The sequence below is a fragment of the Amycolatopsis sp. WAC 04182 genome (genome assembly GCF_003947465.1).
Classification (GTDB): Bacteria; Actinomycetota; Actinomycetes; order Mycobacteriales; family Pseudonocardiaceae; genus Amycolatopsis.
The window spans coordinates 575,730-667,530 of sequence record NZ_QHJJ01000006.1 but is presented as its reverse complement, the minus strand read 5'-3'; the positions used below and the strand labels follow the sequence as shown (position 1 = coordinate 667,530).

General features: G+C 68.8%; 85 protein-coding genes (1 of these 85 running past the window's edge). 42 read left to right on the top strand and 43 right to left on the bottom strand.

Translation table 11 applies throughout. The features are described 5' to 3' along the window. Nucleotides 1–446 precede the first annotated feature (446 nt). Together DMH01_RS32190 and DMH01_RS32185 are read left to right on the top strand one after the other, a co-directional pair. On the top strand, nucleotides 447–1,250 hold the full coding sequence (locus tag DMH01_RS32190) for an alpha/beta fold hydrolase (RefSeq protein ID WP_125681386.1): 804 nt from the start codon (nucleotides 447–449) through the stop codon (nucleotides 1,248–1,250). Further along, nucleotides 1,250–2,008 carry an SDR family oxidoreductase gene (locus DMH01_RS32185; protein WP_125681384.1) on the top strand — a complete coding sequence of 253 codons (759 nt, stop codon included), beginning with the start codon at nucleotides 1,250–1,252 and terminating at the stop codon, nucleotides 2,006–2,008. Before DMH01_RS32190 ends, DMH01_RS32185 begins: the two co-directional genes overlap by 1 nt. A 5-nt stretch (nucleotides 2,009–2,013) precedes the next feature. On the opposite strand, the gene DMH01_RS32180 is transcribed toward DMH01_RS32185, so the two are convergent. Then, the gene (locus DMH01_RS32180) at nucleotides 2,014–3,591 is read right to left on the bottom strand and encodes a transposase (RefSeq protein ID WP_370323570.1); all 1,578 of its coding nucleotides are present in this window, start codon (nucleotides 3,589–3,591) and stop codon (nucleotides 2,014–2,016) included. 152 nt (nucleotides 3,592–3,743) lie between these two features. Here DMH01_RS32180 and DMH01_RS32175 point away from each other — a divergent pair, with 152 nt between their 5' ends. The 4 genes from DMH01_RS32175 to DMH01_RS32160 all read left to right on the top strand — a co-directional run bounded on the left by DMH01_RS32175 (nucleotide 3,744) and on the right by DMH01_RS32160 (nucleotide 9,985). Further along, nucleotides 3,744–6,341, top strand: coding sequence for a bifunctional FO biosynthesis protein CofGH (locus DMH01_RS32175; RefSeq protein ID WP_125681374.1), 2,598 nt, complete (start codon nucleotides 3,744–3,746; stop codon nucleotides 6,339–6,341). A gap of 150 nt (nucleotides 6,342–6,491) precedes the next feature. Beyond that, entirely contained in the window at nucleotides 6,492–7,343 is an 852-nt protein-coding gene (locus tag DMH01_RS32170) for an arpA protein (protein ID WP_125681372.1), read from the top strand. A 15-nt stretch (nucleotides 7,344–7,358) separates the two neighbouring features. After that, a complete protein-coding gene (locus DMH01_RS32165; protein ID WP_125681370.1) occupies nucleotides 7,359–8,207 on the top strand; it encodes a class I SAM-dependent methyltransferase in 849 nt (282 codons plus the stop codon). Next, nucleotides 8,204–9,985 (top strand): choline/carnitine O-acyltransferase, encoded by a 1,782-nt coding sequence (locus DMH01_RS32160; RefSeq protein WP_199745706.1) that lies wholly within the window; start codon nucleotides 8,204–8,206, stop codon nucleotides 9,983–9,985. Before DMH01_RS32165 ends, DMH01_RS32160 begins: the two co-directional genes overlap by 4 nt. Before the next feature lie 150 nt (nucleotides 9,986–10,135). Here DMH01_RS32160 and DMH01_RS32155 read toward each other — a convergent pair whose 3' ends face one another. Genes DMH01_RS32155 through DMH01_RS32145 form a run of 3 tightly spaced genes read right to left on the bottom strand, consistent with a single transcriptional unit; the run spans nucleotide 10,136 to nucleotide 12,583 of the window. Continuing rightward, a complete protein-coding gene (locus tag DMH01_RS32155; RefSeq protein ID WP_125681366.1) occupies nucleotides 10,136–10,759 on the bottom strand; it encodes a DUF6518 family protein in 624 nt (207 codons plus the stop codon). Nucleotides 10,760–10,786: 27 nt separating this feature from the next. Further along, the gene (locus DMH01_RS32150) at nucleotides 10,787–11,230 is read right to left on the bottom strand and encodes a hypothetical protein (protein WP_125681364.1); all 444 of its coding nucleotides are present in this window, start codon (nucleotides 11,228–11,230) and stop codon (nucleotides 10,787–10,789) included. Between the two features lie 15 nt (nucleotides 11,231–11,245). After that, nucleotides 11,246–12,583 carry an LVIVD repeat-containing protein gene (locus tag DMH01_RS32145; protein ID WP_125681362.1) on the bottom strand — a complete coding sequence of 446 codons (1,338 nt, stop codon included), beginning with the start codon at nucleotides 12,581–12,583 and terminating at the stop codon, nucleotides 11,246–11,248. Nucleotides 12,584–12,683: 100 nt separating this feature from the next. Between DMH01_RS32145 and DMH01_RS32140 the strand changes: the two genes are divergently transcribed. After that, nucleotides 12,684–14,126, top strand: coding sequence for an ABC transporter substrate-binding protein (locus tag DMH01_RS32140; RefSeq protein WP_125681360.1), 1,443 nt, complete (start codon nucleotides 12,684–12,686; stop codon nucleotides 14,124–14,126). Here the strand turns inward: DMH01_RS32140 and DMH01_RS32135 are convergent. After that, entirely contained in the window at nucleotides 14,106–15,005 is a 900-nt protein-coding gene (locus tag DMH01_RS32135) for a LysR family transcriptional regulator (RefSeq protein WP_125681358.1), read from the bottom strand. The genes DMH01_RS32140 and DMH01_RS32135 overlap by 21 nt on opposite strands. A 71-nt stretch (nucleotides 15,006–15,076) precedes the next feature. On the opposite strand from DMH01_RS32135, the gene DMH01_RS32130 reads away from it, so the two are divergent. Further along, nucleotides 15,077–16,111, top strand: a complete 1,035-nt coding sequence (locus tag DMH01_RS32130; RefSeq protein WP_125681356.1) for an SDR family oxidoreductase — start codon at nucleotides 15,077–15,079, stop codon at nucleotides 16,109–16,111. 138 nt (nucleotides 16,112–16,249) lie between these two features. On the opposite strand, the gene DMH01_RS32125 is transcribed toward DMH01_RS32130, so the two are convergent. Further along, a complete protein-coding gene (locus DMH01_RS32125) occupies nucleotides 16,250–16,990 on the bottom strand; it encodes an SDR family oxidoreductase (protein ID WP_125681354.1) in 741 nt (246 codons plus the stop codon). Between the two features lie 221 nt (nucleotides 16,991–17,211). On the opposite strand from DMH01_RS32125, the gene DMH01_RS32120 reads away from it, so the two are divergent. Continuing rightward, nucleotides 17,212–17,619: a DUF1508 domain-containing protein gene (locus DMH01_RS32120; RefSeq protein ID WP_125681352.1), complete on the top strand. Its 408-nt coding sequence runs from the start codon at nucleotides 17,212–17,214 to the stop codon at nucleotides 17,617–17,619. 156 nt (nucleotides 17,620–17,775) lie between these two features. Next, a complete protein-coding gene (locus DMH01_RS32115) occupies nucleotides 17,776–18,867 on the top strand; it encodes a substrate-binding domain-containing protein (RefSeq protein WP_125681350.1) in 1,092 nt (363 codons plus the stop codon). A 68-nt stretch (nucleotides 18,868–18,935) separates the two neighbouring features. Here DMH01_RS32115 and DMH01_RS32110 read toward each other — a convergent pair whose 3' ends face one another. From DMH01_RS32110 to DMH01_RS32100, 3 genes are all read right to left on the bottom strand, one after another. Further along, nucleotides 18,936–20,828, bottom strand: coding sequence for a S8 family serine peptidase (locus DMH01_RS32110; RefSeq protein ID WP_125681348.1), 1,893 nt, complete (start codon nucleotides 20,826–20,828; stop codon nucleotides 18,936–18,938). A gap of 358 nt (nucleotides 20,829–21,186) precedes the next feature. After that, nucleotides 21,187–22,077, bottom strand: a complete 891-nt coding sequence (locus DMH01_RS32105) for a sortase (protein ID WP_125681346.1) — start codon at nucleotides 22,075–22,077, stop codon at nucleotides 21,187–21,189. After that, a complete protein-coding gene (locus DMH01_RS32100; protein ID WP_125681344.1) occupies nucleotides 22,074–24,428 on the bottom strand; it encodes a hypothetical protein in 2,355 nt (784 codons plus the stop codon). Before DMH01_RS32100 ends, DMH01_RS32105 begins: the two co-directional genes overlap by 4 nt. Before the next feature lie 256 nt (nucleotides 24,429–24,684). Here DMH01_RS32100 and pstC point away from each other — a divergent pair, with 256 nt between their 5' ends. From pstC to DMH01_RS32080, 4 genes are all read left to right on the top strand, one after another. Continuing rightward, nucleotides 24,685–25,674 carry a phosphate ABC transporter permease subunit PstC gene (pstC, locus tag DMH01_RS32095; protein WP_125681342.1) on the top strand — a complete coding sequence of 330 codons (990 nt, stop codon included), beginning with the start codon at nucleotides 24,685–24,687 and terminating at the stop codon, nucleotides 25,672–25,674. Further along, nucleotides 25,674–26,798, top strand: a complete 1,125-nt coding sequence (gene pstA, locus DMH01_RS32090) for a phosphate ABC transporter permease PstA (RefSeq protein ID WP_125681340.1) — start codon at nucleotides 25,674–25,676, stop codon at nucleotides 26,796–26,798. Before pstC ends, pstA begins: the two co-directional genes overlap by 1 nt. A gap of 101 nt (nucleotides 26,799–26,899) precedes the next feature. After that, nucleotides 26,900–27,691, top strand: coding sequence for a phosphate ABC transporter ATP-binding protein (locus DMH01_RS32085; protein WP_034312994.1), 792 nt, complete (start codon nucleotides 26,900–26,902; stop codon nucleotides 27,689–27,691). Beyond that, nucleotides 27,688–29,244 carry a substrate-binding domain-containing protein gene (locus DMH01_RS32080; protein WP_125681338.1) on the top strand — a complete coding sequence of 519 codons (1,557 nt, stop codon included), beginning with the start codon at nucleotides 27,688–27,690 and terminating at the stop codon, nucleotides 29,242–29,244. The genes DMH01_RS32085 and DMH01_RS32080 overlap by 4 nt, the downstream gene beginning before the upstream one ends. Here the strand turns inward: DMH01_RS32080 and DMH01_RS32075 are convergent. After that, nucleotides 29,241–30,152 carry an NADP-dependent oxidoreductase gene (locus DMH01_RS32075; RefSeq protein ID WP_125681336.1) on the bottom strand — a complete coding sequence of 304 codons (912 nt, stop codon included), beginning with the start codon at nucleotides 30,150–30,152 and terminating at the stop codon, nucleotides 29,241–29,243. The two genes, DMH01_RS32080 and DMH01_RS32075, sit on opposite strands and share 4 nt — an antisense overlap. A gap of 99 nt (nucleotides 30,153–30,251) precedes the next feature. On the opposite strand from DMH01_RS32075, the gene DMH01_RS32070 reads away from it, so the two are divergent. After that, nucleotides 30,252–30,713 carry a GNAT family N-acetyltransferase gene (locus DMH01_RS32070; RefSeq protein WP_125681334.1) on the top strand — a complete coding sequence of 154 codons (462 nt, stop codon included), beginning with the start codon at nucleotides 30,252–30,254 and terminating at the stop codon, nucleotides 30,711–30,713. On the opposite strand, the gene DMH01_RS32065 is transcribed toward DMH01_RS32070, so the two are convergent. Then, nucleotides 30,691–31,644 carry a YafY family protein gene (locus DMH01_RS32065; protein ID WP_125681332.1) on the bottom strand — a complete coding sequence of 318 codons (954 nt, stop codon included), beginning with the start codon at nucleotides 31,642–31,644 and terminating at the stop codon, nucleotides 30,691–30,693. The genes DMH01_RS32070 and DMH01_RS32065 overlap by 23 nt on opposite strands. Before the next feature lie 62 nt (nucleotides 31,645–31,706). Here DMH01_RS32065 and DMH01_RS32060 point away from each other — a divergent pair, with 62 nt between their 5' ends. From DMH01_RS32060 to DMH01_RS32050, 3 genes are all read left to right on the top strand, one after another. Next, the gene (locus tag DMH01_RS32060; RefSeq protein WP_125681330.1) at nucleotides 31,707–32,834 is read left to right on the top strand and encodes an epoxide hydrolase family protein; all 1,128 of its coding nucleotides are present in this window, start codon (nucleotides 31,707–31,709) and stop codon (nucleotides 32,832–32,834) included. A 2-nt stretch (nucleotides 32,835–32,836) separates the two neighbouring features. Continuing rightward, on the top strand, nucleotides 32,837–33,916 hold the full coding sequence (locus tag DMH01_RS32055) for a winged helix DNA-binding domain-containing protein (protein ID WP_199745705.1): 1,080 nt from the start codon (nucleotides 32,837–32,839) through the stop codon (nucleotides 33,914–33,916). Between the two features lie 75 nt (nucleotides 33,917–33,991). Beyond that, on the top strand, nucleotides 33,992–34,288 hold the full coding sequence (locus tag DMH01_RS32050) for a hypothetical protein (protein WP_125681328.1): 297 nt from the start codon (nucleotides 33,992–33,994) through the stop codon (nucleotides 34,286–34,288). 19 nt (nucleotides 34,289–34,307) lie between these two features. On the opposite strand, the gene DMH01_RS32045 is transcribed toward DMH01_RS32050, so the two are convergent. Further along, nucleotides 34,308–35,078 carry an FHA domain-containing protein gene (locus DMH01_RS32045; RefSeq protein ID WP_125681326.1) on the bottom strand — a complete coding sequence of 257 codons (771 nt, stop codon included), beginning with the start codon at nucleotides 35,076–35,078 and terminating at the stop codon, nucleotides 34,308–34,310. A gap of 84 nt (nucleotides 35,079–35,162) precedes the next feature. Between DMH01_RS32045 and DMH01_RS32040 the strand changes: the two genes are divergently transcribed. Continuing rightward, entirely contained in the window at nucleotides 35,163–35,534 is a 372-nt protein-coding gene (locus tag DMH01_RS32040; protein WP_026467493.1) for a PH domain-containing protein, read from the top strand. 702 nt (nucleotides 35,535–36,236) lie between these two features. On the opposite strand, the gene DMH01_RS32030 is transcribed toward DMH01_RS32040, so the two are convergent. Beyond that, a complete protein-coding gene (locus DMH01_RS32030) occupies nucleotides 36,237–36,419 on the bottom strand; it encodes a hypothetical protein (RefSeq protein ID WP_125681322.1) in 183 nt (60 codons plus the stop codon). Between the two features lie 55 nt (nucleotides 36,420–36,474). On the opposite strand from DMH01_RS32030, the gene DMH01_RS32025 reads away from it, so the two are divergent. Then, the gene (locus DMH01_RS32025; RefSeq protein WP_125681320.1) at nucleotides 36,475–37,761 is read left to right on the top strand and encodes a hypothetical protein; all 1,287 of its coding nucleotides are present in this window, start codon (nucleotides 36,475–36,477) and stop codon (nucleotides 37,759–37,761) included. Nucleotides 37,762–37,804: 43 nt separating this feature from the next. Here DMH01_RS32025 and DMH01_RS32020 read toward each other — a convergent pair whose 3' ends face one another. Further along, nucleotides 37,805–38,275 carry an NUDIX hydrolase gene (locus tag DMH01_RS32020; RefSeq protein ID WP_125681318.1) on the bottom strand — a complete coding sequence of 157 codons (471 nt, stop codon included), beginning with the start codon at nucleotides 38,273–38,275 and terminating at the stop codon, nucleotides 37,805–37,807. 10 nt (nucleotides 38,276–38,285) lie between these two features. Next, entirely contained in the window at nucleotides 38,286–39,029 is a 744-nt protein-coding gene (locus DMH01_RS32015) for a DUF5919 domain-containing protein (RefSeq protein ID WP_125681316.1), read from the bottom strand. A gap of 121 nt (nucleotides 39,030–39,150) precedes the next feature. On the opposite strand from DMH01_RS32015, the gene DMH01_RS32010 reads away from it, so the two are divergent. Further along, on the top strand, nucleotides 39,151–39,390 hold the full coding sequence (locus DMH01_RS32010; RefSeq protein WP_125681314.1) for an AMED_5909 family protein: 240 nt from the start codon (nucleotides 39,151–39,153) through the stop codon (nucleotides 39,388–39,390). Nucleotides 39,391–39,434: 44 nt separating this feature from the next. On the opposite strand, the gene lpdA is transcribed toward DMH01_RS32010, so the two are convergent. The 3 genes from lpdA to pip form a co-directional block, all read right to left on the bottom strand. Continuing rightward, nucleotides 39,435–40,820 (bottom strand): dihydrolipoyl dehydrogenase, encoded by a 1,386-nt coding sequence (gene lpdA, locus DMH01_RS32005; RefSeq protein WP_125681312.1) that lies wholly within the window; start codon nucleotides 40,818–40,820, stop codon nucleotides 39,435–39,437. A 51-nt stretch (nucleotides 40,821–40,871) separates the two neighbouring features. Beyond that, the gene (locus tag DMH01_RS32000; RefSeq protein WP_125681309.1) at nucleotides 40,872–41,639 is read right to left on the bottom strand and encodes a 1-acyl-sn-glycerol-3-phosphate acyltransferase; all 768 of its coding nucleotides are present in this window, start codon (nucleotides 41,637–41,639) and stop codon (nucleotides 40,872–40,874) included. Between the two features lie 63 nt (nucleotides 41,640–41,702). After that, complete coding sequence (gene pip, locus DMH01_RS31995) at nucleotides 41,703–43,115, bottom strand: prolyl aminopeptidase (RefSeq protein WP_125681307.1); 1,413 nt, start codon at nucleotides 43,113–43,115, stop codon at nucleotides 41,703–41,705. A gap of 38 nt (nucleotides 43,116–43,153) precedes the next feature. Between pip and DMH01_RS31990 the strand changes: the two genes are divergently transcribed. From DMH01_RS31990 to DMH01_RS31970, 5 genes are all read left to right on the top strand, one after another. Further along, a complete protein-coding gene (locus tag DMH01_RS31990) occupies nucleotides 43,154–44,194 on the top strand; it encodes a LacI family DNA-binding transcriptional regulator (protein ID WP_125681305.1) in 1,041 nt (346 codons plus the stop codon). A gap of 78 nt (nucleotides 44,195–44,272) precedes the next feature. Further along, the gene (locus tag DMH01_RS31985) at nucleotides 44,273–45,424 is read left to right on the top strand and encodes a dihydrodipicolinate synthase family protein (protein WP_125681303.1); all 1,152 of its coding nucleotides are present in this window, start codon (nucleotides 44,273–44,275) and stop codon (nucleotides 45,422–45,424) included. Next, nucleotides 45,424–46,230, top strand: coding sequence for a sugar phosphate isomerase/epimerase (locus DMH01_RS31980; RefSeq protein WP_125681301.1), 807 nt, complete (start codon nucleotides 45,424–45,426; stop codon nucleotides 46,228–46,230). Before DMH01_RS31985 ends, DMH01_RS31980 begins: the two co-directional genes overlap by 1 nt. 69 nt (nucleotides 46,231–46,299) lie before the next feature. Continuing rightward, nucleotides 46,300–47,772, top strand: a complete 1,473-nt coding sequence (locus DMH01_RS31975; protein WP_125681300.1) for a nitrilase-related carbon-nitrogen hydrolase — start codon at nucleotides 46,300–46,302, stop codon at nucleotides 47,770–47,772. A 76-nt stretch (nucleotides 47,773–47,848) separates the two neighbouring features. After that, entirely contained in the window at nucleotides 47,849–48,553 is a 705-nt protein-coding gene (locus DMH01_RS31970; protein ID WP_125681298.1) for a response regulator transcription factor, read from the top strand. Here the strand turns inward: DMH01_RS31970 and DMH01_RS31965 are convergent. The 3 genes from DMH01_RS31965 to DMH01_RS31955 are packed head-to-tail and all read right to left on the bottom strand — an operon-like array spanning nucleotide 48,547 to nucleotide 50,830. Further along, nucleotides 48,547–49,662, bottom strand: a complete 1,116-nt coding sequence (locus DMH01_RS31965) for an FtsX-like permease family protein (RefSeq protein WP_125681296.1) — start codon at nucleotides 49,660–49,662, stop codon at nucleotides 48,547–48,549. The two genes, DMH01_RS31970 and DMH01_RS31965, sit on opposite strands and share 7 nt — an antisense overlap. Beyond that, nucleotides 49,659–50,318, bottom strand: coding sequence for an ATP-binding cassette domain-containing protein (locus DMH01_RS31960; protein WP_125681294.1), 660 nt, complete (start codon nucleotides 50,316–50,318; stop codon nucleotides 49,659–49,661). Before DMH01_RS31960 ends, DMH01_RS31965 begins: the two co-directional genes overlap by 4 nt. Then, nucleotides 50,315–50,830 (bottom strand): lipoprotein ABC transporter ATP-binding protein, encoded by a 516-nt coding sequence (locus tag DMH01_RS31955; RefSeq protein ID WP_233621729.1) that lies wholly within the window; start codon nucleotides 50,828–50,830, stop codon nucleotides 50,315–50,317. The genes DMH01_RS31960 and DMH01_RS31955 overlap by 4 nt, the downstream gene beginning before the upstream one ends. Before the next feature lie 77 nt (nucleotides 50,831–50,907). Between DMH01_RS31955 and DMH01_RS31950 the strand changes: the two genes are divergently transcribed. Both DMH01_RS31950 and DMH01_RS31945 read left to right on the top strand, forming a co-directional pair. After that, the gene (locus DMH01_RS31950; RefSeq protein WP_125681292.1) at nucleotides 50,908–52,272 is read left to right on the top strand and encodes a HAMP domain-containing sensor histidine kinase; all 1,365 of its coding nucleotides are present in this window, start codon (nucleotides 50,908–50,910) and stop codon (nucleotides 52,270–52,272) included. 201 nt (nucleotides 52,273–52,473) lie between these two features. Beyond that, entirely contained in the window at nucleotides 52,474–53,106 is a 633-nt protein-coding gene (locus DMH01_RS31945; protein ID WP_125681290.1) for a TetR/AcrR family transcriptional regulator, read from the top strand. A gap of 109 nt (nucleotides 53,107–53,215) precedes the next feature. Here the strand turns inward: DMH01_RS31945 and DMH01_RS31940 are convergent, their stop codons facing one another. Continuing rightward, nucleotides 53,216–53,953: a TetR/AcrR family transcriptional regulator gene (locus DMH01_RS31940; RefSeq protein WP_125681288.1), complete on the bottom strand. Its 738-nt coding sequence runs from the start codon at nucleotides 53,951–53,953 to the stop codon at nucleotides 53,216–53,218. 61 nt (nucleotides 53,954–54,014) lie between these two features. Here DMH01_RS31940 and DMH01_RS31935 point away from each other — a divergent pair, with 61 nt between their 5' ends. Together DMH01_RS31935 and DMH01_RS31930 are read left to right on the top strand one after the other, a co-directional pair. Continuing rightward, the gene (locus DMH01_RS31935; RefSeq protein WP_125681451.1) at nucleotides 54,015–54,884 is read left to right on the top strand and encodes an alpha/beta fold hydrolase; all 870 of its coding nucleotides are present in this window, start codon (nucleotides 54,015–54,017) and stop codon (nucleotides 54,882–54,884) included. Between the two features lie 456 nt (nucleotides 54,885–55,340). Next, nucleotides 55,341–55,820: a hypothetical protein gene (locus DMH01_RS31930; protein WP_125681286.1), complete on the top strand. Its 480-nt coding sequence runs from the start codon at nucleotides 55,341–55,343 to the stop codon at nucleotides 55,818–55,820. On the opposite strand, the gene DMH01_RS31925 is transcribed toward DMH01_RS31930, so the two are convergent. Further along, a complete protein-coding gene (locus DMH01_RS31925; RefSeq protein WP_125681284.1) occupies nucleotides 55,769–57,244 on the bottom strand; it encodes a carotenoid oxygenase family protein in 1,476 nt (491 codons plus the stop codon). The two genes, DMH01_RS31930 and DMH01_RS31925, sit on opposite strands and share 52 nt — an antisense overlap. A 95-nt stretch (nucleotides 57,245–57,339) precedes the next feature. Between DMH01_RS31925 and DMH01_RS31920 the strand changes: the two genes are divergently transcribed. Both DMH01_RS31920 and DMH01_RS31915 read left to right on the top strand, forming a co-directional pair. Beyond that, nucleotides 57,340–58,305, top strand: a complete 966-nt coding sequence (locus DMH01_RS31920; protein WP_125681282.1) for a helix-turn-helix domain-containing protein — start codon at nucleotides 57,340–57,342, stop codon at nucleotides 58,303–58,305. 74 nt (nucleotides 58,306–58,379) lie between these two features. Beyond that, on the top strand, nucleotides 58,380–58,568 hold the full coding sequence (locus DMH01_RS31915; RefSeq protein ID WP_005162443.1) for a DUF5302 domain-containing protein: 189 nt from the start codon (nucleotides 58,380–58,382) through the stop codon (nucleotides 58,566–58,568). A 286-nt stretch (nucleotides 58,569–58,854) separates the two neighbouring features. Here DMH01_RS31915 and DMH01_RS31910 read toward each other — a convergent pair whose 3' ends face one another. The 4 genes from DMH01_RS31910 to DMH01_RS31895 all read right to left on the bottom strand — a co-directional run bounded on the left by DMH01_RS31910 (nucleotide 58,855) and on the right by DMH01_RS31895 (nucleotide 62,966). Then, a complete protein-coding gene (locus tag DMH01_RS31910) occupies nucleotides 58,855–59,925 on the bottom strand; it encodes a Glu/Leu/Phe/Val dehydrogenase (protein ID WP_125681279.1) in 1,071 nt (356 codons plus the stop codon). 158 nt (nucleotides 59,926–60,083) lie between these two features. Beyond that, nucleotides 60,084–61,277, bottom strand: coding sequence for a kynureninase (locus DMH01_RS31905; RefSeq protein WP_125681277.1), 1,194 nt, complete (start codon nucleotides 61,275–61,277; stop codon nucleotides 60,084–60,086). After that, complete coding sequence (locus tag DMH01_RS31900) at nucleotides 61,274–62,056, bottom strand: tryptophan 2,3-dioxygenase (RefSeq protein ID WP_034312798.1); 783 nt, start codon at nucleotides 62,054–62,056, stop codon at nucleotides 61,274–61,276. Before DMH01_RS31900 ends, DMH01_RS31905 begins: the two co-directional genes overlap by 4 nt. A gap of 88 nt (nucleotides 62,057–62,144) precedes the next feature. Beyond that, the gene (locus DMH01_RS31895) at nucleotides 62,145–62,966 is read right to left on the bottom strand and encodes a PaaX family transcriptional regulator C-terminal domain-containing protein (protein WP_125681276.1); all 822 of its coding nucleotides are present in this window, start codon (nucleotides 62,964–62,966) and stop codon (nucleotides 62,145–62,147) included. A gap of 48 nt (nucleotides 62,967–63,014) precedes the next feature. Here DMH01_RS31895 and DMH01_RS31890 point away from each other — a divergent pair, with 48 nt between their 5' ends. Genes DMH01_RS31890 through DMH01_RS31875 form a run of 4 tightly spaced genes read left to right on the top strand, consistent with a single transcriptional unit; the run spans nucleotide 63,015 to nucleotide 66,752 of the window. Next, nucleotides 63,015–63,740 carry a creatininase family protein gene (locus DMH01_RS31890; RefSeq protein WP_125681273.1) on the top strand — a complete coding sequence of 242 codons (726 nt, stop codon included), beginning with the start codon at nucleotides 63,015–63,017 and terminating at the stop codon, nucleotides 63,738–63,740. Continuing rightward, nucleotides 63,737–65,239 carry a benzoate-CoA ligase family protein gene (locus DMH01_RS31885; protein WP_125681271.1) on the top strand — a complete coding sequence of 501 codons (1,503 nt, stop codon included), beginning with the start codon at nucleotides 63,737–63,739 and terminating at the stop codon, nucleotides 65,237–65,239. The genes DMH01_RS31890 and DMH01_RS31885 overlap by 4 nt, the downstream gene beginning before the upstream one ends. Next, nucleotides 65,236–65,928, top strand: coding sequence for an SDR family NAD(P)-dependent oxidoreductase (locus DMH01_RS31880; RefSeq protein WP_125681270.1), 693 nt, complete (start codon nucleotides 65,236–65,238; stop codon nucleotides 65,926–65,928). Before DMH01_RS31885 ends, DMH01_RS31880 begins: the two co-directional genes overlap by 4 nt. Next, nucleotides 65,925–66,752: an enoyl-CoA hydratase family protein gene (locus tag DMH01_RS31875; RefSeq protein WP_125681269.1), complete on the top strand. Its 828-nt coding sequence runs from the start codon at nucleotides 65,925–65,927 to the stop codon at nucleotides 66,750–66,752. Before DMH01_RS31880 ends, DMH01_RS31875 begins: the two co-directional genes overlap by 4 nt. Before the next feature lie 323 nt (nucleotides 66,753–67,075). On the opposite strand, the gene DMH01_RS31870 is transcribed toward DMH01_RS31875, so the two are convergent. After that, a complete protein-coding gene (locus DMH01_RS31870) occupies nucleotides 67,076–68,032 on the bottom strand; it encodes a YafY family protein (protein ID WP_125681268.1) in 957 nt (318 codons plus the stop codon). Between the two features lie 62 nt (nucleotides 68,033–68,094). Between DMH01_RS31870 and DMH01_RS31865 the strand changes: the two genes are divergently transcribed. After that, nucleotides 68,095–68,565 (top strand): VOC family protein, encoded by a 471-nt coding sequence (locus DMH01_RS31865; protein WP_125681267.1) that lies wholly within the window; start codon nucleotides 68,095–68,097, stop codon nucleotides 68,563–68,565. Here DMH01_RS31865 and DMH01_RS31860 read toward each other — a convergent pair. From DMH01_RS31860 to DMH01_RS31840, 5 genes are all read right to left on the bottom strand, one after another. Further along, a complete protein-coding gene (locus tag DMH01_RS31860; RefSeq protein WP_125681266.1) occupies nucleotides 68,557–69,474 on the bottom strand; it encodes an SMP-30/gluconolactonase/LRE family protein in 918 nt (305 codons plus the stop codon). The two genes, DMH01_RS31865 and DMH01_RS31860, sit on opposite strands and share 9 nt — an antisense overlap. Before the next feature lie 10 nt (nucleotides 69,475–69,484). Next, the gene (locus tag DMH01_RS31855) at nucleotides 69,485–70,141 is read right to left on the bottom strand and encodes a histidine phosphatase family protein (RefSeq protein WP_125681265.1); all 657 of its coding nucleotides are present in this window, start codon (nucleotides 70,139–70,141) and stop codon (nucleotides 69,485–69,487) included. Next, nucleotides 70,142–71,206 carry a phosphotransferase family protein gene (locus DMH01_RS31850; RefSeq protein ID WP_125681263.1) on the bottom strand — a complete coding sequence of 355 codons (1,065 nt, stop codon included), beginning with the start codon at nucleotides 71,204–71,206 and terminating at the stop codon, nucleotides 70,142–70,144. Further along, complete coding sequence (locus DMH01_RS31845) at nucleotides 71,203–71,955, bottom strand: SDR family oxidoreductase (protein WP_125681261.1); 753 nt, start codon at nucleotides 71,953–71,955, stop codon at nucleotides 71,203–71,205. Before DMH01_RS31845 ends, DMH01_RS31850 begins: the two co-directional genes overlap by 4 nt. A 100-nt stretch (nucleotides 71,956–72,055) precedes the next feature. After that, nucleotides 72,056–73,306 carry a S8 family peptidase gene (locus DMH01_RS31840; RefSeq protein WP_125681259.1) on the bottom strand — a complete coding sequence of 417 codons (1,251 nt, stop codon included), beginning with the start codon at nucleotides 73,304–73,306 and terminating at the stop codon, nucleotides 72,056–72,058. A 261-nt stretch (nucleotides 73,307–73,567) separates the two neighbouring features. On the opposite strand from DMH01_RS31840, the gene DMH01_RS31835 reads away from it, so the two are divergent. After that, nucleotides 73,568–74,518, top strand: coding sequence for a hypothetical protein (locus DMH01_RS31835; protein WP_125681257.1), 951 nt, complete (start codon nucleotides 73,568–73,570; stop codon nucleotides 74,516–74,518). 237 nt (nucleotides 74,519–74,755) lie between these two features. Here DMH01_RS31835 and DMH01_RS31830 read toward each other — a convergent pair whose 3' ends face one another. Continuing rightward, complete coding sequence (locus tag DMH01_RS31830; protein ID WP_125681255.1) at nucleotides 74,756–76,393, bottom strand: acyl-CoA synthetase; 1,638 nt, start codon at nucleotides 76,391–76,393, stop codon at nucleotides 74,756–74,758. A gap of 150 nt (nucleotides 76,394–76,543) precedes the next feature. Between DMH01_RS31830 and DMH01_RS31825 the strand changes: the two genes are divergently transcribed. Then, a complete protein-coding gene (locus tag DMH01_RS31825) occupies nucleotides 76,544–78,250 on the top strand; it encodes a bifunctional 3'-5' exonuclease/DNA polymerase (protein ID WP_199745704.1) in 1,707 nt (568 codons plus the stop codon). A gap of 189 nt (nucleotides 78,251–78,439) precedes the next feature. Here the strand turns inward: DMH01_RS31825 and hrpA are convergent, their stop codons facing one another. From hrpA to DMH01_RS31795, 6 genes are all read right to left on the bottom strand, one after another. Beyond that, on the bottom strand, nucleotides 78,440–82,324 hold the full coding sequence (gene hrpA, locus DMH01_RS31820) for an ATP-dependent RNA helicase HrpA (protein ID WP_125681251.1): 3,885 nt from the start codon (nucleotides 82,322–82,324) through the stop codon (nucleotides 78,440–78,442). Between the two features lie 69 nt (nucleotides 82,325–82,393). Further along, nucleotides 82,394–83,557, bottom strand: coding sequence for a lactate 2-monooxygenase (locus DMH01_RS31815; RefSeq protein ID WP_125681249.1), 1,164 nt, complete (start codon nucleotides 83,555–83,557; stop codon nucleotides 82,394–82,396). Nucleotides 83,558–83,570: 13 nt separating this feature from the next. Beyond that, complete coding sequence (locus DMH01_RS31810) at nucleotides 83,571–84,779, bottom strand: cation:proton antiporter (RefSeq protein ID WP_125681247.1); 1,209 nt, start codon at nucleotides 84,777–84,779, stop codon at nucleotides 83,571–83,573. Nucleotides 84,780–84,821: 42 nt separating this feature from the next. Next, nucleotides 84,822–85,133 carry a hypothetical protein gene (locus tag DMH01_RS31805; protein ID WP_125681245.1) on the bottom strand — a complete coding sequence of 104 codons (312 nt, stop codon included), beginning with the start codon at nucleotides 85,131–85,133 and terminating at the stop codon, nucleotides 84,822–84,824. Between the two features lie 23 nt (nucleotides 85,134–85,156). After that, the gene (locus tag DMH01_RS31800) at nucleotides 85,157–85,729 is read right to left on the bottom strand and encodes a GNAT family N-acetyltransferase (protein WP_125681243.1); all 573 of its coding nucleotides are present in this window, start codon (nucleotides 85,727–85,729) and stop codon (nucleotides 85,157–85,159) included. Beyond that, entirely contained in the window at nucleotides 85,726–87,195 is a 1,470-nt protein-coding gene (locus DMH01_RS31795) for an APC family permease (RefSeq protein WP_125681241.1), read from the bottom strand. The genes DMH01_RS31800 and DMH01_RS31795 overlap by 4 nt, the downstream gene beginning before the upstream one ends. 188 nt (nucleotides 87,196–87,383) lie before the next feature. Here DMH01_RS31795 and DMH01_RS31790 point away from each other — a divergent pair, with 188 nt between their 5' ends. Both DMH01_RS31790 and DMH01_RS31785 read left to right on the top strand, forming a co-directional pair. After that, complete coding sequence (locus DMH01_RS31790; protein WP_125681239.1) at nucleotides 87,384–88,025, top strand: GPP34 family phosphoprotein; 642 nt, start codon at nucleotides 87,384–87,386, stop codon at nucleotides 88,023–88,025. A 19-nt stretch (nucleotides 88,026–88,044) separates the two neighbouring features. Next, nucleotides 88,045–89,214: a trans-acting enoyl reductase family protein gene (locus tag DMH01_RS31785; RefSeq protein WP_125681237.1), complete on the top strand. Its 1,170-nt coding sequence runs from the start codon at nucleotides 88,045–88,047 to the stop codon at nucleotides 89,212–89,214. A gap of 160 nt (nucleotides 89,215–89,374) precedes the next feature. Here DMH01_RS31785 and DMH01_RS31780 read toward each other — a convergent pair whose 3' ends face one another. From DMH01_RS31780 to DMH01_RS31770, 3 genes are read right to left on the bottom strand one after another with little or no spacing between them, the layout of a single operon-like run. Next, nucleotides 89,375–90,367, bottom strand: coding sequence for a PHP domain-containing protein (locus DMH01_RS31780; protein ID WP_125681235.1), 993 nt, complete (start codon nucleotides 90,365–90,367; stop codon nucleotides 89,375–89,377). 18 nt (nucleotides 90,368–90,385) lie between these two features. Next, nucleotides 90,386–90,889, bottom strand: a complete 504-nt coding sequence (locus tag DMH01_RS31775) for a metallophosphoesterase (protein WP_125681233.1) — start codon at nucleotides 90,887–90,889, stop codon at nucleotides 90,386–90,388. Next, the gene (locus tag DMH01_RS31770) at nucleotides 90,889–91,548 is read right to left on the bottom strand and encodes a GntR family transcriptional regulator (RefSeq protein ID WP_125681231.1); all 660 of its coding nucleotides are present in this window, start codon (nucleotides 91,546–91,548) and stop codon (nucleotides 90,889–90,891) included. Before DMH01_RS31770 ends, DMH01_RS31775 begins: the two co-directional genes overlap by 1 nt. Before the next feature lie 35 nt (nucleotides 91,549–91,583). Between DMH01_RS31770 and araD the strand changes: the two genes are divergently transcribed. Continuing rightward, nucleotides 91,584–91,801, top strand: partial view of an L-arabinonate dehydratase gene (gene araD / locus DMH01_RS31765; protein ID WP_125681229.1) — the start only. Its footprint extends 1,501 nt past the window's final position; 218 of the gene's 1,719 nt are visible here — the first part of the coding sequence; the start codon lies at nucleotides 91,584–91,586; its stop codon lies beyond the right edge, outside the window.

Here is a 91,801-nt window from a genome sequence, read left to right as displayed (position 1 = left end):
GCAAATTTTCTTGCTCTCAAAGGAACCCCAAAACGAGGTTCAAATACATAAGCTCTACTGGCTTAGTTCACTAGCACACTGTTGAGTTCTCAAGCAACACACCCCAGATCACACCGAGCAAAACCCGGCCTTATCCGAAGCAGTCATTTCTAGCAGTTTTTGGTGGGACACCCACTCAATCGCACTGAGCGAGAGCTTGGTTCGTGTCCCGGTCGGCCGCTCGGTTTCCCTGGCGACGAAGAGAACTTTACATGGCCGGAAACCCCCGAAAACAGGGGGGTACCTTAACGACATTCATGCAGGTCAGAGGTCATAAACGAGCCCGAAGCAGGCGATCACGCGGTGATCGCCCCAGGAGACCTCGGGTGAACGGCAGGGCAAGAACATTGCTCCGAGTACATTGCACCGTATTGATCCTGTTGATTGCTCCGATTAGCGTCGGGCTCATGAGCACTGCGGAACTCGACGGCATCTCCGTCGCTTACGACGACCTCGGCACCGGGTTGCCCGTCGTCCTCGTCCACGGCCACCCCTTCAACCGTTCGATGTGGCGGCCCCAGGCCGAGCGCTTCAGCCAGGAGGGCTACCGGGTCATCACGGCGGACCTCCGCGGCTACGGCGAGACCACCAAGGCGGCGGACAGCACGAAGACCGGGCTCGACGTCTTCGCCGCCGACATCGTCCGTCTCGCCGATCACCTGGGCCTCGAGCGCTTCGTGCTCGGCGGCCTCTCCATGGGCGGGCAGATCGTCATGGAGTTCCACCGCACCTACCCCGACCGCGTCGCTGGGCTCCTGCTCGCCGACACCTCCCCGCAGGAAGAGACAGAGGAGGGCAGGCGTGTCCGCAACGAGATGGCGGACCGGGTGCTCGCCGAGGGGCTCGACCCTTATGCGGAGGAGGTCCTGACGAAGATGGTCTCCCCGGAGAACGTCCGCACGATGCCGGACGTGGCGGCGCACGTCCTGGAGATGATGCGTACGACGCCCAAGGAAGGAGCGGCGGCCGCGCTCAGGGGCAGGGCCGAGCGCCCGGACTACCGGGAGAGCCTCACCCGGGTGCGAGTGCCGAGCCTCGTCGTGGTCGGGACCGAGGACGAGTTCACGCCCGTCTCGGACGCCGAGCTCATGCACGACCTCATTCCGGGCTCCACCCTGGCGGTGATCGAAGGTGCCGCCCACATGCCTAACCTGGAGCGCGAGGCCGAGTTCAACACCGTGTTCGCCCAGTTCTTGAAAGAGACAAACTGATGCCCCAGAAGACCGTTTTCGTGACCGGTGCCAGCGCCGGGTTCGGCGTCGAGATCGTCCGCCGCTTCGCCGCCGACGGCGCCAAGGTCGTCGCGGCCGCGCGGAGCAAGGACAGGCTCGACAAGCTGGCCGACGAGCTGGGCGAGAACGTCCTCCCCTTCGAGCTCGACGTCCGGGACGCCGACGCGGTGGCCGCGCTCCCCGGCACGCTGCCCGCCGACTTCGCCGAGGTCGACCTGCTGGTCAACAACGCCGGCCTCGCGAAGGGGCTCGAGCCCGCCCATCGGGCGAAGCTCGACGACTGGGACCAGATGATCGACACGAACATCAAGGGGCTCGCGCACCTCACCCGCGCGCTGCTGCCCGGCATGGTCGAGCGCGGCCGCGGGCACGTGATCAACATCGGTTCGGTGGCGGGCTCCTACCCCTATCCCGGTGGCAACGCCTACGGGGCGACCAAGGCGTTCGTGCACCAGTTCAGCCTCAACCTGCGCGCGGACCTGCAGGGCACCGGCGTCCGGGTGACCAACGTCGAGCCGGGCCTGGTCGGCGGGACGGAGTTCTCCGTCGTCCGGTTCGAGGGTGACCAGAGCAAGGCCGACAACGTCTACAAGGGCACGACCCCGCTGACGGCCGCCGATGTCGCCGAGTCCGTCTTCTGGGCGGCTTCGCAGCCGGAGCACGTGAACATCAACGTCATCGAGCTGATGCCGGTGGTGCAGAGCTTCTCCGCGCTGCATATCCATCGGTCGGAGTAGGCCAGTCAGGCAGAGCCTGTCCGTTGAGGGTGGTGGTGGGGCGGGGTCTGGGTAAGACCGAAGAGGTCGAAGAGCGCCTGCTGTTCCGGGCTTCGCTCGGTCAGCAGGCGCCGCGTCCGCGGGCGGCCGCCCGTGGACGGATACCGCAGCACCGTCTCCCCTATCCCCGCGAGGCTGTCCATCAGCTCGCGGACCGACAGGTTCATCCCGGCGCGGTCGGCCTCGCGCCGCATGAGGTGCGTGACCGTGGACGCGAGCACCGTGACCAGCGTGTGCACGGCGATCCGATGCGGGGTCCAGTCCCACCGCGGGGTGGGACCGGTGACCGCGGGACCGGTGAGCCAGCGGAACGTCGAGTCGAGGTGGGTCCGGGCGCGGTACGCGGTGACGACTTCGGACACCGGCCAGTCGTGGTCGGTGACCAGCACCTGCTTGCCGAAGAACTCGTCGTGCAGCCGCGACACAGCGGCGTCGTCGACCTTCCAGGTCAGCCGGATCTCCCCCGGTTTCGTCCCCGCCAAAGAAGGGGAGAGCACCCGTTCGACGCGACGGCCGCGGGTGATCCGCGCGATTTCGGCGTTCACCTGGCCGCGGTCACCCCGGTAGACGCCTGACGCCAGTGCGGCGTCGAGGCCGGCCAGTTCCCGCGTCGCGGTGCTCAGTTCCTCGCCGAACGCGCGGGCCTGCGCGTTGTGCAGGGTCTCCGAGTGAGTCAGGATCACGCGACGGCGCACGCCCGCGACCACGGCTCTGGTGTCGAGGGCGGTCAGCCCGGCGAAGCGCTCCGGGTCGACGGGCTTGCGCGCGGACGGCGGTTTCGACAGCAGCTCCGGATGCTCGGAAAGCGGGAGCGCGCCGACGAAGTGCCGTCCGAGGTCCAGTTGCGCGGCCTGGCCCGCGGTGAAGACCAGCGTGACGGGGTACAGCGAGCGGAGCTGCTCGGCGAGCGCGGCGAACGGCGGCGCCTCTTCCCTCGGGTACACGTGCGACGCCAGCGGGATCGCGCCGTCCTTGGTCACCACCAGGCCAAGTCCGGCGAGTTCGCAGCGGCAGGGGTCGGCCGTGGTGAAGGTGGCGAACTGCGGGACGTCCACGGCGAGCGCGGCGTCGCCCGTCCCCAGCCAGGAGAGCACCGCGTCGGCGACGGCGGTCTCGATCCTGGCGATCCGTTCGGGCGTGAGGCGTTGCAGCGCCCGCCAGTGATTCGGCAGGTCGGCCTTCAGGAACTCCCTCGCGACACCGTCCTCCCACCACGAGGCGAGATCCGTTTCGGGAGCCGTCGCCCGGTGCAGGACGGCGAGCGCGAGATGCGTCCCCAGAGTGGTCGTGGCGCGCTGGGCTCCGACGGCTTCGTCGACCCGGCGCACGAAATCGAGCCGCCGCAGCGTGGCCCACACCGCCGCGACGTCACCGAAGGTCCGGTGACGTGCTTCGCCGGGGGCGGAGACGTCGCCCTCCATCGCGCGCCCGATCTCTTCGGCCGTCCCGAGGTAGCGCTGCGACACGACCCTCGGCTCGCCGTCGACCCGCGCGGAGGTGACGAGGTAGTAGTACGTCCGCCCGCCGACCTTCTTGCCGATCACCGAAGCCACACTTTAGGTAATACACTCGCGCCCCCTGATCGGCAACCGAGATCGCGCTCTGACCAGTGGGAACAGTGACCACACCCACGTGGGTGACGCGGTGGCGGGATGCACACTGGCAGGTGGAGCGAGTCCGGCCATAGCGTGCGGGAATGGCATCGGATGCAGACGCGAACGCCCCCACCACCTCGGCGATGCGCCGGGCACTCGCCAGGGCGCGCGACGGGAAGACCCTCGACATCACCGAGGCCTCGATCCTGCTCCAAGCGCGCGGCGACGACCTCAAGACGCTGTCCGAGCACGCCTCCCGCGTCCGCGACGCCGGACTCGTCGCGGCGGGCCGTCCCGGCGTGGTCACCTACAGCCGTTCGGTGTTCATCCCGCTGACCCGGCTGTGCCGGGACCGATGCGGCTACTGCACCTTCGCGACCGTCCCCGGCCGGGTCGAATCGCCGTTTCTCTCCCCCGACGAGGTCCTCGACATCGCCCGCAAGGGTGCCGCGATGGGGGTCAAGGAAGCGCTGTTCACCCTCGGCGACCGTCCGGAGGACCGCTGGAAGGCGGCGAAGGACTGGCTCGACGCGCACGGCTACGACGACACGCTGTCCTACGTCCGGGCGATGGCGATCCGGGTACTGGAGGAGACCGGCGTCCTGCCTCACCTCAACCCGGGCGTGCTGAGCTGGCAGGACTTCCAGCGGCTCAAGCCGGTTTCGGCGTCGATGGGCATGATGCTGGAGACGACGGCGAAGCGGCTGTACACCGAGAAGGGTGGCCCGCACTACGGCTCGCCCGACAAGGATCCCGACGTGCGCTTGCGGGTGCTGGAGGACGCCGGCCGCAGTTCGGTGCCCTTCACCACGGGCATCCTGATCGGCATCGGCGAGAACTTCGAGGAGCGCGCCGACTCGCTGTTCGCGATCCGCAAGGTCGCGAAGACCTACGGCGGCATCCAGGAAGTGATCGTCCAGAACTTCCGCGCGAAGCCGGACACCAAGATGCGCGCGACCCCGGACGCCGATCTCGAAGAACTCGCCGCGACCATCGCCGTCGCGCGGCTGGTCCTCGGCCCGCGGATGCGGATCCAGGCGCCGCCGAACCTGATCGGCCAGCAGTACGAACTGATGCTGAACGCGGGTATCGACGACTGGGGCGGCGTCTCGCCGCTGACCCCCGACCACGTGAACCCCGAACGCGCGTGGCCGCAGATCGACGAGCTCAAACGCCGTACCGAGGCGCTCGGTTTCACCGTGCGCGAGCGGCTGCCGATCTACCCGGAGTACGTCAAGGCCGGCGAGCCGTGGCTGGATCCGCGGATGAACGCGCATCTCGCGCCGCTGACCGACACCGAGACCGGGCTCGCGATCGAAGAGGCGATCCCGGTCGGCATCCCGTGGCAGGAGCCGGACGGCGGTTGGAAGGAGGCCGGGCGCACCGATCTCCATGTCGAGGTCGACACCGTCGGGCGCACGGAAGACCGCCGCAGCGACTTCGATTCCGTCTACGGCGACTGGGCCGAGATCAAGGGCAACATCAAGACCGCGCCGCAGCGGTTCGACCTCGACATCCGGGATGCCTTGCGCAGCGCGGAAAAGAACCCCGCCGGGCTCTCCGACGACGAGGCTCTGGCGCTGCTGCACGCCGACGGGGCGGAGCTCGACGCCTTCACCAAGATCGCCGACGACCTGCGGCGCGAGGTGAACGGCGACGACGTCACCTTCGTGGTCACGCGGAACATCAACTTCACCAACGTCTGCTACACCGGCTGCCGGTTCTGCGCGTTCGCCCAGCGGCGTACCGACGCCGACGCGTACACGCTTTCGCTGGAGCAGGTCGGCGATCGGGTCGACGAGGCGTGGGCCGCGGGCGCGACCGAGATCTGCATGCAGGGCGGCATCCACCCGGATCTGCCGGGCACCGCGTACTTCGACCTCGCGGCGGAGGTGAAACGCCGTCAGCCGGACATCCACCTGCACTCGTACTCGCCGATGGAGGTCGTCAACGGCGCGTCGCGGACGAACCTCTCGATCGAGGACTGGCTGGCGCGCGCGAAGGAGGCCGGCGTCGACTCGCTGCCGGGCACGGCGGCGGAGATCCTCGACGACGACGTCCGCTGGGTGCTGACGAAGGGCAAACTGCCGACGTCGGAATGGATCAACGTCGTCACCACCGCGCACAAACTCGGCATCACCACGACGTCGACGATGATGTACGGCCACGTCGACACCCCGGCGCACTGGGTCGGGCACCTGAAGCTGCTGGCGAAACTGCAGCGGGAGGGCCTGGAGCGCAACGGGCGGCGCGGGTTCAGCGAGTTCGTGCTGCTGCCGTTCATCCACCAGAGTTCCCCGATCTACCTCGCCGGGCTCGCCAGGGCGGGGACGACGCTGCGCGAGAACCGCGCGGTGCACGCGTTGTCCCGGCTGCTGCTGCACGGAATGATCGACAACATCCAGAGTTCGTGGGTGAAACTCGGCGAAGAGGGCAGCCGCGCCGTGCTCCAGGGCGGGGTCAACGACATCGGCGGGACGCTGATGGAGGAGACGATCAGCCGGATGGCGGGGGCGGCCAACGGGTCGTACAAGACGATCAGCGACATGCGCGCGATGGTCGAACCGCTGGGCCGTCCGCTGCGGCAGCGGACCACGGAGTACGGCACGCCGACGGCCGAGCGGATCGCCGCCGCCCAGGCTTCCGACGGCGTCGCGACCGCGGTGCGGCGGCCGCTGTTGCCGCTTGTCACCAGCTGACGAAAAGTCACTGACGGCCCCCTTATCCGCAGACGAACGCGGATAAGGGGGCCGTCACGTTCCGTGTGGCACCGCTCACAAGGCGCGGGAGTCGCGGGCGTTTTCTGTGCTAAACCCGAGAATCACTTCCGGGCAGCCGAGAGGACGTCGATGACCGCGAGCGCAGTCCAGGTGGCCGATACCGCCCGCTATCCGTTGTCCGAACCGGGAAGCCCCGCGTGGCGCGAAATCGTTTCCCGGACCCGCGCCGAACTGCGGGAAACGGGCTGCAGTGTGCTGGCCGACTTCATCCGTCCGGAGTTGCGTGACGTCCTTCGCGACGAAGGCGCGAAGATCGCTCCGGAGGCGTACGCGAAGGTCGAACGCGTCAACGCCTACAACATCGCCATCGACACTCCGCTGCCGGAGGACCATCCCGGCCGCACGATCATGGAACGCGGCAACGCCTTCGTGGCACGCGACCAGATCCCGGTGACCGCGGTGATCCAGCAGCTGTACACGAGCCGGGAGTTCCAGCGGTTCGTCGCCGACTGCTTCGAACTCCCCGGGCTGCACGAACTCGCCGATCCACTGTCCGGCCTGGTGCTCAACGTGATCGAACCGGGCCGCTCGCATCCGTGGCATTTCGACACCAACGAGTACACGGTCAGCATGCTCACCCAGGAGGCGGCCGACGGCGGTGTCTTCGAATACTGCCCGAACATCCGCTCCGGAACGGCGGAGAACTTCGACGACGTCCGAGCCGTGCTGGCGGGCGAAGGTGATCATCTGATCAGGCGCCTCACTCTGCGTCCTGGCGATCTTCAGCTGTTTCGCGGACGCTTCGCGCTGCACCGTGTGAGTAGTGTTCAAGGGGCAGTCGCCCGCCATTCCGCGATCTTCGCGTACAGCGAGCGTCCTGGGGTCATCGGCAGTCCGGAACGGACGAGACAGCTGTTCGGCCGGGTCCTGCCGGAACACGTCGCTTCGGCGGCGGTCCGGGGCGATCAGCTGCTCGACTAAGTCAGGAGCTTGGCCGTGCCTTTCGATTCGACCGGCAAGATCTCTTTCGACCACATCTACACCGAGCCCGATCCCCGCGCCTTCTTCGGCACTTTGCGCAGGCTGGACTACGACATCCCCCAGCAGGCCAAGGCGTACTTCGCGAAACTGATCGACGAGTACCGCGCGGAGACCGGCGTCAAGGTCCCGACGGTACTCGACCTCGGCTGTTCCTACGGCGTCAACGCGGCGCTGCACCGCTGCGACACCTCGATGGAGCGGCTGTACGACCACTACCGGGACGGCGAATCGCTGAGCCGGGACGAACTGATCGCGCGCGATCGCCGGATGGTCGAGAAGCTCGCCGTCGGCGACGGTGTCCGCTTCATCGGCCTCGACGCCTCCGCGCCCGCTGTGGACTACGCGCTCGCCGCAGGCTTCATCGACGACGCGATCCACGCGGATCTCGAGAGCGAAGACCCGTCAGAGGAGCAGCGCGCGCTGCTGGCCGGCGTCGACATCGTCATCTCGACCGGCTGCGTCGGCTACGTCACGGAGAAGACCCTCGTCCGGATAGCGCGGGAAAACCGGCCGTGGATGGCGCATTTCGTGCTGCGAATGTTCTCCTACGGGCCGGTCGCCGAGAGCCTCGGTGAGCTGGAGTACGACACGACCGGGGTCGACGGCGTCTTCCGGCAGCGGAGATTCGCTTCGGATGAGGAAAAGTCGCAGATCTTGGACAATCTGTCCGTCGCGGGCGTGGACCCGCGTGGGCTGGAAGCCGACGGCCGCCTGTACGCGCGGCTGTACGTCTCCCGGCCGAACGGCGCGGCGGGCGGGCTCGCCTCCGCGCTGAACGCCCTTCCCCTTCGAGATCAAGGATGATCGTGAGCAGTCCGGAACCGTCCACCCGCACGTTCGGCAACGAGGACATCCTGCCGCGGGTCCCCGTCCCCAGCCTGGAGGACACCTGCCGCCGGTTTCTCGAGTGGTGCTCGCCGCTGCTCACCCCCGGCGAGCTGGCGGCGACCGAAGGCGCCGTCACCGAGTTCCTCGCGGCGGGAAGCCCGGCGCACGAACTGCAGAGCGCGCTCGAGGCCTACGACAAGCGGGAAGACGTCCGCAGCTGGCTCGACACCTTCTGGCCGTACCGCTACCTCGGCCGTCGCGACCGGATCGCGCTCAACGCGAACTTCTTCTTCCTGTTCACCGAATCCCCGCTGGGACAGCTGGAGCGCGCGGCCGAACTGGCCGCGTCGGCGGTGGACTACAAGCTGAAGCTCGACGAGGAACTGGTGCCGCCGATCGTGCTGCGCGGGCAGCCGCAGTCGATGGTGCAGCACAAGTACCTGTTCTCGGCGACGCGGATCCCCGGCGCCGTGCAGGACACCGCGCGCACGCCGTACCGCGAGGACTGGCCGGGGCCGTCGAGGGCGCGGCACATCGTGGTCTTCCACCGCGACACCCCGTTCCGGATGGACGTCATCGCGCCGGACGGCCGCCCGTATTCCCCCGAACAGCTGGTCGCGGGATTCCAGACGATCGTGAAGTCGGGGAACTTCGTCGAAGACCCGCAGACCGCCGCCGGGCATTTCACCACCAAGGCCAGGGCGGAATGGGCGGCGACGCGGGAAGCGCTGCTCGCCGCCGGGAACGCGGCCGCGCTCGACGACATCGAGACGGCGTTGTTCTGCCTGTGCCTGGAGGACTTCACGCCGGCGAACACGCAGGAGGCGTGCGACAACCTGCTGCACGGCGACAGCGGGAACCGCTGGTTCGACAAGGCCGTTTCGCTGATCGTGTTCGAGGACGGCACGGCGGGGATCAACGTCGAGCACTGTGAACTGGACGGGACCACGATCCTCGGCTTCACCGACGCGCTGCTGAGCGGAACGCGGCTGGAGCGGCCGCCTGCCGACGGCGTCCCGGCGTCCGAGGTCATCGAGTTCGTCCTGGGCGAGGCACTGCGCGAAGACGCCCGCGCCGCTGCCGCGTCCTTCTCCGAGTACGCCGAAGCGACCGCTACGAAGACGGTGTCCTTCACCGACTTCGGCGCGAAGCGGGCGAAGGAGCTGGGGATGTCCCCGGACGCCTTCGCGCAGATGGCGTACCAGCTCGCGCACAAGCGGGCGAAGGGCATCACCGGCGCGACGTACGAGTCGATCGCGACGCGGCAGTACCAGAACGGGCGCACCGAAGCGATGCGGGTGGTGACGCCCGAAGTGCAGTGGTTCGTCCAGGTGATGGACGATCCCCAGGCCGATCGGCAGACGCGTCAGGCGGCCTTCCGAGCGGCGGCCGCGAAGCACGTCACGCGGGCGAAGGAGTGTCAGGCGGGTGACGCGCCGGAGCAGCACCTGTGGGAGCTGCAGCTGATCCAGAAGCGGCGCGGCGTCGAGGACTCGCCGTCGCTGTACTCGTCACCCGGCTGGCTGAAGATGCGCGACGACTACCTGAGCACCAGCTCGGCGCCGTCGGTGAACATCCAGTACTTCGGCTTCGGGTCGACCAGCCCGCAGTGCATCGGTGTCGCGTACGTGCTGCTGCCGGAGTCGCTGAATCTGTACCTGTGCACGCCGAAGCACGTGGCGCACGAGATGGAGCTGTTCGCGACCGAACTGGACGGCGCGGTGCGGGAGCTGCAGGAGTTGCTGGCCTCTTGAGCGGGGTCTGAGATGGGCCGAAAGCGTCCTTCACCGCGTCTGATGCGGTGAAGGACGCTTTCGGCCCAAGTGCGGCTGTGCGGTCGCCAGAAGCGGGCGCCTACGTGACGGTCGCGGACGCGCTCACGCTGACGGCTTGGCACCCGGGGCTCAAAAACTGAGGCCCTCGAAGAAGTCCGGCGCCGACACGACCACGAGACCGGCGAGTCCCATCGGCAGGGCGGCCAAGGCGACCTGGGCGGCTTGGCGGGGCGAGCGGATTCCCCGCCAAGCCACGAAAGCGATCGCGAGGGCCGTCGCGATCGCCAGGGTTCCGACGCCGGACCGGTCGGACCGCCGGACAAGATCGGCGACCAGCAGACCCACGACCGCCGCGGTGGCCACGGTGCCGCGCCGGTCGCTCCGGCCCAGGGCATCGAGCAGAAATCCGGCGACGAGGCCACCGGCGACCGCCAGACCGCACCACAGTACGAGCGTCGGAAGGTCGATCCGGTAGGCCGTGCCCGGGTACTTGACGCCGTACATCACCGCCTTGCCGAGATAGAACGCGAGTACCGCCGCGATCAGCGCGCACACCGCCCGGACCACCGCCCGCCGCCTCGGCATCCCGGGGACGACCGCGACGATCAGCATGATCCACAGGGTGAAGCTGTGCGCCAGTGGCCGTAACGGCTCGCTGTAGTAGGCGTAGGCACCGATCGCGCCGGACACCGCACCGGCCGCGACCACCGCCACATCGGAGAATCCGAAGCGACGCGCCGCCTCGACCGACATCGTTCCCCCAGCTCAAAAACTGACGCGCTACATCGTGCTCGACCTCAGGAACGCCTGTTCGGAGCCCTCGACCACGAAAGCGGTCCGCGCCTTGGTGGTCGTGGGAAGGCCGCAGGAGAGCCACGCCACGCCGGGCGTCACGAGCCCTTTCAGCTGTTTCGGCACGTCCGGGGCCCCGGCCTTGCACTTGAGCTCGCTGATCATCTTCGACACGGCTTCGGGCCGGAGCTTCACCACCGCGGACAGCTTGAAGACGGACGGCCCGGGCGCCTCGATCCGGCCTTCCGAGGCGCCCATCCTCTCCTCGACCCACGACGCTTCGACGATCTCGCCGATGTCCGGGAAGTCTTCGGCGACCGACGCTGTATCGGTGTGCACGGCCGGTTCCCCGGGCGGCGGCGGTGCCGGGGCACAGGCCGCGATCAGGACGATCGCGGCCGTGGTCCCCAAGATCTTCCCCATGGTGCGCATGGGGAAGATCTTGCCTCAGGCGGTGAGCTTCAGGATGTCGATTCCGCGGGTGTTGTCGGCGACATAGACGTAACCCTTGTGCCAGTAGGGCGCCCACGCGCTGGCGTCCGCCGGGCGGAAGTAGGCGATCTGCTTCGGGTCGGTCGGGTCGCTGACATCGAGGAACCGCGTGCCCTGCGCGTAGAACGACTGCACGAGGACCTTGCCGCGGATGTCGAAGTAGTGCGCGGAGCAGTCACCCGACGCCGGGTCGCTGCCCTCCTGCCCGGCGACGCTCCACGTGCCGACGGACTCGAGACGGAACGGCTTCTCCGGCGTCGAGCGCCAGCCCTCGCCGTTGTACGAGTTCTTCAGCGACGAGATCGTCAGCACGCCGTCGCCGGCGCAGCCGTCGAGGAAGCTCTCTTCGGTGGCGTAGATGAGGTCGCGGCCGTGCCGGCGGTTCGAGTCGGCGCCGTCGGCCGAGCGGTGTCCCGCCGGGTGGAAGCTGTTGTGCATGAACTTCGACGGCGCCGCCGTCTCCTCGACCCCGCCGCCCGCGTAGGGCACCGGGTCGAACGCGGTCGCGCGGCGGACCTTCCCCTGCACGGGATCGCGGTGGTAGCCGCTGGTCCAGTAGCCGCGGACGCCACCCCGCCCGGACACCCACGCCACGCCCTCGGCGTCGACCTGGACGTCGTGCACGTAGTCGGTCTTGCCGTCGTTGCGCGCGAGTTCGATCGGGTTCGGATACGTCTTGGGGTTGCGCGGATCGCGGATGTCGGTCACCCAGATCGGGCGGCCGCCCCACTCCGGGGGCTGGTTCGCGGCCTTCGAGGGGCCGCCGGTCCACAGGTACCGGCAGTCGTCGACGCAGCTGGTCGTGTGGCCGGCGGGCACCTTGGTGTAGCTGAGGATGGCCGGTTTGTCCGGGTTCTTCAGGTCGATGATGTAGATACCGGACTCGCCGGTCTGCGTGGTGCCGCCGTAGGCCCGCGGGTCACGCGCGAGGAAGACGAGCTTGCGCTTGACGTCCACCTCGGTGTCCTCGGTCTCCCACAGACCGGGAAGGCTGACCTCGCCGATCAGCTTCGGCGCGGTGGGGTTCTTCGTGAGGTCGTAGACCTTCAGGCCGAACTCGCCCGAAACGGCCATGACGTCACGTTTGCCGTACTGCAGGAACCCCATCGCGATGGCGCCTTGCGCGTCGGGCACGTTGCCGACGGCCTTGACGTTCTTCACCGCGCCGGGGGCACCCGCGACGCGGACCTTCTCGCCCGCCGGTTTGTCCTCCTCGCCGCAGGCCGCGGCGGGCAGACCGGTGGCGATCAGGGTCGCGGTGACCGTGGCGAGCGCCAGGCACGAACGAAGCAACCAGTTTCCTCGCACAGAAACCTCCCAGGCTGGTTCCTGCACCTTATGATCGCCGCTTTGCTCGCACAACCGCCGTTGGTCGGCGTGAGACTGCTATGACATGACCATGCGCTTGCGTCTTCTGGTCCCGCTCCTGGCCACCGCCCTCGTCGCGGCGGGCTGCACGGAATCCGGCGAACCGCCCGCACCGGACGTTCTTCGCGTGGGCTTGGCCGCCCCGGCGTCCCTGCTACCCGCCGACGTCCGCGACCAGTCCGGGCGGATGGTCGCCGGCGCGCTGTGGACGCCGCTGGCCGACTACGACCCCGCGACGGGGAGGTCGACGCCGCGGGCGGCCGAAGCGTTCACCAGTTCCGATCGGATCACGTGGACGGTGAAACTCAAGGACGGCGGGAAGTTCCACGACGGCACCCCGGTGACCGCGCAGTCCTATGTGGACACCTGGAAGGTGATCGGCGCGGAGCGGTGGCAGGCGTCGCGGGTGGTCAAGGATCTCTTGCGGGCCAAGGAGATCACCGCGCCGGATCCGCTGACCATCCGGCTCGTGCTCGACCGGCCGTCCGGCCAGATCCCCGCCCTGCTCTCGTCGCCCGCGCTGGTCCCGTTGCCCGCGTCGGCACTGTCTTCCCGTGACTGGGCCGGATTCGCGCAGCGGCCCGTCGGCAACGGGCCGTTCCGGCTGGACGGCTCGTGGCAGCCGTCGGGCGGCAAACTGATCCGCGTGGCGGACGCGCCGGGCAAAGCGCGCGTGATCGAACTCAAGACCGGCGACGCGGCGACGCAGTACGACGAGGTCAAGGCCGGGAAACTCGACCTCTCCACGTTCGTCCCCGGCGATCGCCATGGGGCCATGCACGCCGATTTCGCGCAGCGGCACGTGATGTGGGCCCTGCCCACCGTCGCCTACCTCGGGTTTCCCCTGACCGCACCGCATTTCTCCGACGCGACCGTCCGACACGGCTTCGCGCTCGGGATCGACCGCGCGGCACTGGAGGCCGGCGTCCTCGGCAAGCAGGTGGATCCGGCGAAATCGCTGCTGCCGGCCGCCGTCGCACCGGGCGAGCGCAGCAGCACCTGCCGTCCTTGCACGTTCGACGCCGGGGCCGGGAAATCCCTGCTGACGCAAGCGGAATTCCCCGCCACACCTGTCCACTTCGGACAGTCACCGGCAGGCTGGCTGCGTCCGCTCGCGGAGCAGGTCAGCACGGCCGTCGGCGTCCCGCTCGCCGCGGAGCCCGGACAGGGACCGTTCGCGATCGACGTCGGTCTGATGACGCCGAGCCCGCAAGAGGTGCTGACCGAGATCGCGAAGGCGACCGGCTATCAGAGCGACGGATTCGCCGACCTGCTGAAATCGGCCGAGGAGATCGAAGCAGGCGAAAGCGGCGAGGTCTACCGGCTGGTGGAGAACCACTTGCTCCGGGACCTCCCGGTCGTGCCGCTGTGGTCCGGGCACGGGCACGCCGTCTGGGCGGACCGGGTGGGCGACGTCAAGGCGACGGCGTTCGGCGGGGTGGACCTGTCAGGCGCTTCCGTGCGGTGACCCGAGCGTGCACTCCCCCGCGACGACGTCGATGAAGGCCGAGGTCAGCGGGTCGGGCGTGCTGCGGCAGTAGGCGGCGAGCGTGCGCCGGATCGCCGGTTCGGGCCGCAGGACGCGGCCGTGGAAGCCTTCGGGCAGGACGTTGGCCGGGACCAGCGCGGGACCGAGCCCCGCCGCCGCGAGCACGGGGGCCGCCGCGCTCTGTTCGGTCCGGACCGCGGCCCTCGGCTGGAACCCCGCCGCGGCGCACGCCTGGTCGACGAGGTCGGCGAGACCGTTACCCGGCGCGTAGTGCACCCACGCGCAGTCGGCGAGGGTCGCCAGATCGACGACGCCGGTGCCGTCGTCCTCGCGCGGCCCGTCGATCGGCAGGACCACGACGAACTCCTCGGCACCGATTTCGCGGACCGGCCCGTCCCAGCCCGGCGGCACCGGGCCGACCGCGACGTCGGCCTCCCCCGCCGCCATGGCCTCCCGGAGCTCGTCCGCGTGCCGGAACTCCACCAGCCGGACGTCGACCTCCGGCCGCTCCCGGCGCCAGATCCGCAACGCCGCGGGCAGGACGCCGATGCCGACCGAATAGACCGTCGCGATCTGGAGTTCCCCGGCCTCCAGCCCGGACGCCTGCCGGGCCGCGCACCGCGCGCGTTCGGCGTCGGCGAGGGTGGCGCGGGCGTGCGGCAGCATGGCGCGCCCCATCGGAGTGAGCCGGACGCTGCGGGGCAGCCGTTCGAGCAGCGGGCCGCCGACGCCCTTCTCCAGCGCGCGCACCTGATGCGACAGCGCGGGCTGCGTCACGTGCAGCAACTCGGCGGCCTTGGTGAAGGAGCCGGTGTCCACGACGGTCACCAGGTACTCGAGTTGCCGCAAGCTTGTCATGAAGAGAGTTTATCGGAGTAGTGATATCTATGCCTTGGACTTATCTCCGTGGCGGGTCCAGGCTTGAGGACATGAACGAAGAACGCAAGGTCGCCCTGGTCGCCGGGGCCAACGGGGTCATCGGCAAGAACCTGATCGAGCACCTGGAGACCCTGCCCGGCTGGCGCGTCATCGGCCTGTCGCGCCGCGGCGGTCCGGGCCAGATCGCCGTCGACCTGCTCGACGCGGACGACACCCGCGCGAAGCTCGGCGGACTGGACGACGTCACGCACGTGTTCTACGCGGCCTATGTCGACAAGCCGACGTGGGCCGAACTGGTCGCGCCGAACCTGGCGATGCTGACCAACCTCGTCGACGCGATCGAACCCGCCGCGCCCGGATTGCGCCACATCAGCCTCATGCAGGGCTACAAGGTCTACGGCGCCCACCTCGGCCCGTTCAAGACCCCGGCGCGCGAAGACGACGCCGGGCACATGCCGCCCGAGTTCAATGTGGACCAGCAGCAGTTCCTGGAACGGCGTCAGGCCGGGAAGACCTGGACGTGGTCGGCGATCCGGCCGTCGGTGGTCGGCGGCACCGCGCTGGGCAATCCGATGAACCTCGCGCTGGCCATCGCGGTCTACGCGTCGATCTCGAAGGAACTCGGCCTGCCGCTGCGCTTCCCCGGCAAACCCGGCGCGTACGACAGCCTCCTGGAGATGACCGACGCCGGACTGCTGGCGAAGGCCACCGTCTGGGCCACCGATTCGGAAAACGAGGCGTACAACATCGCGAACGGCGACCTGTTCCGGTGGAGCGATCTCTGGCCGCGGATCGCGAAGTACTTCGACCTGGAGGTGGCGCCGCCGCTCCCGATGTCGCTGGACGTCGTAATGGCGGACAAGGAAGAACTCTGGACGTCGATCGCCGCGAAGTACGGCCTCGACGTGCCCTACAGTGCCGTTTCCTCGTCGTGGGGGTTCGCGGACTTCGTGTTCGGCTGGGACTACGACATGTTCGCGGACGGCTCGAAGGCCCGGCGGGCCGGTTTCCACGAATACGCGGAGACCTCGGCGATGTTCTTCCGGTTGTTCGACGAGTTCCGGAAGGCGAAGGTGATCCCGTAGGCCGCGGTTGCCGCCGGAGTGGCCGGGACCCCAGCGAGAGACCAGGAGAGCCCGGGGCGAAGGGGACTTTCCCCGCATGCGATGCGACGAAAGCGCCCTTCACCGCGTGAGATGAGGGGAAAGTCCCCTTCAGCCACGCTAACCCCGTCCGATGTACGGCATCGCGGTCGCCGTGACGGTCAGGAACTGGACGTTCGCGTCCAGCGGCAGCCCGGCCATGTACAGCACGGCGTCCGCGACGTGCCGGGCGTCGAAGGTCGGCTCGGCCTTGACGCTGCCGTCGGCCTGCGGGATCCCGTCGGCCATCCGCAGCGTCATCTCGGTGGCGGCGTTGCCGATGTCGATCTGTCCACAGGCGACGTTCCAGGCGCGCCCGTCGAGGGAGATCGACTTCGTCAGCCCGGTCACCGCGTGTTTCGTCGCCGTGTAGGCGACGGCCGCGGGGCGCGGGGCGTGCGCGGAGATCGAGCCGTTGTTGATGATCCGGCCGCCGCGCGGGTCCTGGGCCTTCATCAGCCGCACGGCCTGCTGCGCGCACAGGAACATCCCGGTCAGGTTGGTGTCGACGGCGCGTTTCCAGTCCGCGAAGGACAGTTCGTCGACGGTCCCGCCCACCGAGACACCCGCGTTGTTCACCAGGAGATCCAGCCTCCCCCAGTCCGCGCGGACCGTCTCGAACAACGCGGCGACGGAATCCGGATCGGCGACGTCCGTGGGTACGGGAAGCGCGTTCGCGTCGCCGCCGGCGGTCTCGGCCAGCGCTTCCGCGCGGCGGCCGGCGAGGGCGACCCGGTAACCGGCGCCGAGTAACGCGCGGGAGATCTCCCTGCCGAGCCCGGAACCCGCCCCGGTGACGACCGCGGTCCTGCCGTTGCCCATCGAACCTCCTCGCAGACCGTGCCGGACCGATCCGGCTCGGTGATTGTTTTGCGATTACCCGCGTCCGTTCAGGCTAGCGCGCCGCCGTCGGCGGAAAACGTTCACCCGTCGGCCGTCGCGCCTTCACGAAAACCGGTAACCCCTTCACCACATCGAGGCGATTCACCGGATGTGCCCAGGGGGAATTCACACCGTTCACTTCGTCGCCGGAGTGGTGGACAGTGAAGAAGAATCCGCGCTTCCAGCTGGTCCAGACCGGCGATCAGACCATCCGATGGCGGCTGCTCGGCGGCAACAACGTGTCGCTGGGTTCGGCGCCCGACGACTATCCGCGAGCCGAGGAATGCCTCGCCGCGATCGCCTGGCTCAGCGCCCATGTTTCCGAACTGACCAGCGATTTCAGTCATCTCAGCGGCGGGCGGTGGCGGTGGCGCCTGCACCGGGAAGACCGCATCGTCGCGATCGCCAGCCATGCCTACGGGCGGCGTATCGAGGCTCAGCGCGGGCTCGACCGATTCCGCTCGGCCACCACCGAGGCGCCTATCGGCGAAGGGATCGAGACCATCTCCGATTGGCGCCGGAAATACCGTCGCGATTCCGGCGGTATTTCACCGAATCGTTCTCCGTGACGGCCGCTCACGGAAAGTGCGTTCCCCGGAGATTAACCACCATGACGTCGGGCGGGAACGCGAAGCACCGTCGCCGGACAGTGTTGCGGAGCGAGGATTGCGGCAAGTCACGGAATCCCGTGACGACTTGGGGACTAGAGAAAGAGTGCAAACAAGATGCGTGCTCGTACCACTCGGTTTCTCGGCGCCACCGCCATCGCCGCCTGTGCCTGCCTCACCCTGACCGGCACCGCCTCGGCGGTCGCCCCGGCCAACGGCCTCGAAGACGTCCTGGCCGCGGCGGGCTCGGACACCACCGTCGACATCACCGGCGCGATCCTGGCCAACGCCAACGGCGCCGCCTGGAACACCGACCCCGACAACCACGTCAACATCCCGCCGCTGCTCGCCGCGGGCGGCACCTTCACCGTTCCCGGTGACCTGTACGCCGACCAGGTCGTCTACAACACCACGACCACCCTACCGCCGAACGGCTCGTCCCAGGGCAAGGCCGCGCTCAAGGCCTCCGGTGACGCGGGCGACGGCAAGATCGACATCGCGCGGTCGTCGTCGCCCCGCGGTTCGTCCGACCCCGCGTCGTTCGAGTACTACTCCTTCGCCACCGACGGTGTCACCTGGTCGTCCTCGGCGAGCGGCTCGGGCGCGGGCCTGTCCCTCACGCTGGCGCAGCTGCGCGGCATCTACGACGGCTCCATCACCAACTGGAACCAGGTCGGTGGCGCCAACGCCGCCATCGTCGTCTACCTGCCCCAGACCGGCTCCGGCACGCTGAGCTTCTTCACCACCACCGTCCTCGGCTTCGACCCCACCACCAAGCCGGTCACCATCAAGCGGTTCCAGGAGCACGACGGCAACTCCATCCCCACCGCCGACCGCGCCAACGCGATCGCCCCGTTCTCCATCGCGCAGTGGATCGCCCAGGGCAACGCGGTGACCGCCGACAAGCGCGCGGGCTTCACCGTGAACCCGCTGACCGGTGCCGGCTTCGACGGCTCCCCGGTCGCCGGTTCGTCGGGCAACTACACCCCGGCCTTCACCACGGCGTTCCTCGGCTCGCGCAGCGTCTACCACGTCCTCGACACCCGCACCCCGAGCTACGACCAGGCCCAGCGCGCCGTCGGCTTCGCCGCCGGTGACACGGCCGCGACCGCCAGCCCGCTGTGCGGTGGCCAGCTCGCCACCACCATCAAGCGGTACGGCTTCCTGACCGTCTCGGGCCCGAACGGCCTGTCCTGCGTCAAGTCCTGACCCGGCACAACAAGAAACGGCCCGGCGCGCTCGCGCACCGGGCCGTTTTCCTTGTCCTGAGAGTGTTGTTACTTCGGGGCGACGCCCAGCGCGGCGAGCGCCGGGTCGGTCATGATCACGCCCGCGCCGGTGACCGGGTCGAAGCCCGGGGCGCCGAGGTCGATCGCGGTCGACACGAGCGCGTTCCGGATCTCGGCCTGGGTCGCGGCCGGCTTGCCCTGCTTCAGCAGCGCGGCGATGGCGGCGGCGCTCGGCGCGGCGGCCGAGGTCCCGAAGAACGGCTGGAAGCCGGTCACCGAGGTCGCGACGCCGTCGGCCGCGGTGATGTCCGGCTTGTTCCGCGTCGCGCCACCGGTCGAGGAAACGTTGCCGGGGGTGATCACCGAACCGTCCGGGTTGTAGAACTGGTGACGGCGACCGTCCGAAGTGAACCGTTCCCACTTGCTGGCGGCGGTGAACAGACCCGGGTACGGACCGGCCGGGTTCGCCGGGTCACCGGCTTCGAGCGCGCGGCCGAAGGCACCGGCGGCCGGGGCGGCCGCGACACTGAAGGCGTTGACGGCCGCCGAGTGACCGGAGGTGACACCGTTGGTGCTGAAGGCTTTCAGGTCACCCGAGGGGACGAAGCGGCCGCGGATCACGTTGAGCGCGATGAACCGGTCCTCGCCGCTGTACTTGACCACGGCGACCTTGAAGCCCGATCCGCTGGCCGGGACCTGCGCGATCTCGTACGGGTTCTGGGTGCCGTTCTGCGCGCCCTCGCTGGAGGCGACGACCGCACCGGACGAGTTCAGGACGAACAGGTCGTAGTCGCTGGTGGCCTTGCCCCACGGGTCGGACCAGAACAGGGTGACGTAGCGGCCGACCGAGTTCGGCGAAAGCGCGTTGTACAGCTGGGTCGTGGCGCTCGGGTCGAAGTCGTGCGGCGTCCCGGTGATCCCGGAGATCTTGCTGCTGGAGCCGCGGAAGTCACCTTCGTAGTAGCCGCTGGTGCCGTCGGTCAGGTTGCCCGAGTTCCCCGCGGAGGAGAAGTAGAGCGCGCCGGCCGCGGTCACGTCGTTGACGGCCTGCGCGACCGGGCCGTCCTGGAACGGCGACTCGTCGAAGTAGGAGACGTCGTCGACGATGATCGTGCACTTGCCGGTGGTCCGCAGGGCGCGGATGTTGTCGGCGAAGCTCTGCTCGCTGGTGAAGGCGGTCGCGAAACCGAGCGCGGCGCCGGGCGCCATGTCGTGGATGATCTCCAGCATCGCGGTGCCCTCGTCACCGCTGCCCGCCTGGCCGGGGAGGACGTCGACGGCGGGGAGTTCGCCGGCGGTCTGCGACGCCTGGAGCGACTTGATGCCGTCCGAGAGCACGCAGACCTTCTGGCCCGCGCCGGTGACGCCGTACTTGGTCCGGGCGGTGTCGTTGCCGTGCGCCTTGTCGCCCTCGGCGACCTGCAGCGCGGCGGCGGTCTTCTTGGCCGCGGCCTGCCGCCGGTCCTGCGGCGCGGACTCGTTCCAGGTCATGGCCTGGGAGGCGGCCTTGACCTCGGCGACGTCACCGCGTCCGGCGATCGCGTCGACGGCGGTCAGGGGGAGGTCGGCGCGGATCGCACCGGCGGGCGAGGCGTAGCGGACGGTGCCGCCCGCCGCCTTGACGGCGTCCACCAGGGACTGTCCAGCGCCCTTGATATCCACCGCGACCGTGCCGGCGTCGCTGACGCCCAGCCCGGTGCGGTACTCGGGCAGCTTGCCCGCCAGGCCCTTGTCGGCGCGGAGGCGCTTTTCGACGACGAGCTGGCTCGACTGCTTGCGCTCGGCCGGGGTGAGGCTCTTCTTGATGCTCTGCAGCGCGCTGATCCCGGCCTGGGTGCGCACCTCTTCCGACGGCTGGGCACCGGAAACCGCGGTCGACAGCAGCAAAGCGCCGACCGCGACCGGAACCGAGCATGTGACCACCCGGCTGAATCTGCTCATCGAAAACTCTCCCTGATTCTGGCCAACACAGCCCGTGACAGGAATCCCTTCGGTTGCCCGAATGAATTACCCCTGACCGGGTGTAATGGGGAGAATCTAAAGAGCGATCAGTGAGGAGTCCACCGACCAAAGTCGGTATCGGGGGAAGATCCACATGGTGAGAGTGATTTCGGTCCGAAAAGACCGAAATCCCCTTAGGCCGTGTCCGGTAAGTCTGTTCGATGGGCTTCGTGATCCAGGTGGTTCCTGACGGTGCGGGCGGATCGGCCTCGTACCGGGTCGTACTCGGCCGCGTCCGCCCGTGCCGTCAGGGATCACCTGGGCGCGAAGACCGCGAACATGACTTGCCGGACACGGCCTAAGCCCAGGCGGGAAACAACCGCCAAAGCGCCAAGGCCGCCAGCGACGCCAGGGTGAGCAGCACCGGACCGGTGATGACGTAGGTGGAAACCGGCCGCCACCGGCGGTAGAGGAAGGTCGCCCCGGCCGCCGCCGCCACGAACCCACCGAAGGCCAGCACGAGCCCGGCCCACGCGTCGCCGTCGCCGGTCCGGCCGTCCTGCGCGTCCGCCTTGCCGTTCTGCGGGGTGGGCCGGAACGGCCTGCCCTCCAGGACCGCGGTCACCACCGTCGCTTCCTCCGACGCCAGCGGCCACCAGGACGCCGACGTCACCAAGGTCAGCCGATCGTTCTGCGTCTTGCCGTAGTCCGCCCCCTCGTCGAGCGGGCGGGTGGCCTTCTCGGTCACGCGGTAGACGGATTTGCCCTGAGTCGTCGCGACGACGATTTCGTCACCGGGCTCCAGCGCCTCCAGCGAACCGAACGGACCGCCGTAACCCGCGTTGCGCGCCACGATCGCGACGTTGCCCGGCTGCCCGGGACCGGCGGTCCCCGGCACGTGGCCCGGCCCGGACGCGGTTTCCCCGCTCGACGCCCCTTCGACGACGACCTGCTGCAGCTTCAGCGCGGGAATCTCCAGGACGGCGACCGGCTTCCCGAACTCGACCGGTTCGGTGGGCGGAGGGGCGCCGAAGAGGCTTTGACTGGCACCCAGCGCCAGGCCGATCTCACCGCGGATCTCGCCCAGCGCCTTCCGCTGGTCGCTCGCCTGGAGCATCGGCCCCAGCGCGTAGACGACCAGAGCCAGCGCCACCAAGGTGGTGACCAGCCAGGCGGCGAGGACGGTGCCGATCCATCCCGGACCGAAGCTCAGGAAGCGGGTTTCCGGTTCTTCGACGGAGGTGCTCACGCCGGTCCTCCGGCCGATTTACGCCGCAGGAGACCGAAGAGCATGGCGAACGCGGCCCCGATTTCGGCCAGCGCGACGACCAGCCACCTCGGCACCGGGCGCCCGGCGGCGACGTACGCCGTCGCGGACGGCAGCGTCGCCAGGATCACCAACGCCACCAAGGGAATGAGCGCGCCCAGCACTCCGGCCCCCGGGAACTTCGGGATGTCGATCGACTCGGCGAGGTTCTTGGCCGCCAGCACGCTTTCCGGGGTCGGTGTGGCCGCGGGGGCGGGCCCGGTGGCAGCAGCCGCCGACGACGTCCCGGCGGGCGACCCCGTTCCCCCGCTGGGACCGGTCAACGAGGAATTGGCGGCCGTCGTGGCGCCGTTCCCGCCCGCCGGTGGCGGATTCTTCGCTTCTTCCCTTTCCTGGCAGGCTTCTTGGACCGTCCCGGTGCCGATCTTGGCCACTCGCGCGGAAACGGTGGCCGCCAGGCCAGGGCTCAACGGGGTCATCCCCGGCGGGAGCAGCGACTGGCCGTAGCCGCTCGCCAGTTCGGCGACCGCCTTCAGCTGCGCCTGCTTCTCGGTCATCGGCTTGCAGGTCGCGTCGATCAGCGGATTGACCGGCGCCGCCAGGTATTCCACGAAGGTCAGCGGGTACGCGCCGTCCTTGGTCACGGTGCCCGGCTGCACGGTCCCGTCCGCGCCGACCTGCATCGAATCGGCCGCCAGCTGCAGGCTTTCCCTGGTCGGCGCGACGAAGTTCCCCTTGCCGTCCGGAAGCGCGACCGGCGCCCAGCCGTAGGCCCTCGCCGTCGCGAGATCGGTGACGACCCAGCTCATGCAGCCGCCGGTGCAGACGAATCCCGTTCCCACGACGCCGTTCTGCACCGTCTTGCGCACGGCGAGCTGGCCGGTTTTCGCGTCGACGTTGTGCAGCGAACGGGCACCCGGATCGAGCGCGTTGAGATCGGAGATCACCCCTGGCGATTTCCCGTTCAGCTCACCGAAGTATTCGGTCCCCCTGTTCGGGAACACCCAGGCCGACGGCGCTGAGGCGGCGAGCATCTTGCTCAACGCGAGCGGCACGGTGCCCGGTCCGGATTCCCCGGTCACCCCGAAGAAGTCCAGGCTCTCGGCGCCGGCCCTGGCGCTGGCCGCGTTCGCCTCGTTCTCTCTCGTGACGGAGGCGAGCGCCGGATTGCGGCCGACCAGCGGGGTACCGTTCCGGAAAATGCCGCCCCGGCCGTCCAGATCGGGCTGCTGTCCCCCCTTGGTGATCATGTTCGCCACTTCGTCGTGGGTGAACCGCAGGGTGCCGGTGAACTTCGCGTTGAGCGAAGTCCCGTTGTCGTCGGTGTCGGTCGGCGACCAGCCGACCGCGGCCACGACCGCCGCGTTGATCCCGACCGGGATGTACTGCCGGTCCCGGACGGTCTGGGTGGCGAGCGCGTTCCCGCTGCCGGTGATCACCAGATCCGAGGAGCCCTTGTCGAACGCGGCCAGGCCGGCGTCTTCCGTTTCGCTCACGATGTTCGCCGGTTGCTCGGCTTGGGTGGGCGCGCAGAGCGCCTGATTCCAAGCGACCGCGGTGCGGCCCAGCCGCTCCGGCATGCTGGCGCTGATGGTGTTCTGACCGGCGCCCTTACAGCCTTCGACACCGATCGCCTGCTGCGTCGGAGTGAAGGCGATCGAGCTGTCGATCCAGGTCACGAACGCGCCGTCCGCGTTCCTCGCGGTGATCGTGACCGCGACCGAACACGGATTGTTCTCGTCGCACCGGAACGAATACTTGTTTCGGGTCTTCGCACCGGTCGCCGGATCGACGACGTCGGGATTGGCCGCCCAGGAAACCGTGGGCGGCTTGTCGGCCTGACCTTCTGCGTTCCTGTTGAAGGTGGTGTACAGCGGGTCCCAGATGATCGGTTTCGGGGTGGAGGAGCCGAGCGGGATCTGGGTGTCGATGACGATGTCGCCGGTCCTGCTGCTCCGGCGGCCCGTGGCACTGTCCATATGCGCCGCGTTCGCGATGAACTCGTCCTTCAACCCACCGCAGTAGGCATTGACCCGCGCGCTGACGGAACTCTCCCGGTTCCACGGCGGTTTACCGGCGACCTTGATCAAATTGTCCGGCAGGACTTTGGGGCAGACTTTCACTGACGCTTGGGCACCGCTCGCCAATCCCGACACCGTGATCCGCACCGGGTCGCCGTTCCGCGCCGCCGAAAGATCGGCGGGCTCGGTTTTGAGGGTGTACGGCGGGTTCGCCGGCGCTTGCGCCTGCGCCGCGGGGACGGACACACCCGTGACCATCAGCACCCCGCAGATCAGCAAGATCCCGACTTGTCTCGCACGGACGAAGAACACGGACGACTCCCAAGGTGCGCGGGCATACGACGGAGAGCGGGACTCGATCACGAGCCGCGCCGAGACCAACGTCGCCGAGTCGCCCGTTCGGGGTCAACCGCCCCGGACCCGCCCCGGCACACATTCACATTCGCCCCGTCGGGCGTTCTCCGCTTGGACACCTTTCGCGGTATCGGGCCACACATACTGGCCGCATCGAGGGGCGACGTGGTGTGCCCTGAACTCGTTCGCCCACCGACAAGAAGGAAGGCCGCTCGTGACCGTCGCGCCACCCCGGCCCGACCCGTCGCCACCGGGAACCCCGGTGCGGCGGGTGATCACCGAAGTCCTTTCCCGGGCCGACCGGGCGTTCCGCCGGGTCACCACCGGCGCCGGGCTGACCATGCTGGGCATCCTCCTGGTCATCGGCTTCTTCCTGGTCTACCGGTCCGGGCCCGCCTTCGACAACAGCGGTTTCGGGTTCTTCACCACCATCCGGTTCGACCCGGCCTCCGGCGTCCTCGGCGTGCTGGGCCTGCTCTACGGGACGATCGTGGTCGCGCTCATCGCGGTCCTGGTCGCCGTGCCGCTGAGCATCCTCGCGGCACTGTTCATCACCGAATACTCCAGCGGCCGGATCCGCGGCTTCCTCACCGGCCTCGTCGATCTGCTCGCCGCCATTCCCAGCCTTTTGTACGGCCTGTGGGGATTCAGCTTCCTCGGTCCGCAGATCGTCCCGGTTTCGACGTGGCTGACCGAGAATCTCGGCTGGTTCCCGCTCTTCGCGTCCAAAGAGAACACGCTGTACATCCAGTCCATGTTCATCGCCGGGCTGGTGGTGTCCCTGATGGTCCTCCCGATCACGACCTCGGTGATCCGTGAAGTGTTCGCGCAGACTCCGCCCGGGGAAAAGGAAGCGGCGCTCGCGCTGGGCAGTACGCGGTGGGGGATGGTCAAAACGGTCATGCTGCCCTTCGGCCGGGGCGGCATCATCGGCGGTTCGATGCTCGGGCTCGGCCGCGCGCTCGGTGAGACGATCGCCGTTTCCCTGCTGCTGCCCCAGGTTCCGGAGATCACGCAGCACGTCCTCCAGTTCGGCGGCGCGACCATCTCCGGGTTCATCGCCAACAACTCCGGCGCGTCAGGGCTCTTCCTGTCCGGGCTGATGGCGGCGGGCCTGGTGCTGTTCGTCTTCACCCTCGCCACGAACTTCACCGCGTCGGTGATCATCTCCAAGAGCCGGTCCGGTGCGGGAGTGGATGCCTGATGACCACGACAGTCGCTCCCCCGGTCTCGTCCGGACCGCGCAAACTCGTCAAACGCCGCCCATCGGAGACCACCCGGCAGGATCGGCTGGCGGCGCTCGGCTGCGCGGTGTCGGCCACGCTGCTCACCTGGTTCGTCATGCATCTGCTGCTGGATTCCCCCGGCTGGCTGGCAGACCTGATCGTCGCCTACCTGCTGTACCTGGCGATGCTCTACCTCGTCACCCGCGACCGGCTCGGCAGGCTCGCCGCGTCGGACCGGCTCGTGTCGACGATCGTGGTCTCCGGGGCGCTCACCCTGCTCGTCCCCTTGCTGTTCCTGCTGACCTACATCGTGATCGAGGGCGCGCCGTACCTGCGTCTCGGCTTCTTCACCCACGACATGTCCGCCGTCGCGCCGACCGATCCGGTCACCGCGACCGGCGGGCTGCACGCGGTCGTCGGCACCCTTCAGCAGACCGCGCTGACGCTGGTGTTCGTCGTTCCGCTGGGCGTGCTCACCGCGGTCTTCCTGAACGAGACCCGGTCGAGGTTCCGCCGCCCGGTGCGGATCATGGTCGACGCGATGAGCGGTCTCCCGTCCATCGTGGCCGGTCTGTTCATCTACGCGGCGCTGATCATCCCGGGTATCCAGGCGGGCGTGGGACTGTTCAGCTACAACGGTTTGATGGCCACACTGGCATTGACGATGGTCATGCTGCCGACGGTGACGCGGACCGTGGACGTGGTGCTCCGGCTGGTACCGGACGGCCTGCGCGAGGCGTCGCTGGCACTCGGCGCGAGCCGCGCGAGGACGGTGTGGTCGGTGGTCCTGCCGACCGCGCGCACCGGCGTCACCACCGCCGTGATCCTCGGGATCGCCCGGGTGGCGGGCGAAACGGCACCGCTGCTGTTCACCTCGTTCGGCTCGCTCGCGATGAACGCCAACCCGTTTTCCGCGCCGCAGGAGAGCATCCCGCTGTTCATCTTCCGCTTCATCAAGCAGCCGCTGGAAAACGTCCAGCAGCGCGGTTACGTCGGCGCGCTCGTGCTGATCCTGCTCATCTTCGGCCTGTTCGCGATCGCCAGGATCGTCGGGCGTGACCGGTCGAAGCGCAAGGCGAAAAGAACGAAGGAGAACCGGTGACCGACACCACTGAATTGTCCACTGTGGACGATAGCGGGGAAAACCCGTACTCCACCGGCTATCTCACTCCCCGCGACGCAGACGGCAGGCCGCAGGTCACCCTGACCGGCGGTCCCCCGCCCGGTGCGGCCGAACTCGAGTCGCGCGAGATCGGCGCCTGGTTCGGCGACCGGCTGGTCCTCGAAGGCGTGTCCTTGCGGATGCCCGCCAAAGAGGTGACCGCGCTGATCGGCCCGTCGGGCTGCGGCAAGTCGACCTTCCTGCGCATCCTCAACCGGATGCACGAGCTCGTCCCGTCCGCGTCGTTGACCGGCGAAGTCCTGCTGGACGGCCAGGACATCTACGCCGACGGAACCCGGCCGCAGCAGGTCCGGCTGCGCATCGGCATGGTGTTCCAGAAACCGAACCCGTTCCCGGCGATGTCCATCCGGGACAACGTGCTCGCCGGGCTGAAACTCGCCGGCGTCAAATGCGACGACAAGAACGCGCTCGTGGAACAGAGTCTCGAACGCGCCGGGCTGTGGCGTGAGGTCCGCGACCGGCTGAGCTCGCCCGGCGGCGCCCTCTCCGGCGGCCAGCAGCAGCGGCTCTGCATCGCCCGTTCGCTCGCGGTGCAGCCGAACGTGCTCCTGATGGACGAACCCTGTTCCGCCCTCGACCCGACGTCCACCCGGCGGATCGAGCAGACGATCGCCGAGATCGGGCACGAGGTGACCGTCGTGATCGTCACGCACAACATGCAGCAGGCCCAACGGGTTTCGGATCACTGCGCGTTCTTCCTCGCGGCCGAGAACGAACCCGGCCGGGTGATCGAGCACGGTCCGACGGACACGATCTTCAACGCGCCGTCGGACGAACGCACCTTCGACTACGTGAACGGGCGATTCGGATGACGACCTTGCGCAGAGTGGGCGCTTTGGGCGGGATCTCGGCACTGCTGCTCTCGATCTCCGTGGCGGGCGCGCCCGGCGCGGCGGCACTCAGCAGGGTCACGGGCTCGGGGTCCAGCTACGTCGGTGTGGCGATGACCGACTGGCAGAACGGCGCGACGTCGCGGGGTATCCCGGTCAACTACTCCGCCACCAACTCACCCGCCGGGGTCAACCAGTACGGCGACCGGACGGTCGACTTCGGCGGGACCGAGGCCGAAGTGTCCTCGCTCCTCGCGGCCGGCGGCGGTGGGGTGACCGCGCAGACCCGCGGCTACCAGTACGTCCCGGACGTCGCCGGCGCGGTCGCCGTCATGTACAACGTCACCGACCAGGCCGGGAAGCGGGTCGACTACCTGCATCTCACGCGGGAGGTGATCGGCCGCATCTTCAGCCGGGACGTCACCCGCTGGAGCGACCCGGCGATCACCGCGACCAACGGCGGGAAGTCGCTGCCGGACCAGCCCATCACCCTCGTCGGGCGGACCGGGCAATCCGGGACCACGGCACTGTTCTACGACTTCGTCGCGCACGCGGCCCCCGATGCCTACCAGCGCTTCGTCGCCCGCAACGTCGGCAACGGGATGGGCAGCCTGCCCGCCGGGGTGCGCCCGATCCAGCTGCCCGAACGAGGGCCGGACGCCGACTGGTACCGGCTGCTCGCGGACTCCGACCAGATCGCGCAGGCCATCGGCAAAGCGACCATCCCGTTCTCCATCGCCTACGACGAATTCGCCTACGCGCAGCGCCACAACGTGCCGTCGGCGTGGGTGCAGAACGGTGCGGGCCAGTACACGCAGCCCTACGCGGAGAACATCGCTTCCGCGCTGAAGTTCGCGGAACTCCGCCCGGACCTCAGCCAGAAACTCGACAAGGTCTACTCGAACGCGGACCCGAAGTCGTACCCGATTTCGGCGTATTCCTACATCATGATGCCCTGTTCGAGCGGCCGGGACACCTGCCGCGGCGGCTACGGCGACCAGGGCAAGACCGACACGATGACCGCGTTCCTCGAACACGTCGCCTGCGACGGCCAGATCAACATGGCCCGCATCGGCTACTCGCCGCTGCCGCCGAACCTGTCGCAAGAGATCATGAACTCCAACGCGCGGCTCACCGGGCAGCCGCCGAAACAGCTCAACGCGGGCAACTGCGCCAACCCGACCTTCCGCGGCAGTCTCGGCGCGGGCGCCACCAGCCCGCCCGACCCACTGGTGACCGCCGGGATCCTCGCCCCGAACGGCAAACCCGCGGCCGGGCCGGGCGCCGCCGGACCGAGCAAGTCGGCGGGGCCCGGTACCGGCCCGGCCACCGGTGACAAGACCGCGACCGCGACGGCGAACCCCGACGAGGAATCGGCGGGCGGCGGCTCGAAGAACTGGCGGGAAGCCGCACCGGCGTCCTACGACGAGGGCGGGTTCGGCGGTTTCGGGGGCTGGGCGGCGCTGGTGCTGTTCGTGGCGATCGTGACGCCGTTGGTGGTGCGCGGGGTGATCCGGAAGATCCGGGGAGCCTAGGGAAAAGTCAGTACGACCTTGCCCCGTCCGTGCCCGGTCTCGATCTCCCGGTGCGCCGCCGCGGCCTCGGTGAACGGATACGTCCGCCGCACGAGAAAACGCAGCTCCCCCTTGACGTACAACGACGCCAGCATCCCCAATCGCTCGGCCGACCGGGTCCCGGTGACCACTCGCGCCCCGGCCTCGGGCGCGCGCCCGTGCTCGACCAGGGTGAGCACGCGGTCCGGATTCCCGACCAGCTCCAGCGAAAGGTCGAAGGCGGCCCCGCCCGCGCCGTCCAGCGCCGCGTCGACGCCGGACGGCGCGAGGGCGCGCACCCGGTCGGCGAGGCCATCGCCGTAGACCACCGGTTCGGCGCCGAGCGAACGGACGTACTCCTGGTTCGCCTCGCTCGCCGTGCCGATCACCCGCGCACCACGCAGCACCGCGAGCTGGACGGCGGCCGTGCCCACCGAACCGGCCGCCCCGTGGATCAGCAGGGTCTCGCCACGGGCGACCCGCAATGCGTCCAGCGCCAGGTACGCCGTCTGGGTTCCCGCCGTGAACCCGCCCGCGACCTCCCACGGCATCTCCGCCGGCTTCGGCGTGACGTTCTCCGCGGGCACCACGATGTACTCGGCGTACGCCTGCACGGCGGTGAAGCCGAGCACCTCGGCCCCCGCGACGAGGCCGGTAACCCCGGAACCGACCTCGTCGACGACCCCGGCGAACTCGTTCCCCGGGACACGCGGCCAACGCAGCGCGAGCCCCGCGGGTTCCCAGCCCGCCCGGACGGCCGCGTCGTACGGCTGCACCCCCGCCGCCTTCACCCGCACGCGGACCTCTCCCGCCCCGGCGTGCGGCTCCTCCAGCTCCAGCACCCGGAGCACTTCCGGACCACCGGCTTCCGTGAACGCGGCCGCTTTCATCTTGTTCCTCCAGTTCGTCCCCAGCTGTCGGAACCCAGCCTCGTACCTCCAGCTAGCTGGAGGTCAAGAACTGTCGGTGTGACGTTCTAAGCTGCGCTCGTGACGAGCTACCGCATCTCCAGGGCAAGCGCTTCCGACGCCGGCAGGCTGACGGCGCTGATGCACGAATCGGCCGCCTACCAAGGGGAGTACGCGTCGATCCTCGAGAACTACCAGGTCACGGAGGACTACCTCGCCACCCATCCCGCGTTCGTCGCGCACGCGCAGCGGGACGTGGTCGGTTTCTACAGCCTGATCGAGTACCCGGCCGAGCTGGACCTGCTGTTCGTCGCCGATTCGGCGCAGGGCACGGGCATCGGCGCGTGGCTGGTCGAGCACATGCTCGGGCAGGCCGCGGACCTCGGCATGACGGAGATCCGCGTCGTCTCCCATCCGCCTGCCGCCGGGTTCTACGAGCGGATGGGCGCCCGCCGCGTCGGCGTCGTACCGCCCCACCCGCCGAAGATCACCTGGGAGCGCCCGGAACTGGTCTTCGACGTCAAGCATCCACCGCGCGACTGAACCGGCCGATCAGTTTGCGCAGGTGCCCGGCGAATTCCGGGGAGTCGACGACCTCGAAGTCGGTGTCGAGCAGGCCAAGGTAGAGCGCCAGGTACTCCAGCGTGTCCGCACCGGCTTTGAGCAGGCAGGTCCGCTCGTCGAGGGCTTCGACGACTACGGCGGGCGGCACCTTCGCCGCGGCTTCGGCGGCCGGAGCGTGCAGCCGGATCGTCGCGTGGTGCCTCCACAACGCGGCACCGACACCCCGTTGGAGGTACGCGACCACGCCGCCTTCGGGTGGTTCGCGCTCCTCGAAACGTCGGCCGTTGGGTGTGCGCGGCCGCACCCGATCGGCGCGGAACGTGCGCCAGTCCTGTTTGTCGACGTCCCAGCCGACGAGGTACCAGCGGCGGCTCATGTGCACGACGCGATGCGGCTCGACCTGCCTTCGCGTCTCGGATCCGTTGTGTCCCAAATAATCGAAGCGCAGGGTCTCGCGGTCGCGGCAAGCGGCGGCGATGGCCGAGAGCACCTCGGCGTCCACCGTGGGGCCGCCGCCCTGCACCGCGAGCGTCGCGGAGTTCAGCGCCGCGACACGATGCCGCAGCCGCGACGGCAGGACCTGTTCCAGTTTCGCCAGCGCGCGCACCGACGTCTCCTCGATCCCGGCGATCGTGCCGCCCGCGGCCGTGCGCAGGCCCATCGCCACCGCGACGGCCTCTTCGTCGTCGAGCAGCAGTGGCGGCATCGCCGCGCCGGCGCCCAGGCTGTAGCCACCGGAGACGCCGGGCGTGGCGTCGACCGGATAGCCGAGGCCGCGAAGCCGTTCGACGTCGTTTCGGATGGTCCTGGTGGTGACGTCGAGCCGGTCCGCCAGTTCCGGGCCCGTCCAAGTGCGTCTGGCCTGCAGCAACGACAGGAGCCGCAGCAGTCTCGCCGAAGTTTCCGCCATGAATCCCACCTTGTCCGCAATCGCGGAACGAATCTTTCCGCAATCGTTCCTAATCTAGCCCCATGACCGAGATCAAGCCCTTCCACATCGCCATCGACCAGGCCGAACTCGACGACCTCAAGGACCGTCTGCACCGCACCCGCTGGCCCCGCGAGGTCACCGGCGACTGGAGCAGAGGCGTCCCGGTCGCCTACCTCAAGGGATTGGCCGAGTACTGGGCCGACGGTTTCGACTGGCGCGCGCAGGAAGCCCAGCTGAACGAGTTCCCGCAGTTCACCACCGAGATCGACGGCCAGACGATCCACTTCCTGCACATCCGCTCGACCGCCCCGGACGCGCTGCCGGTGCTCCTCACGCACGGCTGGCCCAGCTCGCCGTTCGAATTCCGGCGAGTCGTCGAGGAGCTCACCGACGAGTTCCACCTGGTCATCCCGTCCCTGCCCGGTTACGGGTTCTCGAATCCGGTGAGCGGGCGCGGCTGGGGCAACCTGTTCCGCGTCGCCCAGGCGTGGACCACGCTGATGGACCGCCTCGGCTACGAGCGCTTCGGGGTGCACGGCACCGACGCCGGCGCCGGGGTCGCGGGCATCCTGTCGATGATCGCGGCGCACCGCGTGGTCGGCGTGCACCTCACCGGGACCAGCGCGGAGATGCCGTTCGGCCCCGCGGTCGACCTGGACGGCCTCGACGACAAGGACCGCGAGCGCGGCGAGCGTTTCAACCGGTTCCAGTCCGACGGCCTCGGCTACCTGCACCTTCAGGCGACGCGACCGCAGACGCTGGCCTATTCGCTGAACGACTCCCCCACCGGCCAGCTCGCGTGGATCGTGGAGAAGTTCGCCGAGTGGACCGATCCGGCCAAGTCGCTGCCGGACGACGCCGTCGATCGCGACCACCTGCTGACCGCGGTCAGCCTGTACTGGTTCACCGGCGCGGGCGCCTCCTCGGCGCACGCCGTGTACGAAGGCATGGAGGTCTACCGACAGATGTCCCAAGGCGGCTGGGGCGAGGCGCCCGCCGGTCCGCCGCGTGGGATCGCGGTCTTCGCCGGGGACACCACGATCCGAAGCCTCCAGGAAGGCCCGGTGGAACACTGGTCCGAGTACGACACCGGCGGCCATTTCCCGGCGATGGAGGTCCCCGGCCTGTTCGCCGAAGACCTCCGTTCCTTCCTGCGAAAGTGCGTCTGACGATGGAACCGCTGAACCGCCGGGCCCTCAACCGCGCGACCCTGGCCAGGCAACTGCTGCTCGAACGCGCCGATCTCCCCGCCGTCACCGCGATCGAGCGACTGGCAGGCCTGCAGGCTCAGGCCCCCGACTCGTCCTATGTCGGGCTGTGGTCGCGGCTTCGGGATTTCCAGGTGGACGAGCTGGCGAAACCGCTGGCCGCCCGCGAGGTCGTCCGGTCGACGCTGATGCGCGGCACGGTGCACCTGGTGACCGCCGCCGACGGCCTCGCCCTGTGGCCGACCGTCAAATCGGTGGTCGAGCGCGGATTCCTCGGCCACTACTCGCGGGAGATCGCCGGACTCGACCTCGCCGCGATCGCCGAAGCGGGGAAAGCCCTGCTGGCCGAACGGCCCCGCACCCGCACCGAAATCCGGACAGCGCTGGCACCCCGCTGGCCCGACGCGGACCTTCCCACGCTCGGTTACGCGGTCAACAGCCTGCTCCCGCTCGCGCACGCGACCCCGCGTGGCCTGTGGGGCCAGACCGGTCCGGCCGCGTTCGCCCTGCTCGAAGACTGGGTCGGCGCACCGATCACCGACGGCATCACCCTCGATGACCTGGTGCTGCGCTATCTCGCGGCGTTCGGCCCGGCGACCGTCCGCGACGCGCAGGTCTGGTCGGGGCTCACCAGGCTCAAGGAGGTCTTCGAGCGGCTCCGTCCGCGCCTGATCACCTTCCGCGACTCCGAGGGGAAGGAACTGTTCGACCTCCCCGACGCACCGCGCCCAGACCCGGAAACCCCTGCGCCGCCCCGGTTCCTGCCCGAGTACGACAACGTCCTGCTCTCCCACGCCGACCGCGTGCGAGTGATCCCCGACGGCCGCCGCGTGCCGTTGCCGCCAGGTAACGGCGGCCGTCGGGGCACCCTGCTCGTCGACGGCGAATTCCTGGCCGTTTGGGCGATCAAAGGGGCGACCCTGACGATCGGATCGCGGAAGCCGTTGCGGGATCAGGATTCGATCGCCGAAGAGGGCGCACGGCTCCTGGAATTCGTAGTGCCGGGCTCGGCGCACGACATCCGTTTCGGCCTCGACGGATAACGGTCCGGCCTTTTGCCGTAACGAAGGGCGGCGTTCGGGCGAAGCATGGCGCGTGGAGCCTGAAGGGAGCGGGCCATGAGCAAGAACTACGGATTCATGACGGTGCTGGCGGGGTTGGGCGCACTCGCGGTGATCGCGGTCGCGGCGGTCTGGCGGTACCCGAACACCTCGGACGTCACGGCGGTGATCACCGCGGCGGGAACGGTGATCGGCACCGTGGTCGGCGCCTTCTTCGGCGTGAACGCGGCCTCGGCGGGACGCGTGAAGGCCGAAGAGAGCCGGGACCAGGCGACGGCGGCGCTGGTCAAGGTCGCGGGCGAGGCGGAAAGAGGAAGCGACGTCGCCAAGACGGCGATGGAAGGCGTGAGCTGACTGTCCTCTATGGACGAACTCAGTCGAGCGCCTCGAGCAGGGCGAGATCCGGCGGGACGAGGGTCGTGGACAGCACGAGCTCACGCAACAGGTTGTCGTTCAACGCGTTGCCGACCGGCTCGCCGACCTCTTCGCGCCGCAGACCGAAAACGCCACCGGCGGACAACCGCGCCCGGACGTCGATGACGACGTGCTCGACGCGGCGGGCGGTCCACGTCTCACCGGGCCGGAGTTCGGTGAGCACCTCGGCCGTCTGCTGACGGGACAACGGCTGCGGATTGAGGTCGTGCAGCAGATACCGTTGCCCGAAGACGACCAGGACCAGGCGCTCTTCCGCGCTGAGGCGCCAGCGGCGGGGCGGCACGGTGAGGTCGTCGTGCCGGGTGACGGGCTGCCCTCCCTCGGGCCCCGCGACGTACAACTCGAGCAGATGTTCCCGCCTGCCCGAACCGCGGACGAACAGCGGCGTGTACCCGTCCGACAGGGGGATCGGCTCCTCGCCGCGGGACAGCCAGCGGGAATTCGGCAAGCGGATGGGCAGCTGGCCGGTGTTGCTGACCCACCACTGCCCGTCGGTGAAGTTCAGGAGCCCGTGCCTGCGGCTGACCTGCAGGTCGTTCTCCCCCACGCAGACGTCGACCTGCGGCCGATTGCGCCCGAATGTGATCTCGCCGCCCTCACCGGGGTCGACGGACACGCCGCCCGCGAGCGTGAGCGCGAACACCGCACCGGGAGCCGACGGCGGCACGCCGAGCGCCAGGCTCTCGTGCGTCGTCGTGAGCCGCTTCATCGTGCCTCCTCTGTCGCCCCGGCATTATGAGGGACGCCGCCGGGGACGGGTCCCGATGTCGCGTTCGTCCGTATGTTGGACTACATGATTGACTTCTCCAAGGACACCGTCTTCAAACTCACGCCGTGCAAGCCGAAGGACATCGCGCCCACGGTGCAGCCGATCATCATCCCCGGCGAGGAGATCATCTCGTCGTTCAAGGCAGTGCGCGACTTCGTGGTGTTCACGAACAAGCGGCTGATCGCGGTGAACGTCCAGGGCATGACCGGCAAGAAGAAGGACTTCACTTCGCTGCCTTACAACAGGATCCAGGCCTTCTCGATCGAAACCGCCGGCACCTTCGACCTCGACGCGGAGCTGGACCTTTGGTTCAGCGGGCTGGGGAACGTGCGGCTGGAGTTCCGGGGCTCGGACATCCGGGCGATCGGCCAACTCATCGCCACCCACACGCTTTAGCCGCCGGCTGTTTGCGGGAGTCGGGCCCCGGGCGTTGCGAAAGCCACTTTCGCAACGTTCAAGGTTGCGAAAGTGGCTTTCGCAACGCCCGTTCGCCTACGGCTCGCGTCTCGTTAGTGCACAGGTGGCCGTTTCGCGTGATCGGGCGGACGACACACGTGATCGCCGGGACGACACACGTGTCCAGGCGGACGACTCACGGCCGGGCCGCGTCGCGCGCGTGTCGTCCATCCAGTCACACGTGTCGTCCGCCGGATCACACGTGTCGTCCCAACCCATTACGCGAAACTGCCGGCTCGGTACAGGTGCTCGTGAGTGGTAAGGACGGCTAGAACCGTCCTTACCACTCACGAGACCCGCTACATGTTGATCTTTTGATCCTGGGGTTTCGTCGACCTTGGCATGATCGCCGCTTGTAGCCTCTGACCTGCGCGGACAGGGCTGGACACTTCTCGCGTGTTCTCGCCCCTACCCGACGTCTGACGGCCTGGAGACGGCCTGACACTCGCCCACCCCTCCCCCATCTCCCCGATACGAAGCCATCCACGCGGCCGTCGCGTCGGGTCAAGGCACGCTTTCCCGCCTTGACGCGGCGTGACGGCCGTTGTGACGATCTGGCATCGGGGCGATGGCTCCGCGTAACAGCCGTTGGTCCGTTCGCGACCACTGAGCACGATCGTCTGAGCGAGGAGGCCGACGTGCTCATTGGCGTACCTGCGCGCCGCTGGCGGCGGCTGCACCTGTCCACGGCTTCAGCGGGCGCACCGCCCGGCCGGTGGGCGGAGCGGAGCGGCAGCCCGCCGTGTCGGGCAAGGTGCGCCCGCAGGCGAGACGCGGACGCAAGGTGACCAGCGCGCCGCCGACGGCGGCGCGCCTTGATCCCATAGAGCCAAGTTCGGCAGCGACCTGAACAACAGAAAGAAGAAGTTCGAGGACTATAATGAGCGATGCTAACGAGTTCTGGCTTCAAACCTGGATTAAGGAATTCGACGTAAGCTCCAATGGCGAATTCAAGAAAGCTGCCAAGTCGCCAACCGCAATCAAGAGACTCTTCTCGTTGGCAACAGAGAAGAGTTCGCGAAACCTTGAAGAACACGCCACCAAGCTCCCCGCGTACAGCGTTCTCGCCGGAAGATCTCTCGATCTCTCGGGCGCATACCACCATTCATGCACAAAATGCCTCTCCACGGAACTTTCCATGCTACTTGCCCGAACGATGCACTTTTTCGATCGAGCAATAGTAAGCGGCCCTTCCGTTACAGAGGTAGCATCAGGCCTGCAACACAAGAACCTGAACATCCGCGAGAAGACCTTATGGAACCTCAAAGGCCAGGTCGAGTTTATCAATTATATCAATAAGATTGGTGCAGCCGACACAGTCACCTACGCACCAAAGATTGAAGCCTACTGCGATGCCTGCTTCCACAATTGGGCAAAAAGAGCAGGAATATCCGCACTAGAAAGCGAAGAGCAGTCCGAGAAGATCGTCGAACAACTCTTGAATGAAGCTAAATTCATTACCATTCGAGATCGCACAGGAAACTGGACCTCGAATGTTACGCACCCGAATTTGATAGGTGGAACTTGGTCTCGACGCCGACCCTATAGCCGTCGCCCTACCCGAAAGAAGGTCGCTTGGGATCTATTCTACGGGATGAGCCGCCCGACGATATACGACCTTTCGACCGCGCAGCACTACAAAGTGCCCCTGCTAGACGCCTACCAAGTAAAGTGGATGGCAACCGACTCCAGCAGAGGTAAAGCATCTGCTGACGACGTCGCACTCGAACTCCGCATACCACAGCTCAGCGGCCTACCACTTGAAGATCTAATTCGAATCAAGCAAGAGGAAAGGGATCATTTAGTACGATTCCAGCAGGCGATCTCAGCCGCGATTCGCGAGATGGTCTCGAAACGAGAAATGGACTCACCAAGCACGATCGCCGCAGCCGTCGTTCGAGAATACATTGAACCAGAAATTGCAGCTATGGAAGCGCGAATGAAGAGCAAGCAACGCGCCTTTGGGAAAAAGTTGGCCTCAGCGGCAGCATTGGGCACCCTGGTGACCACCGTGGGAGCGATTCAGGCAGTGCCACTAGTGTTAGCTACCGGGGTAGCGGCCGCCGCAACGTCACTAACCCAGCTCTACAAATACTTCGACGACAAAAGCGAGATTGAAACTTCAGACTTATACTTTATTTCACGACTATCGAAGATCAAGCACTGATCTGTCCATCAAATGTCAACCAACCCGGAATACCACCTCGGAATCAGGTAAAGTAGGGGGCCTTTCCTGTTTCCAAGGCATGCTTGATGCGCAGCCGTATTGAATCATGTATCCGCAGAGAGGCAAGGCGATCAACTTCAACCCAGCCAACAACCTTACTTTCACTGCTGACACGTTCGACACCTCCAGTTGCCTTAGCTCGAAAACAAATCGAGAACTCCTGCCGAACCTCCCCATCGTCGTATGCGATGACATGGTCAGGGTTCGAGTAGAGGCCGATCACCCCGGTCACCTCGCACTCAATCCCGGTCTCCTCGCGAACCTCCCGCACGGCGGCCTGCGCCAACGTCTCACCAAGCTCAAGCTGCCCACCAGGGATCGAGTACAGGTCGTTGTCGGTGCGCCGGATCATGAGGATGCGGCCTTCGTCGTCCTGGATGAACGCGGACACCGCGACCGCGATGCTGTTCGCCTTCGGCGCGTTCGGGTCGTTGTAGTAGTCGACGCGTGCCATATGTGGCCTCCTAGAAGGTGGCGGGCTTGGCGAGGTTCCAGACTGCTTCGAAGCTCTCCGAGTACGTCTCGAAAAGGTCCCCGGCGGATAGCCGGCGGAGGTGCAGGGACGGGGCGTGAGCTCCCTGGAAGCCGTAGACGTGCGTGTTGATGATCATTTCGTCGTCGAAGCGGAAGATCGAGTTGTAGAGCGTGGTGTTGTGGAAGCGCATCTCCACCCCGTCTACCCCGATCAGCGGCCGGTAGAACGCCAGCGCGTTGCGGATGCGCGCGGGTAGCGTCCCGTCGCCTAACTGCTCCTCGTTCCCGCGTAGCGCGACGCTCTCACCGGAGGGATCACCGAAAAGCAGACGGACGCGAGCCCCCGCAGCAGCTTTGACGGCCAGGTCCTTGATGAACCGCGGGCGCTCCACCAGGAACAGCGCGGCGTGGACAAGCACCTCGACGGTGTCCGACGCTTCCTTGATCAGCCGGTCCCACAGTTCGACAGGGATGGCGTTGCGGTGCGGAAACACACGCACCACCTCGGCGGCTGCCGTCTCGGCCTTGCGCTCCGGGGCCACTGAGTCCGGCCAGAGGTAGGTCTCGGACTCGCGCGCCATCGCGGCAATCTTGTGCCGGTGCTTTGGGTACGGCGTCCGCCCCTTGGTGATCCACCGTTCGACGGTCTTCTGATCGACCCCGGTTGCGTCGGCGACCTGCTTCGGCGCGAGGCCGTTGCGCAGCAGGGCGTCCCGCAGGCGTTCGTTCGGCATCCGCCCTCCTAGGGACTTGCAGGGACGTCTTCGACCGTACCAAGGACGTCCCAAGATGTTCTGCCGCGAGGTGATCACGTCCCCCGTTCCGGCGCAAAATAGCGGCATCGGGAGGGGATCGATGAAGAACGAGCCGCAGACTCTGCGCGACGCACACGCCGACGCGATAGCCCGCCGGCCTCGGCTGGAGGCGGACATGTCGGAATGGCTGAGGTTTCACCGGGCGAACGCGCGGATGTATCGCGAGGTGTCCGAGGTGGACCGATGGCATCACCACGAACTCAGGTACTGGGTGGGTTTCGAGGAACGCAAGGCCGAGGAGATGGCCGCGCGAATAGGTGCGGCCGGAAGCAGCTCGTGAGTGGTAAGGACGGCTAGAACCGTCCTTACCACTCACGAGACCGGCTACATGTTGATCATATGTCCCGCAAGGCCGTGCACGGCTTCCTTGACCGCTTCCCCCAAAGTCGGGTGAGCGTGCACGTTCCGCGCGATTTCGTGCACCGTCAGGTCCCACTGCTGCGCCAAAGTCAGCTCCGGCAGCAGTTCGGTCACCTCGGGGCCGATCAGGTGCGCACCCAAAAGCTCGCCGTGTGTGGCGTCGCTGAGGATCTTCACGAAGCCGACGGCCTCGCCGAGGCCGTGCGCCTTTCCGTTGGCGGTGAAGGGGAACTTCGCCACCTGGACGTCGAAGCCCTTTTCGCGGGCCTGTTCTTCGGTCCAGCCGAAGCTGGCGATCTGCGGCTGGCAGTAGGTCGCGCGCGGGATCATCACGAAGTCGAGTTCCATGGTCTCGGCGCCCGCGATGGTTTCGGCGGCGACGACGCCCATGGATTCGGACGCGTGCGCGAGCATCAGTTTCGCGGTGACGTCGCCGATCGCGAAGATGTGCGGGACGTTGGTGCGGCCGCGCGAGTCGATGGCGATGGCGCCGCGCTCGGTCAGTTCGACGCCGGTCTTGTCGAGCCCATATCCCTCGACACGCGGCTGGAAACCGATGGCCTGCAACACCTTGTCCGCTTCCAGGACCCGCTGCTCACCGTTCTTCGACACGGTCACGAGGACCTGCTCGCCGGTGTCGTCGATCGATTCGACCTTGGTGGAGGTCAGTACCTCGATGCCGAGCTTCCGGTAGCGGCGCGCGAGTTCCGCGGAGACCTCGGCGTCTTCGAGCGGGACCATCCGGTCGAGGTACTCGACGATGGTCACCTTCACGCCGTAGTTGTGCAGCACGTAGGCGAATTCGACGCCGATCGCGCCCGCGCCGGCGATGATGATGCTCTCCGGCAGCTCGTTTTCCATGATCTGCTGTTCGTAGGTGACCACGCGGTCGCTACGCGTGGTGCCCGGAAGCAGGCGCGCGGTGGCGCCGGTGGCGATCACGCAGTGGTCGAAGGTGACCCGCTCGCCGTTGACCTCGATGGTGTTGGCGTCGACGAAAGTACCGTGGCCGTCGTATTCGGTGATCTTGTTCTTCTTCATCAGGAAGTGCACGCCCTTGACGCGCCCGTCCGCGACCTTGCGGCTGCGGTCGAAGGCGGCCTGGTAGTCGAAGCTGACCTTCCCTTCGACCTGGATCCCGAACGACTTCGCCTCTTTGGTCACGATGTGCGCGAGTTCGGCGTTGCGCAGCAGCGCCTTCGACGGGATGCAGCCGACGTTGAGGCATACGCCGCCCCAGTATTTCTCCTCCACGACCGCCGCGCTCAGCCCCAGTTGCGACGCCCGGATCGCCGCCACGTAACCGCCGACTCCGGCCCCCAGGACAACGACGTCATAGTGTGCACTCATACCCCGAAACCTACCCTTCACCGGCACGATCCGAAGGGTGAGACTGCCTACTCAGGGGCGCGAGCCGCGGATCTCGATCAGCAGGTCGGTCACCGCGGTCATGATCCGCTTCGTGGCCTCCTCCAGCACCTCGCGGGACGGCGAGGGCGTCATGAGGTCCGAGAGGTCCACCGGCGGACCGGCGACCAGGTTCACCGTCTTGCGCGGGAAGGCGCGCGGCAGCACGGCGTCGGACGGCAGCAGGTGGTGCGTGCCCCAGTTCGCCAGCGGGATCACCGGGACGCCGGTCTCCAGGGCGATCCGCGCGATCCCGGTCTTGCCGCGCATGGGCCACCCGTCCGGGTGATCCGTGAAGGTCGCTTCCGGGAAGATGACGACGCATTCACCCTCACGGACGGCGCTGACGGCGTCGCGGTACGCGTCGGACGCTGTGGCCGCGCCGCGGTAGACGGGGATGTGCTTGCCGGAGCGCATCACCGAGCCGACGACGGGCGCGTCCCACAGGCTCGCCTTCGCCAGGTAGCGCGGCACGCGTCCGTGCGCCAGGCAGTACGCGGTCACCGTCGTCGGATCGGCGAACGAGAGGTGGTTCGACGCGACCAGAAAGCCTCCCGACGAGGGCAGGTGCTCCCCGCCGCGTACCCGGAACCGGGTGAACAGCACCAGGAACGGCCAGACGACGTTGATCGCGAAGGCGAACCAGGCGCCCCGGCCGGCGCGGGCGAAGCGCCGGCCGAAGGCGATCATCTGGCGGAACGTCAGCAGGTCACCCGAAGCGGGGCTCAGCGCGGTCCAGCGTTCACGGGGTCTCAGCACCATGGACGTAATTCGTAGCCGAACCCGCCCGGGTTCGGCTGAAACCACGCGCGAACGCGGCGCGGATCACACGCGCTCGAGCACCACCACGGGGATCTCACGGTCGGTCTTCTTGGCGTACTCGTTGTAGTCCGGCCAGACCGCGGCGAGCTTCTCCCACAGCTTCGCGCGCTCCTCACCTTCGAGGGTCCGGGCCCGCGCGGTGAACTTGTCCGCCTTGACCTGCGCCTTGACCTCGGGGTTGGCCTGCAGGTTCTTGTACCAGCCCGGGTCCTCCGGCGCGCCGCCCTTGGAGGCCACGATCACCGGGTTGTCGTCGTCGTCGAACTGGTAGATCAGCGCGAACTTGCGGTCCTCACCGGTCTTGCGGCCCTTGGTGGTGAGGATGAGGCAAGGAGCGCCCTTCTCCCAGTCGTGGCCCACCTCGCCGTCGGTCTCTTCGTAGCGACGGACGTGCTCGTCACCGAAAAGCATGTCTGCGTTCCTCTCCTCGTCCTGGGGTGTACCGGCGCCCTGCCAGTCTGACGCGAACCGGTCGGTCGCGCTGATCAACTCGTGCAAGATGCCGGGCTCGTCGAACGCGTGACCCGCGTCGCCCGCGATCTTCAGCTCCGCGGTGGGAAGCACCTGGCTGAGCTCCCACGCGGTGATGGCCGGGGTGACCACGTCGTAGCGTCCCTGGACGAGAACGCACGGGATGTCCCGGAGCTTCCCGGCGTCGCGCAGCAGCTGGTCCTCGGCCAGCCAGCCACCGTGCCGGAAGTAGTGGTTCTCGATCCGCGCGATCGCGAGGGCGAACGAAGGATCGCTGAACGCGTCGATCACTTCGTCCTGGGGACGCAGTTTGACCGTCTCCCCCTCCCAGCGGCTCCACGCGATCGCGGCGGGGCCGTGCACGGCGGGATCCGGATGGCTCAGCAGTTCGTGATAGACCTCGATCAGGTTGTCCTGGCGACGCGGATACGGCACCGGGGCGAGGAAACGCGACCACGCCTCGGGGAAGAGATACGCCGCTCCCCCGCCGTAGAGCCATTGCAGTTCCTTCACCCGCAAGGTCGCGACGCCGCGGAGGACGAGTTCCGTGACGCGCCCGGGGTGGGTTTCCGCGTAGGTCAGCCCGAGCACACTCCCCCACGAGCCGCCGAAGACCATCCAGTGTTCGATGTCCAGATGCTCGCGCAAGCGCTCGATGTCGGCGACCAGATGCCACGTCGTGTTGACCGAAAGATCGGCCTCCGGGGTGGCGCAGTTCGGCGTGCTGCGCCCGCAACCGCGTTGATCGAAAAGGACGATCCGGTACCGCTCGGGGTCGAACAGTCTGCGATGTCTCGGACTCGAACCACCTCCGGGGCCACCATGCAGGAAGATCACCGGCTTGCCCTCGGGATGGCCGCATTCCTCCCAATAGATCTCGTTGCCGTCACCGACGGGCAACATCCCTTGGACGTAAGGTTCGATTTCCGGGTAAAGGCCGAGCATGTCCGCCACTATGCCCCAAACGCCCGCTTGGAGGATCGATGAAGGCTCGCCCCCACGTGACGCTGGAGGATGTGGCGCGCACCGCGGACGTGTCGCTCGCGACCGCGTCCCGCGTACTCAACGGCACCGCCACCGTCCGGGGAGATCTCCGCGAACGAGTGATCGCCGCGGCCTCCGAGCTGTCCTATACCCCCAATGCTCACGCTCAGGCATTGGCCGGTGGCTCTCAGCCCACCGTCGGGGTGATCTGCCATGACGTCGGCGATCCGTATTTCGCCGCGATCGCCGGCGGGGTCATGCGGGTGGCGAGTGAAAACGATCTTCTGGTGATGCTCGCGAGCACGTTCCGCGATCCGGCGAAGGAAGTCGCCTACGTTTCGACGCTGCGTGCCCAGCGCGCGTCGGCCATTCTGCTGATCGGTTCCGCGTTCGAGGACAAGGCGTGGGAAAAGGCGATGGCCGCCGAACTCGAGCCGTACCGGCGCGGCGGCGGGCACGTGGCCGCGGTCAGCAGGCATCGCGGGCTCAAAGTGGACACCGTCCAGCCCGACAACCGCGGCGGCGGCGCCGAACTGGCGAAGGCCCTGCTGGATCTGGGACACCGGCGGTTCGCCGTGCTCGCCGGACCGAAGAGCCTGACGACGGTCGTGGACCGTCTCGACGGTTTCGCCGCGGAACTGCTGGAGCACGGCGTCGAGCTCGCCGACGACGACGTCTTCGAGGCGGCGTTCACCCGCGACGGTGGCTACGAGGCGATGGAGAAGGTCCTCGCCCGGCCACGGAAGCAGTGGCCGACGTGTGTGTTCGCGGTGACCGACGTGATGGCCATCGGCGCGATGTCGGCGCTGCGCGACGCCGGCGTCTCCGTGCCCGGCGAGATGTCGATCGCCGGTTTCGACGACATCCCGGTAGTGCGCGATCTCACGCCCGCGCTGAGCACGGTCGCGCTGCCGCTGGAGAAGCTGGGTGAACGGGCCATGGACCTGGCACTCAAGGCCTCCCCCGGAACCCGGCCGCGGATGGTGCGGATGTCCGGCGAGGTCGTGCTGCGCCGCAGCACCGCCGCGCCCGCTCGCTGAGCCCCTTGTGTACGGCCCATGAGGTGACTTACCGTGGCCCGAGAAAGCGCTTTCTCACCCCCGCGCCACGGAGACCCGATGACCTTGATCGCCCTGCCCACCGCCGACGGCGGACTGGCGGAGTGGATGCCCCGAGGGGCGGAAACGCCCGCGAAACCGGCGTCGCCGCCGACCTCCCGGATCGCCTACGCGGCCGCGCACGTGGTCGCCGACCCGCTCGCCCCCGCCGATCCCGAAGAAGGCGCGGTGCTCGACTGGGACACCACGCTCGCCTTCCGCGAGCACCTGTGGTCCTGCGGCCTCGGCGTCGCCGAGGCGATGGACACCGCGCAGCGCGGGATGGGCTTGGACTGGGCCACCACCAAGGACCTCATCCGGCGCACCGGGGCGCTCGCCGCCGGACGGCCGTGGGTGGCCGGTGTCGGCACCGATCAGCTTCCCGATGGCGAGGCGACCGCCGGGTCCATTGTGGACGCCTGGCACGAGCAGCTGGACCTGGTCGGCGAGGCCGGCGCGATCCCGGTCGTGATGGCCAGCCGGGCGCTGGCCGCGTCGGCTTCCGGACCTGCGGATTACCATGCCGCGTACGGGAAACTGCTCTCCGGCGCGGACCGCCCGGTCCTGCTGCACTGGCTGGGCGAGCAGTTCGACCCCGCACTGTCGGGCTACTGGGGACACGCCGACGTCCGCGCGGCCGCGAAGGAACTGGGCAGGCTCTGCGCCGAGCACGCCGACGTGATCGCCGGGGTCAAGGTTTCGGTGCTCGACGCCTCGATCGAGACAGAGTTCCGCCGCGCACTGCCCGAAGGCGTCAAGTGCTACACCGGTGACGACTTCAACTACCCGGAGCTCATCGCCGGGGACGACCAGGGCCACAGCGAAGCGCTTCTGGGCATCTTCGACGCTGTCGCGCAGGTCGCCGGCGCCGCGCTCGCCCGCCTCGACGAAGGCGACAAGGACGGCTTCCACGGCCTGCTGGACCCGACGGTGGCACTGAGCCGGGCCATTTTCCGGGCGCCCACCAGGAACTACAAGACCGGCGTCGTCTTCCTCGCCTATCTCAACGGGCACCAGGACCACTTCCGCATGGTCGCCGGTCGTGAGTCCGCCCGCTCCATCACGCATCTGGCCGAGCTGCTGCGCCTGGCGGACGCCGCGGGCGCGCTCGCCGACCCGGACCTCGCCGTCGCGCGGATGCGGCCGCTGCTGGCCGCGGCGGGGGTGGCCTGATGGACCGGTTGAGCCTGAACCAGATCACCACCAAGGCGTGGTCGCTGCCGGAGGCCGTGGCGGGCTGCGCCGAAGCGGGCGTCCGCTGGGTCGGCCTGTGGCGGGACAAGGTCGCCGAGACCGGCGTCGAGGAGACCGCGCGGCTGCTCAAGGAGTACGACGTCGGCGTGTCGTCGTTGTGCCGCGGCGGGTTCTTCACCGGGATCACCCCGGAAGGGTCCCCTGTGGACGGTGTCGCGGAGACCCGGGAGGCGATCGACGAAGCCGCCGCGCTGGGCGCCGGCGTCCTCGTCCTGGTCGTCGGCGGGGTGAACGGCAGCCTGGCTTCGTCGCGGCAGCGGGTCGCGGACGCGGTCGGCGAACTGGCGCCGTACGCCGGTGAGCGCGGGGTCCGCCTCGGCCTGGAGCCACTGCACCCCATGCAGTGCGCCGAACGGTCCGTCCTGTCCACAGTGGACCAGGCACTGGCGATCGCGCGCGAACATCCGGCCGACCAGGTCGGCGTGATCGTCGACGAGTTCCACGTGTGGTGGGACCCGCGGATCGAGGAGTCGATCGCCGCGGCGGCGGGCCGGATCGCCGGATTCCACGTCTGCGACCAGAAGGTGCCGCTGACCGACACCCTGCTCGGCCGGGCGCTGCCCGGCGACGGCCCGATCGACCACCGGCACCTGAAGGCGTGCGTCGAGGCCGCCGGGTACACCGGGCCGATCGAGGTCGAGGTGTTCGACGCCGATCTTTGGCGCCGTCCCGGGGGCGAAGTGCTCGCGGAGACCATCGCGGCCTACCGGGACCACGTTTCCTGACGAAAGTAAGGGTCGCTCGCTGCCCAAGGTCGGCTGTCCGGGCGGCCGTGGTTTCCTACCGTTCGCGGTATGAAACCACGGCTGCTCTGGTGGCTGGCCACGGCGTTGCTCCTGCTCGCCGTCCACACCGACTGGAACGTTCCGCTCGCGGCCTGGGTGTTCCCGGTCTTCCTGCTCCGCTACGCCCGCCTGGTCCCCCTCCGGCGGGCGATCCCGATGGTGGGCCTGTCCCTGCTGATCGGGCAACTGTTCTGGCTCGGGGTCACCAGCTTGCTGTTCGTGCTCTCCGCGCTGTTCGCCTTCACTTTGCTCGCGGTACTGCAGACGACGGCGTTCCTGGCCGATCGGTTGCTCGCCGGGCGCGCCGGATGCCTGAAGACACTGGTGTTCCCGGTGACGCTCGTCGCGGGCGAATACCTCTTCACGGTGGTCACCGGTTTCGGGGACTTCGGCGCGCTCGGCAGCACCCAGGCCACGAACCTGCCGCTGCTCCAGACGGGGTCCGTGACCGGCGTGTACGGCCTGACCTTCGTCCTCGCGTGGTTCGCGTCGGTCACGAACACCGTGTGGGCGGAAGGATGGCGGCCGCTCAAGCGCACGGTCCTCGTCCACCTTTGCCTGCTCGGCGTGGTGTTCGCCGCCGGTGGCGCGCGGTTGCTGTTCGACGCGCCCACGACGGAGACCGTGCGGATCGCGGGGATCAGCCCGTCGGCCGAGGCCGACCGGTCGAGTTCCGACGCACTGGAGCGCATCGGGGTGAAGTATTGGCGGGCACAGGAAGTCGGCGCGGCCGATCCGGTCGCGGTGGGTGCGGCGTTCGCGCCGGTCACCGACGATCTCGTGACGCGGACCAGGCAGCAGGCGTCGGCGGGCGCGAAGATCGTGCTCTGGCCGGAAACCCACGCCCGCGTGCTGGAACGTGATCAGGCGGCGCTGCTGAAACGAGTCGGCGGCGAAGCGAGACAAACCGGTATCCACGTCGGGCTCGCGTACGCGCTCTACACGTCGCAGGCTCCCTACATCCGCAACGTGGCCGTGCTCGTCGGACCGTCCGGCGAGGTGCTGTGGACCTACGACAAGACGCATCCGACGCCGATGGAACCGATGACCCCCGGCCCGGGGAACGTCCCCACCGCGGATTCACCGTACGGGCGGCTCGCGGCGGTGATCTGTTATGACGCCGATTTCCCCGGCCTGATGCGCCAAGCCGCGGACAAGGGGACCTCGCTGATGCTCGTCCCCGCCAACGACTGGCCGGGTTTCGGCTCGCTGCACGCCGAAAAGGCGGGCTTCCGCGCGGTGGAGAACGGTTACTCCCTCTTCCGGCACTCCACCCACGGGAATTCCACAGCTGTGGACAGCCAGGGCCGCGTGCTCGGGCACGCCGACTACTACCGCACGGATCAGCAGACGCTCGTCGCGGATCTACCGGTGCAGCCGAGAACACAGACCGTGTACAGCCGTGTCGGCGACGTGTTCGCCTGGCTGTGCCTCGCCGCCGCCCTGCTCTGTCCTTTATGGACATATCGAAGGAACCGTTAGCGCCCCGTTACGGAAGGCGTGGTGTTCCTAACGTCATACCCGAAAAGAACAGTGTTCAACGGTTAAGCTCCCCCGCATGCCGAAACTGCTGGTGGTGGAAGACGACGACGCGATCGGCGGAGTCCTCGAATCGACCCTCCGCCTGCACGGCTACGAGGTTTCGTGGCAGCGCGACGGCCGCACCGCGCTCGCGGCCGCGGCGGACGGCGACATCGACTTCGTCCTGCTCGATCTCGGCCTGCCGGATCTGGACGGCGTCGAGGTCTGCCGACGGCTGCGGGCGGAGCTTCCCGGCGCCGTCCTGGTCATCCTGACCGCGCGACAGGAGGAGATGGACGTCGTCGTGGGCTTGGAGGCCGGCGCCGACGACTACCTCACCAAACCCATCCGGCTCGGTGAGCTGCTCGCCAGGGTCCGGGCGCATCTGCGGCGCGGGACGGCTCCGCCGGAGAGCAGGCCCGCGATCGCCATCGGCCATCTGCGGGTGGACACCGCCGGACGGCGGGTCAGCGTCGGCGGACGGGAGATCTCGTTGCGGGCCAAGGAGTTCGACCTGCTCGCCCGGTTGGCCGAGCAGCCGGGCGTCGCGGTCAGCCGAGACACGTTGATGTCGGAGGTGTGGGACGCGCACTGGTACGGCTCGACGAAGACCCTCGACGTCCACATCGCCGCGCTGCGCCGGAAACTGACCGAGTCGGCGCCGACCCCCGAGCAGGCGCCGAGGATTTCGACGCTGCGCGGCCATGGCTACCGTCTCGAGCAGCCGTTCGAAAGTCAGTAGTCGCGCAGGTCGGAGACCTCGTCCCGGGCGGCCAGCTGCGCAATCCGCGCCGACGCCGCCACGCACGACACGATCACCACCACCGCCAGCAACCCGAAGTACCCGTGCGGCGAAGGCGTTCTCTCCACCTGAGCGACGAGCACGAACAGCACCCCCAGCAGGTGCCCGGCGATCAGGCCCCCGCCGCCGACGACCAGCGCGTCACCCGCGATGAACGCCGCCACCTGACGGCGTTTCCCGCCGAGTGTGCTCACGATCAGCAGATCGCGGCGGCGTTCGTTGAGCGCCGCGCCGAACGACGGGCCCGCCGCGGCGGCCGCGAGGATCAGGGACGCGATCAGATCGACCTCGGCCTCGCCGCAGCCGTCCTTGGTGAGAGCGGTCGAGATGGCGAAGGCCACCGCCAGCGCGACCAGCACCACCGATCGCGCCAGGAGCGCGCTCCGCCACGAAATGGACAGCGCGATCACGCCCGCGAGCCCCGAAACGAGCGGCCGGAGTATCCCGCCGATCACCCGCTTCCCCTTCCGCAGCCCCAGCTCCACCAAGCGCCACAACAGCATCGTGCCGCCGGCCCAGCCGAACAGCGGCCAGACGAAGGCGAGCGCGAGCAGGATGAAGTCGAGGCCGTAGGGCGACCACCAGGGCGGCCCGCCGTCGGCCGGGACGAAGTACCACTCGCGCAGCACCGGGGGCAGGATGGCGAGTGCCGCGACGAGCAGCCCGGCGACCAGCAAGAGAACGATTTCCCGGACGACCGCTACGCCGGTGCCGGTCGAGAAGCCACAGGCCAGGGACAGTGCCACCCCGGTCACCCCGCCGGCGAGGCCCGCCGCCGCGGCTTCGGCGGCGGCCAGTCCGAACACCTGACCGCCGGTGGCGCCGCGGGCGCGCAACAGGTCCTGATCCGCCCGCAGGACCCGCGCCGAGGGGGTGGCCAGCAGCACCACGAGCACCATCGCCGGTATCCAGCGCGGTGCCGGGGTCCAGGTCCAGTCGTGCACCGCGAGCAGCGTGGTCACGATCGCCACCCCGGCCGCGGGGACCCCGAGCCTGGCGGGGCGCACGCGCGCGATCCCGCCGACCCACAACGCCATCGCCGTGATCACCGGTCCCGCACCAGCTTCCCGTCCACCATCGCCCAGCGTTCGCCGAACAGGCCGGCCGGAGCCTCTTCGGCCGTGGCCACCAGCAGTCCGGCGCCCAGCTGGTCCGCGGCCCGCACGAGCCTGCCGAGGAGCCGCTCCCCCTCGCGCTGGTCGAGCCAGCCCGCCGGGTCGTCGGCGAGGATCAGTTTCGGCGCGGGCGCGAGCGCCCTGGCCAGGACGGCGAGCCGGATCTGCTCACCGGTCAGGTCGCGGGGCGCCTTCTTGGCGAAGCCCGCCAGGCCCACCAGGTCCAGCGCGCCGTCGACGGCGTCGCGGACCGCGGTGCCGGTCCGGCCGGCGAGCACGAGCGGCAGGGCGACGTTGAGCCGGACGTCGAGATCCCGCAGCAGCCCGCCGTCCTGCAGCATCAGCCCGATCAGGTCGGGGCCCGGCGGCGACGGCTCGAAAGCGGGCCAGTCGACGGTGCCCGCCGTCGGTTTCTTCATCCCGGCGAGCAGATGCAGCAGCGTGGTCTTCCCGGCACCGGCCCTGCCGGTCACCACCGCGCGGGTCTCCGCGCAGATCTCGCAGGTCACGCCGTGCACGGCGACCACGGCGGTCAGCCCGGAACCATAGGTGTGCGCCAGCTCGTCGGTGCGGACCAGTGGTGCCGTCACGCCACTCTCACGATCCGGTGCGCGGCCGCCGCGATCTCGGGGTCGCGGGTCGCCACGACGACGGCCGTCCCGCGGGCCGCGACGGCGCACAGCAGATCCATGAGTTCGAGTGCGGCGAGCCCGTCGAGTTCACCGGCGGGTTCGTCGGCGAGGACCGTCTCGGGAGCTCCGGCCAGCACGACGGCGACTCCGGCACGCGCGCTCTCCAGCGCCGACAGCGTGTCCGGATAGTCGTCACCGCGGCCGGCCAGCCCGACCAGTTCGAGCAGGTCGTCCGCGGCGCGGAGGGAGCGGCGACCGGCGAGCCGTCCCGCCAGCACGACGTTCCGCGCGACGGTGAGGTGATCGAAGAGGTTCCCGCGTCTGAGCAGCACGCCGACACCGGGAACACCGCCGGGAGCGTCGCCACTTCCGGCGGGCAGCACGGCCACACACTCGCCCGGGACGGCGAACCGGACGAGGGGGACGGATCCGGGCCCCGGGCCTGCCATGACGGCGGCACGTCGGCGCATGGCCCCAAGGTAAGGCGAACGGGGTCAACATCGCCTTGATCTCAGGTCAACGGACGGCAAAATATCGCGTCGAGTGGGTGATCCTCGCGCTCGTCGGCCACACTCTGTCCGTGCGCCGCCGGATCGTCACCCTCACCGTGCTGGCCGCGGTGCTGGCGATCACCCTGTTCGGGGCGCCGCTGGCCATCGCGGTCGCCAGGTTCCACGAGGGCAACTCGGCCCATGACCTCGAGCGGGTGGCCGACACGGTCGTGCTCGACGTGACCGGCGATCTCGCCAACGGCCGCGTCCCGGAACTCCGGCCGGTCAAACCGGACAAGGACCGCATCCGCGGGATCAGGGTCGCGGTCTACACCCCGACCGGCAGGCTCCTGGCAGGCAACGGCCCGGCCAGCGAAGACCGGTTCGTCCGCGAAGCGCACTACACCGACATGGCGACCGGGACCCGCGAAGACGAGGTGGTCCTGGCCGTCCCGGTGCTCAGCGGGCAGTCGCTCGTCGGCGTGGTCCGCGCCGCCCATCCCCGCTCCGAACTGGACGCCCAAATCCGGCTGACCTGGATCAAGATGATCGTGCTCGCCGGGCTCGCGATCGGGGCCAGCTGGCTGATCGGGCGCCGGATCGCGACCCGGCTGGCCCGGCCGCTGGAGGATCTGGCCGCCACCGCCGAACGCCTCGGCGAGGGCGACTTCACCGTCCGCGCCCGCCGGACCGGGGTCCGCGAGATCGATCAGGTCGCCGAAGCGCTCGACGTCACGTCCGAGCGGATCGGCGAGACGCTGGAACGCGAGCGGACCTTCTCCTCCGACGCCTCCCACCAGCTGCGGACGCCGCTGACCGGGCTGCGCCTGCAACTGGAGGCCGCGCTGGAGAGCCCCGACCGCGACCCCTACGCGACGATCCGCGACGGCATCGCGTCGGCCGACCGCCTGGAGCGCACCATCGACGACCTGCTGGCGCTGGCCAAGCAGACCAGGGCCCCGCGAGCGCTGCTCGACCTGGGCAAACTCTTCGAAGAGATCCGGCAGACCTGGCACGGGCTGCTCGCCGGACGCGGCCGGGCGCTGCGGATCAGCGGACGCCAGGCACTCCCGGCGCGGGCGGCGGACGCGGCGGTGCGGCAGGTGCTGGCCGTACTGCTGGACAACGCGGCGACCCACGGGCGCGGAACGGTCTCGGTCCTCGCACGCGACGCCGGGGACGCGCTCGCCATCGACGTGAGCGACGAGGGCACCATCCCGGACGGGCACGACCCGTTCGCGACCGCCGACCGGACCGAGGATCACGAAGGCAACGGGATCGGGCTGCGGCTGGCGCGGAGCCTGGCCGAGGCGGAGGGCGGGCGGCTGCGGCTGACCAGCCCGTCGCCGACGACGTTCACGCTGCTTCTGCCCGCCGAAGGTCCCACACCGCAAGAAGAAGGCCCGGGCCTGGCGAGCTAGGGGGGGTTACTCGCCAGGCCGGGCCGGTAGGAGGCAAACGCGCCCCGACAGCGCGCACGGCATGCCACCTGAATGAAGACGGTAAAGACCAACGGGCCAACAGACGGTACACGCCGGATTAACTGACACTTTGCTTTTTGATGTCACAGAGATTCGGCCGCTGTCCGGCCCCGCTGAATCGATCGTGGGAAGATTGACCGCATGACCACCGAGCCGGCGCCGAGATGGCGGAGACTGGAACCGGACGAACGCAAGGAGCAGATCTTCGCCTGCGCGGCCCGCCTTTTCGGGGACCGCCCGTACTCGGAAGTGTCCACTTCGGACATCGCGGCGGAGGCCGGGGTCGCCAGGGGTCTGATCAACCACTACTTCGGCACCAAACGCGAGCTCTATCTGGAGATCATCCGGCGCGCGCTGACGGTGCCGCGGCTCGCCGTCGAGATCCTGCCGGAAGGCCCGCTCGAACTGCGTGCCGACGTCGCCATCGACTGGTTCCTGGACATGGTCACCAGCCAGGAGAAGATGTGGCTGGCCGCGATCGCGCCGGAGGGCATCGGCCGTGACCTCGAAGTCGAACGGATCCTCGAGGAGGCCGATCGCGAATCGGCGGACCGGGTGCTCGAAGCGGTCGGGCTCTCCCGCGAGAGCGAACACGGGCAGGAGCTGAACGCGCTGGTCCGCGCGTTCGGCGGGATGGTCAAGGCGGCGGGCCGCGAATGGCTCGTGCGCGGTTCACTCGATCGCGCGCAGGTGCACACGTTGCTCAGCAAGTCACTGGTCACGCTGGTCGGCGAGGTCTTCCCCGAGATCCAGCGGGCCGCTCCGCGCGCCTAGGGACAGCGCCTAGGGAGAAGCCCCCGGCACCTCGAGGGGGAGGTTGGTGCCAGGGGCTTCGGGACCGGTGACGAGCACCGGTATTCCTCCACACTACGCCGATTCCCTGTCACGGCTCTGTCAAACTTCCGAGAGCGTTCAACTGGGTGAGCCTGAGCTCCAGTCCGTCGAGGCAGCGCTGCACCGCGTAGTCATAGAGACGCTCGTAGTAACCGGCCGCGAGGTCGGGGTCCGCGACCAGCGCCGAAACCGACTCGCCCAGCGCCGCCATCCCCGGCAGGTCCTCGCGCGTGCGGTACGACGCGTAGCCCTCGCAGCGGTCGAGCTGGAGCGCCATCGCGCTCTCGCGGTCGTCCTCCATCGCGACGAACTGGCAGGCGGTGGCGAGCAGCAGGTTGTAGGCGAACGGCGACTCGGCGCCGAAACCCGCCGCGAGCAGACGGCCGATACCGGCGTTCATGGTCGGCACGGCGGCGGCGACCGACGGCCCGAACAGGGCCAGCCGCCGCGCCGAACCGGGATAGCGGCGCAGCACTTTCCGCACGGTCGGCAGGAACTCGCCGAACCACTCCCGCCACGCCAACGTCTCGTCGGGCAGGGTCAGCTCGCCGACCACCCGGTCCAGCACCGCGACGACGACGGTGTCCCGGTCGCCCACGTGGTGGTAGACGACCGCGGGGTAGGCGTCGACGGCGGCCGCGAGCTGCCGCAGCGTCCAGTTCTCCAGCCCCGACTCGGCCGACAGCTCCAGCGCGGCGTCGACGATCCGGTCCCTGGTGACGGCCGGCCGTCCGGAAGCCGCGCGGGACCTGGGACGGGAACCCGCGTCTTCGGGGAGAGTCGGCATGCGGGCTACCGTATCCGGCTTCGACTGGTCGCCCGGCGGTGGCGTCCGGCAGGATCGTGCCATGCCCCGCGCGCGTGTGAACGGCCTCGAACTCGAGTACGACACCTTCGGCTCCCCGACGGATCCACCGCTGGTACTGGTGATGGGCCTCGGCGCCCAGATGGTGACGTGGGAGGCCGGCTTCTGCGAACTGCTCGCCGGCGGCGGGTTCCACGTCGTCCGGTTCGACAACCGCGACGTCGGCCTTTCGTCCTATCTGGACGATCTCCCCACGCCGGATCTGGCCGCGCTCGCCGCGGGCGACAAGACCTCCGCGCCGTATCTGCTGTCGGATCTCGCCGCCGACGTCACCGGGCTGTTCGACGCGCTCGGCTTCGGCCGCGCGCACGTCGTCGGCGCGTCGATGGGCGGGATGATCGTGCAGCAGCTCGCGATCGACTCGCCGGAGCGGCTGCTGAGCCTCACGTCGATCATGTCGACCACCGGGGATCCGTCGGTCGGGCATCCCGAGCCCGCCGCGCTCGCCGGACTGACGCGGCCGCCTGCCGCCACCCGGGAGCAGGCGATCGAAGACGGTGTCGAATGGTTCAAACTCGTCGGTTCGCCCGGTCACCCGTCCGACGACGAATTCCTGCGGATGAAGGCCACCCGGAACTACGACCGGGCGAATCACCCCGCGGGCGCGTTGCGGCAGGCCGCCGCCATCGTCGCTTCGGGTGACCGCACGGCGAAACTGCGCGAGGTCCGGGTCCCGACGCTCGTCATCCACGGCGAGAGCGATCCGCTGATCAACGTCAGCGGCGGGAAGGCGACCGCGGAAGCGATCCCGGACGCAGAGCTGCTGCTGTTCCCCGGGATGGGGCACGAACTGCCGCGGCAGCTGTGGCCCGCGATCGCCGATGCGATCATCGCGCACGCACGGAAGGCCTGAGGGGCAGGCAACAGTGTCCATTTCGAGTACTTTGCGCGGGGGTCGTGAGTGGCAATGAGCGTTCTAACCGCCATTACCACTCACGACCCCCGGCAAAAACCGCGCATTCATTCATAAATCGGACATTTCATTACCTGAAAGTGTCCCTTGTGGACACTCTGGGCGCGGCCGGCTCCCATGTCCAGTCCGACACGTTGTCACGAAGGCCTCCTGCCTACCTTGAAGCCATCTAAGAGTCCCTCGTCGGAGGCTCAGCTCGCCACGTTTGCCTTTCGGCTCAATAGCCCGACGACCCGTAACCTGCCGTAGTCGAAGGCTCCTTTCGCTGCATCAGACGCGGCGAAGGGAGCCTTCGCCCCACCACCGGGATCAGGATCCCGTCAAGAATCCCGGCGGAGACGTAGGGAAGCCGTTCACGCTCACGACACGTCCGGTGACGTGGTGTTCCCTGGACGGATGAGGAAAACCGAGTGTTTCGGCTTCCCGTTCGGCTGTGTCGCCGTCGTCGCCGCGGCGTCGGCGGCCGGGCTGCTCGGTTCGGCGCGACATCACGTCTTTTCCTTGCTGGCCTTGGGTTTGGTCGTACTCCTCACCGGCGTCGTGACGAGCGTGACCGCGACCGCCGGGACGGCGGTGATCGCCTGGGGTGTCCATTCGGGATTCACCGTCGGAACGCTGGGCGCGCTCCAGTTCACCGCCGAGACCGGCGTCGCCGCCGTCGTGTTCGCCGCCGCGACCGTGCTCGGCTCACTCGCCGGAGCGGTACGGCGATCCGGGGAAGCCGCCGCGTCCGAGTCGCCCCACCCCCTGGAAGGGGCGACTCGGACGCGGCTTTCCGGCCCTGCGCCTGCCCACACCCCTCCGATGGGCGGGCACGAAGGGGATCATCGGCTACAGGAAGGTTCCAGCTGGTCCGCCCGGACCCAGGTCGCGTGAAAACCGAGCGGGACACGCTGGGGCAACAGGACCCTGGCCACGGGTCCGGCAGCGAGATCGGCGGCGTCGAAGACGTCCAGCTCCGAGCGCCCCTCACGCTCGTCCTGGACAAAGGTCACCAGATAGCCGTCGTCGGAACCGGCGGCCGCGCCGTCGCGGGGTGCGAACGGCGCCTCACTGCCCCACCGGCCCGGACCGAAACGGTGTTCGGTCTTGGCGCCGGCACGATTGTCGTAGCACACCAGGCCGTCGAACCTGAGCGTCGAATCCGGCGAGATGTGCACCGCGTAGGAGAAGCGATTCCGGCCGCCGACCACCCTCGAGTCGACGGACGGAAATTCGGTGTTGTCGTCGTCGAGCTGGTTCTCCAGGCACTGCCCGGTCCGCAGGTTGAACCGGTAGCGGTGCAGTGAGGCGTCCAGCCGCAGGTACGACAGCATCTTCGCGAGCGGGGTGTGCGCGTCGGCGCGCGGTCGCGGCCGCTGGACGCGGCAGACGTCGAGGACGATTTCCTCGCCCTGCTCCCAGGAATTGACGACGTGGTAGATGTAGCAGGGGCTGGCTTCGAACCAGCGGATCTGGCTACCGTTACCGTAGCGAGGAAGCACCCCGAACCGGCTCGGCAAAGAGCGGTCGAACAACAGCTTGTGCCGTCCGTTGCGCGCCGCTTCCCTGTCCTGGACCAGCGGCAAGTCCATCAGGATCGCGTGGTTCTCGGTGATCGCCATGTCGTGCGGCAGGCGCGGGCCGGGGAGTTCGATCTCGGTCGTGCTCGCGACCTTGCCATCCGCGCTGATCACGCCGTAACGCAGGTACGGCGGCCGCGGCCCGTAGTCGAACCAGAACATCTCTCCGGTGCGCTCGTCGACCTTCGGATGGGCCATCATGTCGCCGACCAGCGTGCCGAGGAAGTCCTCCACGCCCAGCGTCTCCAGCGACAGCGGGTCCACCGCGTACGGCGTGCCGCACAGGTACCAGGTGGAGAGCACCTTGCCGCGATGGAAGATCAGGTCGGTGTTGGCGCTGTCCTTGACGTTCAGCCCGTGCGTGTTGCCGAACGGGTTGCCCTTGGGCGATTCCATGACGCCCTTCCAGAGCGCCTTGCCCGCCGCGGATTCGGCCTCGAAGGCCTTGGTGCGCACCCAGCGGTTGCGGTAGCGGGCCTTGCCGTTCTCCAGGTGGACGGCGTGGATCATGCCGTCGCCGTCGAACCAGTGGTAGCGCCCTTCCGGCTCGAACCGGGGGTTGGGCCCGTTGCGCAGGTACACGCCGTTGAGGTCCGCGGGGATCTCGCCGACGACCTCGAGATCGCCCGCGTCGATCTCCTCCCCGACCGGGGCGTAGACGCCCAGCAGATACGGGTTGACCTCGGCTTCGCCGGTGGCGGCTGCCACCAGCACCGGCTGCTCGGAGGTACTGGTCATGGCCGAGACACTACGATTGCTGTAGTCAGGTGTCAATAGACTTCTACTGCTGTAGTCAGTAGTACGCTGACAGCGACACTCTCGAAAGGAACCACGTGACAGAGGCGACGGCGCGGCGCGTCCGGCCGGCGGGCGATCCACTGCGCCACGCGCTCGAACTGCTCGGCGATCAGTGGACCTTGCTGATCCTGCAGAGTCTTTTCCTGCGCTTCCGCCGCTACGAAGAACTCCGGCTGCGGCTCGGCATCTCCCCCACCGCGCTGTCCGGGCGGCTGCGCGCGATGGTCGACGCGGGCGTGCTCGTCCGCACGCCGTACCGGGACGCGCGCCGCACGCGGCACGAGTACCGGCTCACCGAACGCGGCCTCGAACTGTGGCCGCTGCTGATCTCGATCTGGGCCTGGGAACGGGAATGGGTCGAGGGACGGCGCGCCGTGCTGCCGACGCTGATCCACCTCGACTGCGAACTGGCCACCTCGGCACCGCTCGGCTGCGCCTCCTGCGAACGGCGGGTCGACGCCCGCGACGTCCGCGCGCGACGCCTCGACGACACCGGCGTCGTCGAGGCGACGGCCTCGAAACGCTTCCGCCGCAAGGACGCCGAATCCCTCGCGGGCGACCCCCTGATGTTCTTCCCGGACACCATGGAACTCCTGGGCGACCGGTGGTCGACCGGGCTCGTGGTGAGCGCGCTGCTCGGGACACGGCACTTCTCGGAGTTCGAACGCGAACTCGGCATCGGGCCGAGCGTGCTTTCGGGACGGCTGTCGAAGCTCGTGGACGTCGGCGTGCTGCGGACCGGAGCCGCGAAGACCCGCACCGACGCGCACGACTACCGGCTGACGGCGAAAGGGCTCGCGTTCTTCCCCGCGCTGGCCTTCATCGCCGAGTGGTCACGGGGTTTCGAGGTCCCCGGCCAGGAGCCGGACATCACGCTCGACCACGTGGACTGCGGCAACCGGCTCAAGCCGATCCTGCTGTGCGACCACTGCTGGCGGCCGCTGCTGCGGAACCGGGTCCGGTTCGGCGGCCCGGTCCAGCTGCCCACGCCGCCCAGGTGACGTAAATCGACTCGCCAAGCCGGTCGGTTCCTGACAGGGTGAGAACGTCACATGTCGTCACCTCGGAGGTAGCAATGACTGAACCGGCACCGTCCCCAGCGGATGGCGAAGAGGACGACACCAAGCGCAAGTTCCGCGAGGCCCTGGAGCGCAAGCAGGCCCAGGCCCGTTCGGGCTCGGCCCACGAGAACGGCGGCGGGAAGAACCTGCACGCGCACGGTCCGGCGGCGAACAAGCGCACCTTCCGTCGCAAGAGCGGCTGAGGTCTCTCGCCTGGACGAACATGACGCGAAAGCCACTTTCGAGACATCTGGTGTCCCGAAAGTGGCTTTCGCGGCATCCGGGGGCAGTGTCGGGGTGAAGCGGGAGTTGCGGAGTTGCGAAAGCCACTTTCGCAACGTTGAAGGTTGCGAAAGTGGCTTTCGCAACGCCTGAGACCCCGGGCCGGCGCCGATCCACAGCGCGGCGGCACCGCTCCTCCCCACGTGCAATGAAGGGGCCTTTCCTAGCAAATTTTGCTATGAAAGGCCCCTTCATTGCGCTTGAGAGCTAGACCGTCAGGATCGACCGGAGTCCGCCGACCTCGGTCATCCGGCGCTCGGCCAGCCGGTCGGCCGCCGTCGCCGGCGGTACACCGTCGGCCTTGGCCAGCGCGAACACCTTCTTGGTGGTGTCGAAGATGGCCGTCGTCTTGCGCTTGGCGCGCGCGAAGTCGAACCCGTGCCGCTCGTCGTCGACCTGGATCACGCCACCGGCGTTGACCAGGTAGTCCGGCGCGAAGAGGATGCCGCGGTCGTCGAGCTGCTTGCCGACGCCCGGGTGCGCGAGCTGGTTGTTGGCCGCGCCGCAGACGATCTTGGACCGGAGCTCGCCGACGGTCTCGTCGGTGAGCACCCCGCCCAGCGCGCACGGCGCGAAGACGTCGAGCTCGGTGCGGATCAGCGTGTCGATGTCGGCGACGACCTCGACGCCGGGGTACGCCGCGCGGGTGCGTTCGATCGCCGCGGGCGAGACGTCGGTGATGACCACCTGCGCGCCCGCCTCGATCAGGTGCCCGACGAGGATGTGCCCGACCTTGCCGACCCCGGCGACGCCGACCTTGCGGCCCGCGAGGTCCGGGACGCCCCAGACGGCGTCCGCGGAGGCGCGCATGCCCTGGTAGGTACCGAAAGCGGTGAGCACCGAGGAGTCGCCGGCGCCGCCGTTCTCCGGCGAGCGGCCCGTGACGAACTCCGATTCGCGGGCGACGATGTCCATGTCCTGCACGTAGGTGCCCACGTCGCAGGCGGTGATGTAGCGGCCGCCCAGCGACTGGACGAACCGGCCGAAGGCGCGAAGCAGCGCTTCGGTCTTGTGCTTCTGGGGATCGCCGATGATGACGGCCTTGCCGCCGCCGAGGTCGAGCCCGGCGAGCGCGTTCTTGTAGGCCATCCCCTTCGACAGCGCGAGGACGTCCGCGAGGGCGGCGTCTTCGGATTCGTAGGGGTAGAAGCGGGTCCCGCCCAGCGACGGCCCGAGCGCCGTCGAGTAGATCCCGATGATGGCCTTCAGGCCGGTGGCCTGGTCCTGGCAGAAGACGACCTGTTCATGGCCGGTTCCCTGGCCGAACACTTCGGTCACTGTGGTGACTCCTTGTCCTGGAGTGCACGCTGCTTGTGGCTCACGTGCGAAATTCCTGCAACAAGGCACAGTCCCCGACGAAGGTCGTCCGGCGGCGACGGTGCCACATCGCAAACCTAGATCGCCCCGGTCCGTTCGCCAAGCCGGGGCGGGCCGTCTCAGCCGTCGACGACCTCTTTGAGGACGTGGAGCGCGGAGTCGAGCTGCCGGTCGGACAGATACGGTGCCGGCCCGAACCTCAGATACGCGCCGCGGCTGTCGGTCCGGACGCCGCGTGCGTCGAGGGCGGCCTGCAGCGCGCCGGCGTCGGCGCACTTCAGCGAGAGGAACCCGCCGATGCGGTCCAGCGGCGTCTCCCGGTCGCGGGTGATGACGTTCTCTGGCAGCCCCAGCCTGTCGAAGCCCTCGGCGAGGTAACCCACCTGGTGCCGCGACACCTCCCGCAGGAACTCGGGTGTCAGCCCGTGCTCGGCGAAGAACCGGAAGACGCGGGCGCCCCGATAGTGGCTCGTCGGGTCGTAGGTCGCTCCGGCGAACCGGTCCGATCCGGAGGCGTAGGCGGTCTGGTCGGGCCGGCGCTCGTCCGCGAGCGCGCCGAACTCGGCGTACCAGCCGGTGACGACCGGCCGCAGTTCCTGCGCGTGCGCGGGCATCCGCAGGAAGCAGTTGCCCTCGCCGAGCTGGAGGTACTTGTAGCCGCCGCCGAGGACCCAGGCGTTGGTGAGCCCGAGGTCGTGCAGCGAGAACGGGACGACGCCGAGCGCGTGGTAGGCGTCGACGACGAGGTTCACCGACTTCGAAAGGCAGACGTCGGCGAGATGCGCGAGACCCGGCACGAGGCGGGAGGTCTCGAACAGCACCGCCGAGACGAGCACGGCGGCGGTGTCTTCGGTGACCTCGGCCGCGACGCGTTCGGCCAGGGTGGCGACCGGCGCCGCGGGGACGCGGACCACCTCGACCCCTTCCTCGGCCAGCCTGCCCAGCTGACGGCGGAGCGTGTGGAACTCGCCGTCGGTGGTGACCAGCCGCGGACGGCGCGGCAGGTCCATCGCCGAGAGGAACCGGATCACCAGATCGTGGGTGCTGGCGCCGAGCGCGATGTCGCCGTGCGGGTCACCGAGCAGCGCCCGGAACCCGGCCCGCATCTCGTCCGCCTTGGCGAAGGCCCGCGCCCACTTCGTGTCGACCTCTTCGGCAGCGTCGGCGAAGGCTTCGAGAAGTCCTTCGCGTGCGACGTCCGGCCAGGCCTGGTGCGAGTGCCCGGTGAACAGCATCCGGTCCGCCACACCGAATTCCGTGTAGTGCGCCGCGAGCGCGTTGGGGTCGCGGCGGAGTTCGTCGAGGTTCGTCAAAGCCTGCTCCGCACAGCCCAGAGATCCGGGAACATCGGGGAGAAAAGCGTCGTACGCAGATAGTGCGCTCCCGACGAACCCCCCGTCCCGGTCTTGTCTCCAATGGTCCGCTCGACCATCTTCACGTGCCGATACCGCCACTCCTGCATCCCTTCGTCCAGATCGACCAGGTGCTCCGCCACGACGGACGGCCCGGTGTCGTCGCGGTACACCCGCAACAGAATTTCTTGGAGCGCCGGAGAGGGTTCGAGTGGCTTGGTGACATCGCGCCCGGTCGGGACGTCGTACCCCTTCACCGCGAGGTAGGTGACGAAGGAGTCGAAGAGCGACGGCCGTGACATCGCGTCCGCGATCTGGGCACGCTGGTCACCGCCTTCGGGATAGTGCGCGAACACCCGCTCGTCCCGGCGGCCGAGGACGGCCTCCAGAACGCGGAACTGAGCCGACTGGAACCCGCTCGAAGCGTCGAGTCGCGCACGGAAACTGGTGAACTGGCTCGGAGTCATCGTCTCGAGCACATCGATCTGCGCGACCACCACCTTGAAGATAGTCAGGATTCGCCTCAGTGTGCGGACGGCGTGAGCGGTGTTACCCGCTTCGAGTTGCTCCTGCAGGTAAAGCGCCTCGTGGAGAACTTGTTTGAACCAAAGTTCATACACTTGGTGGATCACGATGAAGAGCAATTCATCGTGCTCGTCGGACCGCGGATGCTGGGCGTCCAGCAATTCGTCCAGCGAAAGGTAGGACGTGTAACTCAATGCGGCCTGTGTGTCGTTCATTTTTCTGTCACTCCATCGATATCGCGCTGACCTTGACCGCGCCGCCGGCGCGACCCCGAAAAGACCAAGAGCCTCCTCCGGTCACCGTTCATTTTTCTGTCACCTCGTCGAAATGGCGTTGCGCCGCCGGAGCCAGCGCGTGATAGAGATCGTGGAACAGGTCGACCGCGGCCGCCCGGCTCGGCGGAGCGGGCACCAGCCCGACCGGGAGCTCCGGATCGAGTGACGGGAAGGCGCGGAACGTGTGCGTCAGCCAGGTTCGGACCTGGAACGCCTCGGCGTCAGGCAGGTCAGCTGAATACCCGCCGAAATCCCGGACGAACGCGTCGTACCGCGCGGCGAGGCCGTCGAGATTCCACGCCCTCGCGGCGAAGCGGCGGACGTCGAGGCCCGCCGACGGTTTCCCGAGCATCAGCCCGGCGTGTTCGGAGACGTCCAGCTCCTCCAGCAGGGCGAGCACCTCGGCCTCACGGTCGTGCGGGGCGATCCAGGTGCCGTCCTGGACGGGCCCGAAACCGAGGAAACGCAGGCGCCGCACCAGCCGTTCTCTGGCCTGCCGTCGGCTTTCCGGGATGCTCTGCCACAGCACGGTCCACTCCCCGACCTCGCGTTCGCGCCTGCCGAGCGAGAAGATCCGGCGGTCGCCGTCCTCCAGGAGCGCGATCGTGCGGCGGGTCAGCGAGTAGTGGACGAGCCTGCCCGCCTTGTGTCTCGCGAGCAGGTCGCGGCGGGCGAGCCTGGCCAGCGCGATCCGCGCGGCGCCGTCGGAGAAGCCGAGCCCGGCGAGCACGCCGACCAGGCCGCCGGACCAGACACGACGGCTCTCGCGCGGCGACACGTAGGTGCCGAGCAGCGTCATCACCAGTTCCTGGGGACCTGGGTCGCCGTGGGGCGCGGCCGATTCGGGCATACGAGCAACTCTATACACCCCAGGCCGCTGCGGTGTAGCTTGACTCGGGTGACGTACTTCGCGGAGTTGAGCTCACATCAGGTCGCCGCGCTCGCGTCCGACGAGCGCGTTCCCGTGCTGCTGCTGCCGGTGGGCGCCGTCGAGCCGCATGGACCGCACGCGCCGCTGGGCACCGATCCCCTGATCTCACGCGGGATGTGCGAGCGCGCCGCCGCGCGGCTGGCCGGTGATCCCGGTGTCCGGGTGCTGATCCTGCCCGAGGTGCCGTACGGGGTGACGCGGCTCGCCGCCGCGTTCGCGGGGGGCATCTCGATCGGCGAGGAGACCCTGTACGCGCTGCTGACCGAGATCTGCGGCTCGCTCACCGAGCAGGGACTCACCCGGATCCTGCTGGTCAACAACCACTTCGAGCCGGCGCATCTGGCGGTGCTGCGGCGCGTGGCCGAGACGGCGGGCGCCGGCTTCGTCGACCTGGTCCGCCGTCGCCACGCCGAACGGCTCACCGACGAGTTCCGTTCCGGCGAATGTCACGCCGGGCAGTACGAGACGTCGCTGGTGCTCGCCGACCGGCCGGACCTCGTCGACGTCGCCGTTCAGCGCGACCTTCCCCCGGTCCACGTCGATCTGGCGCGCACCACCATCACCGACTTCGCTTCGGCCGGGATGACCGAGGCCTACTGCGGAACCCCCGCCCAGGCGACCGCCGAAGAAGGCGAAAAGACGTTCTCGGTGCTCACCGACATCCTGGTCGAAGCGATCCGAGCACTGGTATGACCTTCAATCTGGCGACCCATTTCGTCGACCGCCTCCCCGGCGAGCGGACGGCGTTGCTGTGCGGCGACGAGGAAGTCACCTACGCGGATCTGGCGGCGCGGGTCAATCGGGCCGGGAACGTGCTGCGGGAGCTGGGTGTCCGAAGTGGACAGCGGGTCCTGCTGGCGCTGAACGACGGCATCGAGTTCGTGGCCGTCTGGTACGCGGCGCAGAAGATCGGCGCGGTCACCGCCGAGGTCTACTCCTTCCTGCAGCCCAAGGACTACGCGTACTACCTGGCCTACACCGAGGCCGTCGTCGTCATCGCGGACGGCTCGACATTGCCCGCGCTGCGTGCGGCCGGGGCGCGAAATCTGCTGGTCGTCGGCGATGCCGCGCTGGAGCCCGGCGAGCACTCGTTCGACTCGCTGGCCGCATCGGCGTCGGCCGAACTGGAGGCCGCGCCGACCACTTTGGACGACGTCGCGATCTGGAAGTTCACCACCGGGAGCACCGGTTCCCCCAAAGCGTGCGTGCACCCGGCGCGCAGCGCGCTGGAGAGTTTCGACCGGTACGCCCTCGGAGTGCTCGGCCTCCGCGAGGACGACCGCGTGCTGGCCGTGCCGAAACTGTTCTTCGGCTACGCGCGCGATCTGACCGCGTTGTTCCCGTTCGGCGTCGGCGCGTCCGGCGTCGTGTTCCCGCAGCGCAGCACCGCCGACCTGCTGTTCTCCCTGATCGAACGCTACCGGCCGACGATCCTGGTCAACGTGCCGACCATGATGAGCGCGATGATCGCCCATCCGGCGGCGGCAGGCGTGGACATGAGTTCGCTGCGGCTCGCGACGTCGGCGGGCGAGGCGCTGCCTTCGGAGCTGCATCGCAAGTGGGACAGCATGTTCGGGGTCCCGGTGATCGACGGGATCGGCTCCTCGGAGGCGTACCACATCTACCTGTCCAACGTTCCCGGCGCGCAGCGGGTCGGCAGCCTCGGCCGCGAGGTACCCGGCTACACCGCCCGCGTTCTCGACGAACGCGGCGATCCCTTACCGGACGGGGAGATCGGCACCTTGGAGGTGACCGGCCCGACCATCGCGCGCGAATACCACGGCGACGCGGAGAAGACCGCGCGGACGTTCCACGGCGACACCCTGCGCACGAGCGACCTGTTCAGCCGCGACACCGGCGGGTATTTCCACCACCACGGCCGCGCCGACGACCTGCTGAAGGTGTCGGGGGTGTTCGTCGCGCCGAGCGAGATCGAAGACTGTCTCATCGGCCATCCCGCGGTCGTCGACTGCGCGGTACTGGGCGTGACGGTCGACGGTCTGGTCGTCCCGCGTGCGTGCGTCGTCCTGGCGGAGGGCGCTTCCGCCACGGCCGAGGAGCTGAAAGACCACGCGCGCGCCCACCTGGCGAAGCACAAATACCCACGCGAGGTGGTGTTCGTGACCGAACTCCCCCGCACGGCCAACGGAAAACTCGATCGGCGCGCGTTGCGCCGGGTGGAGGCGAAGTGAGCAGGATCGTCGTCGTCACCGGCGGGACCCGCGGGATCGGCGCGGCCATCGCCGCCCGGTTCCGGGCCGCCGGCGACAAGGTTCACGCGCCCGGCCGGGCCGAGTGCGACGTCACCGACGAAGACGCCGTCGCGCGGTACTTCGAAGATCTCGGCCCGGTGGACGTGCTGGTGAACAACGCCGGGATCTCGGCGAGCGCGCCGCTGGCGAAGACGTCGCTGGAGCAGTGGCGCACGCAGATCGAGGTCAACGCGACCGGTGCTTTCCTGTGCACACGGGCGGTTCTGCCCGGCATGCGGTCACGCGACACCGGCCGGATCGTCACCGTCGCCTCGACGGCGTCGCATATCGGCTACCGCTACACGGCCGGGTACACCGCGTCGAAGCACGCCGCCGTCGGCCTGATGCGGGCCACCGCCGCGGAACTCGCGGGCACCGGCGTCACCGCGAACGCCGTCTGCCCGGCCTTCGTGCGCACGGACATGACGGCCGCCTCGGTCGCCCGGATCCAGGAACGGACCGGACGCGACGAAGCCGACGCGGAAGCCGCCCTCGCCGCCGCGTCGCCCCTCGGCCGCTTGCTCGAACCCGACGAGGTCGCCCACGCGGTGACCTTCTTCGCGGCGCCCGAAGCCGCCGCGATCAACGGACAGACACTCGTCCTCGATGGAGGTGGGATCCAGTCATGAGCCCGTTCCGCGCCACGCCGCCGATCACGACGGACTGGGAGCACTTCGAGTTCACCGTGGACGACGGCGTCGCCACGGTCACCTTGGACCGCCCCGAAAAACTGAACGCGCTCACCTTCGACGTCTACGCGGACCTGCGCGACCTGCTGGCCGAGTTGCCGCACCGCGGCGACGTCCGGGTGCTGGTCGTCACCGGGCGGGGGCGCGGCTTCTGCTCCGGCGGCGACGTCGAAGAGATCATCGGCGAGTTGCAGAAAATGGAGTCCGCCGAGTTGCTGGAGTTCACGCGCATGACCGGCGCGGTGGTGAAGGCGCTGCGGGAGTGCCCCATCCCGGTGATCGCCGCGGTGAACGGCATCGCGGCGGGCGCGGGTTCGGTGATCGCGCTGGCGAGCGACTTCCGGCTGCTGGCGTCCTCGGCGAAGTTCGCCTTCCTGTTCACGAAGGTCGGCCTGGCCGGCGCGGACATGGGCTCGGCGTACCTACTGCCGCGGCTCGTGGGCCTTGGCCGGGCGACCGAGTTGCTGATGCTGGGCGACAAGATCGACGCGACCCGCGCGGAGGCGATCGGCCTGGCTTCGAAGGTGGTGCCCGACGCTGAACTCGCTGCCGAGGCTTCCGCTTTGGCTCGGCGCCTGGCCGATGGCCCGGCTCTGGCGTATGGGACGACGAAGGTCCTGCTGACGCGGGAGCTCGACATGGACCTGGGGAGTTCCATCGAGCTGGAAGCGATCACGCAGGCTTTGCTGATGACGGCGAAGGACCACGGGGAGTTCTATGCGGCGTGGACGGCTGGGCGTTCGCCCCAGTGGACCGGCCGGTGAGCGCTTTCCCCTTCCGCGATTAGTCGGCTAAATGCGGGGTCCCCGGGGCGTGATCGGACCGGTGATGCAAGGTCCCTTCCTGTCAGTACCTTCGTTCCGTGAAGGCCCCCTTGAGGGACTCTGGGTCCCTCAAGGGGGCCTTCACGGAACGGGAACATTCCCACGAGCCTCAGCGCCACCGCCAGTCACAACTTGGCGCGTGAGGCCCCTTCCCTGCGCTCAGCCGAGGAAACTCGACCTTCGCATCTTCCCCAGTACATGAAGGCCCCCATCCTTGCGCCTAGGTACAGGAAGGGGGCCTTCATGTACCTAGAGCCCCGCGATTAGTCGGCTAAGTGCGCAGGACCAGCAGCACCCAGGAGCCGCTCGGCCAGCACCCGGCACCGCTCCCCCAGCTCCGCCGGCTCGATCACCTCGAAGGCGTGCCCCAGCACCACCACATGCATCAGCAGGAAGTCGAGATCCCCGGCCCCGCTCACCACCTCGCACCGCGAACGGCCCCGGTCCCGCACCACGGCCGCCGAAGCCGGAATCTGCGCCCGCACGACCGGAGCGGGGGCGTGGACCAGGAATCGCGCCTGGTGCCGGTAGACCCGGCTGGCGATGTTCTCCTGCACGTAGGCCGCCGCGTCGGGGGCCGGGCGCGGGCGGAAACGCCACGATCGCGCGGAAACCTCGGTCATCCGGTCGACGCGGAAGGTGCGCCAGTCGTCGCGGTCGAGGTCGTAGGCCAGCAGGTACCAGCGCCGTCCCGAAGCCACCAGCCGATACGGCTCGACCCGCCGCACCGCGGGCCCAGAGGAGGACGGATACGCGAAGCCCGCCTCGACCTCGTCGCGACAAGCGCGGGCCAGGGTCATCAGTACGTCGGGGTCGATCGGCGCGCGGCTTCCGTCGAAGGCGACCACCGAACCGGACAGCGCGCTCACCTCGTGGCGCAGCCTGGTCGGCAGCACCCGGTCGAGTTTCGTCAGCGCCCGCAGCGTGGCCTCCCCGCTGCCCGCACCGGCGAGCAGCGAGACCGCGGTGGCGATCGCCTCTTCGTCGTCCAGCAGCAGCGGCGGCATGTCGTGGCCGGGCCCGAGCTGGTAGCCGCCGCCGACGCCGTTGCTCGCCTGCACCGGATACCCGAGCGCGCGCAGGCGTTCGACGTCCCGCCGGATCGTGCGCGGCGTGACGCCGAGCCGTTCGCCCAGTTCCGGGCCGGTCCACACCGCGCGCTGCTGCAACAGGCCGAGCAGGGTGAGCACCCGCTCGGTCGTGCCGCGCTCGTCCTCCATGTCACCCACTGTGCCAGAGATAGCGGACCGATCCTGTCCGCTAGGCGTGTCAGAGTGGTCCCATGAACCGCAAGAGCCGCGAATTCCAGGTCAGCTTCGACGCCCTCGACCCGAAAGCCCTGTCGACCTTCTGGCGTGACGCCCTGGGCTACGTCCACCCCGGCCCTCCCGGGGTGGAGGTGCCCGAAGGCACCGATCCGCTGGACGCGTGGGCCGAGTTCCTCGAACGGGTCGGCGTGCCCGAGGATCAGCGCAACACCAGGTCGGCCCTCGAAGACCCGGACGGCGAAGGGCCGCGGATCTTCTTCCAGCAGGTCCCGGAGGACAAGATCGCGAAGAACCGCGTCCACCTCGACCTCCGCGCCGCGCCCGGACTCGTGGGAGACGAGCGCATGGCGGCGCTCGAAGCCGAGTGCGACAGGCTCGTCGCGTTGGGGGCGAAGCGGATTCAGCGCTTCGAGCCCGAGGAGCCGCTGAGCCTCGGCTTCATCGTGATGAACGACCCGGAGGGCAACGAATTCTGCCTAGACTGAGGTGACGGCGATCGCGTTGTCCTCCAGCGAGCCGAAGTAGAGGGTCCCGGCCCGCTCGCGGACGCCGACGAGCACGTGGAACCCGTCGATCTCCCCGCGTAGTTCGTGGATCTGTTTCCCGTCCGGGGTCACGCCGCGCACCCCGCATTCCCGCGCGGGTGCGGGCTGCAGGGCCGTCGGCAGCGCCCGGACTCCGGCCCGCAAGGGCGCGGGGAGCTTCTGCACCAAGGAAAGCGCCGGAACCTTCGGGCTCGCGACGGTGATCCAGATCAGCCCGTCGCTGCCGGTCGAGATGTTGTCGGGATAGCCCCACAGGTCGTCGACGAGGTAATCCCGCGTGCCCGCCTTGTCGCCCGTGAGCCACACGCGCGCGACCCGGTAGGCGCCGGTCTCGGCGACGGCCACATAGGATTCGTCGGGCGGCAGCGCGACCCCGTTGGCGAACTGGAAACCGTCGGCGAGCTGCTCGATCTTCCCGTCCGGTGTGCGCCGCAGGAGCCGTCCGCCGCCGGTCTGCTCGATCAGGTCGTCGCGCCATTTCTCGATGCCGAAGCGGCGCGACGAGTCGGTGAAGTACACCGTGCCGTCGGAGGCGACGGCGGCGTTGTTGCAGAACACGAAGTCGAGCCCCACCGCCGAAGTCGCCAAGGTGGTGACGGGACCGCCCGCGAGCGGCATGGTGAGCAGACCGGCCTTGGCGTCGCAGATCAGGAGGTCGTCGCCGTAGAACTCCAGCCCCAGCGGACGCCCGCCGGTGTCGCCGAGGACGTCGATCCGCTTGCCGTCCGGCGTGACGCGCAGGATCCGCCCGTCGTCGACGCCGGTGTAGATCCGCCCCTGGTCGTCGACGACGACGTCCTCGGGACCGTGCCCGTTGACCGGGATGACCGTGACCTCGCCGAACGCCATCGCGTGTCTCCTAGCGATAAGTGAGCAGTTGTGCGGCTTCCGCCTCGAAATGCGGATGTTCGTTGAACGACAACAAGGTCACCCCGCCGCGGCCGGACACCAGTTTGGTGATGCCCGCGTTCACGGTGACCCGGTTCAGCTTCAGCAGTCCAGCTTCCGGCGTGCCCATGAGCGCGCCGCAGACCGTCGCGATCACGCCGCCGGAGCTGAAGACGACGGCGTGTTCGCCCTTGCCCAGCGACGCCACGACGTCGGCCAGCGCGCCCTTGACCCTCTCCAAGAACTGGGGCCAGGTTTCGGCGCACGGACCGGAAGCTCCCGCCGAGACCCAGGCGTTCAGCGCACCGTCCAAAGCGGCCTGATACGCCCGCGAATCGGTCTGCTGGACCCCGGCGGCGTGGTGTTTCGCGATGTCGACGTGGTCGTACTCGTTCCAGCGTTCGTCCTCGACGACGGCGATCCCGGAGCCGAGCACCTTCAACGCCGTCGCGGCCGTGTCCCGTTGACGAGCAAGGGAACCCGCTCGCGCCTGGGTGAATTCGACACCTCGCCGCAGCAGTTCCTCACCGACCACAGTGGACTGTTCGAAGCCGCGCGGCGAGAGCTGGTCGTAGTTCTCCGCGCCGAACGACGCCTGCCCGTGCCGGACCAGGTAGATCGCACCCATCTACGCGTGCCCTCCTCGGATGATCCGGCGGCAGCGGCCGTCCAGATAGCCGACGAACTGCCACAGATCCTTGAACGCCGGATTGGTCGTCTGTCCACTGTGGAACCGGTAGTAGATCTGCTGGATCACCACCGCGAGCCGGAACAGGCCGTACACCTCGTAAAACGTCCAGTCGCCGATTTCGAGGCCGGAGCGCTCCGCGTACCGCCGCACGAACTCCTCGCGCGTGTACATCCCGGGCACGTGCGTCGGCTGACGGCGGCTGAGCTTCATGACGTCGTCATCGTCGTCCTGCACCCAGTACGCCAGGGTGCTGCCCAGTTCCATCAGCGGATCGCCGAGGGTGGCCATCTCCCAGTCGAGCACGCCGACGATGTCCAGATCGTCGTCGAGCACCAGGTTGTCGAGCCGGTAGTCGTTGTGGATCAGGCAGATCTTGACCTCGGACGGCTGATTGTCCTTCAGCCACGCCATCACCTCGGCGCAGTTCGGGACGTTCTCCGTGCGCGCCTTGAGGAATCGTTCCGACCAGCCGCGCACCTGACGCTCGACGTAACCGGCGCCCTTGCCGAGATCGGCCAGCCCGGCGGCCTCGACGTCGACAGCGTGCAGCTCGACCAGCCGGTCGACGACCTTGCCGCACAGCTCGCGCGCGCCCGCCGGCGGCAGGTCGAGACCGGCGGGCAGATCTCCGCGCAGGATCAGGCCTTCGAGCCGTTCCATCACATAGAAGTCGCCACCGAGCACGGTTTCGTCGTCGCAGAACGCGAGCACCTCGGGCACGTACGGGAAGACGGGCCGCAACCCCTGCTGGACCCGGAACTCGCGGCGCATGTCGTGCGCGGAGGCGGCCTTGTGCCCGAGCGGCGGACGCCGCAGGATCAGCTCGCGATCCGGATAGGTCAGCAGATACGTGAGGTTCGAGGCCCCGCCGGGGAACTGCCGGACCTCGGGCGGCGAGTCGCCGAGCCCGGGCACCCGCCCGGCCAGCCAGGCGTGCACCGCGGCCGGGTCGAACGAGTCCTCGCCGCGGACCTCGACGGTCTTGTCCGGGGCCACCGTCATCCGAACTTCTTCAGCAGAGGCGCCGGGACGAACGGGAAGAGCTTCGAGAGCACGCTCCACGGCCACGTCGGCACGAACGCCTTCGCCGTCTCGGATTCGATCGCCTTCACCAGCGCCTGCGCGCCGGGCTCCGCCTTGACCGCGCCCGGAAGCTTCGAGATGTCCGGGTTCATCCCCGATTCGATGAACCCGGGATGCAGTGTGGTGACCTTGATCGGCGTCTTCAGCAGCTCGATCCGGGTCCCCTCGGCGAAGGCCGAGATACCCGCCTTCGAGGCGGCGTACGCGGTGGTGTTGCCGGGGACGCCGCGAAGCGCGAGGAAGGAGGAAACGACCACGAGGTGGCCGTCCTTCTGCTTGCGGAAGATGCCGACGGCGGCCTCGATCTGGGCGGCCGCGGCGAGGAAGTTCGTCTGGAGCGTCTGGCGGTTGGCGTCGAACCGGCCGGTGCCGACCCGCTGCCCCTTGCCGAGCCCCGCGTTCACGATCACGCGGTCGAGGGAGCCGAGTTCCTCGCGGAACTCCTCGAAGACGGCGAAGACCTGGTCGTGGTCGTTCACGTCCAGCTTCCGGGTGACCACGGTGATGCCGGGGTACGCCTTCTTGAGTTCCGCCGCGAGGGCTTCCAGCCGGTCGGCACGGCGGGCGGCCAGCGCCAGGTTGCGGCCTCTGGCGGCGTACTGCCTCGCCATTCCCTCGCCGAGTCCGGAGCTCGCCCCGGTGATCAGGATGTTCTTCCGCAGGACCATGGACTGGAGCTTACCCGTTGGTAACAAGTCTGGGAGCCCCTCGGACAGGGGCTGCCCCCGGCGCCTGGAGTACGCCGGGGGCAGCCTGTCCGCAAGGGTCTTACTTGACCTGGAGCAGCTTGTTCGCCGTTCCACCGGTCGGGTTGCTGATCTTGCCGTCCGCGGCGGCGCCGACCAGGCCTTCGGCGACCTGGGCCGGGGTGGCCTCGGGGTTCGCCGCGAGGTACAGCGCGGCGGCACCGGCGACGTGCGGCGCGGCCATCGAGGTACCACTGATGGTGTTGGTGGCGTCGTCACCGGTCGCCCACGACGAGGTGATGTCGACGCCCGGCGCGTACAGGTCGACGACCGAACCGTAGTTCGAGAAGCTGGCCTGCTTGTCGGTCTTGTCGCTGGCGGCCACCGTGATGGCCTCCTTCACCCTGGCGGGCGAAGTGGTGCCGGCGTCGGAGGACTCGTTGCCCGCCGCGAGCGCGAAGGTCACGCCCTTGTCGATGGCGCCCTTGACCGCCGCGTCCAGGGCGTCGTCCGCGCCGCCGCCCAGGCTCATGTTGGCGACCGACGGGCCCTTGGCGTTCGCCGCGACCCAGTCGACACCGGCGACGACACCCTCGGTGGTGCCGCTGCCGTTGGCGTCCAGCACGCGGACGCCAACGATCTTCACGCCCTTGGCCAGACCGTGGTCCGTGCCGCCGATGGTGCCGGCGACGTGCGTTCCGTGACCGTGCTCGTCGTTGGGGGTGTCGTCGTTGTCGACGAAGTCCTTGCCGCCGGCGGCGCGGTCACCGAAGTCCTTGTGCGAGCCGCGGACACCGGTGTCGATGACGTAGGCGGTGACGTTGTCGGCCTTCGTCGGGTAGGTGTACTTGTTGTCGAGCGGCAGGTCGGCCTGGTCGACGCGGTCCAGGCCCCACGACGGCGGGTTGTCCTGGGTCTCGCTGATCTTGAACGTCTTGTTCTGGACGACGTACGCGACCTGCGGGTCGGCGGCGAGACGCTTCGCGGCGGCCTCGTCGGCCTTGATCGAGAAGCCGTTCAGCGCCGAGCCGAACGTGCGGGACAGCGTGGTGCCGTACTGACCGGTGAGGCCCTGCGCCTTGGCGGCGACGTTCGCGGTGATCTCGTTCGCCGCGGCCACGCCCTGGCCGACCGCGGTGGGCTTGAGGACGACGATGTAGCTGCCGCCGACCGCGTTGGCCGCACCCGCGCCACGGATCTCGCCCTGCTGCTCGGCGTTGGCCGCACCCGCGCCGAACGTGGCGACCGCCGCGGTCACACCGGCGAGGGCGACTCCCGCCACGAGGCCGCTACGGGTCTTTCGGGACTTCAGGTTCTTCCGGGACTTGCTCACTGGTTCCCTTCCTGCCGCGCCGTGCGGATCACCCGGGAGGATGATCGTTGTTGAGAGCCATGCAAGCCGGTGCGCTGGTGGCCGGGCAATGATTCACAGTTACCAGTACTAGGCCATAAGGAGTAACGACGCTCGTCCGGAAAGTCGTTTTCGCCTGGCAGAAGGCGCCCCTGAAGCGTTACCTCAGACTGTTAAAGTTATTCGTGTTGTTATCAACCGGGCGGTGTCAGGGAACGGCAGACGGGGGCGGTCGGGCAGCATATGGTGGCGGGGAGCGCGGCGGACCGAGTGACCACGGACGATGAAGACCAGCCGCGTACCGCGTTCGCCACCGCGTTGAGATCGGCCATCGCCACCAGCGGCCTGAGTCTCGACCGTATCCAAGCCCGGCTGCTCGCGCGCGGCGCGTCGGTGAGCGTGACCGCGCTGAGTTACTGGCAATCGGGCAAACGTCAGCCGGAACGGCAGAGTTCGCTGTCCGCGGTCCGGGTCCTCGAGGAGGTCCTGGCGATCCCCGCCGGTTCGCTGCTCAGCCTGCTGCCGCCGCCACGGCCGCGCGGGGCGTCGTCACGCCGCAGCCGGGCGACCACCGAGCAGCCGCTGACCTTCCCGCTCGAAGCGCTCCAGGCGTTGCTGGAGAAGGTCGGCGCGCCCAACGCGCTCGAACAGCACCATCAGCTGAAACTCGTCGGCCTGCACGACCTGTGCGAGATCGCCGAGGACGGCGGGCAACGCGCGGTGACCGCGCGGGCGGTGTTCCAGGCGGGCGCGGACGGGCAGGACCGCTGGCTGCTGGTCTACGCCCAGGGCGATCCGGAGGCCGGGCCGCCGGTGCTGAACACGCTGCGCAACTGTCATGTCGGTCGCGCCGAGGTCGACGACGAGCACGGGCTCACGGTCGCCGAACTGCTCTTCGACCGGCCCATCGACCGCGGCGAGACACACCTGATCGAGTACTCGCTGTCCAACCCCGGGCCGCCGTACCCGGAATGCCGGAACACGCATTACCGCGAGTTCCGGCGTCCCGTGCGCGAGTACCTGTTGGAGGTCCGGTTCGACCCGGGCACCGTCCCGGCGAAATGCTGGCAATATTCGCGCCAAGGCACCTCCCCGCTGGACCGGAAGGAACTGAAACCGGACCAGGGCAACGGCGTCCACGCCGTCGCGCTGGACTTCGGCCCGGGCGTCTTCGGCATCGACTGGGAGTACTGAAGGCACCTACGTGGATTCAGGCCGCGGTCGTTCCTAGCCCCAGTCCGTGAAGGCCTCCTTGAGGGACTCTGGGTCCCGCAAGGAGGCCTTCACGGAATCGGTTATCGCCACGTGCACCCCACTGGTAACACCAGTCACAACGCTTGCGCGTGAAAGCCACCTTCCGCGGTACATGAAGGACCCCATCCTTGCGCCTAGGTACAAGAAGGGGGCCTTCATGTACTTCCGGCCGCCGCGTCAGCGCAGCTTGTTGCGCAGTACCTTCCCGGTCGCGTTGCGCGGTAGCTCGTCGAGGAACTCCACGTCGCGCGGCACCTTGTACCGGGCGAGGTTGGCCTTGACGTAGTCCCGCACGCCGTCGACGTCCAGGTCCGACTTCTCGGCCCGCACCACGAACGCCTTCAGCCGCTGCCCGAACTCGGGATCCTCGACGCCGACGACCGCGGCCTCGATGACGTCCTCGCGTTCGACCAGGAGGTTCTCCACCTCGATCGGGAAGACGTTCTCACCGCCGGAGACGATCATTTCGTCGTCGCGGCCGTCGATGAACAGCAGGCCGTCTTCGTCGAAATGGCCGACGTCGCCGCTGGAGAGCAGCCCGTCGATGATCTCCTTGTTGCGCCCGTCGGTGTAGCCCTGGAAGCTCAGCCCGCTGCCGACGAACACGCGGCCGGTGACATGCGGCTCGGTGATCTTGCCGCCCTTTTCGTCGTACAGCGCCACCTTGCAGCCCACCGGCGCGCGGCCGACGGTGCCCGGTGCCTTGCGCCAGTCCTCGGGCGTCGCGACCGTCGCGACCGCGACCTCGGTGGAGCCGTAGAGGTTGTGCACGACGTCGCCGAACGCGGCGGTCGCGCGGTTCCCCAGATCCGGTGACAACGCGGAGCCCGCGACGAAGATGATCCGCAGGCACGAGGTGTCGTATTTGGCGCGGAGCTCCTCGGGCAGGTCGACGATCCGCTGCAGCATCGTCGGCACGAGGACCAGCGTGGTGCAGCGGTTCTCCGCGACGCCGCGCAACGTCTCCTCCGGCACGAACTTGCGCCGCATGACGACCTTCGAGCCGAGCGCGAAGGACAGGATGAACTGCGACAACCCGGTGCCGTGGAACAGCGGCGCGCCCATGTAGGTCGCCTCGCCGGTCCGCAGCGGGATGCGGTCGAGGAACTGCGCGGAGGCCAGCGCGGAGGTGTGCGGCCGCGGAGCACCCTTCGGTGTCCCGGTGGTTCCGCTGGTCAGCAGGATGAACCCGCCCGGTTTGGCAGGCGCGGGCCACGGGCGGTCGTCGGTGCTGGCGACCAGTTCGGTGACGATCGGGATCTCGTGCCCGGAGAGCTCGGCGTCCGAATCGACCCAAGCGAGGTAGTGGTCGACGTCGCCCTCGACCGCGTCCAGCAGATCGGTGAACTCCTGGTCGTACACGAGCGCGGTGACGCCTTCGCGCTTCGCGACGTCCGCGAGCTGGGGTTTGGCGAACCCGGTGTTCATCAGCAGCAGCTTGGCGCCGAGCTTGCCCGAAGCGAGCATCGTCAGCACGAGACCCCGGTGGTCACGGCACAGCGCGGCGATCACCGAACCCGGGCCGAGGCCGCGTTCGGACCACGCCCTGGCCAGCGCGTTCGACTGCGTGTCGAGCTGCTTGAAGGTCAGCGGGCCGAGCTCGTCGATGATTCCGGTCGCGGTCGGGTCCCGGCGGGCGGCGATCATGTTCGCGCCGGCGAACGGGCCCCATTTGCGCACCATGACCAGCGAACGCAGGCCCTCGTCGACCCGTGGGATGGGGAGCAGGCCCGCTTGGCGCATCACGTCGATGCTGCGCACGGTCTCGGTCACCTTGCCCGCCACCAGGGTGGCGAGGCCGGTGGGGTTTCTCATCCGGGCACCTCCGTTGCTGCTGCGGCGAGACACCATGCCCCCGGCGGTTCGCGTACCGGCGGTATGGGGTTGCTACTCGACAGTAGCCGACCGATAGCGCAGGCGCACTAGCCGTCTGGTGACAGAAATGTCGGAGGGAACCACCACAATGTGAGTGTGCAGGCGATCGCAGGTCAAGAGGAGGATGGCGACTTCTCGATCGCTTTTTCCGGGCAGCCGCCGCGGCGGGGCATGAAGTTCGCGGAGTTCGTCGGCGAAGTGCGGCGATTGGAGGCGGAGCACTCACCCCGATGGGTGTTCCCGTCGGTCGAAGGGGCGTATCCGGCACTGATCAAGGCGGGCGTCCGGGTGCGGCGCTGTCATGACCTGGCGCTGACCGAGGGATTGCTTCTGGCCCACGAAGGCCGTCCGCAGGAGTCACGGAGCCTGCGTGCCGCGCTGGCCAGGGCGAACGGGCAGGAGGCACCCGCCGACGAGCCCCCACTCTGGGCCGAGGACGACCAGCCGACGCTGTTCGAGACGCGGGGGCCGCGGCTGCCGTCCGGTGTCACGGTGATCGACGCGGCCCGCCGGGTGCTGGCCGAGCAGGAGAAGCGGGTCGCCGTCACCGAGCGTCCGGAGCGGCTTCGGCTCCTCTTCGCGGCGGAGTCGGCGAGCGCGCTGGCGGCCGCGGAGATGTCGGCCGATGGGCTGCCGTGGCGGGAGGACCTGCATTTGGCGTTGCTCGCCGACCAGCTCGGGCCCCGCGTTCCCGCCGGGCACCGGCCGAAGCGGCTGGTCGAGCTGGCGGCGAAGATCAGCGAGGCGTTCGGCGGACGGCCGGTCAATCCGGATGCCCCGGCCAGCGTCGTCCGGGCGCTCGGCCGGGAGGGCATCGAGGTCTCGTCGGCCAGGAAGTACCTGCTGCGCGACATCGACCACCCCGCCGTCCCGCCGCTGCTGGAGTACAAGGAGCTCGCGCGGCTGCATTCGGCCAACGGCTGGACGTGGCTCGACGAGTGGGTGCACGACGGCCGGTTCCGCCCGCATTACGTCGTCGGCGGGGTCGTTTCCGGCCGCTGGGCGAGCCGGGGCGGCGGCGCGCTGCAGATCCCGAAGATCCTGCGGACCTGCGTCCGGGCCGATCCTGGCTGGAAACTCGTGGTCGCCGACGCCGCCCAGCTGGAGCCGCGGGTGCTGACGGCGTTGTCCGGAGACCGGAAACTGGCCGAGGTCGCCGCGGCCACGGATCTGTACGCGAGCCTCGCCGAGGCGATGTTCTCCGGAGTGCGCCGCGTGCCGGTGCCCGCGTGGGACGACAGGGACGACCGAGACCGCGCGAAGATCGCGATGCTGTCGGCGATGTACGGCGGCACGTCCGGCGAGGCGGGACCGTTGCTGGCGTTGCTGCGCACCAGGTTCCCCGACGCGGTGTCCTATGTGGAGCGTGCCGCGCAGGCGGGGGAACGCGGCGAGCGCGTCCGCTCCCGGCTCGGCCGGACGTCGCCCGCGCCGTCGGAAGCCTGGCGCGCGCTGACCGGCGGCGTCGCGGAGGACGAGGCGGGCGAGCTGAAGGCACGCCAGGCGTCCCGCAACTGGGGGCGCTTCACCCGGAACTTCGTCGTGCAGGCGAGCGCGGCGGACATGACCGCGGTCCTGCTCGCGACCCTGCGGAGCAGGCTCCCCTCCCCCGCGCACCTCGTGTTCTTCCAGCACGACGAGGTCCTGGTGCACACCCCGGCCGAGTTCGCCGACGAGGTCTCGCAGTCCATTGTGGACAGCATGACCGAGGCGGCGCGGATGCTCTTCGGCCCCGCCTGCCCGGTCCGGTTCCCGCTGCACATCGCCGCCGTGGACACCTACGCCGACGCGAAGTGAGTTACGCCCCCAATCACGCGAGTTCCGTCTTCAAACACGCGAGTCGTCCGTCCAATCACGCGAGTTCGCCGCCCAATCACGCGAGTTCGCCGCCCAATCACGCGAGTCGTCCATCCCCTCACGTGCTCGGAGGGCGAACACCCGTGATTGGAGGCGTAACTCGCGTGATTGGAGGCGTAACTCGCGAGGTCAGGAGGCGGCGGCGTCGTCCAGGGCCTTGATGACCCGCTTCAGTGAGACGGGGTGGGCGGTACCGAGCGTCTGGGCGAAGAAGCTGACCCGCAGCTCCTCGATCATCCACCGGATCTCCCGCAGCGCGGGCGACGAGGTGCCTGGCGGCAGCGCGTCCAGCGCCGCCTGGTACTCGTTGCGGAGCCACGCGATGTCGCCGGTGCGCTGGATGTCGCGCGTCGGCTCGGTCGGGAGTTTCTCCAGCCGCCGCTCGATCCCCCGCAGGTACCGGACGACGTGCTTCAGCCTGTCCTGCCCGGTTTCGGTGACGAAACCCTTGTGCACCAGGCCGTCCAGCTGCGCGCGGATGTCGGCGAGCGAGTCCTTCGGGCCGCGCGTGTCGGCCAGCCGGGTTTCGACGTCGTTGGCCGCGCGCAGGATCTTTTCGACGTTGGTCAGCACGTCGAGCACCCCGGCGTTCAGCCCGGCGCGCACCTTTTCCAGCAGGACGGCGAATCCGGCCTCGTCCCACCGCGGGCCGCCGTTGTCGGCCACGAGCTTGTCGACCGCGCAGTCCACACAGTCTTCGAGCAGCGCCGCCACGGAGCCGTGCGGATTCCGGTTCAGCACGAGTTTCGAGGAGTTGCCGAGGTTGCGGGTGATGAACTTCATGGGCGACGGGATGTTCAGCCGCAGCATCCGCCGCGTGCCCGCCCACATCGACTGTTCCTGCTGGCCCGGCGTGTCCAGCAGCCGCACCGCCACGGAGCCGCCTTCGTCGACCAGCGCCGGATACGCCTTGACGTCGTGCCCGCGTTGCTTGCTCGCGAACACCTTGGGCAGCTCGCCGAACGCGGGTGTCGTCAGGCCCTCGCGCTCGATGCTGTCGGCGGCCTTGGAGATCGTCGCCCGCACCTGGCCGCTCAGATCTCGTTTGAGCGCCTCGATGTCCTTGCCCTCGGACACCTTCTTGCCGCGGACGTCGACCACGCGGAAGGTCATCTTCAGATGTTCGGGGACCGCCGACAGCTGCCACGCGTCGTCGGGGATCACCACCCCTCGCAACGCTTCCAGCTCGTCGGCGACGACGTGCAGCAGCGGCCCGTCGGCCGGGCCGACCCGCGACAACACCAGTTTCGCGTGGTCGGGCGCCGGCACGAAGTTGCGCCGGATCGCCTTGGGCAGCGACTTGATCAGCTGCGTCACCAGCTCTTCGCGCAGGCCCGGAACCTGCCAGTCGAAGCCGTCCTGCGTGACCTGGTTCAGCACCGGCAGCGGGATGTGCACGGTGACACCGTCGGCGTCCGCACCCGGCTCGAACTGATAAGTCAGCTTGAAGGTCTGGCTGCCCTGGGTCCAGAAGTCGGGGTAGTCGGCCTCGCGGATGCCGCCCGCGGTCTCGTTGATGAGCATCGTCTTCTCGAAGCTCAGCAGGTCGGGCTCGGTGTGCCGCGCCTTTTTCCACCAGCTGTCGAAATGCCGCGCGGAGACGACGTCGGCCGGGACGCGTTGGTCGTAGAACTCGAACAGCGTCTCGTCGTCGACCAGGATGTCGCGGCGGCGCGCCCGGTTCTCCAGGTCCTCGACCTCTTCGAGCAGCGCGCGGTTCTCGCGGAAGAAGTGGTGCCTGGTCTCCCAGTCGCCTTCGACGAGCGCGTGCCGGATGAACAGCTCGCGACTCACCTCGGGGTCGATCCGGCCGTAGTTGACGCGGCGGTCGGCGACGAGCGGGACGCCGTACAGGGTCACCTTTTCGAGCGCCATCACCGCGCCCTGTTTACGCTCCCAGTGTGGCTCGGAATAGTTCCGCTTCACGACGTGCCCGGCGAGCGGCTCGACCCATTCCGGCTCGATCCGCGCGTTGACCCGGCCCCACAGCCGTGAGGTTTCGACCAGCTCGGCCGACATCACGAACCGCGGCTGCTTCTTGAACAGCGCCGAACCCGGGAAGACCGAGAACCGCGCCCCGCGTGCCCCGAGATAGTCGCCCTTGGCCGGATCCTTGAGGCCGACATGCGACAGCAACCCGGCGATCAGCGACGTGTGCACCCGTTGCGGATCGGCCGGGCCGTCCGTGTTGAGGGTGATACCGAGCGGTTTGGCCAGCTGACGCAGCTGGCTGAAGATGTCCTGCCATTCGCGGATACGCAGGTAGTTCAGGTACTCGTTGCGGCACATCCGGCGGAACTGGTTGGAGGACAACGCCTTCTGCTGCTCGGTGACGTACTCCCACAGGTTCAGGTACGCCAGGAAGTCCGACGTCTTGTCCGCGAACCGCGCGTGCTGCTCGTCCGCCGCCTGCTGTTTCTCCGCCGGCCGCTCGCGCGGGTCCTGAATGGACAGTGCGGCGGCGATGATCATCACTTCGCGGACGCAGCCGTTGCGGGACGCCTCCAGCACCATCCGCGCCATCCGCGGGTCGACCGGGAGCTGCGCGAGCTTGCGGCCGGTCTCGGTGAGCTTCTTGCCGTCGGACATCTCGAACGCGCCGAGCTCCTGCAGCAGCTGGACACCGTCGGTGACCTGACGGCGGTCCGGCGGCTCCACGAAGGGGAACGCCGCGATGTCGCCGAGGCCGAGCGAGGTCATCTGCAGGATGACCGACGCGAGGTTGGTCCGCAGGATCTCCGGATCGGTGAACTCGGGCCGGGCGTCGAAGTCGTCTTCGGAGTACAGCCGGATGCAGATACCGTCGGACGTCCGGCCGCAGCGGCCCTTGCGCTGGTTCGCCGACGCCTGCGAAACCGGCTCGATCGGCAGCCGCTGCACCTTGGTGCGATGGCTGTAGCGCGAGATCCGCGCGGTACCGGGGTCGATGACGTACTTGATGCCGGGCACGGTCAGCGAGGTCTCGGCGACGTTCGTCGCGAGCACGACGCGGCGCCCGGTGTGGCGCTGGAACACCCGATGCTGGTCCGACGACGAGAGCCGCGCGTACAGCGGCAGGATCTCGGTGTTCCTGAGGTCCTGTCTGGACAACGCGTCCGCGGCGTCGCGGATCTCCCGCTCGCCGGAGAGGAACACCAGGATGTCGCCCGGCCCCTCGTGCTGCAGTTCGTCGACGGCGTCGCAGATGGCCTGCGTCTGGTCCCGATCCTGATCGGCGTCCGGGTCGTCGGGGTCGATGATCGGCCGGTAGCGGACCTCCACCGGATACGTCCGGCCGGAGACCTCCACGATCGGCGCGTCGTCGAAATGCTTCGAGAACCGCTCCGGGTCGATCGTCGCCGAGGTGATGATCACCTTGAGATCGGGGCGGCGCGGCAGGAGCTGCTTGACGTAGCCGAGGATGAAGTCGATGTTGAGGCTGCGCTCGTGCGCCTCGTCGATGATCAGCGTGTCGTACTGCCGCAGCATCCGGTCGGTCTGGATCTCGGCGAGCAGGATGCCGTCGGTCATCAGCTTGACCAGCGTGTCCTGGCCGGAGTGGTCGGTGAACCGGACCTTGTAGCCGACGGCCTCGCCGAGTTCGGTGTTCAGCTCGGAGGCGATGCGGTCGGCGACCGTGCGCGCGGCCAGCCGCCTCGGCTGCGTGTGCCCGATCTGGCCCCGGATGCCGCGGCCGAGTTCGAGACAGATCTTCGGCAGCTGGGTCGTCTTCCCGGACCCGGTCTCGCCCGCGACGATCACCACCTGGTGGTCGCGGATGGCGTCGGCGATCTCGTCCTTGCGCTGGCTGACGGGCAGCTCTTCGGGGAACGAGATCTTCGGGACGGCGTCGCGCCTGCGGGTGACCCTCAGTTCGGCGGCCTCGATGTCGGCCTCGAGCTGGGCGGCGATCGACTCGGCGTTACGCGCTTTCCGGGCACCGTCGAGCCGGCGCCGGAGGCGGTGCTCGTCGCGCGACATCAGTTCGGGCAGGCGAGCGCGCAGGGCGCCGAGCGGGGAAGGTTGAGAAGCCATGACCGGCACCAGGATAGCCGTGCGTGACGATCCGGGCCTCCGAATATGCCGGAGGCGACATCCAGCTGGTCAGGAGCGGGTGAGCGACCCCGGCGTGAGGTCGGCCAGGGTCCGGTGCCCGGACAGGCCCATGGTCAGGTCGAGGTCGGCGAGCAGGCTCCGCAGCACGTGCCGGACGCCCTCCTCCCCCGCGTGCGCCAGGCCGTACACCCACGGCCGCCCCACCAGCACGGCCTTCGCCCCGAGCGCGAGCGCCTTGGCGATGTCGGCACCGGTGCGGATGCCGGAGTCGAACAGGATCTCCAGCCGGTCGCCGACCGCGGCCACGATCTCCGGGAGCGCGTCGAGCGAGGCGATCGCGCCGTCGACCTGACGGCCGCCGTGGTTGGACACGACGATCCCGTCCATCCCGGCCTCGACGGCGCGGCGCGCGTCGTCGGGGTGCTGGATGCCCTTGAGCACGATCGGCCCGTCCCAGTGCTCGCGCAGGAACGGCAGCCGGTCCCAGGTGCTGTCGGTGCCGGTGATCATCGAGATCCAGCGCAGGATCGCGGTGGGCGGATCCTCTTCGGGCGACTTCTCGAGCAGGCTGCGGAACACCGGGTCGCTCAGCGGGACTCCGAGCCCGATGCCCTTGATGAACGGCAGGTACGCGTGGTCGAGGTCGTTCGGGCGCCACGCGAGCGTCCAGGTGTCGAGCGTGACCACGAGCGTGGTGAAGCCCGCGGCCTTCGCCCGCGCCAGGATGCTCGCGCAGACCTCGTTGTCCGTTGGCCAGTACAGCTGGAACCAGCGCGGCCCCTCGCCACTGGCCTCGGCGACGTCCTCGATGCTCGTGGACGACGCCGTCGACATGACGTACGGCAGGCCGACCGACGCCGCGGCCCGCGCGGCCGCCGGTTCGGCGCCCTCGTGCACGATCGACTGGACACCGACGGGCGCCAGCAGCACCGGAGCGGGCACCGGGGTCCCCAGCACCGTCGTCGACAGATCGCGTTCGGTGGCGCCGGTGAGCATCCGGGGCACGAGGCGCCAGCGGTCGAACGCCTCCCGGTTGGCCCGCGCGGTGGCGCCCGATCCGGCCGAGCCCGCGACGTACCAGAACGGCCCGGGCTCGAGGATCTCCCGCGCGGACTCCTCCAGCTTCGTGGCGTCGGTGGAGCACGGCGGGAAGGTCCCGCCGAGCCCCTGCAGGTAGATCTCGTTCTGGTAGCCGCCGAACCGTTCGGTCACCCAGGCCTCCTCGTCACGTCGCCCTGGCCGGCTCGTCGCGGCGGGTCGAGCCTCGGACAATACTCGCCGGTAGCAACCAGGTGAGTTTCTCGGAGCGGATGACCGCGACTGGACCGATCACGGCCAGCAGCAGGACGTAACCCGCGACGAACGGCGCGACCCGCGAGTCCAGCCCGGCGGCCGTCGCCATCGCGGCGAGCACGAGCGAGAACTCGCCGCGCGTGAGCACGGTGAGCCCGATGTTCACCCCGGCCTGACGATCGAAGCCGTTCACTCGCGCGGCCAGCGCGCCCGCTCCGAGGTTCAGCACGATCGTCAGCGCCACCGCGATCAGCACCGGCACGACCACCGAGCCGACCGCGTTCGGGTCGATGCTGAGCCCGAAGATGAAGAAGAACAGCGCGCCGAACGCGTCCCGCAGCGGGAGCACCAGCTTGTGGATCCGCGGCGCGACCTTCGAACCGCCGAGCATCATGCCGACCATGAACGCGCCGATCGCGTCGGACACCCCGACCTCTTCGGCGACCGCGGCACCCATCACCGCGACACCGACGAAGCAGACGGTCAGCAGTTCGTCGTCGGCCGAACCGAACAGCTTCGACACCACCCGGCCACCCCACCGGGCGAGCGCGGCCATCACGATCAGGAACGCGAAGGCCTTCCCGAAGTCGGCGAGCGCCGAACCGAAGCTCCCGGCGCCGGACAGCACCGGCTGCAGCAACGCCAGGTACAGCGCGAGGAACAGATCCTCGATCACGATGATGCCCATGATCAGCCGGGATTCGGGGTTGTTCATCCGGCGGGATTCGAGCAGGAGTTTGGTGACGATCGCGGACGACGAGATGCCGATGGCGCCGGCGATGACCAGCGCTTCCCTGGTGCCCCAGCCCAGCAGGAAGCCGAACGCGAGCCCGCCGCCGATGTTGAGGATCAGGTAGATCAGGCCGGACCAGACGAGTTTGCGCCCGCCCTTGGCCAGGTCGTCGAGGGAGAATTCGAGGCCGAGGTAGAACAGGAGGAAGACGAGACCGAGCCCGGCGAGCACACCGAGTTCGGCCGGATCGTCCACAAGGGACAGTCCGGGCGTGTTGGGGCCGAAGACGAAACCGGCCAGCATGAACAGGGGGATGGTCGGCAGCCCGATACGGGCGCCCGCTCTGGCGATGACGCCGGCGGCGAGGAACGCCCCGCCGACGGCCAGCAGGGCATGACCGGAACTCATGGGAGACCTCCGATGGATGGCTGATGCGGCTTGGGGACCGGGTCAGCGCGGAGGTGCCCGTGCGGGCGCCTGGGGCACCGCACGGGTGATGACGACGGGTTCGCCCTGCTCAGGGGCGTGGCCGGCGTCGGGAAGGTCGACGGTCTCCGCTTCGGCGGGAGCGTCGGCGAGGGGAACGGCTTGCCCGCCGTGGAAGGCGGGCAGCGGATGGGTCGCGAAGACGGCGACGGGGTCTTCCTTCGCGGTCCGCCCGTGCCCGTGGGGAACGGTCGGCGTGACGAAGGCGAAGACGAGCAAGATCAGAAGGAAGAAGACGGAACGGTGCCGTGTGGCGGGGGCACGGTTCGTCGTCATCTGCCCGCCACTTTACCAGTCCTTTATAGACATATCGACGGCTCCCGCCAAAGGGGCAGCATCGGCGGCCCGCCCTCGACCGCGAAAGCCAGTCCGTGATCGCGGAAACCCAGCCGCCGGTACAGTTTCGCGCTTTCCGCGCTGCTCGCCTCCAGGTACGCGGGCACCGCGCCGTACCGGTCGAGCCCGTACTTCAGCAGCCGTGCGCCGATCCCTTGCCGCTGTGCGTTCTTGCGGACGCCGATGAACTGCGCGTGGTGGTACTCGCCGCCGGGGGCGTGCTCGGTCATCACCTCGAACAACGCCGCGAGCCTGCCGATTTCTTCCCCGGTGAGGCCGTCGAACGCGTCGTCGTCCAGCTCCTCCTCCCCGGCGGGCGTCCAGAGGACGGCCGCGGACAGATCACCGGTGACGTCGACGTGTCCGCCCGCGGCGAGCGTTCCCCGCAGGACCGCCCGGTGGAAGATCGGCTGCGCCACCGCGCGGCGCTCGTCCCCGGGGAAGACCCACGCACTGACCGGGTCGTCGTGGAATGCCTCGGCCAGCACGTCGACCACGGTGTCCATTTCGGACGGTTCGGCGGGCCGGACGATCATCGCCCCGCCCTCAGCGCGACGGGCTCGTCGTCTTCGAGCGGGCCGCCGATGGCGGCGTACGTCTCGGGATCCTTCGTCCGCAACACTTCCGCGCGCAGGAAACCGGCCAGTGCCGCCACGAGCACGAGACCGGGCAGCCCCCAGCGCAACAGGAACGTCCCGGCCGGGCCGAGCAGCAGATCGAAGTTGAGCAGGATCAGCGCGAGGACGGCCGACAGCGCGAGCATCGCCGCCCCCGGCGCGATCCAGCGGCGCCAGGCGTTTTCGGCACCGCGGCGCCGCTTGAAAAAGCCGATCACCGACAGCGAGACGGCGATCATGATCACCACGACACCGGTGGAGGCCGTCGTGCCGAGCCAGGTGAACAGTTCGGTCACCGGATCGCGGCCCGCGATCGCGAACAGCGCCACGACCGCCAGTGCCAGCGCGGTCTGCGTGAGCGAACCGGCCACCGGCGCACCGGTGCGTTTGCTGGTCTTGGCCAGCGAACGCGGCAGCAGCCCTTCCCTGCCCAGCGCGAAGAAGTACCGCGCGACGGCGTTGTGGAAGCTCAGCAGCGCCGCGCACTGGCCGGTCACGAACAGCGTGTACGCGACATCGGAGAACGTCTCCCCGAGGTGCTGACCGGCCAGGTTGAACAGCAGGTCCGGGCCCTGCGCGGCCGCGGTGGTGACGATGACGTCCGGCCCGGTGCCCACGGCCAGCGCGAGCGACGAGACGACGTAGAGCACCGCGGTGAGCCCGATCGCCGCGTACGTCGCGCGCCCGACCGTGCGGCTGGGTTCCCGGGTCTCCTCGCCGTAGGTCGCCGCGCCCTCGAAACCGATGAACGCGGCGGCGGAGAACGCGAACACCGCGCCCACACCGGTGGTGAACAGGCTCGACGGCTCCAGCGGGACCCAGGAAACGCTGCCACCGGCGGGGTTCGCGAACAACGCGATGTCGACGATCGCGACGACGGCGACTTCGAGGCACAGCGCCACCCCGAGCACCTTGGCGTTGAGATCGACCCGCAGGACGCCGAGCGCGCCGATGATCAGCACCATCACCAGCGCGCACAGCCACCACGGCGGCGGGGATCCGGTGAGCGTGCCCAGCCAGGTGGACACCGACCAGCCGAACAGTCCGTAGATGCTGATCTGGATGGCGTTGTAGGAGATCAGCGTGACGAACGCGATCCCGGCGCCGGTGGATTTGCCGACCCCGTTGGCGACGTAGGGGTAGAACGCGCCCGCGTTGGTGATGTAGCGGCTCATCGCGGCGTAACCGACCGCGAACAGTCCCAGGATCGGGGCCAGCAGGAGGAACGACAGCGGCACCCCGATACTGCCGGTGACCGCGTAGTTGGTCGGGACCCCGCCCGCGATGGCGAAGAGCGGACCGGCCGCGGCCACCACGAAGAACACGATCTGCGCGGCTCCGAGCCGTCGATGGCCGAGACCGCGCCGCGGTCTTTGCGTACCCATGAACCCGTCCCCCCGGACGTCGGTTTGGCGCTGAAGGTTCTTGATCTTGCGAGAGCCATCCCACCCTAGGGCCGGCCACCCCGGCGAGGTACGTCCGTTCAGGCTAAAAACGGACCTCGGGTCGCAGTGGTCCGCGCGCTACCGCTACTTTGGCCGTCCCGCACCACAACGCCGGAGGGCGTGCCTTCATGCGTCGGCTGACCTTGGTCGATTCCCTGTTCTTCCTCGCCCACGACGAGTTCACCGGAAAACCCGCGCTGCGAGGCACGGGACTCGGCATCGGAATGGCCGGTTCCGCGCTCTGTGATCTCCTCCTCGCCGAGCGGATCACCGTGGAACGCAAACGAATCCGGCCGCTGTCACGGCGTGGCCTCGCCCATCCCCCGCTGGATCGGGTGTTCTCGGAAATCCTCCGCGAACCCGAGCGGCACACCGTGCGGGAATGGGTCGGCCACCTCCGCCACGATCTCGGGGGAACGGTCGCGGACAACCTGCTCGCCGCGGGGGTGATCGACCGCGAAACCGACCGGATGCTCGTGCGGAAGAATCACCGCTACCCGCCACGGGATCTGCTGATGTCGACGGCCGCGCGCAGCAGGGTGAGGACGGCCGTCCTCGGCACCGAGCAGCCGGATCCGCACTCGGTCTGCCTGGCCCTGCTGGCCTGGACCATCGGTCTCGACGATTTCTGCGAACCGGAACTCGACCGCGCCGGCCTGCGGGCGTGGGCCGGGTCCACGCACCGGGAACTCCCGAAGGCGCTCGCCGAACTGATCTCGGGGGTGGACGCGGTGAGCGCCGCCGTCGTCTACACCGGCGACAGGCGCTGACCGGCGGTAGCCTGGCGCCATGCCTGCCGACCGTGACCACGACGTCGTCCTTTTCGGCGCCACCGGGTTCACCGGTGGCCTGACGGCGGAATACCTCGCCCGCACCGCGCCGCCCGGTCTGCGCCTCGCCTTGGCCGGACGCGATCCCGTCAAGCTGGAAGCGTTGCGGGAAAAGCTTTTCTCGATCAATCCGGCGCTCTCCGAGCTACCACTGCTGCGGGCCGATGTCACCGATGTGGACTCGCTGCGGAAGGTCGCCGAGTCCACGAAGGTCGTCGCCACCACGGTCGGCCCGTATGTCCACTATGGAGAACCGCTGGTCGCCGCGTGCGCCGAGGCGGGGACCGACTACGCCGACCTGTGCGGCGAGCCCGAATTCACCGACAAGATGTACCTCGCCCACCACGCCCGGGCGGTCGAGACCGGCGCCCGGCTCGTGCACGCGTGCGGTTTCGACTCGATCCCGCACGACCTCGGCGCACTGTTCACGGTTTCCCAGCTGCCACAAGGGAAACCGGTCCGGATCGACGGGTACGTGCGCGCGGGAGCGGCACCGTCGGGCGGCACCTTCCTCTCGGCGCTGACGGCGTTTTCGCGGCTGCCGTCGAGTTTCCGCGCCGCACGGGATCGCACGGCGGCCGAACCGCGACCGGCGGGCCGTCGTGCGCGCGCCGCGCTGGGCACGCCCCATCGCAGCCCCGACGGTTTCTGGGCGGTGCCGCTGCCGACCATCGACCCGATGATCGTCGCCCGGTCCGCCGCCGCGCTCCCGAGGTACGGCCCCGACTTCACGTACCGGCATTTCGCCGCGATCAAACGGCTTCCGGTGGTGGCCGCCGGTGCGGCCGGGATGGGTCTCGTCTTCGCCGCCGCCCAGATCCCGCCCGCGCGACGGGCGCTGTCGAATCTGCTGAAGCCCGGCGGCGGTCCGGACGAGCAGCGCCGGGCGCGGTCGTGGTTCTCCGTGCGGTTCCACGCCGAGAGCGGCGGCGAGCGCGTCGTGACCGAGGTGTCCGGCGGCGACCCGGGGTACGGCGAGACGGCGAAGATGCTCGGCGAGTCCGCGCTGTGCCTGGCGCTGGACGACCTGCCCGCGACGGCCGGGCAGGTCACCACGGCGACCGCGATGGGGCAGGCGCTGATCGACCGGTTGAGCGACGCCGGCCTGCGCTTCGCGACCCTCTCGTGAGTGGACGGTCCTTACCGAGGGGGTCTGGAGCCGGTGTCGCGAAAGCCACTTTCGGGACATCAGACGTCTCGAAAGTGGCTTTCGCGACATGCTCACCAGGACAGTGCCGGGTGGAGCTGGTCTCGTGAGTGGTCAGGACGGTTCTAGCCGTCCTCACCACTCACGAGGCCAGCAGGTCCTCCGCGGTCCGCGTGTTGATCACCCGGTCCGGTTCGATCCCCAGCTCGGTGGCCCGCGCGCAGCCGTAGACCAGCCAGTCCAGCTGGCCCGGCGCGTGCGCGTCGCTGTCGATCGCGAAGTCGCAGCCCAGCTCCACGGCGAGGTTCAGCAGGCGCGTCGGCGGGTCGCGGCGCTCGGGACGCGAGTTGATCTCGACGGCGACCCCGTTGTCCCGGCAGGCGGTGAACACCGCCTCCGCGTCGAACTCCGATTCCGGCCGTTTCCCGCGCGCTCCCATCACCAGCCGCCCGGTGCAGTGGCCGAGCACGCGGACCCGCGGATGCTGCACCGCGGCGAGCATCCTCGGCGTCATCTCCTTCGCGGGCATCCGCAGTTTCGAGTGGACGCTCGCGACGACGAAGTCCAGCTGTTCCAGCAGTTCTTCCTCCTGGTCCAGCGTGCCGTCGAGGTGGATGTCGACCTCGATGCCGTGCAGGATCCGGAACGGCGCCATCGTCTCGTTCAGTTCGGCGACGACGTCCATCTGCCGCCGCAGCCGTTCGGGCGAAAGGCCGTTGGCGACGGTGAGCCGCGGCGAGTGATCCGTCAGCACCATCCATTCGTGGCCGAGCGCGCGGGCGGCCTCCGCCATCTCCTCGATCGGGCTGCCGCCGTCGGACCAATCCGAATGGGTGTGGCAGTCGCCGCGCAACGCCGCCCGCATCGGGCCGCCGTCGGGCAGCTTCGGCTCGCCGATCTTCTCGAAGTACGCGGGGCGGCGTCCGGCGAGGACGTCCTCGACGACGGCCGCGGTCGCCTTGCCGATATTCGGCAACGCGGTCAGCGTGCCCGCTTCGGCGCGTTTGCGCAGGTCGTCGGGCTTGACCTTGGCGATCACCGAAGCCGCCTGCCGGAACGCCCGCACCCGGTAGGTCGGCTCGCCCGCACGCTCCAGCCGGAACGCGATCTCCCTCAACGCCTGCGCCGGTTCCATGGCTACCTGTCTACCCGGTCAGCGGCGAAGCGGCAGCTCATGAAGAGCTACGTCGCGCAGCTCGCCGTCGCTGATCTCGGCGGTCTGGTACGTGCAGAACGGCTGGCTCCGCCGGTCGGTCGGCGAACCGGGGTTCAGCAGCCGCAGCCCGTTCGGCGTGACCGTGTCCCAGGGGATGTGGCTGTGCCCGAACACGAGGACGTCGGTGTCCGGGAACTGTTCGTCGCAGCGGCGCTCGCGCCCCTGCTTGCCGCCGGTTTCGTGGATGACCGCCAGGCGGACGCCGCCGAGGTCCGCCCGCGCGATCTCGGGGAGCCGCGCCCGCAGGTCCTCGCCGTCGTTGTTGCCGTAGACCCCGATGAGCCGCTTGCTCCGGGCCTCGAGTTCGTCGAGCAGGGCGACCTCGACCCAGTCACCGGCGTGGATGACGACGTCCGCCGCATCGACCTCGCGCCAGACCTGTGCGGGCAACCTCTTCCCGCGCTGCGGCAGATGCGTGTCGGAGATGAGGAGCAGGCGCATCATTCGTCTCCGATGGTCTCGAGGATCCGGTCCTGGAAGTCGCCGATATGGGCGCGCAGCAGCCCGGCCGCCCCGTCGGCGTCACCCTTCTTCGCCGCCGCCAGCACCGCCTTGTGCTCGGCCCATTCCCTGCGCCAGCTGGGATTCGCCGCCCAGCCGACCACGCTGATCAACGCCGCGCGGTCCCTGAGGTCGTCCAGTATCGAGACCATCAGCGGGTTGCCGCAACCACTGTAGAGCGCGCGGTGGAACCGGCGGTTGAGCAGGCTGAGCGCCGCCTGGTCCTTGTCCGAGATCGCCGCCGACGCCTCCTTCAACGCCTCCGCGGCGTCTTCGAGCAGGTCCGGCGAGCGGCGTTCGACCGACCGGCGCACGGCCTCGGGCTCCAGCACCATGCGGACGTCGTACACGGACTTCGCCAGCTCCGCGTCGACCACGCACACCGAGGCGCCCTTGTACGGGCTGAAGGTCACCAGTCCCGTGTTCGACAGCACCTTGAGCGCCTCGCGGACGGGCGTCTTCGACACCCCGAGCCGGGCCGCGAGTTCGGCTTCGACCAGCGGCTGGCCGGGCTTCAGCTCCGTGGTGAGGATGCCGCGGCGGATCTCTTCGAGGACCACTTCGGTCCGTGAAGCGGGCAGGCTGAAGGTCGAAGGCATGAGAGCGATCATATATGAGATGTCATACTCGCTTCATGAGGAACCCCGAGGAACTCCGAAGCCACCGCTGGTTCGGCGGCGACGAACTACGCGGTTTCAGCCACCGGGCCAGGAGCAGGCAACTCGGCTACAACCCGGAGGAGCACCTCGGGAAACCCGTCATCGCGATCCTCAACACCTGGAGCGACATCAACCCCTGCCACATGCATCTGCGCGAGCGGGCGGAGCAGGTCAAACGCGGGGTGTGGCAGGC

Bases quoted from the DNA above. Each gene is read 5' to 3' on its own strand.
- DMH01_RS32190 (WP_125681386.1), top strand. From the start codon at position 447: ATGAGCACTGCGGAACTCGACGGCATCTCCGTCGCTTACGACGACCTC.
- DMH01_RS32185 (WP_125681384.1), top strand. From the start codon at position 1,250: ATGCCCCAGAAGACCGTTTTCGTGACCGGTGCCAGCGCCGGGTTCGGC.
- DMH01_RS32175 (WP_125681374.1), top strand. From the start codon at position 3,744: ATGGCATCGGATGCAGACGCGAACGCCCCCACCACCTCGGCGATGCGC.
- DMH01_RS32170 (WP_125681372.1), top strand. From the start codon at position 6,492: ATGACCGCGAGCGCAGTCCAGGTGGCCGATACCGCCCGCTATCCGTTG.
- DMH01_RS32160 (WP_199745706.1), top strand. From the start codon at position 8,204: ATGATCGTGAGCAGTCCGGAACCGTCCACCCGCACGTTCGGCAACGAG.
- DMH01_RS32155 (WP_125681366.1), bottom strand. From the start codon at position 10,759: ATGTCGGTCGAGGCGGCGCGTCGCTTCGGATTCTCCGATGTGGCGGTG.
- DMH01_RS32150 (WP_125681364.1), bottom strand. From the start codon at position 11,230: ATGCGCACCATGGGGAAGATCTTGGGGACCACGGCCGCGATCGTCCTG.
- DMH01_RS32140 (WP_125681360.1), top strand. From the start codon at position 12,684: ATGACCATGCGCTTGCGTCTTCTGGTCCCGCTCCTGGCCACCGCCCTC.
- DMH01_RS32135 (WP_125681358.1), bottom strand. From the start codon at position 15,005: ATGACAAGCTTGCGGCAACTCGAGTACCTGGTGACCGTCGTGGACACC.
- DMH01_RS32130 (WP_125681356.1), top strand. From the start codon at position 15,077: ATGAACGAAGAACGCAAGGTCGCCCTGGTCGCCGGGGCCAACGGGGTC.
- DMH01_RS32125 (WP_125681354.1), bottom strand. From the start codon at position 16,990: ATGGGCAACGGCAGGACCGCGGTCGTCACCGGGGCGGGTTCCGGGCTC.
- DMH01_RS32115 (WP_125681350.1), top strand. From the start codon at position 17,776: ATGCGTGCTCGTACCACTCGGTTTCTCGGCGCCACCGCCATCGCCGCC.
- DMH01_RS32110 (WP_125681348.1), bottom strand. From the start codon at position 20,828: ATGAGCAGATTCAGCCGGGTGGTCACATGCTCGGTTCCGGTCGCGGTC.
- pstA (WP_125681340.1), top strand. From the start codon at position 25,674: ATGACCACGACAGTCGCTCCCCCGGTCTCGTCCGGACCGCGCAAACTC.
- DMH01_RS32080 (WP_125681338.1), top strand. From the start codon at position 27,688: ATGACGACCTTGCGCAGAGTGGGCGCTTTGGGCGGGATCTCGGCACTG.
- DMH01_RS32075 (WP_125681336.1), bottom strand. From the start codon at position 30,152: ATGAAAGCGGCCGCGTTCACGGAAGCCGGTGGTCCGGAAGTGCTCCGG.
- DMH01_RS32065 (WP_125681332.1), bottom strand. From the start codon at position 31,644: ATGGCGGAAACTTCGGCGAGACTGCTGCGGCTCCTGTCGTTGCTGCAG.
- DMH01_RS32060 (WP_125681330.1), top strand. From the start codon at position 31,707: ATGACCGAGATCAAGCCCTTCCACATCGCCATCGACCAGGCCGAACTC.
- DMH01_RS32055 (WP_199745705.1), top strand. From the start codon at position 32,837: ATGGAACCGCTGAACCGCCGGGCCCTCAACCGCGCGACCCTGGCCAGG.
- DMH01_RS32050 (WP_125681328.1), top strand. From the start codon at position 33,992: ATGAGCAAGAACTACGGATTCATGACGGTGCTGGCGGGGTTGGGCGCA.
- DMH01_RS32045 (WP_125681326.1), bottom strand. From the start codon at position 35,078: ATGAAGCGGCTCACGACGACGCACGAGAGCCTGGCGCTCGGCGTGCCG.
- DMH01_RS32040 (WP_026467493.1), top strand. From the start codon at position 35,163: ATGATTGACTTCTCCAAGGACACCGTCTTCAAACTCACGCCGTGCAAG.
- DMH01_RS32030 (WP_125681322.1), bottom strand. From the start codon at position 36,419: ATGGGATCAAGGCGCGCCGCCGTCGGCGGCGCGCTGGTCACCTTGCGT.
- DMH01_RS32025 (WP_125681320.1), top strand. From the start codon at position 36,475: ATGAGCGATGCTAACGAGTTCTGGCTTCAAACCTGGATTAAGGAATTC.
- DMH01_RS32020 (WP_125681318.1), bottom strand. From the start codon at position 38,275: ATGGCACGCGTCGACTACTACAACGACCCGAACGCGCCGAAGGCGAAC.
- DMH01_RS32015 (WP_125681316.1), bottom strand. From the start codon at position 39,029: ATGCCGAACGAACGCCTGCGGGACGCCCTGCTGCGCAACGGCCTCGCG.
- DMH01_RS32010 (WP_125681314.1), top strand. From the start codon at position 39,151: ATGAAGAACGAGCCGCAGACTCTGCGCGACGCACACGCCGACGCGATA.
- lpdA (WP_125681312.1), bottom strand. From the start codon at position 40,820: ATGAGTGCACACTATGACGTCGTTGTCCTGGGGGCCGGAGTCGGCGGT.
- DMH01_RS32000 (WP_125681309.1), bottom strand. From the start codon at position 41,639: ATGGTGCTGAGACCCCGTGAACGCTGGACCGCGCTGAGCCCCGCTTCG.
- pip (WP_125681307.1), bottom strand. From the start codon at position 43,115: ATGCTCGGCCTTTACCCGGAAATCGAACCTTACGTCCAAGGGATGTTG.
- DMH01_RS31990 (WP_125681305.1), top strand. From the start codon at position 43,154: ATGAAGGCTCGCCCCCACGTGACGCTGGAGGATGTGGCGCGCACCGCG.
- DMH01_RS31985 (WP_125681303.1), top strand. From the start codon at position 44,273: ATGACCTTGATCGCCCTGCCCACCGCCGACGGCGGACTGGCGGAGTGG.
- DMH01_RS31980 (WP_125681301.1), top strand. From the start codon at position 45,424: ATGGACCGGTTGAGCCTGAACCAGATCACCACCAAGGCGTGGTCGCTG.
- DMH01_RS31975 (WP_125681300.1), top strand. From the start codon at position 46,300: ATGAAACCACGGCTGCTCTGGTGGCTGGCCACGGCGTTGCTCCTGCTC.
- DMH01_RS31970 (WP_125681298.1), top strand. From the start codon at position 47,849: ATGCCGAAACTGCTGGTGGTGGAAGACGACGACGCGATCGGCGGAGTC.
- DMH01_RS31955 (WP_233621729.1), bottom strand. From the start codon at position 50,830: ATGCGCCGACGTGCCGCCGTCATGGCAGGCCCGGGGCCCGGATCCGTC.
- DMH01_RS31945 (WP_125681290.1), top strand. From the start codon at position 52,474: ATGACCACCGAGCCGGCGCCGAGATGGCGGAGACTGGAACCGGACGAA.
- DMH01_RS31940 (WP_125681288.1), bottom strand. From the start codon at position 53,953: ATGCCGACTCTCCCCGAAGACGCGGGTTCCCGTCCCAGGTCCCGCGCG.
- DMH01_RS31935 (WP_125681451.1), top strand. From the start codon at position 54,015: ATGCCCCGCGCGCGTGTGAACGGCCTCGAACTCGAGTACGACACCTTC.
- DMH01_RS31930 (WP_125681286.1), top strand. From the start codon at position 55,341: ATGAGGAAAACCGAGTGTTTCGGCTTCCCGTTCGGCTGTGTCGCCGTC.
- DMH01_RS31925 (WP_125681284.1), bottom strand. From the start codon at position 57,244: ATGACCAGTACCTCCGAGCAGCCGGTGCTGGTGGCAGCCGCCACCGGC.
- DMH01_RS31915 (WP_005162443.1), top strand. From the start codon at position 58,380: ATGACTGAACCGGCACCGTCCCCAGCGGATGGCGAAGAGGACGACACC.
- DMH01_RS31900 (WP_034312798.1), bottom strand. From the start codon at position 62,056: ATGAACGACACACAGGCCGCATTGAGTTACACGTCCTACCTTTCGCTG.
- DMH01_RS31895 (WP_125681276.1), bottom strand. From the start codon at position 62,966: ATGCCCGAATCGGCCGCGCCCCACGGCGACCCAGGTCCCCAGGAACTG.
- DMH01_RS31885 (WP_125681271.1), top strand. From the start codon at position 63,737: ATGACCTTCAATCTGGCGACCCATTTCGTCGACCGCCTCCCCGGCGAG.
- DMH01_RS31875 (WP_125681269.1), top strand. From the start codon at position 65,925: ATGAGCCCGTTCCGCGCCACGCCGCCGATCACGACGGACTGGGAGCAC.
- DMH01_RS31870 (WP_125681268.1), bottom strand. From the start codon at position 68,032: ATGGAGGACGAGCGCGGCACGACCGAGCGGGTGCTCACCCTGCTCGGC.
- DMH01_RS31865 (WP_125681267.1), top strand. From the start codon at position 68,095: ATGAACCGCAAGAGCCGCGAATTCCAGGTCAGCTTCGACGCCCTCGAC.
- DMH01_RS31860 (WP_125681266.1), bottom strand. From the start codon at position 69,474: ATGGCGTTCGGCGAGGTCACGGTCATCCCGGTCAACGGGCACGGTCCC.
- DMH01_RS31855 (WP_125681265.1), bottom strand. From the start codon at position 70,141: ATGGGTGCGATCTACCTGGTCCGGCACGGGCAGGCGTCGTTCGGCGCG.
- DMH01_RS31850 (WP_125681263.1), bottom strand. From the start codon at position 71,206: ATGACGGTGGCCCCGGACAAGACCGTCGAGGTCCGCGGCGAGGACTCG.
- DMH01_RS31845 (WP_125681261.1), bottom strand. From the start codon at position 71,955: ATGGTCCTGCGGAAGAACATCCTGATCACCGGGGCGAGCTCCGGACTC.
- DMH01_RS31835 (WP_125681257.1), top strand. From the start codon at position 73,568: ATGGTGGCGGGGAGCGCGGCGGACCGAGTGACCACGGACGATGAAGAC.
- DMH01_RS31830 (WP_125681255.1), bottom strand. From the start codon at position 76,393: ATGAGAAACCCCACCGGCCTCGCCACCCTGGTGGCGGGCAAGGTGACC.
- hrpA (WP_125681251.1), bottom strand. From the start codon at position 82,324: ATGGCTTCTCAACCTTCCCCGCTCGGCGCCCTGCGCGCTCGCCTGCCC.
- DMH01_RS31810 (WP_125681247.1), bottom strand. From the start codon at position 84,779: ATGAGTTCCGGTCATGCCCTGCTGGCCGTCGGCGGGGCGTTCCTCGCC.
- DMH01_RS31805 (WP_125681245.1), bottom strand. From the start codon at position 85,133: ATGACGACGAACCGTGCCCCCGCCACACGGCACCGTTCCGTCTTCTTC.
- DMH01_RS31800 (WP_125681243.1), bottom strand. From the start codon at position 85,729: ATGATCGTCCGGCCCGCCGAACCGTCCGAAATGGACACCGTGGTCGAC.
- DMH01_RS31795 (WP_125681241.1), bottom strand. From the start codon at position 87,195: ATGGGTACGCAAAGACCGCGGCGCGGTCTCGGCCATCGACGGCTCGGA.
- DMH01_RS31790 (WP_125681239.1), top strand. From the start codon at position 87,384: ATGCGTCGGCTGACCTTGGTCGATTCCCTGTTCTTCCTCGCCCACGAC.
- DMH01_RS31785 (WP_125681237.1), top strand. From the start codon at position 88,045: ATGCCTGCCGACCGTGACCACGACGTCGTCCTTTTCGGCGCCACCGGG.
- DMH01_RS31780 (WP_125681235.1), bottom strand. From the start codon at position 90,367: ATGGAACCGGCGCAGGCGTTGAGGGAGATCGCGTTCCGGCTGGAGCGT.
- DMH01_RS31775 (WP_125681233.1), bottom strand. From the start codon at position 90,889: ATGCGCCTGCTCCTCATCTCCGACACGCATCTGCCGCAGCGCGGGAAG.
- DMH01_RS31770 (WP_125681231.1), bottom strand. From the start codon at position 91,548: ATGCCTTCGACCTTCAGCCTGCCCGCTTCACGGACCGAAGTGGTCCTC.